This window comes from Pseudomonas sp. BCRC 81390 (assembly GCF_030341915.1).
Classification (GTDB): domain Bacteria; phylum Pseudomonadota; class Gammaproteobacteria; order Pseudomonadales; family Pseudomonadaceae; genus Aquipseudomonas.
On sequence record NZ_JATAAG010000063.1, the window covers coordinates 1 to 112,683 of the forward strand.

Sequence of the window (112,683 nt, forward strand, 5' to 3'; positions counted from 1 at the left end):
CAAGGACAAGTTCCTGCCCATGGTGGTCGAGGCCCTGAAAGGCTGGAAACCGGGTAACCCGCTGGATCCACAGACCACTGTCGGTGCCCTGGTCGATACCCAGCAGATGAACACTGTGCTGTCGTACATCGAGGCTGGTCACAAGGACGGCGCCAAGCTGCTGGCTGGCGGCAAGCGCACCCTGGAAGAGACCGGCGGCACCTATGTCGAGCCGACCATCTTCGACGGCGTGACCAATGCCATGCGCATTGCCCAGGAAGAAATCTTCGGCCCGGTGCTGTCGGTGATTGCCTTCGACACCGCCGAAGAGGCCATCGCCATTGCCAACGACACGCCATACGGCCTAGCCGCTGGCATCTGGACGTCGGACATTTCCAAGGCCCACAAGACCGCCCGTGCCGTGCGCGCTGGCAGCGTCTGGGTCAACCAGTACGACGGCGGCGACATGACCGCACCGTTCGGTGGCTTCAAGCAGTCGGGCAATGGCCGTGACAAGTCGCTGCACGCACTGGAGAAGTACACCGAGCTAAAGGCGACCTGGGTCAAGCTGTGATTTCACGGGCCGCGAAGCGGCCTCGATTGTCGAGTCGTGAAAAGGAGTGTTGAACCCGTTCTGAGCCTCACGTGAACATTGAATCGCCTCTGCATCCACAGATACCTTTGAGCGTCCGGTTTTGGCCCATAGCCGCCTCTAGCGAACGGCAGCTATGGGTCGATAGCAGACATTCGCAACTGACTGCTATCGGCCCTTAGCTGCCCGTTGTTACAGACAGAAATCGACACGCAGCTTTCTGTTTAAAGTACGCATCGCTGCTGACATTTGAAAACGATCATCGACTACTTCCCTTTCTCATAAAAAATGAAAGTTGATTCGACCTGATTAGGCCCACCAGTGTAGACCGGCGATTAGAAAAAAGGCGAGCCACAGAGGGCTCGCCAAAGGGGAGGTAAACGGAGAAACGTCAGTTGGCTAACAGTTTGCCACGCACCAGGCTGGACAGTGTTTTCACAGTCAGCACGCTCACTGCCACGGTGAGGAACAGCAAGATCAGTACGGCGATAGCCATCAGCACAGTGTTGTTCTGGGCATGTGCGTATTTCAGTGCAGCATTGCTCAGGGCCGCGATGGGAAAGCTGATTGCCCACCACGAAGGAGCAAAAGGCACATCGCGACGGAATACTTTGAAGCTCAGCACCACGAACAGGAACAGGCCGAAGTAGAACAGCACGCTGGAAAACCGGTCGATCTCGCCAAACACATTGGTGTACGCCAGGAAACCGACTTCAAACGGGGCAATCAGGACCATCAGCGAAGGCACCATGCCTTTGGCCAGGGGAGCCTGATGGACAAGGCGCGAGAAGATCCGGGTGTAGAAAACCAATGCCAGCACCGCACCCACGGCCAGTGCAAACAGATTGAATTCGGCAGCCCAAACCATCGGCATGTGCGCGCCGGTGACCGCGATATCAAGGGTCGCAACGCCCGGGATTAACCAGACCGGCACTGCATTCAACGTGTCCTGCGCGCCCGACAGCAGGCGCGAAATCACCAGCACGGCGAGCAATACGGTCAGTACGCTGCCCACTACCCACAATGCTTCGCCGACCAGCGGGCTGTAAGGCGCCACCACAGCGGAAAGCAACAACAACGCGATGGTGACAGTGCCGAAAAAGTTGCTGGCAACCGGGTGATTAAATTCGCCCCGTACCGCTTCGGGATGTTTGAACCATTTAGTCAGGTAGCCCAGGGTCAGCAGAACAAATACCAGACCGGCAAACGCTCCTATCGCCTCACCCAGCTCACCGCCGATAGCAAAGTACTGGCCACTCAAGCGCCAGGCCAGACTCAGGCCAGCCAGTCCCATGACTGAGCCAAACAAATTGATGGGCAAGTTTTTGATGGAAGTCGTGCTGGTGGTTACAGATTGAGCCCCAGTAAAGTTGGGTGTGGATGCAGCGTTCATGGCAGTCTCCCGTTTGACTGAATATGCTGTTGAGGCTCTTTTCAGCCAAACAAGTATTGGCTTAAACGTTAGCATTACGACATTTTCAGCCAATGATTCGACGAGGACAGACATCATGCGCATCGCCTTCCTTGCCTTCCCTCGCGTGCAACTGCTGGATGTGGTCGGTCCGGCTGATGTCTTCGCCGAAGCAGCCAAGCAATTGGGCAACCCACGGGCCTACCGAGTCGAAGTGATCGGCACCGAAAAAGGCATGATCAAAGGCTCAAGCGGATTGACCGATGGTTTCAGAAGAGCCTTCACGCGTCGTCTCGGGGTCGGTCCGACTGACTATCGAAAACGATTTTCTTCAATGTGATGTAAAAGGAGGCCGCTAAAATCCTGTTTCCAGAGGATGATCCAACCCCTGCACAAAGGCCTCGCTGGCGCTGTACAGGCGTGGGTCAAAGGACAATCCGCCAGCGATGAAAGGTAACGGCTCGCCGCCCAGCATGTTCTGAATCCACGCCGGGTCGATGTAGGCCATGCGGTAGCGAAAGCCCCTTTCGGTGCCCGCCATGCCGTCATGCACTTCGTCAGGGGGCAACACCAGCGTGTTGCCAGGCACAGCGTGGCGCAGCGCCCCTTTGTAGTGAACGCTCTGCACCCCGGCCAGGGTACGGCCGATCGAGTAGCTATCGTGACGATGCGGGTCGTAGCCAGGGCCGCCGAACCACGCTTCGATGCGCTCCACGCCGCCTGGCATGGCGCTGCGGATGACCCAATCGGAGGAGGCCGACCGCTCTGCATGTGCTTTCATCAATGCCCTGCCGCGACGCCGCCATCCAGTGGCTGTGCGCCATCCTATTTCAGAAAGCAGCAGGCACCCAGTCCATCTTTTTACCGATGGTGGCCATCGGGATCGCCAAGCACCAACTCGGGTCAAAACCTGCAGCCAGGTGCAGAACGCGCTTTTTTGATGCATGCCCGCCGCCAGCCCTGCACACAGCCCGATCTCAAACGTGCGCTACGCAACTGTTAGCAGCACAGGAAATTCCCCCTGATTCAAAGGGTTGCCGCTTGTTCACCAGCACTCCCGCGCTGCGCCGGGCTTTCGGCACCTTCATTGCAAAGGCTTGTTGCGCGCAAGACGTACTTGCTCGAACGAAGCAGAGGCTCACGACAGACACAGGACCCACCTACCCCAGCAAGGCTGCACCGAGAAATTTGTAGATGACCGCAATGAAGCTGCCGGCAACGGCGGCAAGGAGTGGGTATGTCCCGGGCATTTTTCAATGAAATGTACGAAACGAACGGCAGTTGCCGCCCGCATTACCAGGAGTTCGCCCGCTGGTTGGCCAACACCCCGCAGGAGTTGCTGGAGCAACGTCGACGCGAAGCCGACCTGCTGTTCCACCGCGCCGGTATCACCTTCACCTTGTACGGTGACGAACAGGACACCGAGCGCCTGATCCCCTTCGACATCATCCCGCGCAGCATTCGCGCCAGCGAATGGCGGATGGTGGAGCGCGGCTGTATCCAGCGCGTGCAGGCCCTGAACCTGTTCCTCGAGGATATCTACCACGACCAGCGCATCCTCAAGGCCGGCATCATCCCGCCAGAGCAAGTGCTGGCCAACGAGGGCTACCAGATCGCCATGCAGGGTCTCGGGCTGCACCGTGGCCTGTATGCGCATATCGCCGGCGTCGACCTGGTCCGCGATGGCGATGGCAGCTACTTCGTGCTGGAAGACAACCTGCGCACCCCCAGCGGGGTCAGCTACATGCTCGAAGACCGCAAGATGATGATGCGGCTGTTCCCCGAGCTGTTCGCCGCCCAGCGTATCGCCCCGATCGACCACTACCCCAACCTGCTGCTGGACACGCTCAAGAGCGCCAGCCCGCTGGACAACCCCACCGCCGTGCTGCTGACCCCCGGCCGCTTCAACAGCGCCTATTTCGAACATGCCTTCCTGGCCCGGGAAATGGGCATCGAGCTGGTCGAGGGCGCCGACTTGTTCATCCGCGACGAGCATGTCTACATGCGCACCACCGCCGGCCCGCAGCAAGTCGACGTGATCTACCGCCGCCTGGACGACGATTACCTCGACCCGCTGTCGTTCAACCCTGACTCGATGCTGGGCGTGCCGGGCCTGATCTCGGTGTACCGCGCCGGCAATGTGGTGCTGGCCAACGCCGTGGGCACCGGGGTCGCCGACGACAAGTCGATCTACCCCTATGTCGACGACATGATCCGCTTCTACCTGAGCGAAGAGCCGATACTGAACAATGTACCCACCTGGCAATGCCGCAGGCCGGCCGACCTGTCGCATGTCCTGGCCCACCTGCCCGAACTGGTGGTCAAGGAAACCCAGGGCTCCGGTGGCTACGGCATGCTGGTCGGGCCGGCATCGACCAGCGCCCAGATCGAAGACTTCCGTGCCCGCATCAAGGCCCGCCCGCACGCTTATATCGCCCAGCCCACCCTGTGCCTGTCCACCTGCCCGACCTTCGTCGACAGCGGCATCGCGCCGCGCCACATCGACCTGCGCCCGTTCGTGCTGTCCGGCAGTGAAACCCGCCTGGTGCCAGGCGGCCTGACCCGCGTGGCCTTGCAGGAAGGCTCGCTGGTGGTCAACTCGTCGCAGGGCGGCGGGACCAAGGACACCTGGGTGGTGGAGGACTGAACCATGCTTTCAAGAACCGCTTCCGACCTGTACTGGATGTCCCGCTACCTGGAGCGCGCGGAAAACCTGGCGCGCATGCTCGAGGTCAGTTATTCGCTGTCACTGATGCCCCAGGCCGGGCGCAGTGACGGCCATGCCGAGCTGGCCATGTCGCTGCTGGCATCGGGGACGCTGGACGACTACCGCCGCCGCCACGGCGAGCTCGACAGCGAGCGCATGCTGCACTTCTTCGCCCTCGACGCGACCAACCCCAGCAGCATCTATTGCTGCCTGCAGGCGGCCAGGACCAATGCCCACGCGGTGCGTGGCCGCATTACTGCCGACATGTGGGAGAACATCAACGCGACCTGGATCGAGATGCGCAACATTGCCGGCAATGGCCTTGGCCGTTATGGCATCAGCCAGTTCTGCGACTGGGTCAAGGAACGCTCGCACCTGTTCCGTGGGGCAACCTCAGGCACCATCATGCGTAACGATGCCTACAGCTTCATCCGCCTGGGGACGTTCCTGGAGCGGGCGGACAACACCCTGCGCCTGCTCGATGCCCGCTACGAAATGTTTGGCGAGGCCTCCGAAGAAGTCAGCGACGACTCGGCCCGCGGCTATTACCAGTGGAGTGCCTTGCTGCGCGCACTGACCTCGTACGAAGCCTTCAACGAGCTGTATCGGGCCGCGCCCAGCGCCCGGCCGGTTTCCGAACTGCTGTTGCTGCGGGTGGACGTGCCTCGCTCGCTGCACGCCTGCATCGAGGAACTGGACCAGATCCTTGCCAGCCTGCCCGGCAGCAACCGCCGCGCCGCCCAGCGCATGGCCGCTGAACTCAATGCGCGCCTGCGCTACACCGCCATCGACGAGATCCTCGAAGCCGGCTTGCACCCGTGGCTGAGCGACTTCGTCGGGCGCATCTACCAATTGGGCCAGGCGGTCCACCACTCCTATCTGGAGGTCGTATGAAACTGTCCATTCGCCACGACACCACCTACAGCTATGCCAGCGACGTATGCAACAGCATTCAGTTCCTGCGCCTGACGCCGCGCAGCAGCGAGCGTCAGCGCATCGACCAATGGCAGCTGGAACTGCCCTGCGAGGCCAAAGGCCAGATCGACCCGTATGGCAACATCCTGCACGTGCTGACCCTGGACAAACCCCACGGCCACCTGGCCCTGACCGCCAGCGGCCAGGTGGAGATCGACCCGGAACGCGAGCAGGAGGCCGGCGAGCAGTCGCCGCTGCCGTTCCTGCGCGGCAGCCACCTGACCCAGGCCGATGACACGCTCAAGGCCTTCGCCAACCGCCACTGCGGCGAGCACCGCGACCGCGCGGCACTGGTCGGGCTGATGCACGGGCTGGCCGAGCACATGCCCTACAGCCCGGGCGCAACGTCGGTGGGCACCACCGCCATCGAAGCGTTCAGCGGCGCTGCCGGGGTCTGCCAGGACCACACCCACGCCTTCCTCGCCTGCGCGCGCAGCCTGGGGATACCGGCGCGCTACGTCTCCGGTTACCTGTGCACCGAAGACGAGCAGCACCTGGCCAGCCATGCCTGGGCCGAAGCCTGGGTCGACGGCGCCTGGTACAGCTTCGACATCACCAACCGCCTGACCCGGCCGGAGCGTCACCTGAAGCTGGCCGTGGGCCTGGACTACCTCGATGCCTGCCCGGTCAGGGGCGTGCGCCGTGGTGGCGGCGCCGAATCGCTGCAGGCCAGCGTCCATGTGCACCGCCAGTGACAGGCGCTGCCCCATTTCCGAAAAAACAAGGGAAACAGCATGACCTACTGTGTCGCCATGCACCTGGCGGACGGGCTCGTCTTCATCAGCGATTCACGCACCAATGCAGGCATTGACCAGATCGCCAGCTTTGCCAAGCTGTTCGTGTTCGGCGTGCCGGGCGAACGCCTGGTCGTGCTGCAGACCGCCGGCAACCTGGCGACCTCGCAGTCGGTGGTGAACCTGCTGCGCCAGCGCACCCGCGGCCCCGGCACCCACCTGCTGAACGTGGCCACGCTGTACGATGCGACGGTGCTGGTGGCCGACACCGTGCGCGAAGTGGTCAGCCGCGATCGCAGCAAGTTGTCGGCCGGCATCGACCTGAGCAGTTCGTTCATCGTCGGCGGCCAGATTGCCGGCGACCCGATGGCCATCTACAACGTCTACGCGCAGGGCAATTTCTTCCAGGCCACAGCGGATACGCCGTTCCTGCAACTGGGCGAAAGCAAGTACGGCCGACCGATTCTGGACCGCAACCTGGGCTACCACACGCCGCTCGATGAAGCCTTGCGCTGCGGCCTGATCTCGTTCGACTCGACCATTCGCAGCAACCTGTCGGTGGGCATGCCGCTGGACCTGTTGGTGTATCACAAGGACAGCCTGGAAGCGCCGCAACGGCAACGGATTACCAGCGACGATGCTTACTACCAGCAGATCCGCAGGCAGTGGAGCGACGGTTTGAAACGGCTGTTGGCCGAGCTGCCCGCGCCGCCCTATGGCTGAATGGCCATGCTGCCGATCGGTAGGAGCGGATTTATCCGCGAAACAGGCGACGCGGTGGCTGCACCACCTGCGCCCGTGATCACGGCTGAAGCCGCTCAGGAGCTATGCCAGGGGAATGGTCAGGCGGTCGATTACCGCCCGGGTTTCCGGGCGCACCCCGCGCCACCAGGCAAAGGCCTCCGCCGCCTGCTCCACCAGCATACCGACACCGTCGGCCAGACGCGCCACACCTTGCCCCTGGGCCATGCGCAGGAACGGCGTCAGGCCTTTGCCATAGGCCAACTCGTACGCCAGCCGTGTCTTGCCCAGCACATCGTCCGGCAGCGGTGGCAGCTCACCGCTGAGGCTCGCGGAGGTGGCGTTGACCACGATATCGAATGCCTGCCCCTGCAGTTCCTCATAGCGGCTTATGCGCAGGCGCGGGTGGTCCAGTTCATTGCGCAAGGTCAGTGCCTTGGCCATGTCGCGGTTGGCCAGCACCAGCTCGCGCGGCCCGGCCTGCAGGAACGGCAGCAACGCCCCGCGCACCGCGCCACCGGCGCCGAGCAGCAGCAGCCGACGGTTGGCCAACGGCTCACCCAGGTTTTCTTCGATATCGCGCAACAAGCCAATGCCATCGAAGTTCTCGGCGTAGATCCGGCCATCCTCGAACTTCAGCGCATTGGCCGCCCCCGCCAGCTGTGCGCGCTCGCTGCGCTGGTCGGCCAGCTCGAATGCGCGCAGCTTGAACGGCGCAGTGATGTTCATGCCCAGGCCGCCCTCACTGCGGAACTGCAACACCTGGGCCTCGAAACCCGCAAGCTCGCCCTCGATGGCCTCGTACACCAGGGATTGGCTGGTGGTCTCGGCAAACAGCCCATGGATCAAGGGCGACTTGGTGTGGTTGATCGGCCGGCCGATCACTGCATAGCGGTCGTTCATGGTGCATCTCCGTGGGTGAACAGCACACCGTCTGCCTGCATGTCGGTGATTTCTTCAGGGCTGAAGCCAAGCCCGGCGGCCACTTCGGCATTGTGCTGCCCCAGGTCCGGGGCCACCTGGCGGATCGTGGTATCGCAGTCGGAAAAGCGGAACGGCAGGTTCGGCAGGCGCAAGGTGCCGTAACGCGGGTGCTGCTGCTCCAGCAGCATGCCTCGCGCCTGGATCTGCGGGTCGGCCAGCACTTCGTCGATGCGCTGCACCTTGGCGCTGGGGATGTCGGCCGCATCGAGCAGTTGCAGGATATCTGCGACCCGACGTGCGCCGACCCAGTCGCGGACCACGGCAAGGATCGCCTGGCGGTGACTGTTGCGACCGTTCAGGCTGTGGTAGCGGCTATCGCTGCCGAACCCGGTCGGGCCGCCGTTGGTTTCGAGCATCGCGGCAAAACGCTTCCAGGCATCGTCGACCTGGGCGGCGATCACCAGGTCGCCATCGGCGGCGCGGAATACACCGTACAAGGTGGAGGTCGGCATGTCGTGGCCAGTCTGTTCGGGAAGCACGCTGCCGGCGGACAACGTGTAGCACTGCACTGCGTATTCATGCATCGACACCAGCGCGTCATACAGGGCCATGTCGATGTGCTGGCCACGGCCACTGCTGACCCGGCCCAGCAGCGCCGCATTGATCGCCGCCACGGCATGGATGCCGGTGTACATGTCGCCCAGGGAAATGCGCAGCAACGGCGGCGCTTCGCCCGGCACGCCGACCATCTGCATGATCCCGCTCTTGGCTTCGGCGATCAGGCCGAAGCCCGCGCGGTGGGCATCCGGCCCGGTGTGGCCGTAGGCGGAGATCGAGCAGTACACCAGGCGTGGGTTGCGCGCCGCCAGCTCGGCATAGCCCAGGCCCAGTTTGTCCAGGGCACCGGGGCGGTAGTTTTCGATGAACACATCGGCCGAGTCGGTCAGGCGCTGCATGAACGCCTTGCCGCGTGGGTCCTTCATGTTCACGCTGACGCCCTGCTTGCCCATGTTCAGCTGCAGGAAGTAACCGCTCTGCTGATCGTCCAGGGTGAACGCGTGCTGGCGGCCGGCATCGCCGCTGCCAGGCCGCTCGACCTTGATCACCTCAGCCCCCAGCGCGGCCAGGCAGCGGCCCACGTAGGGCCCGGCCAGGAAGTGGCTGTAGTCGATGACGCGGATACCCGCCAAGGGCAGTGCCTGGCTCATGCCTGCGCCCTCCGCGGCACCATCAGCCGGTGCTCGCCCCGTTGCACGACTTCGCCGTGCTGGTTGATCAGTTCCGATGGCAAGACCACGATGCCCCAGCCCGGGCGGCTGTTGCTCGGGCGCATCGCCCCCACGCGCATGCGCACGTGCAGCACATCGTCGACCTTGATCGGCAGTACGAAGTCCCAGGTCCAGCCCAGCGACATGCCCGGTACGAAGCGGTACTCGCACTGGGTCTTCAGGCCGTCGGCGATCGACAAGCCGAACAGGCCATGGGCAACCAGGCAGCCGAAGTGGCTGGCGTTGGCATACGCCTCGTCGACATGCACCGGGGTGTGGTCACCGGTGAGGTCGGCGTAGGCCAGGATGCGTTCGCGGGTCACGGTGTAGCTGGGGCTGATGCATTCGTCGCCTTCACGGGCATCGTCCCAGTATCTTTCCACCACGCTCATGCCTGTACCTCCGCACGCGGGTCGATGGCCAGCGCCTGGGCGACGCATTGCGCCGGCCGTGCCTGGATGAATTCGACGGCCAGGCCGTCGGGCAGGCGCAGCCAGTTGCGGCCCTGGGGCATTTCACTGACGCCAAAACGCTGGGCGGCTGCCAGCGCGGCCTCCAGGTCCTCGCACATGATGCCCAGGTGCGCCAGGCGCCCTTCCGGGCCGGTGAAGTCCGGCTGGTGGATGAACTGCAGGCCGCCGAGGGTCCAATATTGCGCAGGCTGCTCGACGTCGCCCTGGACCTCGCGCATGGTCATGCCACACACCTCGCTGAAAAAGCGGATGTGCCAGTGAATGTCGCGCACCCAGAACGCCACGTGTTCGAGGTAGGCTTTCGGCTGGCTCATGAATGACTCCCTTTCTGCTGATCGGCCATGGCGCGCTCGATACCTTTGATGCAAGCCACCAGGGTCGCGTTGACCGGCGTAGCCACGCCGTGGCGCTGGCCCCAGCGCACGACGGAGCCGTTGATGAAATCGATTTCGCTGACCGAGCCCTTTTCCAGGCTCTGCAGCATCGAGGTGCGGAAGCTCGCCGGCAGGCCTTCGGCGGCCAGCCGCCAGGCGGCGTCCGGGTCGGCAAGGCTCAGGCGGATACCGGCACGTTCGGCGACGGCGATGGCTTCGGCCACCGCAGCCTTGGCGGTGCTTTCCAGCAGCGGCTCGCTGTACAGCTGGCCATAGCTGAGCCGGGTAATGCCGCTGAGGGCACCCGTGGCGACGTTGACCAGCAGCTTGTCCCACATGGTGCCGAGAATGTTGTCGCTGACCGTGGTGGCGAGCCCGGCGCCGTTGAATACTTCGGCAATGGCCTGCACCCGTGGGGTGAGCCTGCCATCGAGTTCGCCGATGAAGGTCTGCTTGCCGGCCACTCCGGCACGAATCGAGCCCGGCCCCAGCAGCACGCCGCCGACGTAGGTCTTGCCGGCCAGTACCCGCTGCGCGCCCACGGCCTCGGCCAGCAGGTCTTCGTGGCCGAGCCCGTTCTGCAGCGACAGCACCAGCGTCTGCGGCCCGATCAGCGCGGCAGCACCGGCGATCGCCTCGCGGGTGTGGAACGACTTGACCAGCACCACCACCAGGTCGGCCACACCGACGTCTTCGGCGGCGCAGGCCGCATTCACCTGTACCTGGCGCACGCCGCGCTCGTCCTGCACCTTTAACCCGTGCCGCTGCATCGCCTCGACATGTGCGCGGCCACGGTTCAACAACCAGGTTTCATGCCCCGCCTCGCTCAAGGTTGCACCCATGGCGCAACCCAGCGCGCCGGCGCCCAGAATGCAGATTTTCACGTCGCAGACCTCCTGTGGTTTGCGACTACCTTATGCAGCAGGGCTTATTTGCGCTATACAATGCCTTCAATACCGGTATTGAGTTTTACAATAATGAACGCACTCGACACCCTGCCCGATCCCAAGCTGCTGCAGCTGTTCGATGTGCTGTACCAGTGCCGCAGCGTGACCCGTACGGCAGAACAGCTGGGCCAGAGCCAACCGACCGTGAGTATCTGGCTGGGCCGCTTGCGCGAAGAACTGAACGACCCACTGTTCGTGCGCACCCCCGGCGGCATGGCCCCTACCCCGCGGGCTGACCAGTTGATCGGGCCCTGCCGCGAAGTGCTGGAATCGCTGCGGCGCCTGACCACCTGGGCACCACAATTCGATCCGGCCACGGCGCAGCGGCGCTTTCGCCTGTGCGTCAGCGATGCCAGCCATATCACCTTGCTTCCCAGCATCCTCAACCACCTGCGCAGCCATGCGCCAGGGATTCGCCTGGAGGCGGCACGCATCGATGGCAATACCGAAAGTGCCCTGGAATCGGGCGAAGCGGACCTGGCCATCGGCTTCGTACCGTGGCTGGGCGCGGGCATGTACCAGCAGGTGTTGTTCGAACAGGACTGGGTCTGCCTGAGCAACCCGCACCACCCGCGCCTGGGCCAAGGCATCAGCGTGGCGCAATACCAGGCCGAAGGGCATGTGCAGGTCAGTGCCGGGACCGGGCAGAAGTTGCTCGAGGCCGGCCTGGCGCGGGCCGGCATCGAACGCAGGATCATGCTGGAACTGCCGGGGTTTCTCGGCCTGGGCATGATCGTCGGCTCGACCGACCTGGTGGCCACGCTGCCGCGTCATATCGGCCAGACGCTGGCCGCCATGCATGCTTTGCAGGTGCACGATTGCCCGTTTGCGGTAGAAGGCTTCACGGTCAAGCAGCATTGGCACGCCCGGTACCAGCAGGACAGCGGCAATCGCTGGATGAGGGAGGTGATCCGGGGGTTGTTCCAGGGCGCAGGCAGTCAGCATCGCTGACCCTGCTTCCGTCCGTGGAGGCCGGGCAACATGGATCAGGCAGCAGGCTTGAGCACTACCTTGGTCCAGCCATCATCGCGCGCGTCGAAATGCTTGTAGGCATCGGGGCCTTCGGCAAGCGTCAGGCGATGGGAGATGATCTGGGAAGGCTTGGCACGCCCGTGATGAATGAGCGCTGCAAGGCGCCGGTTATAGGCCTTGACGTTCGCCTGGCCGGTGCGGATATGTTGGCCCTTGAACCAGAACGCGCCGAAATCGAAGGCCATCTTGCCCTCCTTCGCCAGGTCGTTCTTCGCCCCCGGGTCTTCTGGCACGAACACCCCTACTACACCGATGCCACCGGTAGCCTTGGTCGAGGCAACCAGGTTGTTCATGGTCAGGTAGTTCACTTCATGGCCATGCCTGTTGCAGCACTGATAGCCCACGCATTCGCAGCCCCGGTCGGTGCCTCTGCCGTGGGTCAGGTTCATGATTTCTTCCACGGCCTTGTGCTCGACGGCGTTGATCGGCGTTGCCCCAAGTTGCGCGGCAAGCTGCAGCCGATCTGGCTGGTTGTCTACCACGAACACCTGCGAGGCGCCCTTGATGATTGCCGAGTACGCCGCCATCAGCCCGACAGGCCCGGCGCCATAGATCGCGATACTTTCGCCCGGTTGCAGACCGGCCAGCTCCGTTGCATGCCAGCCAGTGGGAAAGATATCCGCGAGCATGACGTAGTCGTCTTCGCGCTCCTGGGCGTCCTCCGGCAGCACCAGGCAGTTGAAATCGGCGTAAGGCACACGCAACAACTCTGCCTGGCCACCTTGATAGGGCCCCATGTCGGCAAAGCCGTAGGCGGCGCCGGCGGTCCCCGGGTTGGCCGTGAGGCAGAATCCGGTCAGGCCTTTTTCGCAGTTCTCGCAGAACCCGCAGCCGATATTGAAGGGCAGGCAGACACGGTCACCGACCTTGACCCGGTCGACCCCGGCGCCCACCTCGATCACTTCGCCAAGGTTCTCATGGCCGAACACACGCCCGGCTTCGAACGAGGTGCGGCCCTCATACATGTGCAGGTCGGAGCCGCAGATATTGCTGGTGGTGATGCGCACCAGCACGTCAGTGGGCTTTTCGATTCTTGCGTCCGGCACATCCTTGACGGCGACGTCACGCGGGCCGTTATAGACGATAGCTTTCATACTGAACTCCCGAATGTCAGGGGCACGAAAGGCGCCCTACACTGTTGGGGTAATGGCTTTGCCCTCGGTGTTCAGCCTGTGTGTGACAAGCCGGATCAGTGGCGCTAATCACCAGCGCGCCGGCGGTGGGTCAGCCGGTGAACAATTACTTGCCGTTGACTTTCCTGGGCCCGACGAAGGCGAAATCCGGGAAGATCTTGCCCCGGACGTACCAGACAAAAGCCAGCAGAACGATACTGATGGCCATCACGACAGTGGTGGTTGCCGGGTCGGATGCAAACCCTGCAAGCGATTTCGGAAGCTGCACCAGTGCGAGAAGAATGTACGCGTTATAGGCGCCAGCCCGGTGGTGGTAGAAGCCCCATACCAGAAGCAAGGGGATCAAGAGACTGGACGCAGCCACGACCCACTTGGCTGTTGACCCGATTTGGGCACCCCCTTGCAGCCCTGCAATAAGGCCAAGCAATGCCTGGACGAGCATTATCGTGATAAGAACATTGACTTTACGATCGTGTTCATCGCAACGAACTGGATCCGCATACGAAGCGATGAAGTAGGCTAACTGGCTGTCTTTTACACCCTGGCCGGAAAGCTGTGCGAACACTTGCGACTTTGCCGTGCCAGCATCGAGTAACTTGCGAACGCTTTTCTGAATCTCTTTCTTGCTCATCGCTACAGGTGAAAGGTGTTTTTCAGGCGTTGGCCTGACCGGTTTACTGCGACGCCACCGCAGTACAGCGACAGCGCCGACAGCGCCGAGCGCACCCATGATAATGCAGAAGTAAAAGACCCCATCCAGCGAGAAGGTCCCTGGCTTGACGCTGTCCGGCTTTGCAGGGTCGACAAGAATGCCGATTACCTTGCCTTGCCTGAACGTTGCAATTGACCTTTCGACCGACGCCAGGCTAGTCCCGCAGGGGGAACTCGATACTTCGAGCGGGGACGTGTGCTGTTGCCCGTTCAACTCGAAGGTCACGTTGACCGAAGGGCAATAGGTCATACCCTTGCTGCGCAACTCCTCAGCGATGGAAACAGTGGCAACAGTCGCGTTCAACTTCCACCAGGTCTTGACCTGTTCCCCTTTCTTGTGAGCATCAAGCGCTGCAAGCAGGCAGATAAAGGCAAAGAAAAACAGCACAACGAACAGGACCGCCCTCAGCAACAAGATCTTCATAAGACTCCTTGGCCACCGGGAGATGGAGTTCTATCGGCAAAGGCAGTTCGGCAGCAAGTTGCGCCGGCGGGCGATGGGCAGCTGAACTGAGGTTAGTTCATCGAAACTTTATTGCCATGCAACTTCCGGCCTCTGCACGCCTGCCGATCAGCCCGCCTTTACGCTTGCTTTTTTGGCTGGCGCGTGGCCGAAAAGGGATCCTGGGCAGGTGATGCTCAGGGATTGGACCCATACGCAATCTGTCGGGTCAGCGGAACTCGAAACCGAACCCAATGTCGTAGTGGCTACCAAGTACCCCAGCGCCTTCTGGAGGCGAACAAACATGAGAAAAACCCTGGTAGCCCTCTTTACCTGTGCCTTTGCGTTCGGCGCAACTGCCTTGTTACCAGCCGATGTTTCACCGATTGCCTCGGCGTATGCCAAAGGCGGCGGCGGGGGTGGTGGCCACGGTGGTGGCAGCGGTCATGGCGGCGGTGCCGGCCACGGCGGCGGGCTGGGCGGTGGTCAAGGCGCTGGCAAAGGTAGCCACACTGGCAATGGCATGGGCCTCAGCGATGATCACGCCGGCAAGGCCACGCGCGACCATGGCTTGAGCGGCAACCACTACGGCAGCTCGCGCAACAGCGACAACGGCCACGGTACTACCACCTCCGGTGTTGCCCATTCCAAGGACACCCGCGGCCTGGCGAAATCGACGGCGATCTCCGCCACGACCCCGGGTGACCACAACACCAAAGGGCTGAGCGGCGCGGCGCGAAACGCTTCGAAGAACGATCGCTGAACCGTAGCAGCGACTTCGTCGGGCACCGCTGAAAGCCTGCACGCTTCAGCAGCAACCAGCTGCTGAAGCGTGCAGATGAATCTCAAGCCCTGAACCACCCGACCAACGCCATTATTTCCTCCCCCGACAACATTTCCCTCGCTGCACGGCTCGCACAACCGCCAAGGCCGTGTCGAGACCACCGCCGATGCCCAATACACTTTCTCTGTCGACCTTGCTGTTGTTGTTCAGCGCCATGACGGCACCCACTGCACTGGCCGGCGAGCGCTCCGCACCGGCACGTAGCAACAATGCTTCGACCGTGCTGATAGAAACGGCTTCGCAGCAGTATGCCGAAGGCCAGCTGGACCAGGCAGCGGCCACCCTGGAGCGCGCGTTGCACATCCAGCCGAACAACCCGGCAACCTTGCACTACCTGGGCGTGCTGCGCCTTCAGCAAGGGCAATACGAACAGGCTGAAACCCTGGCGCTGCGCTCCAACCTGCGAGTCGGCGCCAACCACGCGTTACGCAGTCGCAACCTGCAACTGATAGAGGCCGCGCACAACGCCCGGCGCTCAGGCATGCTGCCGACCGCGGCGCACTGACGGCGGCCTAGACACTCCGCGTCAGGCCACCATCGACCCTGATGTTCTGCCCGGTGATGTAGGCGGCCCCTTCGCTGGCCAGGAAGGCGATGGTCGCGGCAATTTCCTCGCTGGAGCCATAGCGCTTGAGCGGTACGCTGTCGCGGCGCTGCTCGGTGGCAGGCAGGCTGTCGATCCAGCCAGGCAGAACGTTGTTGATGCGCACGTTGTCGGCCGCGTAGGTGTCGGCGAAAATCTTGCTGAACGCAGCCAGCCCCGAACGGAACACCGCCGAGGTGGGGAACATCTCGTTGGGTTCGAAGGCCCAGGCGCTGGAGATGTTGATGATGGTCCCGCCCTTCTGCCGCTGCATGATCGGCGTCACCAGGCGCGCCGGGCGGATGACATTGAGCAGGTAGGTGTCCATGCCCTTGTGCCAGTCTTCGTCGCTGATCTCCAGGATCGGCGCGCGTGGCCCGTGGCCGGCACTGTTGACCAGCACGTCGACGCGCCCCCACTGCCCGACCACGGCATCGACCAGGCGCTGCAGGTCGGCAACCGACTGGTTGCTGCCGGTAACGCCGATACCGCCCAGTTCAGAGGCCAGCGCTTCGCCCTTGCCTGATGACGACAGGATACCGACCTTGAAACCGTCGGCGGCCAGGCGGCGTGCCGCTGCGGCGCCCATGCCGCTGCCACCGGCGGTGATGATGGCCACTTTTGCTTCAGACATGTTGCCTCCTTCGCTAATCCAGCGCTGTGTTTGCAAGTGCATTCACACTAGCAGCCACGCTGGCAGCGAGGGAGGCAGCCCGGCTTCGCCTAGACGATAGATTTTCTATCGTGCGCCTGCGCCTTTAGCCACGCCCTGACGATCTGCAGGGTCGCAGACGGCTGCCTTTTGCGTGGCCATACCAGATAGAACGCCTTGTCCAGCTGCAATTGCTGCGGGAACACTTGCACCAGGCGGCCGGCGGCAATGTCGTCGCTGACAAAGGCCTGGCTGGCCAGGGTAATACCCTGCCCGCCAATCGCGGCCTCGATGGCCAGCGAAGTCTGGTTGAAGCGCACGGTGCGCGCGCTGGGCGGCGGATGGCCGGGGAACACTGCGGCGTGGAACTGCGGCCAGAAGTTGTGCGCGTCGTGTAGCGCCACATAACGCTGCAGGGCGCCGAAATCCCCGGGTCGCCCCATTTCGGCCAGTAACCCCGGGCTGGCCACGGCGATCACAGCGGGGGCCATTAGCAATTCGGCGTTCAGCCCCGGCGCAAATGGCGGCTGGCCATAACGTACGGCCAGGTCCACGCCGTCGGTATGAAAATGGGAAAGCCGATCAGTCGCCAGCACCCGCAGGTCAATCTCGGGGTGGCGCTCGGCAAAGTGCCCGAGCCTGGGGATCAGCCATTTCGAGGCAAAGGTTGGCGTCACGCTGACGGTGAGCTGGGACGGCGCCGGGCGCAACAGCCGCGTGGCTTCGTCGATCATCGCCAGGGCGCTGCGTATGCTGGTGCTGTAGGCGTGCCCGGCATCGGTCAGGCCAAGGCCGCGTGGCAGGCGCTCGAACAGGCGCACCTCCAGGCTGGCCTCCAGCCCGCGCACCTGCTGGGCAACCGCCGCCTGGGTCACGCCAAGCTCCTCGGCCGCCAGACGGAAGTTCAAGTGACGCGCCACCACTTCGAACACGCGTAGCGCATTGAGCGAAGGCAATCCGGGGTAACCTGCAGGCATGGCGATGGTTTTTCTATCGGCTGAGCATTGCGGGAGGCTAACCTTGTCGGCCAAGAAAGTCGACGCCCTGGCGCCTGCACTGCCCTGCAACGACGGTTCACAGCTGCGTATGCTTAAAGCCCGACGCACATGCTGGCAGAATCCACCAACGCTGCGCACATCCCTACAAGGCACATCGCCCTGTAGCGTGCTTCACTACAGCGCCAACCCCTCTGTTCCGGAACCCGAGCCCCATGAACCGCAACGACCTGCGCCGCGTCGACATGAACCTGCTGGTGTTGTTCGAAGCCCTGATGATCGAACGCAACCTGACCCGCGTCGGCGAAAAGCTGTTCATCACCCAGCCCACGGTCAGTGCCGCGCTGGCGCGCCTGCGCGAGCTGTTCGACGACCCGCTGCTGATCCGCAACGGCCGGGCCATGGAGCCCACGCCAAGGGCCATGCAGATCTTCGCCGAGCTGGGGCCGGCCATGGATGTGATCTCCGCCGCCATCAGCCGCGCCCGCGAGTTCGACCCGACCAGCAGTTGCAACGTGTTCCGCCTGGGGTTGTCGGACGATGCCGAGTTCGGGCTGTTCCCGGCCTTGCTCCAGGCTCTGCGCGAAGAGGCCCCGAACATCAGCGTGGTGGTGCGGCGGGCCAACTTCCTGCTGATGCCGGGGCTGCTGTCCAGCGGCGAGATTTCGGTCGGGGTGAGCTACACCACCGACCTGCCGGCCACCGCCAAACGCCGCAAGCTGCGCGACATCGGCGTGCGGGTATTGCGCGCCGACGACCGCCCGGGCCCGCTGACCCTCGACGAATACTGCGCACGCCCGCACGTGATGGTGTCATTCTCGGGGGACATGAGCGGCAACATCGACCTCGACCTGGCGCGCATCGGCCGCTGCCGCAAGGTGGTGCTGGCGGTGCCGCAGTTCGGCAGCCTGCGCGCCTTGCTGCGCAATACAGAGCTGATCGCCACGGTGCCGGACTATGCCGCCTGTGCCTTGGCCGACGATGGCAGCCTGCGCGCCGACCCGGCGCCGTTCGACATCACCGAGGCCGAGCTGTCGATGGTCTGGAGCGGTGCCCAGGACAACGACCCGGCCGAGCGCTGGCTGCGCGAGCGCATCCTGCAGTTCATGGCGGCGCGGTAAACCATCGACCTCATCGATAGCCACCATGAATGCCATCGAGTTCCGCTGCGCCTGGCTCGGGCGGAAGATAGCGGCATTCACCGATGGATGAGGCCTCCCATGAAAACCGGCATGATCGCTGCCCTGCTCGCCTTGCTGGCCGCCCTTGGTGGCTGTGCCAGCCCGGCCAGCACCGACACACAACCCTACGGGCACTTCTATGCGGCCACCGCTATTTCCGGGGTCGCCCTGGCCCCCGGCCAGCGGGTGGCGGTGCTGCTGGGGCGGGACGCCGAGGCCACCCTTGAATACCTCGGCAGCCATCAAGCCCAGGCCGCCACCCCGGCCCGGGGCCAGCGCATTCCGGTAGCGACCCTGAACAGCGAGAGCCAGGCGTACGACTGGCTGGCACGCTCGCTGGCGCAGCAGTTCGCCGAAGTGACCTTCTATGATGACCTGGACACGCTGCTGGGCGACCACCCGGATGTCATCGTGCTGCTCGATACCGAAAGCCGCCTGGCCAGTGCCGAGATCGAAAGCCGGGTGGTGGCGCGCTTCTTCGACGACCAGCTGACCTACATCGGCCGCGCCGAAGGGCGGGCGCACAAGCGCCTGGGCGATGTGGCGCGGGTGGCCGAGGATGAACGCGCGGTGCAGGCCGATGCCTTGCGCGACTTTGACGATTCGTTGCAAGTGCTGATGAAGCGACGGGTGTGACGGCGCAATCGCGGGATGCTACTTGCCCCGCTGCATCCACGCCGCACCCAGCCCACTCAGGCAGATCACCGCGATACCGACCAGGCTCAGGGTATCCGGTACCTGGCTGTACGCCACCAGGCCCAGCAGCCCGGCAAACACGATCTGGCAATAGCTGAACGGCGCCAGCAAGGCCGGCGCGGCATGGCGGAAAGCCTGGGTCAACAGCAAGTGCGCGGTCATGCCGAAGCCGCCCAGCGCCAGCATCAGCAATGCGTGGTCCCAACGTGGCATTTCCCAGAAGAACGGCACCAGCGCGCTCATCGCCAAGGTATTGCACAACCCCGCATAGAAGTTGCTGGTGGTCGGGCTGTCATGCGCCGCCAGGATGCGTGTGAGCAATTGATAGAAGCAGAAGCCCAGCGCCGAACCGAACGGGTACAGGATGGCGGGGGTGAACATCGCCCCTCCCGGGTGCACCACCACCAGCACGCCGATGAAGCCCATCACCACCGCAAGCCACTGCCCCAGCGTGACCCGCTCCTTGAGCAACGGCGCCGACAGCGCAGTGACCAGCACCGGGGCGAGGAAGTTGACCGCAGTCGCCTCGGCCAACGGCAGGTACTGCAGGCCGCTGGTGAACAGCAGGCTGGTACTCAGCAGGCTCAACGCACGCAAGGTCTGCAACAGCGGGCGGCGCGTGCGCAACACGTTGAGCCCGGCCTTGGGCAGGAAAATGCCGGCCATCAGCAGCGTGTGCACCACATACCGCGCCCACACCACCATGATGATCGGGTACAGGCCGCCAAGGAATTTGGACAGGGCATCGTGACTGGCGAACAGGAACGTCGCCACCACCACCAGGGCAATGCCGCGCAGGGGTTGGTTGACTCCGGACAGCGGTGTGCTGGAACTCATGGCACTCTCGATGACGGCGCGGCTGGGTGCGGCGCCCGGGGGAAGGCCCGCGCAGGCATGGCCCGGCGGATGCAACAGCTGGAATTCTAGAAGAGATGCCGCAGCATAAGGAAGTTCCGTCGCCGCTTGCCCCGGCCGATTGCAGTTTCTGTTCGCTGATCGACCACTTTTCGCCCCGCACGCATGGCCCGTGCCGTGCTGATCGCTGACCATCGACTGCGATCCCCCGCAGTCGACAAGGAATCTACATGCAAAGGCTCACTACCCGTAACGGCCTGAACCTGCCTGCGATTGGCCTGGGCACCTGGCCAATGACCGGCACCGAGTGCACCCAGGCCGTGCGCCAGGCACTTGAACTCGGTTACCGACACATCGACACCGCCACCGCCTACGCCAATGAAGCCGCCGTCGGCCAGGCCCTGCGCGACAGCGAGGTGCCACGCGAGCAGATCCACCTGACCACCAAGGTGTGGTGGGACCGCCTGGCCCCCAAGGCCATGCGCCAGTCGCTGGAAGACAGCCTGCGCGCCCTCGGCACCGAGCAGGTCGACCTGTTCCATATCCACTGGCCGGGCCAGGACTGGGACCTGGCGCGCAGCATCGAAACCCTGGTAGCACTGCGTGACGAGGGCAAGGCACGCAGCATCGGCGTGGCCAACTTCCCGCTGGGGCTGCTGCGCCAGGTGGTGGAAACCCTGGGTGCGCCGCTGTCGGCGATCCAGGTCGAGTACCACGTGCTGCTCGGCCAGCCAGCACTGCTGGACTACGCCCGCCGCCACGACCTGCTGCTCACCGCCTACACCCCGCTGGCCCGCGGCCAGGCAGCGGCACAGCCGGTGATCCAGACGATCGCCGACAAGCATGGCGTGCTGCCCAGCCAGGTGGCGCTGAAATGGTTGCTGGATCAGGACGGCGTAGCGGTAATCCCCAAGGCGAGCAGCCGCGATAACCAGCTGGCCAACCTGGCAGCTCTGAACGTGCAGCTGGATGACCAGGACCGTTTGGCGATTGCCAGCCTGCCGAAGGACCAACGATTGGTCAGCCCGGCGTTTGCGCCGGACTGGGACAGCTGAGCGAGTACCCGCACCTGGCCGATACGGCTAATGTCGGGCGCCGCTCACCAGGAAACTGAGCAGATCCGGCTCGTCCTCCACGGCAATTGCTTGCGCCGGGCGCGACAGCCCGGCCAGCACGGCGTTGCAGAACGCCACCGCCGGGGCATCCTGGGCGTAACAACGCAACAGCCAATCGCCCTCGCCGCCCAGAAACTGCAACGCTACCGCCCGGCCGATGCCCTGCCGGCGGTATTTTTTCAGAATGAACAGGTCAGCCAGCTCGAACGCCTGGATGCCTGGCAACTCGCTGCGCTCCACCAGCACGAAGCCGGCGATGAAACCGTCTGCCAGCACCAGGTAGGCGCCCCAGCCATCGGCCTGCCAGTAGCGTTGCAGGTGCGCGTCATGGATGTAGAAGCGGCCATCCACCTCGACGTCTTCCTGCTCCCAGTCGGAGGACTCGTAGGCGTAGAACTGGTACAGGTTGCGGATCAGCGGGGCCTGGTCAGCGGTGGTGGCCAGCAGTTCGATGGGCAGCATGGTGCGGGGCTCGGATAAAGGACGGATGCCAGTTTACTCGCCCCGGGCAATAAAAAGCCCGGGCCCTCCCCGCACGGAATGGCCCAGGCAAAAAACACACTGCAGGCGCGCTGCAGGGCTCAGTTGCTTTGCAGTGCCCGCGGGCGATGGCTGCGCGCCTCGGCTGCCGGGGCCTTGGCCGCCTGCAGGTGGAAGTCGAAGGCCAGCTCGGCAAAGCGCTCGCCCTGTACTCCGCGGTCGCGGGCTTGCGCAGCATCCTCGACAAAGCGCAGCTCACCGACCAACCCGTCGCGGGTGGCATAGGCAAAGTCATCCCACAGGTACTGGTCACCGGCAAAGTTGATCTGCGTGGTCAAATGACGGTGCCCGGGCGCCGAAATGAAGAAGTGCACATGCGCCGGGCGCTGGCCGTGGCGGCCGAGCAGGTCGAGGCATTCCTGGGTCGGCCCCTGCGGGTCGCAGCCATACCCCGACGGCACGATGGAACGGGCACGGTAGCGGCCCTCGGCATCGGTGACGATGCGCCGACGCAGGTTGTATTCGGACTGGCTGGAGTCAAAGTAGGAATAAGTGCCCTGGGTGTTGGCGTGCCACAGGTCAACGGTGGCGCCCGCCAGCGGCTTGCCGTCGGCACCGAACACCTGGCCCTGAAGGAACATCACCACGCCCGGGTCGGTGCCGTCGTCCATGCGCGCTTCGCCCTGCGCCAGCGGCGCGCCCGCCACATACAGCGGGCCCTCGATGGTACGCGGGGTGCCGCCGCTCAGGCCGGCCTCGGCGTCCTTGGCGTCCTGCAACAGATCGAGGAAGTGCTCAAGGCCCAGGCCTGCCGCCAGCAGCCCGGCTTCGTTGCGGCCACCCAGGCGGTTGAGGTAGTCGACGGCATGCCAGAACTCGTCCTCGGTGATGTCCAGGTCCTCGATCAGCCGGGCGCTGTCCTGCAACACACGCAGGATGATCTGCTTGACGCGCGGGTTGCCTGCGGCATGGCCCAGGCCGGCCACCTCGCGGAAGAACGCTTGAACATCGGCAGTGTGGGAAATCTTCGTGGTCATCGTGCTTACCTCATCTTGTTCTTGTCAGGCACACAGGTGCGAATCAGCGGTCGTCGCTGCGGATCGACGAGGGATGCCGGCACAAGCCGTCGACCTCGATGTCCATGTACGGGAACAGTGGCAGTTGCATCAGGGTATCGTGTAGCGCTTCGACACTGGCTACATCGAACACGCTGTAGTTGGCGTAGTGCCCGGCGATGCGCCACAGGTGGCGCCAGGTACCTTCGCGCTGCAGGCGCTGGGCCAGTTCCTTTTCGTCGGCCTTGAGCTGGGCAGCCTTGGCCGGGTCCATGTCGAGCGGCAGTTTCACGGTCATCTTCACGTGGAACAGCATGGGGAGGTCTCCTTGCGTATGACGGGGTCGATTGGTTGGCAGAGCCCTTGGTCGAAGCGGGTTTACCCGCGAACACGGGCGAAGCGCGCCAGGCGCTGCTCGTCCAGGGTCAGGCCCAGGCCTGGGGTGCGTGGGATGTGCAATTGGAAGTCGCGGTACTGCAGCGGCTCGTTGACGATCTCTTCGGTCAGCAGCAGCGGCCCGAACAGTTCGGTACCCCAAGTCAGCTGGCGCAGGGTAAGGAAGGCATGGGCCGACGCCAGGGTGCCGATCGACCCTTCGAGCATGGTCCCGCCGTACAGGGCAATACCAGCGGCCTCGGCGATTTGCGCGGTGCGCAGCACGGCACGCGGGCCGCCGTTCTTGGCGATTTTCAGGGCGAAGATACTGGCCGCACCATCGGCGGCGAGGCTGAAGGCGTCTTCGACGCTTTCGATCGATTCGTCGGCCATGATCGGCGCGGGGCTGCGCTGGTTCAGGCGCACCTGGCCGCTGCGGTTGCTCCGTGAAATCGGTTGCTCGATCAGCTCGATGCCGTTGTCGCCGAGCACCTGGCAGGCACGGATGGCCTGGGACTCGTCCCAGTACTGGTTGACGTCGACCCGCACGCTGGCGCTGTCGCCCAGCTCGCGCTTGATCGCCAACACATGCTTGAGGTCCTGCGCCAGCGGGTTGGCGCCGATCTTCAGCTTGAACACCCGGTGCCGGCGGATTTCCAGCATGTGCCGGGCTTCGGCGATGTCGCGGGCGGTATCGCCACTGGCCAGGGTCCAGGCCACTTCCAGGCTGTCGCGCACGCGGCCGCCGAGCAGTTCGCTGACCGGCAGGCCTAGGCGCTTGCCCTGGGCATCGAGCAAGGCGCTCTCGATGCCCGACTTGGCAAACGTGTTGCCCTTGGCCAGCTTGTCCAGCTTGAGCATGGCGGCATTGATGTTGTCTGCCGGCAGGCCGACCAGCGCCGGGGCCAGGTGCGCATCGACATTGGCCTTGATGCCTTCGGGGCTTTCGTAGCCATAGGCCAGGCCACCGATGGTGGTGGCCTCGCCAATGCCTTCGACGCCATCGCTGCAGCGCACCCGCAATACCACCAGGGTCTGCTGCTGCATGGTGTGCATCGCCAGCTTGTGTGGGCGAATGGTCGGCAGGTCGACGATAATGGCTTCCATACGTTCAATCAGCGCGCTTGTCATTGTTGCCAGGTCCCGTTATATCGGGCTGCCAGCCGCAGGCCCGAATGGTGCGTTTACTTGATGCTTCAAGGATTGCGCGAGACCCTGATGGCGGTCCAATATCGAATGAATCTCCCACCATACCCTGGAGGTCTGATGGAGCTGCGCCACCTGCGTTACTTCAAGGTGCTGGCCGAGACCTTGAACTTCACCCGTGCCGCCGAGTTGCTGCACATTGCCCAGCCACCGCTGAGCCGGCAGATCAGCCAGCTCGAGGACGAACTGGGCACGTTGCTGGTGGCGCGCGAACGCCCGCTGCGGCTGACCGAGGCAGGTCGCTTCTTCTACGAACAGACCTGCACCGTGCTGCAACAACTGCACAACATCAGTGACAACACCCGCCGCATCGGCCAGGGTCAGCGCCAATGGCTGGGGATCGGTTTCGCCCCCTCGACCCTGTACACGGTGTTGCCGGAGCTGATCCGCGAACTGCGCCAGGACAGCGAGCTGGAGCTGGGGCTGAACGAGATGACCACCTTGCAGCAGGTGGAGGCGCTGAAAAGCGGGCGCATCGACATTGCCTTCGGGCGCATCCGCATCGATGACCCGGCAATTCAGCAGCAGGTGCTATGCGAAGACCCGCTGGTGGCTGTGCTGCCCAAGGGCCACCCGCTGGCGGGTGCGCCGCTCACCCTCGCCGAACTGGCGGGCGAGGCGTTCATCCTGTACCCCGCTAGCCCCCGGCCCAGCTATGCCGACCATGTACTGGCCCTGTTCGCCCACCACGGCATGAGCATCCGCGTCAGCCAGTGGGCCAACGAGCTGCAGACCGCCATTGGCCTGGTGGCTGTAGGCGTGGGCGTGACCCTGGTGCCGGCCTCGGTGCAACAACAGCACCGCACCGATATCGCATACGTCGCCCTGCTCGACAGCGGCGCCGTCAGCCCGATCATCCTCAGCCGGCGCAAGGGCGACGTGAGCCCGATCGTGCAGCGCTGCCTGGCATTGATTGCCCAGCAAGCCAGCTAAGGCTGGTCGGCTAATGTCGTTGGGCTGCTGCGCAGGTCACCGCCGGCAACTGGCATCAGGCGCGCAGCTGATACCAGGTGGTCTTGAGCTGCGAATATTTGTCGAACGAATGCAGCGACAGGTCGCGCCCAAACCCGGACTGCTTGCCACCGCCGAACGGCACCGCCACGTCCAGCGCATCGACCGTGTTCACCGACACCGTGCCGGCCTTCAGCGCCCGTGCCACGCGGTGGACCTGATTGAAGTCATCGCTCCACAGCGACGCCGCCAGGCCGTAAATGCTGTCATTGGCCAGGCGCACGGCCTGCTCCTCGGTGTCGAACACGCTGACCGCCAGCACCGGCCCGAATACCTCCTCCCGTGCCAGGCTCATGTGGCCCTCGACATCGGCGAAAATGGTCGGCTCGATGTAGTTGTCCGAACCGTCGATCGTCAGGCGCCGGCCACCACACACCTGCCGTGCCCCCTCCTGCCCTGCCCGGGCAATGGCCGCCTCGATCCGGCCAGCCTGCTGCGCATCGACAATCGCACCGGCCCGGCTCGCCGGGTCCAGCGGATTACCCGGCAGCCACTGGCGGGCCTTGGCCTGCAGGCGTTCGATGAATGCGTCATGGATGGACCGTTGCACATACAGCCGCGAGTTGGCCGAGCACACCTCGCCCTGGTTGAAGAAGATACCGAACGCGGCTTTTTCCGCAGCCAGGTCCAGGTCCTGGCAGTTTTCAAACACCAGGTTGGGGCTCTTGCCGCCGCACTCCAGCCACACCTGCTTGAGGTTGGACTGCGCCGAATACTGCATGAAGTACTTGCCCACCTGGGTGGAGCCGGTGAACACCAGGCAATCCACGTCCGGGTGCAGGCCCAGCGCCCGCCCAGCCTGCTCGCCCAGGCCAGGCAGCACGTTCAGCACGCCTTCCGGCAGGCCAGCCTGCAACGCCAGCTCACCCAGGCGCAGGGCCGAGAACGGTGATTGCTCGGCGGGCTTGAGCACCACGCTGTTACCGGCGGCCAGCGCCGGGGCGAGTTTCCACGCGGCCATGTCGAGCGGGAAGTTCCAGGGCACGACCGCAGCGACAACGCCCAACGCCTCACGGGTAATGGTCGCCAGCGCGTTGGGTGCGGTGGGTGCCACCTGGTCGTACAGCTTGTCCAGTGCCTCGCCATACCAGGCGAACACCTGCGCCGAGCCCGGCACGTCGATGTTGTAGGCGTCCATGACCGGCTTGCCCATGTTCAGCGAGTCCAGCAGGGCCAGTTCTTCGCGATGTGCCATGATCAGCTCGGCCAGGCGCAGCAGGACCTTCTTGCGCTCGACCGGAGCCATGCGCGGCCACGGGCCGTGTTCGAAGGCGCGGCGGGCGCTGGCGACGGCCAGGTCCACTTCGGCCTGGCCGCAGGCGGCGACCTGGGCCAGCACGGCGTTGCTGGCGGGGTTGATGGCGGCGAAGGTGGCGCCGTCCTGCGCGTTGACCGGCTTGCCGCCGATCAGCGCCTGGGCCGGGAGGTGCAGGGCCGAGGCGCGTTGTTGCCAGAATTCGAGGGTGTACATTTGTACTCCTGGTAACGGTTGTAGCAGCGTTTTCATAAGGGCTACGCAATTTCTGTGGGAGCGGGCGTGCCCGCGCATCAGGCGCTGCGGTGAATGGCACCGGCTTCGCCGGTGTTCGCGGGCTCGCCCGCTCCCACAGGGAAATGTGGTGCCCATACCCGCGATTTCAGAATTTGCCGACCAGGCGCGCCGTGCGGTCCACGGCGATGCGGGTCTTTTCCACCAGTTCATCCAGCTCGCTGTGGTTGGCGACCAAGGCCGGGGCCATGATCATCCGGCCCAGGGTCGAGCGAATGATCACCCCCTCCTCGAAACCGAAGGTGCGGCATTGCCAGGCCAGGTCATTTTCGTTGGCAAAGCGCTTGCGCGTTGGCTTGTGCTCGGCGAACTGCAATGCCGCCACCAGACCGGCGCCCTGCACCTGGCCGATCAACGGGTGGTCAGCGAACACTTCACGGAGGATGCGCTGCAGGTACGGCCCGGTGTCGTCCCTGACCTGGCGCACGATGCCTTCGTCACGCAGCGCTTTCAGGTTGGCGATGGCCACAGCCGCCGCCACCGGGTGCCCGGAATAGGTCAGGCCATGGGCAAACACCCCGCCCCGCTCCACCAGCGCTTCGGCAATGCGCTTGCTCAGCACCAGGCCACCCATGGGCACGTAGCCACTGGTCAGGCCCTTGGCGATCGACAGGGTGTCGGGCTGGAAGCCGAAATATTCATGGGCAAACCATTCGCCGGTGCGGCCAAAGCCGCCGATCACTTCATCAGCGCACAGCAGCACATCGTACTGCCGGCAGATACGCTGGATCTCGGGCCAGTAGCTTTCCGGCGGGAAGATCATGCCGCCGGCGCCCTGGAACGGTTCGGCAATGAAACCGGCAACGTTCTCGGCACCCAGTTCGAGGATTTTTTCTTCCAGCTGCAGGGCGCAGCGGCGGCCGAACTCGGCCGGGCTAAGGTCACCGCCCTCGGCGTACCAGTACGGTTCGTCGATGTGCGCCACGTCCGGGATTAGCCCGCCCATTTCGTGCATGAACTTCATGCCGCCCAACGCCGTGGCGGCCAGGGTCGAGCCGTGGTAGCCGTTCCAGCGGCCAATCATGATCTTCTTGGCCGGCTGGCCGACCACCTGCCAGTAGCGGCGCACGGTGCGGATCAGCACCTCGTTGGCTTCGGAGCCGGAGTTGGTGTAGATCGCGTGGCTGTAATGCGCGGGCAGCAGGCTGAACAACAGCTCGGACAGTTCGATCACCGCCGGGTGGGTGGTGTGGAAGAACATGTTGTAGTAGGCCAACTGGTCCATCTGCGTGGCAGCGGCAGCGGTCAGGTCGCGGCGGCCATAGCCGAGCTGGGTGCACCACAGGCCGGACATGCCGTCGAGGTAGCGCTTGCCCTCGCTGTCCCACAGGTGCAGGCGTTCACCGCCAACGATCACCCGCGGCCCTTCGGCGTTCAGCGCCTTCTGGTCGAGGAAGGCATGGATGTGGTGGGCGGCATCGGAAGCCTGGTAGTCGCGGGTCTGGCGTTGCGGGGCGAAAGGCGCATTCATTGTTGGTTTTCCTTTGCGGTGGGGGTGCAGGGCTGCCGGCGCTCAGCGCAGCTTGCCCATGTAGCTTTCCAGCGGGTCCTTGCCCAGTACGCCCTGGGCATTGGCCAGGGCGTCGATGAACAGGGAGAACAGCTCGGACTGGGTGCCGATGTCGAGCTTGGCGTAGACGTTCTTGCGGTGCGACTTGATGGTGTCTTCCGACACGCCCAGGCGCTCGGCCAACGATTTGGTGGAGTGGCCACGCAGGATCAGCTGGGCGATACGGCACTCACGTTCGGTGAGCAATGAGCTGCCGAAGTTGTTCAGGGCCGCATGGATACGCTGCTCGAGGATGTTCTCGAAGCGCCCGGCACGGCTGTCGAGCCCGGCGAAATGCCTGCCGAGCACCGCCAGCACCCAGGGCGTGATGCAGCCGAACAGCGCGCGGCTATGGCCATCGAGCTTGTCGGTGAAGGCCAGCGACACGGCCAGACTGTGCCCGGGCTGCGGCTGCAGGATGTAGTTCAGTTCATCCTGCAGGTGCGAGTGGCGGTAGAACGACTGGTAGTACTCGCTCACCTCGAAATGGTCCGGTGCCACCTCGAACAGGCCATAGCAGCCGGACTCGACCTGCTCCACGCAGGCGCCATAGAACGGGTCGAGCAGGTAGAAGCCCGACAGGTAGCGGCTGACATTGCCTTCGGGCTGCCAGGGTGCCTTGTCGTCCTGCTCGAACAATGCGCTGGGCATGCCGTGGTGCGGGTAGAGGTACACCGTGGTGGCCTGGATCGGATGGATCACGCCGAGTGCGGCGAACAGGCTGGCAGCAAAGCCCGGGCGGCCGATGGCCTCGGTGACCTTGGCCTGGTGCTCGAACCACTGTTGTGTAAGCAATCGATGGGTCACGGTGGGCCTGCCATATCGAGGAGGGCACCGCCACAGTGCGGTGCGTTGTTGGCCAGATACTCCCATGGCGCCGCCGACATCGGAATCACCCTTTGGGGTGAGCGCCTGCACGCCTCGTCCGGCTCACCCCAAAGGGTGATTCCGGGTACCTGCGGGGTGTGGGAGCATCAATCCGCCCCACGCTGCGAGCCCCGCGCTCGACCTCCTTGCACAACGCCCACCGGCAGCGAGCCCCCTCGCCTGCTGCGGTGTCCTGCATCCCTTTCCAGGAGTTAGCAATGCATACAACAACAAGTACAGCCCATTCTCCCGCCGCGCATGCCCCGTCTTCGGTCCCGAACGGGCGGTTCCGTAAATCCATGGGCATGACCGCCCTGATTCTGTTCGGCCTGGCCTACATGGTGCCGCTGGCCGTGTTCACCACCTACGGGCTGGTTACCCAGATGACCAAGGGGCACCTGCCCAGCGCCTACCTGCTCACGCTCGCGGCCATGCTGCTGACTGCCTACAGCTATGGGCGCATGGTCCAGGCCCACCCCTATTCCGGGTCGGTGTATACCTACACGCGCAAGGCGTTCGGCAGCCACATCGGCTTCATTACCGGCTGGACGCTGCTGCTCGACTACATCTTCCTGCCGTTGCTCAGCTACCTGCTGATCGGTATCTACATGGCGGAGTACTTTCCGGCCATTCCCGCCTGGGTATGGGTGTTGGGCTCGATTGCCCTTGTGACCTTCCTCAACCTGATCGGCATCGAATCCATTACCCGGGTCAACTGGCTCCTGGTGGTGCTGCAGCTGGTGTTCATCGTGGTGTTCGTCGCCCTGTCGATACGCAACCTCGGTAGCCAGGCCGAACCGCTATCGCTGCTGGCGCCCTTCCATCACGAGGGTTTCAGCGTGCCATTGATCATGACCGGCGCCGCCGTGCTGTGCCTGTCGTTCCTCGGCTTCGACGCGGTGTCGACCATGGCCGAGGAAACCAGCAACCCGACCTACCGCATCCCCACGGCGATTCTGGCGGTGTCGCTGATCGGCGGCCTGCTGTTCCTGGTGGTGTCGTATTGCGCGCAAATGGTGTTCCCCGACTGGGGCAACTTTGCCGACCCCGATTCGGCCTCGGTAGACGTGATGCGGCGGGTCGGCGGTGAACTGCTGGTGACCGCCTTCACCGCCACCTACGTGGCAGGCTGCTTCGCCTCGGCCATGGTGTCCCAGGCCAGCGTGTCGCGGGTGCTGTTCGCCATGGGCCGCGACGGCGCCCTGCCCCGGGCGTTCGGCCAGCTGGCGACGAAAAAGCGCGTACCGGCCATGGCCATCGTGGTGGTCAGCCTGCTGTCGCTGGTCGCCCTGGTGATCACCCTTGACACCGTGGCCAACATGATCAGCTTTGGCGCGTTGTTCGCCTTCTCGGCGGTGAACCTGGCAGTGGTCAAGCACTACCTGGTCGACACCCGCTTGCGCGGGGCCCGTAACTACCTGCTGTATGGTGTCGTACCTGGCCTGGGCTTTCTCAGCACGCTGTGGCTGTGGAGCAGCCTGACCCATCTGTCGTTCAGCATCGGCCTGTGCTGGATGGGCCTGGGCCTGGTGGTACTGCTCGGGCTTACCCGGGCGTTCCGGGTGAAGCTGCCGGAATTGCAGATGGCCGAGTGACGGCCGCGCTTGCGCGATCCGGGTGGGAACGGTTCAGTTGTGCCCACCCGGACCGTGCCTGGTTCGAACACTCGAGGTGTATACAATCCTGCCTGACTCTGGTTACATGTCGCAGCGCCTACGACAGCGACAATCGTCGCTGGGTATTGCGCAGGCACATGCTATGCCCAAGACACTGTTGGTAAAAAACGCCGCCCTGCTGGTCACCATGGATGGCGAACGCCGCGAGATCAGCAACGGCGGCCTGTTCATCGAAGACAACCTGATCCGCCAGGTCGGCGCCAGCGACACCCTGCCCCAGCACGCCGACGTGGTGCTGGATATGGCCGGCAAGGTGGTCATTCCTGGCCTGGTCAACACCCACCACCACATGTACCAGAGCCTCACCCGCGTGGTACCGGCGGCCCAGGACGGCGAACTGTTCAACTGGCTGACCAACCTGTACCCGATCTGGGCGCGCCTGACCCCCGAGATGATCGCGGTGTCGACCCAGACCGCCATGGCGGAACTGATCCTGTCCGGCTGCACCACCTCCAGCGACCACCTGTACATCTACCCCAACGGCTGCAAGCTCGACGACAGCATCCACGCCGCCGACGAGATCGGCATGCGCTTCCATGCCGCCCGCGGCAGCATGAGCGTGGGCCGCAGCCAGGGCGGCCTGCCGCCTGACGCAGTGGTGGAGAAGGAGGCCGACATCCTCAAGGAGTCCCAGCGCCTGATCGAGGATTACCACGATGCCAGCCACGGCGCGATGCGCCGCATCGTGGTGGCGCCATGCTCGCCGTTCTCGGTCAGCCGCGACCTGATGCGCGAAGCGGCAGTGCTGGCGCGCCAGTACGGCGTGTCGTTGCACACCCACCTGGCCGAGAATGTCAATGACATTGCCTACAGCCGCGAGAAGTTCGGCATGACCCCGGCCGAATACGCCGAGGACCTCGGCTGGGTCGGCCACGATGTGTGGCATGCCCATTGCGTGCAACTCGACCAGCACGGTATCGAACTGTTCGCCCGCACCGGCACCGGTGTGGCCCACTGCCCGTGCTCGAACATGCGCCTGGCCTCGGGCATCGCCCCGGTGCGCAAGATGCGCGACCATGGCGTGCCGGTGGGCCTGGGGGTCGACGGTTCGGCCTCCAACGACGGTGCCAGCATGATCGGTGAAGTGCGCCAGGCCTTGCTGCTGCAACGGGTAGGCTTCGGACCCGACGCGATGACCGCGCGCGAAGCGCTGGAAATCGCCACCCTCGGCGGCGCCAAGGTGCTGAACCGCAATGACATCGGCGCCCTCGCCCCCGGCATGGTCGCCGACTTCGTCGCCTTCGACCTGGGCCACGTGGCCTATGCCGGCGGCCATCACGACCCGCTGGCGGCGCTGGTGTTCTGCACCCCGACCCAGGTACATACCAGCGTGATCAATGGCCGTGTGGTGGTGCAGGACGGCCAACTGCTCACCGTCGACCTGCCACGGGTACTCGAGCGCCATAACCAGTTGGCGCAGCAACTGGTCAGCGGCGGATAACAAGGCTGGCCTGGTGTCGCGACGGGCTGCCAGGCAGCCCTGTCGTGCCCCTGGCCGCGCCCGCTGCGGCTGCTCAGAGGGCCATGACCATCTCATGCCAGGCCATGCCACCATGCTCCGACGGCGATGGCTGCACGTACTGGTAACCCATCTTCTGGTACAGCGGTACATGCTGCTGCTTGCACATCAGGTGGATGGTCTGCTTGCCCGCGGCCTTCATGCGGTTGACGAACTCGTCCATCAGACGCCTGGCATAGCCTTTGCCCTGGTGCGCCGGGTCGACCACCACCGACATGATCACCACATTCGGCGCTTGCGAGTCGTGCCCGACCAGTTCCTTGAAGGCTTCATCGGCCATCTCCACCTGGTGGGCGCAGCCGCTGTTGATGAAACCGACGATCTCTCCCGCCTGCTCCAGCACCAGGAAACCTTGCGGGTACTGCGCGATACGGGTACGGATCTTCTCCAGTGTGGCCGCTTCATCTCCCTCGTAAGCGCCGATTTCGATGGCGTAGCAACGCTCGGCGTCTGCGGCGGTGGGGGTGCGGAACTGCGGAGTGCTCATGGCGGGTTTCCTTGACGATGATTGGCAAAGCGGCCGTCATGGTAAATGACTAGCCACCTGGACAGGCAGCTTTCTCAAACCCGTTGCTTGGCGCTTGCTGAGGGCCACGGGTGACAAGCATCATGGCGCATTGCCCACTCACCATGGATACGCCGATGGCCTCAGTGCCGCTATCGCTCGCCGAACCCGGACGCTGCAAACGCTTGAAGGCTGCCAGCAGCCAGGCCCACGACGATGTTGACCAACGGGTGATGGCCGCCAGGCCTTTCGACAACCGCGAACGCTACGGTCGCTTCCTGCAGGTACAGCATCGCTTTCATGGCAGTCTGCTGGCGTTATACCGCAGTGAACAACTCAACCTGCTATTGCCTGGGCTGGCGCAGCTGTCGCGCGCTGCCGCGGTCGAGCATGACCTGAGCGATCTGGGCCTGCCAGTGCCGGCGCTGCCTCGGCAAGTCCGTGCCAGCACGGCCCAGGCCCTGGGCTGGCTGTACTGCAGCGAGGGGTCGAACCTTGGGGCTGCGTTTCTGCTCAGGCAGGCCCAGCGCCTGGGCCTGGACGCCGGCCTCGGCGCTCGCCACCTGGCGCCGCATCCGCAGGGCCGGGCGCTGCCCTGGCGGCAGTTCGTCGCCAGGCTGGACGGCTTATCGCTGAATGCGCAGGAAGAAGCCGAGGTGGTCGCTGGTGCGATCGCCGCGTTCGGCAGCTACCAAATGCACTTGCGAGCGCTGCTTGCCTGAATCAGCAACCGCTGATCGGGTTGTTTCAAAAGTTGTACAAGTTGTTGCCATCGCGAACTTTTTTCTGTTTGCCGGTCTATCTGGGAGGCACAGAAAGGTAGCGGGACGCGAGACAGAATCGCCAACCACCTGCTGGCCAGATGGCTCAATTGTTCTCAGAGGTTGGCTTCGCTCATGAAAATACATGTCGCAAGGTTGATGCTGCTCGGCCTGTTCTCGTTGGCGGCGGTGGGCACGGCATCGGCAACCCCCATGAAACCGTCCGTGGCGGCTGCCCCGGCGGTGCAATCCCCCCTGCAGCCTGCCGGCAACCCCTGGGCGAAGTTGGCCAGTGTGGCCGATGCGCAGCCCGCCACGCTGCTGGCTCATGGCGACGACCGCTGGCATGACCACAGAAGCGACTGGCGCCGCGAACAGTGGCGCCGCGAGCAGGCCCGACGTGACTGGGAGCGCCGGCGCGACTGGGAATACCGCCGCGACTGGGAACGCCGGCGAGACTGGGAGCGCCGCCACGAGCGGGCCATGCACCAGCGCTACCATGACGATTACCGTTATTACCGCCGTTGATGGGCAGCAACCAGCGCGGCCTTGACGGCCGCGCTGGTTGGTCAGGTGGCAGTGTCCGCCGCCGCCTCGGCTTCCATCTTCAGGCGGTCCGCCTTGCAAATGTACTTTGGCTTGCGTGGCGCCAGTTTCGCACTGGCCTTCCTGGCATGCGCCTGCAACAGCTGCTTGATCTTCTTGCGACGGTTCATTCTCACTCGACCTGTCAGTGCGGGATTGCCTGGGCACATCATACCTTGCCTGGCCCAGCGCCTGATTGACGTTATTTTCACACGCGGCAGATTAGCGTCACGGCTTTTCCGGCGCCGGGCAGATCGGCTGGCCGCCATGGTACGACGAGGCATCCGTGTCACACACTCCTTCCCCTTCTGCGCCGCAGCGCGTGGACTGGGCCGGCCTGGGCTGGCTCCTGCTGTTCTTCTGGTACTTCTCGGGCGTGACCCAGGCGCTGCTGCTGTTCAGCGGCACCACCGGTTTCGCCGGCTTCCGCGACGCGCTGTTCCTCAGCAGCCTGTGGCTGGCCCCGGTACTGCTGCTGCCTCGCTTCACCCGCGCCACGGCCGCGGTCATCGGTGTGGTGCTGTGGGCTGCGTCGCTGGTGGGCTTGAGCTACTTCGGCATTTATCGTCAGGAGTTCTCGCAAAGCGTGATCTTCGTGATGTTCGAGTCCAATACCGCCGAGGCCGGAGAATACTTCAGCCAGTACTTCAGCGCCTGGCTTGGCCTGGCGCTGCTGCTGTACACGCTGGTCGCGGTGCTGCTGTGGAAGCGCGTGCGTCCGGTGCGCCTGCCGCTGCGCAGCCGCCTGCCAGTGGTCGCCCTGTTGCTGCTGGCCAACCTGGTGTATCCGTTCTACAAGCAGATGGTCACCCAGCAGCGCAGCTTTGCCGACGCGGCAGAAAAGGTCCAGCAGCGCATGGAACCGGCCGTGCCCTGGCAATTGCTGGTCGGCTACCGCCAGTACCGCCAGCAGCTGGACAACATGCAGGAACTGCTTGCCCAGAATGCCGCGCTGCCGCCCTTGCAGAACCTGCGCGACAGCAGCGGTACCGCGCCACGCACACTGGTGCTGGTACTGGGCGAATCGACCACCCGCGAACACATGCACCTGTACGGCTACAACCGTGACACCACGCCCAACCTCGATGCCCTGGCGGCCAGCGACGACGGCCTGACGGTGTTCCGCAACGTGGTGTCGCCACGCCCCTACACCATCGAAGTGATGCAGCAGATCCTCACCTTCGGCGACGAGCAGAACCCGGACCGCTTCCTCACCGATCCGTCACTGATCAACCTGATGAAGCAGGCCGGCTACAAGACCTTCTGGATCACCAACCAGCAGACCATGACCAAGCGCAATACCATGCTGACCACCTTCTCGCAGCAGACGGACGCGCCGGTCTACCTGAACAACCAGCGTAACCAGAACGCCAGCCAGTACGACGAGGTGGTGCTGGCGCCGTTCGACAAGGCCCTGCAGGACCCGGCACCGAACAAGTTCATCATCGTGCACCTGCTGGGCACGCACATGGACTACCGCTACCGCTACCCGGGCGACTACGCGCATTTCACCGACCGCCAGGGCGCGCCCGGCGTGCTGACACCCGAGCAGCTGGAAACCTACAACTTCTACGACAACGCGGTGCGCTACAACGACTATGTGGTCTCGAGCCTGATCAAGCGCTATTCGGCCACCACCCCCAATGGTTTCCTGCTGTACCTGTCCGACCATGGCGAGGACGTGTACAGCTCCGGCAACCACGACCGCCTGGGGCGTAATGAAGGCGCGCCGACCCGGCCGATGTACACCATCCCGTTCCTGCTGTGGACCTCGCCAAGCTGGCGGGCCGAGCACCCGCGCGACTTGCAGGCGATGGCCGACCGACCCTACAGCAGCTCGCACCTGATCCACACCCTGTCCGACCTCGCCGGGCTGAGCTACGACCGCTACGAACCGGGCAAAAGCCTGGTAAGCCCGCAGTTCGTGGTGGCGCCGCGCTGGATTGGCGACCCGTACCGCAAGGATGGCCTGCGCGAATTCGACCGCCTGCCGCTGGACAAGGCCGAGCGGGTGCAGGAGACGGTCAGCAACAGCCAAGCGCAGAACGGTGCAGGCCCGGACTGACGGTGTGTAATTGCGCCCCTTTCGCGGCACAAGGCCACGCCTGCTCAGGCTAACGCAGTCCCTGTAGGAGCGGATTTAGCCGCGAAGCAGGCGACGCGATAGGTGGCACCGGCTGTGCCGGTGTTCGCGGGCCTGCCCGCTCCCACAAAATCGGGCAAGCCGCTGGATCTTGAGCAAAACAGAAGCTTGCACCAGCTCAACCTCGCTTCAGTCAGGCCGGCTGGCTACAACTCCCCTGGCGGGCGCTGCTTCGCACGGCCTCGGCCAGCTTGCGCAGGTTGGCCTGGTGGGCATTGACCAGGCTGGCGATGCTGTTGTCCGCTGGCGTTTGCAACAAGGTGCGGCAGGTCAGTTCGGCCTGCCCCGGCTGGCTCAGACGCCACAGGGCTTCCAGCGAGGCATAGCGCCCCGGCACCGTATCGAAGCGCTGCACGTCTACCCGCAGCAGCGCCTTGCTACCCGCCACCGGCCCACCCAGCTGGTCTTGCAGGGCACTGCGGAATTCGTCCACCAGGTTGGCCCCCCACCACTCCGTCTCGAGGATGGCCAGGCCGCTCTGCCCTTGCCGTACCACCAGTTGCGGGCGGTCGACTTGCGGCGGCACCGCCACCCTGGCGACCTGGATGCGTTGGCCGCCATCACGCACCGGCTCGCTCGGCACCAGCGTGTGATAGTTGTTGGGCGTGCTGCAGCCCCACAACAGCGCCAGCAGCCCGGCCCCACATACATTGCGCAGTCGTTGCATTGGCTGTCTCCTCAGGGTTCAAGGCCCGCGGCCGCTTTCGGCCGACCGCGAATCAGCGACTCGGGGTGCCGGCCCAGGTAATCGGCGAGGTCGCGCAGCGAACGCGACATGCGCTCCAGTTCGTCCAGGGTCTCCCCCATCCGTTCGCGCTGCGGCGAGTCTTCGGCAATCGCCGCGTTGGCCGTGCGCAGGGTCTTGTGCATTTCGTCCAGCGCCACCTGCACATCCGGCAACGTCTGGCCATTGAACTGCCTGAGGCTGGCACGCAGCTCGCGCAGGCTGCCATCGAGGTTGCTGGCGATGCTCTCCAATGGCAGTTTGCCGATGCGCTCCACCACCCGTTGCAGCTGCTCCTGCAACTGTTCCAGGCTACCTGGCAGGGTCGGGATGGTGATCGGATCGGCGGTCTTGTCGAAAGCGACCTTGGGGGCATCCGGGTAGAAGTCCAGGGAAATGAACATCTGCCCGGTGATCAGGTTGCCGCTGCGCGCCTGGGCCCGCAGCCCATGTTCGACGAAGGTGCCGATCAGGCGCCGGGCGCCGTCCAGGTCGCCCTCGCTGTGCTTGAACACCGCCAGCATCTTGCGGTGCACCGGCCCCAGGCGCTGCGGGTAAATCACCGCATCGACCACTACCGGAAACGCCTGCCGGGCAGCATCGTAATCGAGCTTGATCGAGGTGACCCGGCCAAATTCCACCCCCTTGAACTCCACCGGCGCACCCACCGACAGGCCACGCATGGCCTGGTCAAAGCGCAACTGCAGGTATTGCGCCTGGCCACTAGGCGGTGCCAAAGCGGAATCCCGGTCGGCAAACAACTGGAAGCGCGCCTGGTCGGCAGCGGGCTCGGCTTGCGCGGCGAAGTCGGGCGAGCCAAAGGCCAGCCCGCCCACCAGGATGGACGACAGCGACTCGGTATCGACCTTCAGGCCGTTGGCGCCGATCTGCATGTCGACCCCGCTGGCGTTCCAGAAGCGGGTGTCGGCAGTGACGAAGTTGTCGTAGGGAGCTTGCACGAACACACCGATCTCCACACCCTTGCCGTCGCCCTGCAGGGCGAACGACACCACCTCGCCCACGGGTATCTTGCGGTAGTAGAGCGACGAGCCGACATCCAGCGAGCCGAGGTCGCTGGCGGTGAGCACAAAGCGCTTGCCTTTTTCGTCATAGGTAATCGGTGGTGGCAGTTCCAGGCCGACAAACGACTTCTCCGGCACATTCGACTCGCCGGCATCCGCGCCGATGAAACTACCGGATAACAGCGTGTCCACCCCAGAAACGCCGCCGACCCCGATGCGTGGCCGCACCACCCAGAAGCGTGCCCCCTGGGTGGCGAAGGCACGGGCGTCGTTGGACAGCTGCACCTTGGCGACCACGCTTTTCTTGTCGTCGGCCAGGTCCACCGTGGTGACTTCGCCAATCACCACGCTGCGGTACTTGACCTGGGTTTTATGTGCCACCAGCCCTTCCCCGGTGTGGAAGGCAATGGCAATCACCGGCCCCTGCTGCATCCAGTTACGCACCACCAGCGACGCGCCGATCAGGATCGCCACGATCGGCACGATCCATACCAGCGACACGTTCCAGCGCCGGGTGCGTACCTCGACCTGCCCGGGGCCATCGCGGTTGTCAGTCTGCTGCCCCATCAATGCGGCCCCCCTCGTTGGCATGGCGATCCCAGATCAGGCGTGGATCGAAGCTCATCGCAGACAGCATGGTCAGGACCACCACCATGCCAAAGAACAGGATGCCCACCCGGGGCTCGATGGTGCCCAACCCACGTAGCTGCACCAACGCCGCCACCAGCGCAACCACCATCACATCGAGCATCGACCAGTAACCGATCAACTCGACGAAGCGGTACAGCTGCGAGCGTTGCCGGCAGGCCCAGGTAGAACCGCGCTGGGCGGTGTAGAGCAACAGGCCGAGCGAGAAGAACTTGATGGCCGGCACACCAACGCTGGCAATGAAGATGATCAGGGCGATGTCCCAGGCCCCGGCCTCCCAGAATTCCAGCACCCCACCGCCAATGGTGCTTTCGCTGCCACTGCCGAGCATCTCGGTGTGCATCACCGGCAACAGGTTGGCGGGGATGTAGAAAACCAGCGCTGCCAGGAGAAAGGCCCAGCCACGGCTGATGGCATTGGTCTTGCGGCGGTGAATGGGCGCACCGCAGCGGCCACAGGTGTGTATGCCACGCGCTAGCGTGCAGGCCTGGCCACAACCATGGCACAGGCACAAGCCCAGTTCATCGGCGGTAGCCGGGGTGCTCATGGCTGTTCCCACAAATCGCGTATGTCCTTGCCGGCGACATGGATGATCAGCATGCTCAGCGCGGCCAGGGCCAGCAGGCCGATGCCGGGGATGACGTCGAGCAACCCCGCCAGCTTGATCACCGCCACCAGCGCCCCCAGCAGGCACACCTCCAGCATGCTCCAGGGCCGCAGGCCTTCCAGGCTGCGCATGCACACGGCAAAACCGGGCGCGCGCTGGCCAGCCAGGGCAAAACCCAGCAGCCAGCACAACAGCCCGATCTGCAGCACCGGTGCGACGATGATGGACAAGGCCATGACCAGGGCGATGAAGGTGATGCTGCCGTGGCTGAGGATCTGCACCGAGTCCCACAACGTCGCCGAATGGGTCAGCCCCTGCATGCCGATGGTCATCACCGGGTAGAAGTTGGCGAACACCAGCAGGATTCCGCCCGTCACGCTCAGTGCCAGCCGTTGCTGCACGGTCAGCGAGGTGTACCGGTACAGCACGCCGCCACAGCGCTGGCACAGGGCACGCTGATGCTTGAGCAGCGGCGCACGGTGATACACCGTGTCGCAGTATTCGCAGATGATCAGGTGCTGGGTCTGGCTCATGGTGCTTCCACGGGTAGCCGGGATTCAGACCGGGATGCGCAGGCGAACAGTATTTGATATCCGGTTTAGCCCATCTGGGCAAAACTGCCATCCGCACGGCCAGGGCGAACTATTCTGAGAGTCGGGATCCCGCCCGCTGGAGGTGTAGCATGCGTAGGTCGACGTGGAGTTACCTGTTGGTACTGCTGTGCGTGGCCCCGACCGCCCTGGCGCAGTCGGTGGTACCGCTCAAGGGCCAAAGCAGCCAGCAGATGCAGCTGGATATCAACGACTGCAACACCGTGGCGACCAATGCCGCCAACAGCGCCGCGACGTCCAACGACCCGCATGTAGGTGGTCGCGTGCGTGGGGCCGCCGCTGGCGCGGTTGCCGGTGCGGCGGGCGCACAAGTGCGCGGTAACCAGCACGACGCGCTGTATGACCGGGCCAGTGACGATGCCAAGCAGGCCTACCGGCAGAACCGTGCCGGCGAGGTGGCCGCCGCCGGTGCCGCCGTCGGCGGCATGCGCCAGCGCCAGGAGCGCCGTCAGGACCGCCGTGGCCAGGACGAAGCGCAGACGCAGGCCCACGCCAGTGCCTATGCCGGCTGCCTGCAGGGACGCGGCTATCAGGTCAATCCCTGAGCGACAGGCACGTCATGCCGCGGCAATGGGCGGCTTGGCGTGCCATTTCAGAACTTCGCCAATTGTTCCCGGCAGAATTCGACGAACAACTGAGCCGGCTTGGTCAGTTGCACCCGTTTCAACCATGCCGCCGCCAGCCCGGACAGCGCGACCGGCTCGGCAATATCCACCATCGCCAGACGCTGGCCGTCGTAGGTGTACGGTGAATGCGGGCGCGTCACCAGCAAGGAAAAACCGAAGCCCTGCCCGACCATGCCGCGCACCATCTCGATCGATGGCGAGCTGAAGACGATGTTCGGTGTCAGGCCCATTTCGTTGAACAGGCTGACGAAGTAGGTGCGGCTCGGGGCCACGTCCAACAGGATCATCGGCTCGGGGCACAGGTCGCGCAGCGACACCTGGGCCTGGCCGGCAAAGCGGTGCTGCTCGGGCAGCAGCACATAGGGCTTCTGCGGCGGCATCAGCGGTTCGGCTTCGATGGTGCCGTCCAGGTCGTGATCGTAGAGAAAGGCCAGGTCGAAGGTGCCGGCAGTCAGGCCCTGGATCAGGTCCTGCTGTTCGCCATCGCGCAAGCGGATGTCCACCCCCGGGTAGCGTTGGCGAAAGCCGGCAATCAGCCGCGGCAGGTAAAGCGGGGCCACGGTTTCGAAACAGCCGATGTCAATCTGCCCAGCCACGGTGTCGTTATCGGCCAGGGCGTTCTGCTCGAACTCGTGAGCCATCTGCAGCAGCGACTTGGTCTTGGCGTAGAAGCGTTTGCCACTGGGCGTCAGCGACACGCCCTGGGCGTGGTGGCGGATGAACAGCTGCACGCCGAAGCTTTCCTCCAGGCTCTTGATCGCCGTGGAGATGGACGGCTGGGCGATGTACAGCTGGCGCGAAGCCTCGGCGACACTGCCGGCCTCCACGGTGGTGACGAAATACTTGAGTTGTCGCAGGGTATAGGCAGCCACAGGTACCTCTTGGACGCCGGTCTGGGCGCGCTGGGATCATGCCTGTCACTTTACCCTCGGCAGCGCTCGGATGGGGAACCGGTGGTAAAGGATTTACCTATGCCTTGGGCAGGTTTTTCTGAAGGGGCGCCTCAAGCGCCCCTCCTGGATCACTCGAAATCGATGTTGGCCAAGACGCACTCGTCGCCCACCAGCTTGTAGCCAGGCTCACAGGGCATTCCGTCAACCGGCCCCACTCCGGGATTGCGCCTGGACCGCGTCACCTGAGGCGGCGCATTCTCCAGCTGATCTGCCGTAGGGGTGTCTTGCAGTTCGTTGCTGAGTTCTTCTTGCATGGGCATTCGCTCCTTGGGGTCATCATTTTGCCTGGCCTACACTAGAGCCGGCTTGCGCATCAACCCACCTGGAAACCCGGCCCGGCCTCCGCCAGCGGACAGCTACTTGCCAGGCATTGCCACTGGCCAATTACCGCCGAGCGTCTTTACTGGTACTTATCGGCCTCAAGCTCACGGTGTGCGCCTATGAAGATCGTGGTCACCAGCATCCTCGTCGACGACCAGGCCAAGGCCTTGGCTTTCTACCACTACGTACTCGGCTTCGAGCCCAAGCACGACACCCCCATGGGCCGGCACCGCTGGCTGACCCTCACTTCCCCCAACGACCCCAACGGTGTCGAACTGCTGCTGGAACCCGACGCGCACCCGGCTGCCAAGGCCTACAAGGCGGCGCTCAAGCAGGACGGTATCCCTGCCACCTCGTTCGGCGTGCGCGATATCCAGGCCGAGTACACCCGGCTGTGTGCAGCGGGTGTGCAGTTCACCCAGCCACCTACCAACCAGGGGCCGGTCACCGTGGCGGTGTTCGATGACACTTGCGGCAACCTGATCCAGATCGCCCAGAAGCACTAGCGGCTAGCCAGGCGCCAGCGGCAGCCGCAGGGTCGCTCGCAGCCCGTGCGGCAGTTGGTTGCGCAACTGCACGCTGCCGCCCAGACGCGTCATGATGGTACTGACGATCGACAGCCCCAGGCCGGCGCCATTGGCCGAGCCCTTGCTGTAGAAACGCTCGAACACCCGTTGTTGCTCCGCCTCGGCGATGCCCGGCCCTTCGTCGTCGACACTGACCAATAGGGCCTGCCCTTCGCGCTGCAGGGTCACGGTGATGCGTCCGCCCGGCGGTGAATGATCCACCGCGTTGGTCACCAGGTTCTGCAAGGCAATGCCCAGCGCGCCGGCATCGGTATGCAGGCGGTAGTCACCGGCGGCAATGTCCAGCGAAGGCTCAAGCCCACGTTCCAGGATCCACGGGGTCAGGTCGGCCAGGGTCTCGGCCACCAACCCCTGCAGATCGACCGACGGCCAGTCACGCCGGCCGGGCCGGGGCTCCAGGCGGGCCAATGTCAACAGCTGGTTGACCACCCGGGCAAGGCGGTCGACACCGCCCATGAGAAAGCCCAGCGCCTTGTCCCGCTCGGCGGCGCTGGCCGCATTGAGGGCGTTCTGCGCATGCAGGCGCAGGACGGCCAACGGGGTGCGCATTTCGTGGGCGGCATCGGCGATGAAGCGATGCTCGCGGCTCAGCAGGTCGCCGATCTGCCCGAGCAGGCGGTTGATCGCCGCCTGCATCGGTTCCAGTTCCTTCGGCAACGGGACCAGTTGCAGTGGCTCGAGTGAGTCGGCATGGCGGGCGCGGATGACCCTGGCCATGTTCTGCAACGGCCGCAGGCCCCAGCCGATAGCCGCCCACACCAGTAACGCCAGCGCCAGGCTGCCGAACAGGAAGGGCAACAGCGTATGCCGCACGATGCGCTCGACCAGGTCGATACGCACATCGCTGCGTTCGCCGACCCAGATCACCCAGCGCTTTTCCGGCACCGGCAAGACGAAACTGCGCCAGCGCCGCGCATCCACCAGCACATCGGCAAACCCCGGCTCCCGGGGTGGCTGGTCCAGCTGCGGGGCGCTGGGGGTATGCACCAGCAAGGTGCCGTCGTCGGCCCATACCTGAAAGGCCAGCTTGCTCTCGTAGGGGTGCCCGACCCGGTGCCGGCCGGCCTTGCTCAGCGCCTCGTCGAAGGCCCGGTACAACTCGCCACGGCTCTGTTCCTGCACCGGCAGGCTCATGATGCCCTGCAACAGCCGGGCGTTCTGCGCCAAGTGGGCGTCGTAGACCTCGGTGATTTCGTGACGGCTGTCGTGGTAGTTGTACAACGCCAGCAGGCCGCTGCCGAGCAGCAGCAATAGCATCACCCGCCACAAGGTGCGTTGGCGCAGCGAACTCATGCCTTGCCTTCCGCCAGGTAGCCGATACCGCGCACGGTGCGGATCAGGCCATTGAACAGTTTCTTGCGCAGGTGGTAGATGTTCACTTCCAGGGTGTTGCTCTCGGGTTCTTCATCCCAGCCATACAGCAACTGGGTCAGGCGCTCACGGGTGAATACCTTGCCCGGCTGGGCCAGCAGTTCGTGCAGCAGCAGGTATTCCTTGGGCGTGAGCACCACCAGCTGGCCCTGGTAATGCACCTGTTGGGTGGCCGGGTCCAGGCGCACCCCGGCGTGCTCGATGAGCAACTGCGCGCGGCCGCTGCTGCGCCGCAGCAAGGCCCGCAGGCGGGCTTTGAGTTCGTTGAGGTCGAAGGGCTTCACCAGGTAATCATCCGCACCGGCGTCCAGCCCGGTGATGCGATCGTCGGTGGCGTCGCGGGCGGTCAATACCAGCACCGGCAGGCTCTTGCCGGCAACGCGCAGGCGCCGCAGCAGTTCGATGCCGTCCAGGCGTGGCAAGCCCAGGTCGAGAATGGCCAGGTCGAACGCCTCGTGAGTCAAGGCATGCAAGGCGCTGGCGCCATCCTGCAGCCAGTCGAGGGTATAACCCTCGCGGCGCAGGCCGTCACAGATCCCCTCCCCCAGCGCGACGTCGTCTTCAACCAGCAGCAGGCGCATGCTCAATCCTGTTTGTCCTTGATCGCTTTGAGTAAAGCATCGATTTCACCGCGTCGGCCCTGGTCAGCCAACTCGCGTCCGGGCCGGGGCGGTGCCTGCAAGGCCTTTTGCAGGGCGGCGCGCGCTTCGCCATAGCGCTTCAGCCGGTACAGGTGGTCAGCCCAGAAATAGTTGCTGTCGATGCCGTCGGGGTTGATTGCCAGCGCCTGGCGCAGCATGGCTTCGGCCTTGGCCGGGTCGCCGAAGCTCAGCGGCCAGCCCGGCACCTGGTCGTACAGCGCGCCGAGGCTGGTATAGGCCGAGCCTTGCAGCGCCTTGGGGTCGACGGCCAGGGCCTGCTCCAGGCTGGCGCGCGCGGCCTTGACCTTGCCCAGCGCCCCCAGCCCGCCCGTGGCACCGGCCCAGCTGCTGTTGACGATGCCATCCCAGATCAGCGGTTCGGCCGCGCCCGGGTGCTGGCGCACCAGCGCGGCCGACTGCACCGCCAGGGCCTCGAACGCGCTGGCACGCTGGGCTTCTGGCAACTGATAGCGAATCACCGCCCAGCGCTGCTGGATGGCATTCAGCTGCTGGGTAGCGTTCTGGTCAAGGGCCCAGGTGAACGGGGCGACGGCCAGCAGGCTGGCCAGTAACAGACGTTTCATTTGCTCGACTCCTTGTTGTGCCAGGTGCTGTAGCGGCGGATCAGCGGCAATTGCTTGCGCAGGGCGCGGTCGACCACGCCCGGCAACATGCCGTTGAGGCGCACGAAGAGCTTTTCCGGCCAGCCCAGGTACAGTTCGCTACGCTCGGCCTGTACCGCGGCGAGCACTGCCCGGGCCACGTCCTGCGGGTCGTCGACGCCCACTTTCAAGGCCTGGTTGAGGGCCTGCGCGGCACTGCTGTTCATCGCCGTGCGGGTGGTACGCGGCGCCGCGTACAGCACGCTCACCGAGGTGTCAGCCAGTTCCCGGCGCAGTGCTTCGGAAAAGCCGCGCAGGGCAAACTTGCTGGCACAGTAGGTGGCATAGCCGGGGTAACCGATCGAGCCGTAGATCGAACCCACGTTCACCACCAGGGCACTGGGTTGTTCGCGCAGCAGCGGCAGACACAGGCGGGTCAGCTGGATGGCGGCCTTGACGTTGAGGTCGAACAGCTCGTCCAGGGCGGCTTCGTCCAGCTGTTCGAGCAAGGCGAAGCGGTTGACCCCGGCGGCATTGATCAACAGGTTGCAGTAACCCATGGCCCGGGCCGCTTCCAGCACCTCGCGGCGGCCTTCAGTGCTGCGCAGATCGGCTTGCCGCCAATACAGCTGCTGCGGGTAGCGTGCCATCAGCTCGACCAGCCTGCCCTTCTGTCGGCTGACCGCCAGCACCCGCGCGCCGGCACTGCACAACTGGTCTGCCAGCGCCAGGCCGATGCCGCCGCTGGCACCGGTGAGCACCGCCACACAATCAGGCAGGCGCATGCTGGGCCTCCTGCTGCGTGGCACGCGGCAGCCCTTCGAACATGGCGGTGTACAGCCGATACACCACTTTAGCGGCATGAATCACCGCCTGATGATCCTCGCTTGCCTCCAGGCGGTTCATCAGGCCACGGTAAGTGGCCATATGGTCCTGGTCCAGGGCGCCGTGGGAACTGAGGTAGCTGAACGCCTGATCCGGCAGGCCAAGGCTGCTCTGCAAGGTCCCGGCGGCTTGGGTCGCGAGGGCAATGCTGGTGCCTTCGAGGACGTTGACCATGCCGAACAGCCCGACCGGGTTGCCACGGGCGATCTGATCGTAGAGAAACGCCACCATCAGCTCGATCGGCAATGCCGGACGGCTATTCGCCACCTGCAGCGGGTCGCCACCACAGGCAGCGATGTCATCGAGAATCCAGCGCTCATGGCCGTATTCATCCTCGATGTACTCGCACACCGCACCACGCAGCCACTCCAGCCGCGTCGGCAAACGTGCCCCGCAAGCCATCATCAGCGGCACGGTATGCCGCACATGGTGGTAGGCCTGGGCCAGAAACGCCACATAGGCCTCAAGGCTGGCCTTGCCGGCCAGCGCGTCGCGGATCACCGGAACGCTGAACAACGCCGTACGCTCATCGGCGGTTTCCTGTTGCAGCCTATCGAAGAAAAGCATGGCAAACCTCGCAGGTCATTGAAGGTCGGTTAACAAGGCGTGGTAACGCCGCAGGATCTGTTCGCGGCGTGGCCGGCCGTTGGCGGTCAGGGTTTGCCCGGCGGCGTTCAAGGGTTCGGGCAGGCGCCGCCAGGCATGCACCCGGGCGTAGTCCGGCAGCCCGGCGTTGGCCTGGCGCACGGCTTGCTCGAGCGTGTGGTCGTCGGCGTGCGGGTCCAGTGGCCAGAGCAGCGCCAGGTTGTGTGCCAGGCCCTCGCCGTAGACGAAGGCCTGGGCGATCACCCCACCCTGGGTCAGCTCGGCCTCGACCCACTCGGGGTTGACGTTGCGCCCGAAGCTGGTGCTGTACTGGTGCTTCTTGCGCCCGGCCAGGTAGAGGAAGCCGTCGCTGTCGAAGTGCCCGAGGTCACCGGTCGACAACCAGGGTGCGTTGAACGCTGGCTCACCCAGGTAGCCGAGCAATGCCGAGCCGGCCACCTGCACCTCGCCATCGTCGGCAATCCGTACCCGCACATGCGGCAGTGGTCGCCCGACACTGCCCGGGCGCCGCTCACCGGGGCGGTTGAGGCATACCACCGAGGCGCATTCGGACAAGCCGTAACCTTCGAACACCGGGAGCCCGACCGCCTCGGCGCGGGCCAGCAGGCTGGGCGCTACCCGTGCCCCGCCTACCGCCACGAAGCGCAACGGGCCTACCCGCATCAGGCCACGCTCGATGGCCGTGACCAGGCCGAGCAGCAACTGTGGCACCAGGATCAGGCTTTCGGCGCCACTTACGGCGATGGCACCCAGCAGCTGCTTGAAATCAACCTGGCTGGCGCCACGAAATCCCAGCTGCGCCTGGGGGTACAGGGCGATGCTCGCACCCGCCAGCAGGGCCGCGTACAGGCCGAGGTTTTCCAGCAGCACCGCCAGCGGCAACACCGCCAGGTACCTGGTCGGTGCTGTCGGGCGGCTGGCGGCCTCGAGCTCGCGGGCGACCCGCAATATGGCCTCGGCACTCAGGCACACCCCCTTGGGTGCCCCGGTGCTGCCGGAGGTGTAGGTGATCTTTGCAGTGCCCGCTGGCAAGTCCACGCCCGCGCTCGGCGGGCGCCTCCAGAAGCGCTCGCCGGCACTGAAGCCGCAGGCGTGCAGATCGTCTGCGAAAGCCTCGTCGGCCAGTGCCAGCACCGCGCCACTCTGGGCCAGGCAATGGCGGCGCTGGGCACTGCTGAAGAACGCCGGGAGGATGACGATGGGGCGCGCCGCGAACAGCGCAGCCAGGTCCCAGAGCAGCGCTTGTGGCCCGTTTTCCAGGGCCAGGACGAAAGTGCCCGGCGGCTGCGCGCTCAGCCAGGCCTGGCGTTGTTCGACCTCATCCAGCAACTGGCCATAGGTGAAGCGCTCGGCAGCCCCCAGCAGCGCCGGTTGCGCCCCCCGGTGGCGGGCATGCAGTTGCAGCACTTCCTTGAACAGCTGGCATTCATGCGGCATGGCCAGCCTCCGGCACGCTGCTGGGCAACCCCAGTCGTTCGTACACACCGCCGCGGGCCAGGGCTGCATGACCATAGCCGATGCTGCCGACGAACACCTGCGGGTGCTGCGCGTAGTAACTGCCCCAGCTGTCGGCGTCGCCATTCAGCCGACCAGGATCGGCCATGGCCAATGCCGTAGGCACCAGGCCCAGGCGATGAAAGCTGTTGACCAGGGTCGCGGCGCCAGTAAAGGCCACCCATTGCAAGCCACGGGTAGCCAGCAACCAGGTCACGGCGATGATCATGATCCGCGCGCTGCCGGCGCTGAGCGCCGCCAGGTTCCCCACTTCGACCAACTGCGCACGGCTCACCGGGTTGGCCGCCAGCCGGGTCACGGCGACCTCCAGCGGCTCATCCAGGTAACGCTCGATAAAGGTCGGGCCGGTGCTGGCCAGGCGGATACCCACGGCGGCCATCAAGCGCCCGTGGCTGTCGTGCAGGCCGAGCAGTTCGGGCAGGTAATGCTGCACATCGGCATGGTGGGCGCAGGCAAAGCGGGCGTGAATGAACTGCTCCAGCTCGTCGCGCCCTGGCTCACCCGGGAGTTTCAGGCTCAAATGGGCGAGCCGGTCGCCGTGGCTACCGATCGCCAGCGGAAACAGGCTGGGGCTGTCTGCCTGGGTCATGGCTGTCCCCTTCAAGGTAGGTGTCGAGGGGGAGTATCGGCGGCGAATCTGAAGCCAATCTGAAGTGCTACATTTGCCAGGGTCCACAAGCGCACCCACAAGGAACAACAGAAAGATGCGCCACGAATTCAGCGAAGTGCTCAACGACCTGGTCGACTATTTTCTGCTTGGCGATATCCAGCTGCTCGAGCGCTTCAAGCTGGAACAGCAACTGCCCGACGACCTGGCCCATGCATTCACCCACGGCGACAGCGGCGACCAGGCGGTGCGCGAGGGCATCGTGCTGCCGCTGGCCGGGGTCGACAACCTGCCCTACCGCATTCTGTTCACCCTCGACCAGCACACCCCGGCCCTGCGTGAACCCGGCAGCCGCCTCAAGCACCGCCGCAATGGCTATGTGCTGCGGGTCGAACACGGGGCACTGCTGCTGTACACCTGGCGCATCCTGCAGCATTTCACCCCCAAGACACTGGGCGACCTGTTGGCGCGCTACCAGGTGCCGGGGCGCCCGATCATCGAGCTGGACAATGGCTGGTATGACGTCGAGGTGCTGGCGGGCGCACTGGTGCGCGACGGGCTCTATGAGCCGGCGTTCGAGTTCGTGCTGAAGAAGCGCTGGAGCCGGGGTGAGGCGGTGGGCGTGGATACCGGGTATGCCTTTGGTTTGCGCGGGTACTTCGATTGATGAACTGCCGGGACTGCTCGGCTGCCGGTGCTGGCCCGTTCGCAGGTGAACCCGCGAATGGGCCAGCACAAGCGCGCCCCTCAGGCGTGATGGATTTCCCGGTCCTTGGTCTCCGGCATGAAGAAGATACCCAGCACCGCCGTCATTACCGCAATCACGATCGGGTACCACAAGCCGTAATAGATATCACCGGTCGCCGCCACCATGGCAAACGCCACGGTCGGCAGGAAGCCGCCGAACCAGCCGTTGCCGATGTGATAAGGCAGTGACATCGAGGTGTAGCGGATACGCGCCGGGAACAGCTCTACCAGCCAGGCGGCGATCGGCCCGTAGACCATGGTCACGTAGATCACCAGCAGCGTCAGCAGTAACAGCACCATCGGGTAGTGGATCTTCGCCGGGTCGGCCTTTTCCGGGTAGCCCGCCTCTTTCAACGCGCCGCTCAGGGTGGCGGTGAAGGCCTCGCTCTGCGCCTTGAAGTCCGCCGCTGCCAGGCTGCTGCCATCAAAGCTGGGCAGGACCCGCTCGCCAATGCGGATCTGCGCCACGCTGCCCGGCTCGGCCGCTTCGTTGGTATAAGGGATGGCCCGTTTGGCCAGCAGGCTCTTGGCGATATCGCACGAACTGGTGAATTTGGCCTTGCCCACCGGGTCGAACTGGAACGCGCACTGGCCTGGGTCGGCTACCACTACCACCGGGTTCTGCTCCTGGGCGACGAACACGTCCGGGTTGCCGTACTGGGTCAGCGCCTTGAAGATCGGGAAGTAGGTCAGCGCCGCGATGATACAGCCGGCCATGATGATCTTCTTGCGCCCGATGCGGTCGGACAGGCTGCCGAAAAAGATGAAGAACGGCGTGCCGATCAGCAGCGAGCCGGCAATCAGCAGGTTGGCGGTCTGTGGCTCGATCTTGAGCATCTGCAGCAGGAAGAACAGCGCGTAGAACTGCCCGGTATACCACACCACCGCCTGCCCGGCAGTGCCACCCAGCAGCGCCATGATCACGACCTTGAGGTTGTCCCAGCGGGCGAACGACTCGGTGAGCGGGGCCTTGGACGCCTTGCCCTCGGCCTTCATCTTCATGAACACCGGCGACTCGTTGAGCTGCAGGCGGATGTACACCGAAATCGCCAGCAGCAGAATCGACAGCAGGAACGGCACACGCCAGCCCCAGGCCTCGAACACCTCGGTACCCATGGCCGTGCGGCAGGCCATGATCACCAGCAGCGACAGGAACAGCCCGAGGGTGGCAGTGGTCTGGATCCAGGCGGTGAAGAAGCCGCGCCGCCCCTTTGGCGCATGCTCCGCCACATAAGTGGCCGCACCGCCGTATTCGCCACCCAGGGCCAACCCCTGCAGCAGGCGCAGGCTGATCAGGATGATCGGTGCCGCCACGCCGATGGTGGCGTAGCTGGGTAGCAGGCCGACCACCGCCGTCGACAGGCCCATGATCACGATGGTGATGAGGAAGGTGTACTTGCGCCCGATCATGTCGCCCAGGCGGCCGAACACGATGGCGCCGAACGGCCGCACGGCAAAGCCGGCGGCAAACGCCAGCAGGGCGAAGATGAACGAGGTGGTCTCATTGACGCCGGCGAAGAAATGCTTGGCGATGATCGCCGCCAGTGAGCCGTACAAGTAGAAGTCGTACCATTCGAACACCGTGCCCAGGGACGAGGCAAAGATGACCTTGCGTTCGTCCCGGGTGATACCGCGTTGGGGCGCACTACTGCCCGTGGATGTGCTGTCGAGAACCGCCATGGGGTGCCTCCGTCTTGTCGTCATGCAGGCCGGGAGCACCTCATCCGCTGTTTCACCGTCGCACCCAGGCCCTGGGGGCTTGCTTTGGTTATGCGAAGCACGACGAGGCAGGCCGCCTCGGATCGCAGCAAGGTATCTGAAGCATAATAGGCTTTGGCGGGATATCCACTCCTGGCCGTTGCTACGACACGGGCCCTTTCAACTCGACCTGGTTGCCATCCGGGTCGTAGCAGTACAGCGACGGCCCTTCGCCTTCAGCGCCGTAGCGTTTTTCCGCGGGCGCCACTGAAACCCCCGCAGCCTGCAGGTACGCCCTCAGCGCCGGCTCGTCGAACGGCTCGATGCGCAGGCAGAAATGGTGCAGGTTGCGCCCCTCGGCCCCCGGTGCCGCGCCACCCTGCTGGCCCAGCGGGCCGTCGAGGCTGACCAGGTCGATCATCGCCGTGCCGGTGGCCAGGTGGACCATGCCCAGGTCTTCGCGCACGCGGCTGACCGTGCAGCCGAGCAGCTCGGTGTAGAACGCAATGCTGCGCGGCAGGTCGCTGACCCGCAGAACGAGGTGGTCGATGTGCTTGATGGCGAACGGGCGCATGCCGGGGCTCCTTGTGGCAGTCGGCTTCCTGTAGTCAACGATCAGCACGATAGCCTAGCGGCGCGCCTGCCGCTATTCGTTCACCAGGCGTTGCAGCACGCCGCCTTCATGGCGGGCCAGGATTCGCAGCAGCTGGTCGACCAGCGCCCGGTCCGGGGAATCCAGATGGAAGTGGTGCCCGCCCGGGTGCCACGACACCTTGGCGTGGCCAGGCAAGGCTGCCTGGCGCCGGGCAAAGGCCTCACCGGTGAATGCCCCCTGACGGCCGAACAGCAGGTAAAGCGGGCAGCGGATCTGACTGAGCAGCTCACAGGCCTCGCGCTCGGTCAGCGGCATGGGTTCGGGCAGTACCAGGCGCGGGTCGTGGCGCCAGCAATAACCATCACCCAACTGCAGCAGGTCGCGCAGCGCCAGCAGGCGTGCCGCCTCCTCCGACAGTTCGGTGTCCAGGCGTTCGCGACGTTGCTCCAGCGCGCTGTCCAGGTCTTCGAAGCGGCACACGTCCGCCTCGGCAAAGCCCTGCAGCTGGCTGCGCTGGACCATGCGCTTGAGCCGGTAGGCCCGGGCCAGATGTTCGACGCGGTCATCCTCGGCCACCGTGAACGGTGCCCCCATGCCGTCGAGGAAGGTCATGCTGACGATACCGCTGGTCATGGCCGCCAGCAGCGATGCCACACCGCTGCCCATGCCATGGGCCAGCACATGAAACTGCCCCAGGCCCAGGCTTTCGGCCACCGCCAGCATGTCCTCGGCATGCTCCCACAGGTAATACCCACTGTCGTGGCGGCGATGATCGGAGCGGCCGTGGCCGACCAGGTCGGGGGCCACCACGAAGCAACCATCGAGCATCGGCGCCAGGCGCTCGAACGAGGCGGCATTGTCCAGCCAGCCATGCAGGGCCAGCACCGGTATACCGTCCTCCGGGCCCCAGCAGCGGACTGCTATTTCGATGCCGTTGTGGTCCAGCAAGTGGTCCCTGGGTGTCGTTGATGCGCGCATGGGTAGCTTCCTGTCTAAGGCCTGGCAAGACGGCGACGCCCTACCTTGGCCCGATGCCCTGCCCGGCATTGATACCTGCCCGACCCTGGCATAGGCGATACCGACACGGGTCGAGTAGTTATCTACCACTCTTTCGCGACCTGCCTGTCATGCAATGGCGCCTTCCCACTTGAGGAGCAACCCATCATGACATCCACGACGCCGTTCCACCTGCGTCAGCTCGATCGCACCTTGCCTCACTGGCCACGGCAGCTTGCCCGCCATCACGTCAGCGCCCTGCTTGCCAGCCAACGCATGATGCCGGAGCCGATGGCTTCAGCACCTTGCTGTTGGCCTATCGCGAAAGTAGCCAGGCCAACCCGCCACGCGTCAGGCCTGGATCGCCGCCCAACCAAGCTGGCGGCGCTTCCTCAGGCGGCGTTACGGCCAGCGCTTCGCAGCACTGGATGAACGCTGATACCGCGGTATCGAGTACCTGGAATATTGCCTTGACCCGGAGAACGAGGCGGTCACAACCCTGGACGCACCGGTACGCGAAGTGTTGAACGAAGTGCTGCCCGACGCGGTGCCAGATGCCACAGGCGTACTCCCCCGTCTCGAGCTTGACAGCCAGCGGTACAACGCCGCGCTTTCACGCCTGGGCAACAGCCGCCAGGCAGAGGAAGACGCCCTGTACCTGCGCCTGACTGCCCAGCAAGACCCCAACCCGAGGCACTGACCCTCACTGCCCGCGCAGGTCTTCGAAGAAGGCCTGCCGACCATCCACCTGGCTCGAGGCGCGCGGGGCTGTCGCGGCTTCACCGTTGGCAGCTTCGACATGCCAGTAACAGTGCTGTACCGCACGGGTCACCGCCACGTAGGCCAGGCGCTGTACCTCTTCCTTCTGCGCCGTGTCGAACGGTTGCGCATCACCGGGCTTGCCCAGCCCAGCCTGGCGATACACCTGATTCTTGTACGGCGAACAGGTCAGGTACTGGCAGTCGCCCAGCATGAACACGGCGTCGGCCTGCAAGCCCTTGGCACTGTGGTAGGTCAGCTGGCGCAGGCGGCGCTGCTCGGCCGGCAGCGCTGCCTCGGCTTGCAGCACGCTGTGCAGGTGCTCGTTCATCAGCGCCCTGTCGCTGCCCTTGCGGTACAGCATCATGACCGTCTCGCCACGCTGGTAGTGCTCGATCAACGTTTCCCCCAAAGCGGCCTCGTCACGGTCGAACACCTTGACCGGCGAGCCGGGCAGTTCCGCCGCCGGGCCACTGGCCCTGGCTTTCTTCCCGGCAATCGCCGGGGTGCCCTTGACCAGGTGCTCGGCAGCATCGATCACCTGCTGCTGGCAACGGTAGTTGTCGACCAGCATCACCCGCGTATGAGCCGGCGACGGGAAGGCCTTGGTGAACTCCATGAAGTAGGTGGGCGAACTGCCGCGCCAACCATAGATCGACTGCCAGTCGTCACCCACGCACAACAGCGATGAATGCCGGGCATTGCGCCCGTTGTACATGGCCGGGCCGCGCCGGCGAATCTCGGCGAGGCTGGCGCGCAGCCAGCTGACGATCTGCGGTGATACGTCCTGGAACTCGTCGATCATCAGGTGCGCCAGCGGCCGCAGCAAGGCGTCGGGCAGCAGCCGCAGGTTTTCCGGGTTGTTCTCGCCGAACAGGGCGAACATCCGGTTGTAGCTCATGACCGGTGGCGACTGGTCCAGCAGGTGCGCCTCCAGGGCCTTCCAGTACAGGGCCAGGGCTTCGAAGAACAACGCGTCGCTGTCGCCTGGCGGAAAGCTCATCGCCGCCACGGCAGGGTTGACTTCCAGGCCGAGGTTCTCGATGAAGTTGGCGGCGCCGACGAAGGCATCCAGCAGCGGTGCGGGGGCCAGCTCGCCCTTGACCTTGTATTCGAAGCCGGGGCCGGCCACCGCATCACCGGCCAGCGAAGCGGCCAGGCGCCGGGCCATGGCATAGTTGTCGAGCCAGATCAGCGGCCGGTCGCAGAATGCCTGCAACAGGGTACGTTTGACCGCCCATTCGGCCCGCACCGCCAGCTTGGCGCCGGGGCGCTGGTACTGGGCGCTTTCTGCCGGGTCGAAGCCCAGCACCACCAGCGGCCCGTGGCCAGCCAGACGGCCATGCACATGGAACTGGCTGCCACGGATCGCGACCGTCTCGCGACAGGGCTCGATTCCCTTGATCGGCCAGGCGCCGGCGGCGAACCACAGGTCTTCGATCACGTCACACAGTTCTTCGTCACGCTGGGCGGCCAGCTGGGTCACCTGCGCGCGCTTCTGCACTTCGGGGTTGTTGGGGTCCAGCGGCTTCAGTTGCAGGGCTTCGCTTCTCAGCAGGCCGACCAGCTCGGCGAAACGCGGGCTGCTACCCAGCAAGTTGCTGTAGCACTGGTTCAGTTGCTGGCGCTGGGCGTCGTTCAGGCGCAGGTCGAACGGGTTGCTCTCGGCATCGGCTTCGCGCCCGGCGGGCATCTCGTTGCCCAGCGTTTCGAACGCTCGTACCTGGGCCAAGCCCGGCAGGCTGCGTACCAGCGGCAGGATGCGCGAATGGAAGGTGCGCACCAGCTCGCGCGCTTGCGCCGGCTGCAGGTCGACCTGCCACAGGGCGCAGACCTGCAGCAGGCGCTTGATGAAGTCCTTGCGCGACTCGCGGGTGAAGGTGACCACGGTCATCGCATCCAGCTCGTAGCCCAGGTAATGGCGCAACAGCAGGATGCGCAGGACCAGCGAGGTCGACTTGCCCGCCCCGGCCCCGGCGACCACACAGGTGGAGGGCGTGTCGCTGAAAATCAGCTTCCACTGCGCGGCACTGGGCTGGGCCGACGCGGGCAGGCGCTGGGCGACATCGGCCTTGAAGCGTTTTTTCAGCTCGGCAGTCAACGGCAGGCGCCAGTCATCGAACAGGTTGTCGTCCTGGCCCGGCACGGCGGCAACGTCGGGGCGGGTATCGCGGATGACCAGCACCTGGCGCCCGGCCTCATAGCCCTCCACCCGGCCGCGCTCGAAGCCCTCACGCATGCCCTCGGCGTGGCCGCTACGCTGGCCGCTGACATGGCCGAGGAACCATGAATCGCGGTGCTGGGCACCCAGGCCGGTCAGGCCGCGGCCCAGCAGGCGCGCTGCCAGGCGGCGAAACCAGGGTAACTGGGCAGGTGGGGTAAGGTCGGCTGGGGCCTGGGTCTGCTCGTGGGCCACGGTCACTCCGGTGAAAAAGCAAAATCAGCGGGCATGTTCGCCGCATCGACGGAAAATCGCCAGTGAATGCTTGCAGATCAGTGGATTAGGCGATGAAGCGGGCAAACTACGCCATCTTTTACATCTAGTTAACTGATCAATTTAAGCCGATATTTACGCTTATTTTCGATCTATATTTGGCGCATCATGGCCCCATTCCACTGATTCAAGGAGCACGACCATGCTGCAACTTCGCCCCTTCGAAAGCCTCGGCCACGCCAACCACGGCTGGCTCGATGCCCACCACCACTTCTCGTTTGCCGAGTACTACGACCCGGCGCGCATGCACTGGGGCAACCTGCGGGTCTGGAACGACGACCTGATCGCTGCCGGCAGCGGCTTCCCACCGCACCCGCACCGCGACATGGAAATCATCACTTATGTGCGTGAAGGCGCGATCAGCCACCAGGACAGCCTGGGTAACAAGGGCCGTACCGAGGCCGGTGACGTCCAGGTGATGAGCGCCGGTACCGGCATCGTACACAGCGAATACAACCTGGAAGACGTCGATACGCGCATCTTCCAGATCTGGATCGTACCGGAGCGCACCGGTGAAGCACCGCAGTGGGGCACCCGGCCGTTTCCCAAAGGTGAACGCGGCGAAGGCTTCGTGACCCTGGCCAGCGGCCGCCCGGGTGACGAGGACAGCCTGCAGATCCGTACCGATGCCCGCCTGGTGGCCGCCACCCTGCGTGCGGGTGAAACCGCCGAGTACCGCTTCGATGCCGCGCGCCGGGGCTACCTGGTGCCGGCCAAGGGGCTGGTGGAGGTCAACGGACTGCGCGCCAAGGCGCGCGATGGCGTGGCGATCGAGCAGGAGGAAGTGCTGCGGGTGACCGCCATCGAGGACAGCGAGATCGTGCTGGTGGATGTGGCCTGAGCCCTTCGCGACGCAAGGCCGCTGCTGCAACAGCCCCGCGCAGGCCAGTGACGATTTTTTACTGGCCGTGCGCAGCCAGTTCCGCAAGCACCTCGGCGCAAGTCGTGACCTGGCGGAAGTGATGCTTCCACAGCTCGATGCCCAGCTTGCCCGACCGGTCCAGCGATGAGCCGACGGTCATGTCGGTGACCAGGGTGGGCATCAACCCCGCATCGAACAGGGCGAAACCGGCGGCCAGCACACAGGTCTCGGTCTGCAGCCCACACACCAGCACGCGCTCGACGCCCAGTTCGCGGATGTACGCGATAGCCTCGGCGCTCTGCCCGTAACCATGCTTGACGAATACCTGGTCGGCCTCGACCAGGCTTTCGTCGTCGGCCGCCGGATGCCAGCCGAGTTGGCGCTCGAACGGGGTGACCTGTTCGTCGTGCAGTTCGACCGAAGCAATGGTAGGTATGTTCGCCGATAACCGGCGCAGGCCATCGACCAGCCACTCGGGCGGACTGAAGGTGGACTGGACATCGACGATGAGCAAAACCTGGCGCATGGGCGGATTCCGGCAGGGGCAAAAGGCGCGGAGTATAGCGTGATCGCCTTGCGCTGGCGCTGGGGTTGAGCCGGCGCGGCCCCGGGCGCGGCCCGTCACGACACAAGGCCGCTGTTGCAGGCGCTACGCGAACGCTTGCAGCAGCGGCCTTGTGCCGCGACGGGCTGCCCGGCAGCCCGTGCATTTCAAGCCAGCAGCTTGTCTCTCGGTTCCTCACACCGACAGGTTGAAGTCCGCCGCAGTCACTGTGGTTGCATCCGCCACTCCCACCAGGCGAATAGAGTCGTTGGCACCGATGCTGACCAGCGTATCGTCGCCGACATCGGCGATGGTGACGTTGGCGGCAAAGGTGGCCGCGGTGATGTTGAAGGCTGTGATGTCCAGCCGGTCCTGGCCGCCGACCGCATTGCTGTCGAAGTTGATGATCAGGTCGTTACCGAAACCTGCGGCGAACTGGAAGACATCATTGCCATCCGTAGCCATCATCGTGTCATCGCCTGCCCCGCCGTTGACCGTATCATCGCCAACCGCACCGTTGAGGAAGTCACTGCCGCTACCACCCGAGAGGATGTCGTTGCCATCACCACCAAACAGCGTGTCATTGCCTGCGCCACCGTTGAGAGTGTCATTGCCAAGACCGCCGTCGAGGCTGTCGTTGTCGTCGCCACCGTTGAGGGTATCGTTACCGATGCCACCGAGCAGTTGGTCGTTACCCGCTCCACCAGTGAGCACGTCATTGCCAGCCCCGCCTCTGATGATGTTGTCCAGCGTGTTACCGGTACCGTTGAAGTTACCCACCCCGGTAAAGGTCAGGTTTTCGATGTTGCCGGACATGCGGTAGCTGGTCAGCGTTGTAAGCACGGTATCCGTTCCGCCCCCCACGACCTCGATCAACCCATCCCCGGCGTTATCCACCACATAGGTGTCATCACCGAGACCGCCCACCAGGCGGTCGGCACCCGCGCCACCATTGAGCAAGTCGTTGCCAGCGCCTCCTCTGATGGTGTTGTCCAGCGTGTTACCGGTACCGTTGAAGTTACCCACCCCGGTAAAGGTCAGGTTTTCGATGTTGCCGGACATGCGGTAGCTGGCCAGCGTGGTACGCACGGTATCCGTGCCGCCACCCGCAGCCTCGATCAGCCCATCCCCAGCGTTATCCACTACATAGGTGTCGTCGCCGAGACCACCTACCAGGCGGTCCGCACCCGCACCGCCATTGAGCAGGTCGTTGCCAGCGCCACCGGTGATGATGTTGTCCAGCGTGTTACCGCCGCCGACGAAGTTACCTGCCCCGGTATAGACCAGGTTTTCGACGTTGGCACCCAGGTTGTAGCTGGCCAGCGTGGTACGCACGGTATCCGTACCGCCCCCCGCAGCCTCGACCACCGCGTCGCCGGCGTTATCGACCACGTAGGTGTCGTTGCCTGAACCACCGACCAGGCGGTCGGCACCTGCAGCGCCGTTGAGCAGGTCATTGCCAGCGCCGCCGGTGATGATGTTATCCAGCCCGTTACCGCCACCGATGAAATTGCCCACACCGGTAAAGGTAAGGTTTTCGACGTTGGCACCCAGGGTGTAGCTGGCCAGGCTGGTCTGCACCAGGTCGACACCGCCGTTAAGCGCTTCGATTACCCGGTCGCCGACGTTGTCGACCACGAAGGTGTCATTGCCGCCGCCGCCGGTCATGGTGTCGGCGCCAAGCCCGCCGTTGAGGATGTCGTTGCCTAGGCCGCCAAACAACAGGTCGGCACCGTCCAGGCCGGAAATCACGTCATTACCCGCACTGCCGAGCAGGACATCCGGACCGTTGGTACCGACCAGCGTCAATGCTGGCACTGGCGCCGTTGCCGCCGACGTGAGCGACTCCTGCGCGCCGAAGCCATCGGTGTAGCGCACGATCACCTGCAATTGCTGGCCACCCTGGTCAAGACCCGGCGTGAAGGTGGACGCAGTGGCACCGACGATGTCGCTGAAGATGCCGCCAATACCTTGCTGCCATTGGAAGCTGAACGCACCCAGCCCGTCGAGGTCGGCAATGCTGCCGGTCAGTGCGGTCAGCGTCTGCCCAAGGGCTGGCGTGGTATCGCTGATCAGCACCGCGCCAGTAGGTGCATCGTTGACATTGGCCACCGGGTCGAGGATGTCGGAAGCGATGCTTTCATGCACCCCGATATCATCCACGTAGCTGACCACCACCCTTATGTTCTGCCCCACCTGATCCTGTGTCAGGACCAGCGTACTACTGATGGCGCCAGCAATATTGACCCAGCCGAGCCCCCGGTTGGACTGCCACTGGAAGGTGAACTGCGGGTTGCTCAGGCCGTCGGCATCGACGATGGTTGCCGGGTTGGCGGTGAGGGTCTGGTTCTGCACCAGCAGCCCGGTCACGGTCGGCCCGGCGCTCGGTGCGCTGTTCGGCGCCGAATCGACGATTTCCAGCGTGCCCTTGGCATCCTGGTACACCCCGCGTACGCGGATGTTCAGGCCGGCCACATCGTCAGTCACCCGATAGGTGCTGCCAATCGCCCGGGAAACCTCGCCGGCGGCGACGAAGGTGATGTCTTCGTATACCCCGGAACCCGGCAGGCGCTCGACTTGCCAGTAGTACGCCATCGCGCCGTTGACGGCACCGCTGGCGTTGCCTGCACCGACGTTGTCGGCATCGTGCACCGCCAGGTTGCTCACCCGCAGCAACTGGCCACTGACCGAGGTGTCATTGCGCAGGCCGGTGGCAGCGTCAAGGATTGCCAGGTGGCCGGTCGGGCCGGCGTTGACGGCAGTGCCCACCCCGGAAGCCTGCGAGCTGTCCGAGAACTGCAGGCGCTCGATGCCGGTCAGGCGGTCGACGCCGTCACGCCCGGCTACCAGGTCGGTAACGATCACCGCATTGCCATCGACCACCACGCTGTAGTCACTGGCCACCCCCGAGAACACCGCCGTGTCATAGCTGTCGGTGCCGTTGAGGATTTCCCGCACGATCACCAGCTGGCCCGGGTTGTAGGTGCCATTGAGCATCAGCGGCACCATCGGCTCCATGCTGTCGTAGCTGGCGATTTCCGGGCCGGTTCCGTCGCTGTTGGCGCGCACGCTGATGCGCACGTTCAGCCACTTGTCACCGTCGAGGATATCGTCGCCGCCACGGCCTTCGATCAGGTCGCTGCCGCTGCCGCCGAGGATGATGTTGCCACCATCGTAGAACGTCGCCCCGGCAGCCAGCAGGCCGGACAGGCCGTTGATCAGGCCGATGTTGGTCAGCACGCTGCCGGTGGCGCCGTTGGTCGGCAGGCTGGCAGCGTCTTCGTTGTCACCGCGCAGGAAGTCGCCATGCGCCGATCCGGACAGGCCTTCCATGATATCGAAGCGCACCAGTGCCGAAGCGCCCGAGCCGGGTACCGGCGGCACATCGAAGAAGCGGTCGCTGTAGTCGATGGTCACGCCCTGGGCCAGGCCCTTGAAGGTCGCCCAGTCATAGCCGGAGCCACCGATGTAGCGGTCACCGAAGCCCAGGCTGCCGACCATGATGTCGTCGCCGCCTTCACCGTTGAACTTGTCGTTCTCGTTGCCACCGATGAACACGTCGTTGCCGATGATCGGGTCATTGCCGAGCGGGTCGAAGTTGTCGCCAGGCGCACCGTCCGAGGTGCCCTTCTCGATCCAGTCATCGCCTTCGTTGCCCATGTCCTGCTCGTTGGCCTTGCTGCCAAGGATAAAGTCGTTGCCCTGACCGCCAATGGCTTCGGAGGCGTCCTCACCGGTGACGATGAAGTCATTGCCGAAACCGCCGATGATCAGGTTGACGCCATTACCACCGTGCAGCACATCGTTGCCGTCGCCGCCCTGGATATTGTCGTCACCGCCCATGTCGCTGATGATGTCGTCGCCGGCACCACCACGCAGCTGGTCGTTGCCGTCGCCACCCTCGATGCGGTCGTTGCCGCCATCGCCCCAGACCGTGTCGTCACCCTCGCTGGACACCAGGATGTCGTTACCCTCGGTGCCACCCAGTACGATGTGCTCTGCACCGGCATAACGGATGTAGTTGGTGTCCGGGCCTGCCGTCAGCGGGCTGTCGCGGAACACCACCTGCTCACCGTTTTCGCCCAGTGGGTCGACATTGCCCAGGCCTTCGTTGAACTGCTTGCTCTGGTCAACTTCCAGGTAGAAGCCAGGGTCCGAGAATACCAGCGCCGGCAAGTGGGTGGCCGAGGTGTTGGCCATGATCAGCTTGGCGAACGAGTTGCTTTCCAGCTCGGCGTTCATCGACAGGCCGGCGGTGCGCTCCAGGTAATAGAAGCGGTCGCCATCCTGCAGTTTCTCCAGCTGGTTCTCGAACACGAAGTTGAAGGTGGTGCCGAGCATGCCACCGAACGGGGTCTTGGCTTCGGCCAGGCCGCCGATCCACAGGTCGATGGCATCGACCCCGGTCACGGTGACCGCGCGCAGGTCATCGACGGTGCCCAGTACGCCATCCTTGCCCGGCAAGGTGACGTTGGCATAGGCGCCAGTGCTGTTGAGGAAGTCCAGGCGATCGGCTGGCGCGCCGTCGCCACCGAACACCAGGGCCATGGCTGCCGCGCGTTTCTCCAGCAACGTGGTGGCGCCGGTTATGGTGCTGTGGGTGCCGTAGGCGGCAATGAAGTTGATCAGCGACTCCGGATGCTTCAGGTGCTGCACCAGGTCGACCCAGCTGGTGTACGGCTTGAGCTGGGTGTCGCCGGTCTGCGCGTAGATGTCGCGACGCACGGCATTCAGCGAAGGGATGCCAACGTCGCGGCCACGGGCGATGTTGATCGCCGGCAGGTCCAGCGGCAGGCCGAGCAGGTTGTTGCGCAGCGCCTCGGTGACGAACTCGTCGATTTCATTACCGGCCTGGCGGGTGACCCCGCGCACGATGGCGCTGGTGGCATCCTCGGGGGTGACGCCACTGGCGGCATACGCCAGTGGGTTGAGGAACGCCGCGATCAGGCCCAGTTGCTGGTCGGGGTTGGCACTGGCCGGGTCCTGGATGACGTTGAAGTCGATATCGAAGCGGTCGACGGTCTCGGTCAGCATCGAGTGGCCAAAGCGGTACACGGTGTGGGCGAACTCGGCCACGATCGATGCATCGAGGTCGACGTCGTACACCTGGGTCGGGGCAAAGAACAGGTCGACCCGTGGTTGCACGGTGCGGGCGAACTCCTCGAACACCAGGTGCTGGTACTGCATCTCGGTACCGAACTTGGCCGCCTGGAACAACCGCTCGCCATTCCACACCAGCGCGTCGATTTCCGCCTGGCTGGCCGGCAGCGCAGTCAACGGGTTGAGCAGCCACTCGTTGAGGAACGCCAGGTCGCCGGAATCGAGCACGGTGTCCATGGTCTGCGCCACCAGCCGGTTGTGCTCGGCGTGGAAGATCGCATGCACGGCGGTCAGGCCGATGTTCTCGTTGACCCGGCCGTCGCCGGCGATGTAGTGGGCATCGAGCAGCTCGTTGTCGTAGGCCAGGTTGGCACCGGTCTGCGGGTTCACCGGCACGGCGTTGCCCGCAACGCTGTCGGCATCCGGCGCCAGCACCCCGGCGTTGAATACCGGCACGGCATTGTGGGCGATATCGGCGAGGAACTGATGCCCGGTACGCACCGCGTTGGTCAGGTCGAGCGGCGCGGCCGGGTTGCCTTCGACCTGCTGGTCGTCGGCCGTACCGGCAATGCCGTCGGCGCCCTTCATGATCACCATCGGGTAGCCATTGGGGCCCTTGATGAAGTTGCCATAGGCGTCGGTTGCCAGCAGCGGCACGTTATCGACGTCGGCGTCGGTCAGGTTGATACCGAGTACATCGCGGGCCTGGGCCTTGACCACTTTCCAGGTGGCCATGCCGCCGATCTCGGTATCGTCAGCAGTACCATACCGGCCATCGGCACCCAGGTCCCGGTTGGTGATCAGGCGGCCGGTGGCGACAGGCCCGTTGTCGGTCAGCACGTAGGCACGCAGGAACACCTGGTGCGACGGGTGCGAGCTGTAGGTCTGGTTCTGGTCGACGAACGGCGTGGTGGTATTGGTGTGCTCGTGAATATCGTCGGCCGTGCCAAGCACGCCGTCCGCACCGGGCAGGTTAGTGGCCCGGGTGACCACCATGAAGTTGGTGAAACCACCTTCCACGTACAGCGGGTCATCCGGCTGCAGCGGAATGTAGATGGTTCCCGAACCGCCCTTGGTCACCAGGTCCAGGCCATGGTCGAAGAATTGCCCGAAGAAGGTCATCCAGGCGTTGAACGGCGCGGACAAGCCAGCATCGGCGGCAGTGTTCTCGAACAGGTACACGTCATGGTCGTCGGCAGTGCCGAACTGGCCGTCCAGGCCCGGGCTGGCGACGATGCGCACGCCATCCTTGAGCACGTCGTCATTGCCAGGCGCGCCGAAGTTGAGCACGCCGTCCGCGCCGGGGTCGTACGCCGTGGCATAGGCCGCCGGGTTGTTGGAGGTCTGGTCGACGATCAGGTTGCTGATGGTGCGCGGCTGCGAATCGAACACCGGGCCGCTGGTCTGCTGGTACGACGAACCCGGAATGGCCGGCGAACCGGGGCCGAAGAAGCCGGCCGGTGCGCCTTCGGCCGGGTTGAACACCGGGTCGGTCACGCGCGGGAAGACGTTGTCGGCGGCACCGAACTGGGTATTGTTGATGCCGTTGAGGTTCATCAGGTTGTTGTTCGAACCGTCGACCGCCCGCAGGCCCAGCGGCGCCCGGACGTTGGGCAGCAGCGAGAGCAGGTCTGCCCCGGCAGCATCGGCCTCGGCGATCTTGATCTGGGCCAGGATGAAGTTGAGGTCGGAACGCACCATGTGCAGGCCGGCCCCGCCATCGGTGGCATCCACCACCGGCGTGGCCGGTGTCGGTACCACAGGCGCGCCCGGCTGCACCACGGCAGTGGGCTGGGAGAACAGCACTTCGGTGGTGCCATGGGCATCCTGGTAGATCGCCTTGACCCGCAGGCTCAGCCCGGCCAGGTCCGGCGACACCTTGAACGAGGTACCGTCGGCGCTCTGGAACGCCAGGTCGCCGGCCGGCAGCAGGATGATGTCCTCGAACACGCCGCTGCCCGGGGTGGCCTCGAACTGCCAGTAGTACGACACCGAACGATCGGCCAAGGTGCCCTGCGGGTTGGCGGCGCTGATGTTGTCGGCATCCAGCACGCCGGCGACGTTGACCGTGAGAATATCGCCCACGGTGATCGCGCCGCCGTTACCGTCGGTGATGGCCGGGCTGCCGACCGGTTGTGCGTTCAACCCTTCCACCAGCACCCGCTGGCTGTCGGCGAACTGCAGGCGTTCGATGTGCAGCAAGGTATCCACACCATCGCGACCCGCCACATTGTCGGTCACCGTCCACACGTCATCGGCAGTGTCCAGCGTACCTTTGGTGTTCTGCGTCACCGTGTACTCGCTCTGCACCCCGGAGAACACCGCGGTGTCGAAGGCCGCGCCACCCGTTGAACTGCCAGGCAGGATCTCGCGCACGGCCTTGAGCTGGCCAGGGTTGTAGGTGCGGTCGAGCATGAACGGGATCATGTCGACCATGCTGTCGAAGCTGGCGATCTCGGGGCCGGTGTGATTGACGTCATCCGCGGCATACACGGCGATGCGCACGTTTAGCCACTTGTCGCCGTCGATCAGGTCATCACCGCCACGGCCTTCGATCAGGTCGCTGCCATTGCCGCCGAGCATGATGTTGCCGGTGGCAAAGCCGGTGGTCGGCAACCCGGCATCGGCCAGGAACTGCTGCAGGCCGCGAATCAACGCAACATTGGTCAAGGCACTGCCGGTGGCTCCACCATGGTTGAGGATGGTCACGGCATCGACGTTGTCGCCCTTGAGCACATCGGCGAAGTTCGAACCGGACACGCCCTCGACCTCGGCAAAGCGGTCGAGGATGGAGGCCGGCGAGGCGCCGACCGGGCTGAATACGCCGGCGTTCTGGTTCGGTGCGTTGCCATGGGGCTGGGCCAGGGCGGCCAGGGTCAGGTCGACCGTGACGCCAACCTGGTCATTCTTGTTGGTGACCCAGTCGAAACCGGACATGCCGTCCATCTTGTCCTGAGCGTCACTGCCGACGAAGATGTCGTCGCCACCCTCGCCGATCATCTCGTCGAAGCCACCGCCGCCAACGAAGATATCGTTGCCGACCACTTCGTCACCCAGCAGCGGCGCGAAGTTGTCGCCCGGGGCGCCGTCCTGCGTCCCCTTCTCGATCCAGTCATCGCCCTCGTTGCCGGTAGGTGGCAGGTTGGTCTTGGCGCCAAGAATGAAGTCATCGCCCTGGCCACCGAAGGTGGTGGTGATGTCTTCGGTGGTGACGATGAAGTCCTGGCCATTGCCGCCGAGGATCAGGTTGCCGGCTGCCAGCATGCTGCCGGCGACGATCACGTCGTTGCCATCGTTACCTTCCAGGCGGTTGTCGCCGAACGAGTCGGTGATGATGTCGTCACCGGCGCCACCCAGCACCGCGTCATTACCTGCGCCGCCTTCAAGGGTGTCGTTGCCGGCATCACCGTAGACGGTATCGTCGCCTTCACCGGAAATGATGATGTCGTTGCCGGCGGTACCGCCCAGCACCACATGATCTTCACCGGTGTAGTGCAGGAAGTTGCTGTCGGGGCCCACGGTATCCGGGTTATCGCGGATCACCAGCGGTACGACCTCTACCCCGTTGATCTGGATCCCACCGGTCGGGTCGGCCCGGCCATCGGCGCCCAGGCCGGTGAACTGGTTGGCCTGGTTCACCTCGAGGGTGAACGTTGGGGTGAGGAACACGGTGTTGGACAGGTGAGTCACGTCGGAGTTGAGCATGATCAGCTTGGCGAAGGAGTTGTTCTCCAGTTCCGTGCCGAAGTTGAGGCCCGCCGTGCGCGACAGGTAGTAGAAACGGTCGCCGTTCTGCAGGGCTTCCAGCTGCGTTTCAAAGACGAAGTTGAAACTGGAGCCAAGCATGCCGCCAAACGGCATTTTCTGCTCGGCCAGGCCGCCGACCCAGAAGTCGATGGCATCGACACCGGTCACGGTCACGCCGCTGATGTCATCGGCGGTGCCGGCGATGCCGTCCGCGCCGGGCAGCGTCACGTTGGCATACGCACCTGTGCCGTTGAGGAAGTCCAGGCGGTCGGCTGGCGCGCCGTCACCACCGAGCACCAGGGCCACCGCAGCGGCGCGCTTGGCGGCTTCGGTGGTGGCCCCGGTGATGGTGCTGTGGGTGCCGTAGGCCGCGATGAAGTTGATCAGCGACGCCGGGTGCTTGAGGTGGTCGGCGAAGTCGACCCAGCTGATGTACGGCTTGAGCTGGCTGTCGCCGGTCATCGCATAGAACTCACGGCGCGCCTCGTTCAGGGTGGGGATACCGGTGTCGCGGCCACGGGCGATGTTCAGTGCCGGCAGGTCCAGCGGCAGGCCAAGCAGGTTGTTGCGCAGCGCCTCGGTGACGAATTCGTCGATCTCGTTACCCAGTTGCCGGGTAACGCCACGAATGATCGCGCCGGCCGCTTCATCGGCGGTGGCCCCGCTGCCGGCAAAGGCCAGTGGGTTGAGGAAGGCGGCGATGAGGCCAAGCTGCTGGTCGGGGTTGTTCGGGTCGGCGGATACCGGGTTGAACGCCGGGTCGAAGCGGTCGACGGTTTCGGTCAGCATCGAGTGGCCGAAGCGGTACACCACGTGGGCAAACTCGGCGAGGATGGCCGGGTTGATCGAGGTGTCGTAGCCGTTGGGGGCGAGGAACTCGTCGATCTGCGGCTGGATGGTGCGGGCGAACTCTTCGAATACCAGGTGCTGGTACTGCATCTCGGTGCCGAACTTGGCAGCCTGGAACAGCCGCTCGCCATCCCATACCAGCGCGGCGATCTCGGCGGGCGTGGTAGGGATGGCAGTGACATCGTCGATCAACCACTGGTTGAGGAACGCCAGGTCGCCAGCGGCCAGCAGGGTGTCCTTGGTCTGCTGCACCAGGCGGTTGTGCTCGGAGTGGAACACATGGTGCACGGCGGTCAGGCCGATGTTCTCGTTCACCCGCCCGTCACCGGCAATGTAGTGGGCGTCGAGCAGTTCGTTGTCATAGGTCAGGTTGGCGCCACCCGGCCCCACCGGCTGCGCGTTGCCGACGGCGGTGTCGGCATCGGCCTGCAGCACCCCGCCCACCACCACCGGCGCGGCATTGTGGGCGATGTCGTCGAGGAAACCATGCCCGGTGCTCACCGCATTGGCCAGACTGATCGGTGCGGCGCGGTTGCCTTCGACCAGCGTGGTGACGTCGTCGGCGGTGCCGGCGATGCCGTCGGCGCCATTGCTCACGCGCATCACCACCTGTGGCATGCCGTTAGGCCCGCGCAGGAAGTTGCCGTAGGGGTCGGTGGCCAGCAGCGGCACGCTGTGCACGTCGGCGTCGGTCAGGTTGATGCCGAGCAGGTCGCGGGCCTGGGCCTTGACTACCGCCCAAGTGGCCATGCCGCCGCTTTCGCCGCTGCCATCGTCGCTGGTACCGAACAGGCCATCGGCACCGAGGTCGCGGTTGGTGAGCAGCCGCCCGGTCGCCACCGGGTCGCCGGCCGCGTTCAGCGTGTATTCGCGCAGGAACACCTGGTGCGAGGGGTGCGAGCTGTAGGTCTGGCTCTGGTCGACGAACGGTGAGGTGGTGTTGGTCTGGCCGTCGTCGGCGGTGCCGACCACGCCGTCGGCACCGGCGGTGCGGACGGCGCGCGGCAGCACCATGAAGTTGGTCGGGCTGTTGGGATCGAACAGCGGGTCGTCCGGCTGCAGCGGAATGAACACGATGTCGGTGCTGCTCTTGGTCACCAGGTCCAGGCCATGGTCGAAGAACTGGCCAAAGAAGGTCATCCAGGCGTTGAAACCGGCGGTCAGGCCGACATCGGGCGACACGTTGGGGATGAAGAACACCTGGGTGTCGTCAGCGGTGCCGAACACCCCATCGATGCCGGGGCTGATTACCGGGGCGGCGCCACCATTGGCTTCGACGGCGGCGGGGTTGTTGGCTGTCTGGTCGACAATGAGGTTGCTGATGGTCCGCGGCTGCGAATCGACGACCGTACCGCTGCCGGCATAACCACCGGTGAAGGAAGGGCTGAGCAGGCGCAGGAACGAGTTGTCAGCAGCGCCGAACTCGCTTTGCCCGGTCACCAGGTTGTTGTAACTGCCGTCCACGGTACGCAGGCCGAACGGTACCTGGCTGTTGGGCAGCAGGTCGATCAGGCTGGCGCCATCGGCGTGGGCTTCGGCAATGAAGATCTGTTGCAGGATGAATTCCAGGTCCGACTTGCTGAAATTGGCCATTTCGAATTGCCCTCGATCTGTCGGGAGATGACACACAGGGCAACAGGGTCCTTCCCGCGCCCAGTCAGTATTGACGTGCGCAGTTTCTGGTTCGGGGTTCTGGGGGCAGTTGGGCACTACGGTCGTGCTATCGCCACTGGCCTCATCGCCGGCAAGCCGGCTCCCTCAGGAAGCGGGAACCGTGTAAACGGTGCGATACAGCTGTAACGCACACGCATCGACCCCAGCTCGCAAGGGGGTCCGAATACATCAGACTAAAGTCGCAGAACAGAACGTTGTCAATATTTCGTCAATAAATTCGCCGCGCAATGATAATTCGTTGCAACTAGCTGTTTTTATGGCACTTATAAAAAGTTCAATGTATTTATAGAGCGAAACGATATTACTGAATGTTTCGTCGCAACCTACGCTCCAGCATGTGGGAGCAACGCAGCATTCTGGACCATTTCGCCCCTGGAGCGAACCGCCTGCGAGCCGACCAGAAGCCATGACTACCGCTGTACGGGGCGCCGCAACGGCCTTCCCGTTTTGTGATAAAGGGAGGCCGCTGATGCACAAGTCGCCACGCACCCGCTCCGAGCTCGCAGAGGTGTTGTTTCACCTGCGACGCAGCTTTTTCGCCCTCGCCGCGTTCAGCGGCGTGATAAACGTCATGATGTTGACGCCATCTATTTATATGTTGCAGGTGTATGACCGTGCCCTGGTCAGCCGCAACGTCACCACCTTGAGCATGCTCACGCTGCTGGTGATCGGCCTGTTCCTGCTGATGTCGGCGCTGGAGATGGTCCGTACCCGCGTATTGATCCGCGTGGGCAACGGCCTCGACATGGACCTCAACCGGCGTATCTTCAGCGCCGCCTTCGAGCGCAACCTGAGCCGTGCTGGCGGTAACCCGGCGCAGGCCCTGCAGGACCTCGCCCAGGTGCGCCAGTTTCTCACCGGCAACGGCCTGTTCGCCTTCTTCGATGCGCCGTGGACGCCGATCTACCTGCTGGTCAGCTACCTGATCCATCCGCTGCTGGGGCTGGTCACGCTGGTCGGCTCGCTGATCCTGGTGGGCCTGGCCTACCTCACCGAGAAAGCCACGCAAAAACCCTTGGCCGAAGCCAACCAGGCGGCCCTGTCATCGGCCAGCTACGCCAACAACAACCTGCGCAATGCCGAAGTGATCGAAGCCATGGGCATGCTGCCGGCGATCGGCAAGCGCTGGTACCAAGGCCACCTGCGCATCCTGCAGATGCAGACGCTGGCCTCCGACCGCGCGGCACTGATCAGCAGCACCGGGCGTTTCGTGCGCATCACCTTGCAATCGGTCATCCTCGGTACCGGCGCGCTGCTGGCGATCGAAGGCAAGATCACCCCCGGCATGATGATTGCCTGCTCGATCCTCACCGGCCGTGCCCTGGGGCCAGTGGAACAAGTGATCGCCTCGTGGAAACAGTTGCTCGGCTGCCGGTCGGCCTGGGGTCGGCTGAACGAGCTGCTGCACGACTACCCACAGCGGCCACCGAGCATGTCACTGCAGCGCCCGCTGGGCATGCTTGCCGTGGAAAACGTGATCGCCGGTGCCCCCGGGACCAACAACCCCATCGTACGTGGGGTGAGCTTCAGCCTGACCCCGGGTGAAAGCCTCGGCGTCATCGGCCCGTCGGCTTCCGGCAAGTCCACCCTCGCCCGCCTGCTGGTCGGCGTGTGGCCGGCCCAGGCCGGCAAGGTGCGCCTGGACGGCGCCGACATATTCACCTGGAACAAGGCCGAGCTGGGCCCCTGGCTTGGCTACCTGCCGCAGGACGTGGAGCTGTTCGAGGGCACCATCGCCGAGAACATCGCCCGCTTTGCCGAGGTGGACAGCGACGCGGTCATCCGCGCGGCCCGCAGCAGCGGCGTGCACGACATGATCCTGCGCTTCCCGCAGGGCTACGACACCCGCCTGGCGGCCGATGGCACGCCATTGTCCGGCGGCCAGAAGCAACGCATCGCCCTGGCCCGTGCGCTGTACGGTGAACCGAACCTGGTGGTGCTGGACGAGCCCAACGCCAACCTCGACGACGTCGGCGAGAAAGCCCTGGTCGATGCGCTGGCCGAGCTCAAGGCGCGCGGGGCTACCGTGATCCTGATATCCCACCGGCCCAACGTGCTGTGCGCGGTCGACAAGGTGCTGATGCTACGTGACGGTGCCGTGCACATGCTCGGCAGCCGCGATGAAGTGTTCGCGGCGTTGCGCAAGGCCAGCGTGATCCCGGCGGGGAGCGCTGCGCCGCTGGCCTCGGTAAAAGTACGGGAGTAACCGACCATGCAGATGACCCATCACACCGAGTTGATTCCGGCAGAAGCCCGCAACCTGATCGACCTGGATGCCAGCCGGCCGGCACGCTGGGGCATATGGCTGGTCATCGCCGGCTTTGGCGGTTTCCTGCTGTGGTCGTGCCTGGCGCCTCTGGATGCCGGGGTGGTGGCCACGGGCACGGTCAAGGTCACCAGCAATCGCAAGGCGGTCCAGCACCTGACCGGCGGCACGGTCGAGGCGATCCTGGTACGCGAGGGCGATGTGGTGAAGAAAGGCCAGGAGGTGGTTCGCCTCGATGCGCTGCGCGCAGTGGCCGAACAGGGTGCGGTCAGTGCCCAGTACATCGTCAGCAAAACCGTGGAAAACCGCCTGGAAGCCGAGCGCGACGGCCGCGACACGATCACCTTCGACCCCGCCCTGCTCAAGCATTACCACGACGACCCGCGCCTGCTGGCGGCCATGGACCTGCAGCAACGGCTGCTGGACACCCGCCGCGCCGGGCTGGCCGGTGAACTGAGCATCCTCGAGGAAAACCTGGCCGCCACGGCGGTGCAGCTCAAGGGCCTGCAGCAGGTGTACGGGGCGCGCGCCTCGCAGATCGGTTTCCTCAACCAGGAACTCCAAGGCACGCGGGTACTGGCCGCCGAAGGTTATGTGCCGCGCAACCGCCTGCTGGAGCTGGAACGCAACAATGCCGACCTGTCCGCCGGCCAGGCCGAGAACCTCAACAATATTGCCCGGGCACGCAGCCAGGCCACCGAGATCAAGCTGCGCATCCTGCAGCGCCAGCACGACTACCTGAAGGAAGTGGAGTCGCAACTGACCGACACCGCCAAGGAGAACACCACCCTGGCCGACCGCTTGCGTGCGCTGGACTATGAAGTGACCCACACGGTGATCCGCTCGCCGATCGACGGCATGGTCCAGGCCCTGAGCATCGCCACGGTTGGCGGCATCATCCAGCCTGGGGCCAAGATCATGGAAGTCGTGCCACTCGACCAGCCGCTGCAGGTCGACGCAATGATCCCGGTGCAGGCCATCGACAAGATGGTCCCGGGCCTGGACGTGGACCTGGCCTTCCCCGCCTTCAACCATGCGAAGACGCCAAACATCCCGGGGCGGGTCAAGACCATTTCCGCCGACCGCCTGATGGACGAAGAAAGCAAGCAGCCTTACTACCTGGCCCAGGTGGAAGTGACGCAGGCCGGCATGGGCCTGCTGGGCAGCAACCACATTCGCCCCGGCATGCCGGCCACCGTCACCATCAAGACCGGCGAGCGCAACCTGCTCAGCTATTTGCTCAAGCCGATGCTCGAACGCGTGGACGCCTCGTTCAAGGAGCAATGACATGAAACGCCCGTGCCTGATGTTGTGCCTGTTGGGAGTGTCGGTGCAGGCCAGTGCCATGGACCTCAGGCAAGCCTGGGAGCTGCTGCAGTACCAGGGCCCGATCTACCGTGCCGCAGTGCACGAGAAAGAAGCCGGCAGCGAGAACCGCGCCATCGGCCAGGCCGGCCTGCTGCCGCAGATCAACGCTACGGGTTACTTCAACAAGGTCAATGGCAGCCAGCGGCAGAGCGGCCGGGACAGCGACCTGGACTACGACTCCAAGGGTGCCAACGTACGTCTGCGCCAACCGCTGTTCAACAAGCAGAAGATGGCCGAGTACCACCAGGGCCAGCAGCGTGCCGAGTACAGCGTGGCTGTGTTCGATGCCAAGACCCAGGATGCCGCGGTGCGCCTGGCCGATGCCTACTTCGATGTGCTGCTGGCCAGCGAAACCATCACCTTGGCCAAGGCCAAGCTGAACGCCTTCGAGGAGCAGCTGGCGTCGGCGAAGCGGCGCATGGAGCTGGGCGCCGGCACCATCACCGACATCGACGAGTCGGTTGCACGTCGCGACCTGGCCGAAGCCGACCTGATCGAAGCCCAGGACAACCTGGTCAATGCCCGCCGCAAGCTGGAGGAGTACATCGGTGAAACGCCGCAGTCGCTGACCACCTTGCAGCCAGGCTTCAGCACCCCGCCGCTGATGCCGGGCAACCTGCAGGACTGGCTGGTCAAGGCCCAGGCCGACAGCCCGCTGATTCATGCCCGCCGGCACAGCTATGAGCTGGCCGAGGAAGAAGTGAAGCGCGCCCGCGCCGGGCACTGGCCAACCTTGGATTTCGTCGCGGGCTATACCGCCGGCAGCAGCCAGTCGATTTCCGAGCTCAACCAGCGCAACCATTACAGCTCGGTCGGGCTGGAGCTGAACATCCCGCTGTACAGCGGCGGCAGTACCAGCGCCCTGACCCGCCAGGCCAGCGCCAACAGCGCCAAGGCCCTGGATGAGCTGGACGCCACCCGCCAGGAGGTGATTTCCGGCACCACCCGTGAGTTCCGCGGCGTGCAGAGTGGTGCCTTGCGTATCCAGGCACTGGAAAAGGCCGTAGCCTCCAACGAACGCTCGCTGACCTCGGCCCGGAAGGGCTTCAAGGAAGGTGGCACCAGCACCAACTCGGATGTACTCAACGCCGAGGAGTTGCTGTATGACGCCCGCCACGACCTGTTCGAGGCAAAGCTGAACTACCTGATGTCACGGCTGCGCCTGGCGTCGTCGGTGGGTAGCCTGGGTGATGACGACATCCAGCAGATCAACGACTACCTCGGGCCGGAACTGGTGGTGAGCAACTGAGTCCCCCCAGGTATCGCTCGGCGCCTGCCGCAATCTGCTGGATTTCAGGCTATGATCGGTCACCTTGCCGCGGACGCCCGACCCATGCCCGTAGACCTGCACACGCTGTACCCCAGGCTCATCCATCTGATGCTGGACACGGTATTCGTGGTCGACCGGGACAACCAGATCGTGTTCGTCAGCGATGCCTGCGAGACGTTGCTGGGTTACCGGGCCTGCGAACTGGTCGGCACGTCTATCACCGACTACATGCACCCCGACGACCTGGCGATGACCCGCGCCTCGATCGTGCGGGTGATGAGCGGCCAACCCCACTACGACTTCCGCAACCGCTATATCCGCAAGGATGGCGGTGTGGTGCACATCCTGTGGGCGGCCTGCTGGTCCGATGAAGCCAATGCGCGCATCGGTGTGGCGCGGGATGTGACCGCCCAGCACCAGGCCGAAGCAGAGTTGCGCTTCCTGGCCCACCACGACCCGCTGACCCGGCTGGCCAACCGCGCCAGGTTCAAGGAACGGCTGGACGCTGCCCTGGCAGCCGCTCGCCGCCATGGCCGGCCGCTGGCCCTGCTGTTCCTCGACATCAACGATTTCAAGCAGATCAACGACAACCACGGCCACGCCATGGGCGACCGGGTGCTGTGCGCCCTGGCCCGGCGCCTGGAAAGCTGCGTGGGCGTTGCCGACACGGTGGCGCGGATGGGCGGTGACGAGTTCACCGTGCTGCTGCCCGATTGCGCAGCGCCGGAGGTCATCGCCGAGCGTGTGGCACAGATCCTGGCGACCATGGCCGAGCCGCTGGGCGACGGCTTCGCCGGCATCGACACCCCCAGCTGCAGCATTGGCGTGGCCTGCTTCCCGGAGCATGGCAGCGAAGCCGACGTGCTCCTGCGCCACGCCGACGGGCACATGTATCGGGTCAAACGCCAGCGCGCAGCGGCCGGTTGAGCGGCAAGGAGGCCTACCCCGCAGTCGCCGTTGATGGTAGCTGAACGCCCCTGAGCCAAACATCGACCGTGCAGGAGCGACCTTGTGCCGCTCCTGCCCGGACAGCGTTCAGAGCACCGGCTTGCGCGCTGCGCCACTGCGTGCCTTGGCCATGGCCGCCAGGCGCACCGCGACATTGGCTGCACCGTAACCGGCATAGCCGCCCTTGCGCTGGATGATTTCGAAGAAAAAACGCTCCTCGAACGGTTCGGTGTACACGTGGAACAGCTCGCCACCCTGCGCATCACGGTCGTACAGCACGTTGTAGTACGCCAGTTCGCTGAGGAACTCGTCGTCGAAATCGAAGCGGGCGGCCAGGTCGTCGTAGTAGTTCAGCGGTATTTCCAGCAGTGGCACCCCGGCCAGCTTGGCACGCGCCACTTCACGGAAAATGTCCTCGCAATCGAATGCGATGTGGTGCACACCCGAACCACGGTAGCTGGACAGCGCATGGGCGATGGCGGTGTTGCGGTTTTCCGAAATGTTCAGCGGCAGGCGCAAGGTGCCGCACTGGCTGCGCAGGGCGCGGCTCTTGACCAGGCCGTAGGGGTCGGGCAGCACCACTTCATCGTCGGCGGCGAAGTCGAACAGGGTCTTGTAGAACAGCACCCAGCTGTCCAGCGATTCAGCCGGCAGGGCCAGCGCCATGTGGTCGATGCGGCGCAGGCCACCGCTGGCGGTGGCATTCTTGTCCAAGCTGAAGTCGGTGTCGTACAGGGTCGGCCCGCCCGTACCCTGCTCCACCAGGTACAGCAGGCTGCCATCCGGCGCACGCACCGCCGGGACTTCGCATTCGTTGGGGCCGACCAGGCCACGGAACGGCTGGCCACGGAAGGCGGTGGCACGCTTCAGCGCCGCGTGCTGGTCCTTGACCCGCAGCGCAGTGGCGCACAGCGAAGGGCCGTGGGCCTCGAAGAAGTTGTGGCCGAAGGAATAGGGTTCGGCATTCAGGACGATATTGATATCGCCCTGGCGCAGCAGTTGCACTTCTTTGCTGCGGTGCTTGCCGGCTTCGGCAAAGCCCAGGCGCTTCAGCCAGCTGCCCAGGCGCGCGCCAACCGCTTCGTCTACCGCGAATTCGAGGAACTCGACACCGTCATAGCTGCTGGCCGCCGGTGGCGTGAACAGCACACCGGGTTCGATCGGCGTGCCCTCCTGCTCCAGGCGCAGGCGGGTCTGTTCTTCGAGGTACAGCAGCGAGCGCAGGCCGTCGGCGGCATTCTGCCGCGGCGGTGCGGCGCGGAAACCGTCATTGAATATTTCCAGCGACAGCGGGCCGCGGTAGCCGGTGGCAAGGATCGGTGCCAGGAACCCGGCCATGTCCATCTCGCCCTGCCCCGGGAAACAGCGGAAATGGCGGCTCCACTCCAGCACGTCCATGGCCAGGATCGGCGCGTCGGCCATCTGCACGAAGAAAATATTGTCGCCCGGAATGTCGCGGATCGCCTGCGGGTCGCCTTTCAGTGACAGCGTGTGGAAGCTGTCGAGGATCACCCCGAGCGACGGGTGGTCGGCCTGGCGCACCAGGTTCCAGACTTGCTGGTAGGTATTGACGTGGCGGCCCCAGGCCAGGGCTTCATAGCCGATGCGCAGGCCGCGTTTGCCAGCGTGCTCGGCCAGCAGGCGCAGGTCGTCGACCAGCACTTGTTCTTCACCCAGGGCATCGGCCTGGACGTTGCTGCACACCAGCACCAGGTCGGTGCCCAACTCCTGCATCAGGTCGAACTTGCGCTCGGCACGGTCGAGGTTCTTCTGCAGGCGATCGCGGCGGCAGCCTTCAAAGTCGCGGAAAGGCTGGAACAAGGTGATGGCAAGACCTGCATCGGCGCACATCTGCCGCACCTGACGCGGGCTGCCGGCGTAATAGAGCAGGTCGTTCTCGAAGATTTCGACGCCGTCAAACCCGGCGGCGGCGATGGCTTCGAGCTTTTCCGGCAGGGTGCCGCTCAAGGACACAGTGGCAATCGAACGCTGCATGGCGGGAGTTCCTTGTTGTTAGAGGCTGACGGTGCCAGGCGCAGGAAAACACCGGTCACCGTTTCTGGCACGATCGATTATTCGCAGGTAAAGTCGACGCTTCAATCTCTTTGTACGGAATGGTTAGTTTTGCGTTCGATTACCGCACAAAACCCGTTTTGACGAATTGCTACACCGCTGGCCCGTGGTCAACATGAACCACAACGCAGGCCCACCGACCGCTGCCCCCTGCCCTTGCGAAAGCGATGGCCGATCCTGCGCAAACAACAATAACAACGGAGACAACGATGGCTCACTCCAGCTCGCAAGCGAAAAAAGCGACCGCCAGTGGATGGATAGGCTCGGCACTCGAGTACTACGACTTCTTCATCTACGCCCAGGCCGCCGCGCTGATTTTCCCGCAGATATTCTTCCCCAACACCGACCCGAAGATGGCCATCATCGCGTCGCTGGCCACCTACGGCGTGGGCTACCTGGCGCGCCCGGTCGGCGCCTTCGTGCTGGGCCACTGGGGTGATACCCGCGGGCGCAAGAACGTCCTGCTGCTGTGCATGTTCCTGATGGGCCTGTCGACTATGGCCGTGGGCCTGCTGCCTACCTACCACGACATAGGCCTGCTCGCCCCGGCGCTGCTGGTAGTGCTGCGCCTGGTCCAGGGCTTTGCCGTGGCCGGGGAAATTTCCGGTGCCAGTTCGATGATCATGGAGCATGCGCCGTTCGGTCGCAGAGGTTACTTCGCCAGCTTCACCCTGCAAGGCGTGCAGGCCGGCCAGGTGCTGGCCGCGGCGGTGTTTCTGCCCCTGGCCTACTTCATGCCCAGTGACGCCTTCAACGAGTGGGGCTGGCGCATTCCCTTCCTGATGAGCGCCTTCGTCCTGGTCGCTGGCTACATCATCCGCAAGGAGGTGCATGAAACCCCGGCGTTCGTGAAGGAAGAGAAGCAGGATAAAGTCGCCAAATCGCCGATCCGCGAGGCCTTCCGCCACAGCTGGAAGCACATGGTGCTGGTGATGTCCATGGCCCTGATGAACGTGATCCCGGTGGTAGCCACCATCTTCGGTGCCGCCTACGCTGTGCAGCCCGCCTATGGCATCGGCTTCGACAAGAGCGTGTACCTGTGGATCCCGGTGGTCGGCAACATCGTCGCGGTGCTGGTGATCCCATTCGTTGGCAACCTCTCCGACAAGATCGGCCGCCGCCCGACCATGATCGCGGGCTGCCTGGGTTCGGGCCTGCTGGCCTTCGTCTACCTGTACGCGATCAGCATCCACAACGTACCGCTGGCGTTCGCCACCTCGATCGTCATGTGGGGCATGGTCTACCAGGGTTACAACGCAGTGTTCCCCAGCTTCTACCCGGAGCTGTTCCAGACCCGCTACCGCGTGTCGGCCATGGCCATCGCCCAGAACATCGGCACCATGCTGACCGCCATGCTGCCGGCGCTGTTCGCCCTGGTCGCCCCGCCCGGCTCGGACAACATCCCGCTGGTGATCGGTGGCCTGGCGTTCTTCATTACCTGCGTGTGCGCCCTGGCGGCCTACATCGCCCCGGAAACCCATCGTCTGTCGATGGAAGACCTGGGTAACCCGCAGGCCAAGCCGATGGAAAAAGCAGCGTATGAAGCCAGCCGCAAAGGCAGCTTGCAGACAGTGAGCCACTGATGGCTTGTCGGGGGGCTTTGCGCGCCCCCCCGACGATTTCAACCCTTGACCACCTCCTGCAACCGCTGCCACAACCGCTCGACATTCTCCCGCTCGGTCGGCAGCGCCCCGATCGACACCCGCACCATCCACCGTCCGTCCAGCGTCGCCGGCGTCACATAGGCATCCCCGGACGCATTCAGCCGCTGCGCCCAATCCTTGGTATGCGCATCCAGTGCCTCCCCTTCCAGCCCCGCCGGCTGATGGCGGATGCACAAGGTCTGCAACGCTACCGGTGCCAGCACGTGCCACTCTGCGCTCGCATCAACCTGCGCGGCCAGCCACTTGGCGTTGTCCAGGTCACGGCGCAAGCGCGCCTGCAGCGCTTCAACGCCCTCGCTACGCAACATGAACCACAGCTTCAGCGCGCGGAAGCGCCGCCCCAGCGGGATGCCCCAGTCACGCAAGTTCTTCACCTCACCATCCACCGCCGATTGCAGGTAGCTGGGGTTGGTGCTCATCACCCGGATCAGGTGCTGCGGGTCGCGCACGTAATAGATCGAACAATCGAAGGCCACGCCCAGCCACTTGTGCGCATTGACCACGACTGAATCAGCCAGCTCGATGCCGTCCCACATCCAGCGGCATTCCGGCAGGATCATCGCCGAGCCGGCCATGGCCGAATCCACATGCAGCCACAGGCCATGGGCCTGGGCGATTTCGCCGATCGGGCGCAGCGGGTCGAGGGCCGTGGTGGCGGTGGTACCGGTGGTGGCGACCACGGCGCAGGGCTGGTTGCCAGCAGCCAGGTCCTGTTCGATGGCCTCCCGCAGCGCCTGCGGGCGCAGGGCGTAGTGTTCGTCGGTAGGAATCAGGCGGATGTTGTCGCGGCCAAAGCCGGCCAGCAGCGCCGCCTTGTCCACCGAGCTGTGGGCATGGGCGCTGACATAAACGATCAGCGGCTTGGCCTGGGCTTGTAAGCCGCCGCGCACCAGGGCGTAGTCGCTGGCGCGTTCGCGGGCACAGATCAGCGCCACCAGGGTGCTGGTCGACGCGGTGTCCTGGATGACTCCGCTCCACTGGTCGGACAGGCCGAGCAGCTGGCGCAGCCAATCGAGGGTGGTTTCCTCCAGCTCGCTCAGGGCCGGGCTGGATTGCCAGGACAGGCCGAGAACGCCCAGGCCGGTGCTGAGAAAGTCGCCGAGCACCGATGACAGGGTACCGTTGGAGGGGAAATAGCCGTAGAAATCCGGGTGTTGCCAGTGAGACAGGCCGGGCATGACCAGTTGGTTGACATCGTCGATGATCGCTGCGAAAGGTTCGCCTTGCTGGGGGGCCTGTGTGGGCAAGGCGGCCTTGAGGTAGCCGGGCTCGACCTGGGCCATGACCGGGCGGTCGCCGACGCTCTGGCGGTAGTCGGCAATGAGGTCGATCAGTTGGTGGCCGTACTGGCGGAATTGTTCGGGGGTCACGTGGGGTCTCCTGTGAGCGGTTCGCTGCCTGTACTGGCCTGTCCGCGGGTAAACCCGCTCCCACAGGTACTGCATCGTTTGTAGGAGCGGGTTTACCCGCGAAGAGGCCGCTACAGGCAGCACAATGCCCCTAGTCTAGGCACCTGTCCCGAAGTGAATAACCCCGCCTTGCGCATACCTGCTATGGCAAACCCGCATGCCCGCCCTGCACACCGAACTGCGACTGGCGCCACAACTCGAACACCCGGTTGCGTAACCAGCGATGCTCGGCCGAAGCTTGCAGGCGCTGGTGCCATACCACCCAGTAGCGCTGGCTGTGGTCGATGAAGCCCAGCGGCCGCCAGGCCAGCGGATGCAGGCGGCACAGCTGCCGGGCGATGTGCTCGGGCACGGTGGCCAGTGCCTGGCTGTTGGCGATCACCTGCACGGTGGCGGAGAAGAACGGCACTTCCAGGCTGACCCGCCGCTGCAGCCCCTGGGCGCGCAGGTGGCGGTCGATGAAGCTGTCCTTGTCGCCGCCGCCGGAAATGCGCACATGCTTGTGCGCCAGGTAGTCGGCCTGGCTGAGCGCGCCGTGGGCGGCCAGCGGGTGGTCGTGGCGCATCAGGCACACCGCGCGGTCCTCGCCCAGCAGGCGGCCGTGCAGGTTGGGCGGCGACTCGTCGAACAAGGTAGTGGCCAGGTCGATCTCGCCACTGGCCAGCAAGGCGTACTGGCCGGCCTGCCAGGTGCGGTATTCCAGCGATACGCCCGGTGCTTCGCGCTCCAGCGCCGCCACCAGCAGCGGCAGCATGTGCTCGGCCACGTAGTCCGAAGCGGCCAGGCAGAAGCGCCGCTCGCAACGTGCCGGGTCGAACACTGCAGGTTGGCGCAGGGCGTGCAGTTCTTCGAGGACCTGACGCAGCGGTTCGACCAGCGCTTCGGCGTGCTGGCTGAGCACATAACCACGGCCCTGGCGCACCAGCAGCGGGTCGTCGAAGGCTTCGCGCAGGTGGGCCAGCTGGCGGCTCAGGGCAGACTGGCTGACACCCAGGCGCTCGGCGGCGTGGCTGAGGTTCTTCAGTTGCAGCAGGTGGTCGAGGGTACGCAGGTGGGCGAGGCTGAGGGAAGCGAAGGTGGGGTTCATGCAGGCTCCCCTGGGTTGATGCAACTGGTCAGTCGCCGGCAAGCCAGCTCTCACAGGGTTGCCTTGGGCCTCAAGGCTGGCAGTACCTGTGCAGCTGGCTTGCCGGCGATTGGGCCGCAAAGCGGCCCCAATACACAGATCAGTCAGTCAGGCCGACGTACACGTTCTGCACATCGTCGTTCTCGTCGATCGCCTCGAGGAACGCTTCCACCTCGGCCAGTGCCTCGGCACTCAGGCTGGCGGCACTCACCGGGTTCTTCGGGGTGTAGCCGATCTTCGCCGAGGTCACGGTGAAGCCATGTTCCGGCAGGGCCTTTTGCACGGCATCCAGGTCGGTGGTGTCGGTGATGAACAGGGTCGAACCTTCTTCGTCGCCTTCCTCGAAGTCCTGGGCACCGGCCTCGATGGCTGCCATTTCCGGGTCGGCGTCGCCGTTGGCGGTGGCTTCGATCAGGCCGACGTGGTTGAAGTCCCAGGCCACCGAGCCGCTGGCACCCAGCTGGCCCTTGCGGAACAGCACGCGGATCTGTGCGACGGTGCGGTTGACGTTGTCGGTCAGGCACTCGACGATCAGCGGCACCTGGTGCGGGGCGAAGCCTTCGTAGCTGACCGCCGAGTACTGCACGGCATCACCGTCCAGGCCCGCGCCCTTGCGGATGGCGCGTTCCAGGGTTTCGCGGGTCATCGAGGCCTTCTTGGCCTGCTCGATGGCCAGGCGCAGGCGCGGGTTCATGTCAGGGTCGGCGCCGGACTTGGCGGCGATCTGGATCTCTTTGGACAGCTTGCCCATGATCTTGCCTTTGGCGTTGGCCGCGGCTTCTTTATGTTTGGCTTTCCACTGTGCGCCCATGTCGACTCTCTTGTTTCAGCGGCCGGTTCAGGAAGCGACCGGCCAAAAGTGGGTGCAGTTTATACGCCCTCAGGCCGCTGTTCGACAAGAAATCTCATCAGCCTTTATCCGCCTTGCCTGCCGCCGCCGCAAACCGCGCCAAGCGCACATCCAGCCGGCGCGGACGCAAACCGTGGTCCTCGGCCCGCTCCTTGCGGCGGATGGCATTGCGCACCATCAGCGAGCCCAGGTAGCGGATCGGCTCGGGTGGGAACAGCCCCAACGGCCCCTTGACCAGCGGCGAACGGGTCCACGGGTTGTCCAGCCCAAGTGCCAGCGACGACAGGATCTGCCCGCCCATGTGGCACGGCCCCACGCCGCTGCCGGAATAGCCAAAGCCGTAGAACACATTGCCCTGCCCGTCCAGCTTGCCGAAAAACGGCAGGCCGGTTACCGAGCGGTCCGACGGCCCGTTCCAGCTGGCCGCAAGCGGAACCTCGGCCAGCGCCGGGAAAAAACCGCCCAGGCTTTCGCGCAGCAGTGCCCGGTATGGCGACGGCTGGTCGAATACCGGCAACATGCGCCCGCCGTAGGCAAAGGTATTGCCGCCCTTGCCGAGCATCAACCGGCCATCGGAGGTGTTGTGGTAGTAATGCACGAAGATGCGCGAGTCGAGCACGCTGATGCCGCTGTCCAGGCCGATCTGGCGCAGCAGGTCGGGGCAAGGCTCGGTGATCACCATGTCGCTGGACACAATCGCCACGCTGCGCTCGAACTGCGCAAAGGCGCGCGCCATCCAGGCGTTAAGGCCCAGCACCACGCGGTCGGCGCGCACGGTACCGCAGGCGGTGCGCACCTGCACCGGGGCGCCATGCTCCAGGCCGGTCATGGCGGTGCCTTCGAAAATTCGTACCCCGCGCTGCAAGGCCACCCGGCGCAGGCCACGTACCAGCTTGCCCGGCTGCACGGTGGCCGCGGCCGGCGAGAACCAGCCCTCCAGGTGCCGCGCCGAACCGGCCAGGCGCTGCACCTGGTCCAGCGGCAGGCGGCTGAACGAATTGATCCCCTTGCGCTCCAGCGCGGCCACCACCGCATCGGTAGCACCGACCTGGGCCGCGTTGGTGGCGGTGTACAGCGTGCCGTCCAGGCGGTAGTCGCAGTCGATGCCATTGGCTGCACAGAACGCACCGATTTCACCGATGCTGCGCTCCGACTCACGCACCAGGCGCACTGCCTCGGCCACGCCGAACAGGCGCTCCAGAGTGAAGTACTTGGCCGACCAGGACAACGCGCAGCCACCGTTGCGCCCGCTGGCACCGGCACCGCAGATATCGGCCTCGATCAGCACGATGTCCAGGGCCGGCTGCGCCTCCTTGAGCATCAGCGCAGTCCAAAGGCCGGTGTAGCCGCCACCGACGATGCACACATCGCAACGGGCATCGCCAGGCAATGGCGGGCACACCGCCTCTTGTGCCGAATCCAGGGCCTGTTGCAGCCAGAAGGGTCTCATTCGCTCGCTTTCCTTTCAGGTACGCAATGGCTTGATTGCCATGCTGGTGTTCGGTGCCAGGTCGGCGCTCTGTGCGGCGCTGGCTGGGCGGCTGTTCCAGTGCGGCAGCAGTACCAGCGCCGAGAGCAGTGCACAGCCGGCGAACACGATGAACACCGTGACGCCGTCGAAGTAACCCGGTAGCAGCCCGCCCAGCACCGCCCCCACCGAACCACAACCGTTGACGAAGCCTGCCGCGGTGGCGCCGGCCTTGGCGGTGCCGAAGTCGATGGCCGCAGCGCCACTGATCATCGAGTCCGGCCCGTACAGGGTCAGGCCCATGACGAACAGCAGGGCCACCACCAGCACCACGCTGCCGGTGTGCATGGCCGCCATGAACGCCGCCAGGGTCGCGGTCAGCAGGACCAGGCTGATCACGCAGGCCGGCATGCGCCGGGCACTGAACAGTTTGTCCGATGCCAGGCCGATCAGGATCGGCCCGAGCAGCCCGGCCAGTTCGAACGCCGTGGGGATGATCGCTGCGCCCACCTTGCCCACCGAGGGCATCTGCTCGAAGACGATCACCGGCCCCCACAACAGGATGGCGTAGCGCGCCGGTTTCAGCAGGAAGTAGGCAAGCCCCAAGGTCAGCACCGTGCGGTTGCGCAAGATTTCCTTCAATGGCGCCCACAGGCTGCACAGGTTGCCGCCCGGGGCCATGCTCTGCGGTTCGGGTTCGACCGCCGGCAGGCCGACGTCTTCAGGCTTGTTGCGCTGCAGGAAGAAGAACAGCACGGCCACCAGCGCTACCACTGCGGCGCTGGAGAAAAACGCCGCGTGCCAGCTGCCGACCAGGGTGTAGGCCCACCAACCGGCAAACGGTGAGGCCACCAGGCCGCCGAAGGCATAGCAGGAACTCCACAAGCCCAACACCCGCCCGCGCTGCACGGCGGGGAAGAAACTGCCGATGTTCTTGCACAACCCCGCCCACCCGGTGGATTGCGCAAGGCCCTGCACCAGCATGCAGGTGGCGAAGATCGGGAAGGTGGCGTAGCTGCCCATCACCACGGCGGCGCCGGCGGAAATCAGCAGGCCACCGAGCACCACCACGCGCGGGCCGAAGCGGTCGGCAAGCATGCCCCAAGTGAACTGGCCCACGGCATAGGCCGCCAGGTAGATCGCGTCAAGGTTGGCCATGGCGGCCTTGTCGAGCAGGAAACCCGGGTCTTCGGCGATGCCCAGCTTGGCCACCGAGAAGGCCTTGCGGGTGAAGTAGAAGGCGGCGTAGGCCAGCCAGGTGATGGTGAAGATCTGGATGCGCCAGCGTTTCAACGTGGCTAGTGACTGGTTCATTTAAGTCTGACCTCTTGCTCAAGTGTGCCGGCAGAATGTGAAGAAACGCCTGTCTTGTTGTTGTGTTACGCACAGCGATGACGAGGCTGTCATCGGGTCAGATGGCGCCGTGTGGGAGCCATGGCCCTGGCGGCACTTGTGGTGCCTGCGTCGGGCTGAAAGGTATGGAAACAGCTGCTGACTGATAAATAAAATCGATTTATCGTATTACACACATAAGCCTGGCTTTTTACTGAGGTGGCCATGTCGGTTTCCCACGCACAACTCAAGGCCTTCCACGCCGTAGCCGTGCACGGCAGCTTTACCCGTGCGGCAGAAAAGCTGTTTCTCACCCAGCCGGCAGTATCCGACCAGGTGCGCAAGCTGGAGGAACGCTTTGGCGTGCTGCTGTTTCACCGCAACAAGCGCTCGGTGCAGCTCACCGACCTGGGTGAGCGCCTGCTGGGCATCAGCCAGCGCCTGTTCGCCTGCGAGGCCGAGGCTCATGAGCTGCTGCAGGACTCGCGCGCCTTGCACACCGGCAGCCTGGTGCTGGCGGTGGATGCGCCGGTGCATGTGCTGCCGCAGATCGCCCGCTTCTGCCAGCGCTACCCAGGCATCCAGGTGAAGGTCGAAACCGGCAACACCGATGAATCGCTGGCCCGGCTGTTCAGTTACCAGGCCGACCTGGCCCTGCTGGGCCGGGATGTTGACGACGAGCGCCTGCATTGCCTGCCGCTGCGCCGCGACCCGATGGTGGCGTTCGTCTCGCACAACCACCCGTGGGCCAGCCGTGGCTCAATCAGCCTGGCAGACCTGGACGACATGCCGCTGGTACTGCGCGAACCCGGCTCGGTGACGCGGCAGACGCTGGAACAGGAAATGCAACGGGCCGGGTTGCGGATTCGCCCGGCGATCCAGGTTGAAGGCCGGGAAGCTGCACGTGAAGCCGTGGTGGTGGGGATTGGTGTGGGGGTGGTGTCGGCGGCCGAGTTTGGTGCGGATGCCCGCGTGTGTGCGTTGCCGATTGTCGATTGCCAGCGGTACCTGACCGAGACCTTGGTGTGCCTGCGTGAACAGCGCACGCGGCGGGTGGTGGCGACCTTCCTGCAAATGGTCGAGGAAGCGCTGTGAGGCCAGCACAGGCAATGACTATGCTGGGATAACCCCGTCTCCGGCACTCAGCCCATGCTCTTCCGTCTCGCCGCCGACACCTTGGTGCTGCTGCACCTGGCCTTCATCCTGCTGGTGCTGTTCGGCGGCCTGCTGGTGCTGCGCTGGCGAGCTGCCCTGCTGCTGCATTTGCCAGCCCTGGGCTGGGGCCTGGCGGTGGAATACCTGCACCTGGGTTGCCCGCTGACTGCCTGGGAAAACCACATGCGCAACGCGGCCGGTGAGGCGGGCTACCAGGGCGGCTTCATCGACCACTACCTCTGGCCGCTGATCTACCCCGCCGGGCTGACCCCCTCTGTGCAGCTGGTGCTGGGCAGTGTCGTGCTGCTGCTCAACCTCGCCATCTACGGCTACGTGGCCTGGCGCTGGCGCCGCCCTAGCGGGTAGCAACCACGAACAAGCGCGGGAACGGCAGCAGCACCTTGCCATCGGTGGCGGGCGGGTAGTCGCGCTGCATGGCCTGCAGGTACATCTGCAGGAAGTCAGCCTGCTCCTGCGCGTCGAGCCTGGCCAGATACGGCCGCAGCGCCGAACCCTTGAACCACTCCACTACCGCTTCGGCGCCGCCCATCAGCGGGTGGTGGTAGGTGGTGCGCCACACATCCACGCGCGCGCACAACGGGCTGAGCAGGTCATAGTAGAACGCCGCGTTGTGTCGCGGCGGCAGCTGGAAATCGGCGAATTTGGCTGCCCACGGGCCTTGGCTGGCGATCTCGCGCAATTGCCGGTGGGCCGGCTCGTCAAGGTTGTCGGGGGTCTGCACCGCCAGGCTGGCGCCTTCGCTCAGCTGCCGCACCAGGTGCGGGTACAGTGAGGCATGGTCTGGGAGCCATTGCAGCGAAGCATTGGCCAGGATCAGGTCCTGCGGCTCGGCGGCGGACCAGCCGGCGATGTCGGCAACCAGCGTGCGCACCCGGGGGATGCACAGCCGCTTGCGCTCCCGGGCCTTGTCGATCATGTCCGGGTCGCTGTCCAGCGCGGTCACCTGGGCGTCCGGGTAACGTTGCAGCAGCACCTCGGTGGAGTTGCCAGGGCCGCACCCCAGGTCGGTGGCGTGGCGTACCGGGCGTGGCGGCACGGCGCCGAGCAGGTCGCGCACGGCGCGGGTGCGCTCGTCTTCGAACAGGGAATACTGGTTGGCAGACCAGGCCATGGGCAACTCCTTCTGGCGAGTGATGGGGGCAGCATATTGCGATCTGCGGGCGAGCGGAACTGGCTGGCCCGCTTCCAGGTCATTCCTTGCATGCGCATGAAGACTTATCTGGCCCTTGCCATCCTGGCCCTGATTGCCACCGCCGCCCTGCTCGGCTTGCCCTGGATGAACCAGCGCTTTCACATGCCAGCGGAAAAACACCCTGCCCAACAACGCGAAACGGCCGGGTCCCCAAGGGAGCCGGCCGTTTCGCGAAGCGAATGACGCTTAGTGCTGCTTGCCAGAACGGATCTGATGCACCACGCCCATCACCACCACGATCGCCGCAGCGATGCCGGTGGAAATGACCAGGATCTGGTAGTCAGGCATGAAGGCCATGGTCACCAGGGCGGCGACGATGAAGGCGATCACCAGGTAGGTCAGCCACGGGAACAGCCACATCTTCAGGCGTACTTCCTTGCCTTCGGCGATCAGCTTGCGGCGCATGCGCAGCTGCGAGAAGGCGATCACCAGGTACACCAGCAGGGCGATCATGCCGGTGGTGTTCATCAGGGTTTCCAGTACATCCTTCGGGCGCAGGGTCTCGCTGAAGTTGATCAGCGCGCAGACGATGGCCACCGCGCACGAACCCATGATCGCGTACACCGGTACACCGGTACCGGCGCGGGTGATCTTGAAGAACGAGGGTGCGTCGCCACGCTGGGCCAGCGAGAACAGCATGCGCGAAGCGGTGTAGTGGCCCGAGATCAGACAGCTGCTCACCGAGGTCAGCACGACGAAGTTCATCAGCAGCTCGGCATACGGCACGCCCAGCAGTTCCAGGGTACGACGATAGGCGCCATAACCGGAAACACCCAGCTGCGGGTCGTTCCACGGTACCAGGCAGACGATCAGGAAGATCGAGCCGACATAGAACAGGCACACACGCCAGACCACCGAGTTGGTCGCCTTGACGATCTGCGTGGCCGGGTCCTTGGCTTCGGCTGCGGCGATGGTGACAATTTCCGCGCCGAGGAAGGCGAACATCACCCCGAGCAAGGCACCGATCACGGTGGTGATGCCATTGGGCATGAAGCCTTCGGCAGTGAGGTGGCTGATGCCGCGTACTTCACCGAACTGCCAGATGTTCAGCACTGCCGCGGTACACACGATCAGGAAGCAGACGATCGCGATCACCTTGATCAGGGCGAACCAGAACTCGAACTCACCGTAGTGCTTGACGTTGAAGAAGTTGACGGTGATCAGCAACAGGGTCGTGGCCAGCACGAACACGTTGACGCTGACATCGGGGAAGAAACCATGCAGGATCTTGCCCGCCACATAGGCTTCCCAGGCCATGAGGATGACCCAGTACCACCAGTACAGCCAGCCGATGGTGAAACCGGCCCAACGGCCGATGGCGCGGTCGGCGTAGGTGGAAAACGAACCGGTGTCCGGCGAGGACGTCGCCATTTCACCCAGCATGCGCATGATCAGTACCACCAGGATGCCACCTGCCAGGTAGGCCAGGACAGCGGCTGGGCCGGCGCTGTGGATCACGCTGCCGGAGCCGACGAACAAGGCGCCGCCGATAACCCCGGCGATCGACATCATCGTCAGGTGGCGCGACTTGAGCGAGGCACTGAGTTTGCTCTCGTGCCCGCTTTTCGCGGTGGTGGTTGTAGATGTTGCGTCCATCAGTTGTGTACCCCGTGCTTCTTTTTATCCAAGGAAAACTGTGAAACCCCGATGGCTGGCGGTCTCACCTGTACATCAGTGCTAATGCGGGCAGGATGGTGTGTAACGAACACACGCAGGCCTTCCATGGCGGCCTGCTGACGCGCCCCAGGGCTGACGCCTGGGGCGAACTGAACATGCTTTATGTGGCGATATCTGACACCTAATGTAAAAATGTCCGACGCAGAGAACCATGCACAGTGGCATGAAACTCGCACTGCACTGTATAGGTCGCTGATGCAATACACCGCTTAAGCGCCTGGCGTTACACACCCCTGAAGGCCCCGAATGCTGCAATTACATCCAGACTCCTCGACGCCGCTGGTCAACCAGATCATCGACGGGCTGCGCGAGTTGATCGACAACCAGACCCTCAAGCCAGGCGCCAAGGTCCCGTCCATTCGCGCCTTTGCCGCGACCTACTCGGTCAGTACCTTCACCGTGGTCGAGGCCTACGACCGCCTGGTCGCCCAGGGCCTGCTGGTGAGCCGGGGCAATGCAGGGTTCTTCGTCAACCGCGCGGCGGGTGAGCTGCTGGACCCGCACAATGCCGAAGCCGACACCAGTCGACCAACGTTCAACTCCGAGTGGTACCTGCAGCAGATCTTCGAAATCCGCCAGTTGCCATTCAAGCCGGGGTGCGGCTGGCTGCCCAACGACTGGATGTACGAAGACGGCCTGCGCCGCGGCCTGCGCCAGGTGGCCGGCAGCCCGCTGGAGCTGTCGGGCTATGGCGACCCCATGGGCCTGCCGGAACTGCGTGCGCTGACGGCGCAGAACCTGCAGCAGGAACTGTCGATTGTCGCCAACCCGGCGCAGCTGATGCTCACCCACGGCGCCAGCCAGGCCCTGGACCTGGCAGCGCGCACGCTGGTGCGCCCGGGCGATGTGGTGCTGGTGGACGACCCAGGCTACCCCAACCTGATGAGCATCCTGCGCACCCAGGGCGCGACCCTGGTCGGCGTGCCACGCACCCCGGCCGGCTACGACCTGAACCAGCTGGAGCTGCTGCTCACCCACCATCGCCCGACCGCCTTCTTCACCCAGCCGCACCTGCACAGCCCGACCTGCTCGCGCACCCCGCTGCCGCAACTGCACCGCCTGCTGCAACTGGCCAGCCAGCATGGCTTCCGCCTGGTGGAAAACAACCTGTACGCTGACATGATCGCCGAACCGCAGCCGTGCCTGGCCAGCCTCGATCACCTGCAGCAGGTGGTGTACGTGGGCAGCTACTCGAAGAGCATTTCGCCGAATGTGCGGGTCGGCTACCTGCTGGCCAACCCCGAACTGATGCAGAAACTGCTGCACCTGAAGATGCGCTCGGGCCTGACCACCTCGCAGGTGATGGAGCGCGTGGTGTATGCCGCGATCATCGACGGGCGCTGGCGCAAGCACCTCAAGCGCCTGCGCCAGCGCCTGGCCGAGGCGCACCAGGAAGTCGGCCGGCACCTGCACCGGCTGGGCTTCGAGTTGTTCATCGAGTCGGACGAGGGCATGTACATCTGGACCCGTCACCCGGCGATTCCGGACAGTGCGGCGTTGCTGGATGACGCGCTGGAGAAAGGCATCATGCTCGGCCCTGGGCAGCTGTTCATGGTGGATGCCAAGGCGACCGGGTGGATGCGCTTCAACGTGGCGTTCAGTACGGAGCCGGCGATGTGGGAGTTGCTGGAGCAGGTGTTGGTGAAGCATGTGCGCCGGGGTGGGATTTAGGGATTGTGGTGCGGCCGGGGTTCGCCTTGGCATTTTTGGCGCCTGTGAGATCGAGCGCCGCCCGCGCGGCGCATCGCGGATAAATCCGCTCCATCCCTGCGCCAGGGCTGGCAACTACGGCGTTACAGTGCTCCGGCAAGCACCAATGAATCATAGGCGAAGCGCACCCGCAGCGTGCCGCGTTTGGGTGATGGCTCTGCCCCGTAAACAGGTTGCCGTTGAGCAAGGCGAGAGATGAAGTAGCGTTGACCGAACGGTGCAAGGCGCGCGAAAACTTGGATCCCATCCTGTGAAAAGGTATGCTGGCAATAGCCAAAAGCCACTATTCAGGCCATGTTGCAAGCCTGCTTTCAAGGATGAACCTCTTGCCCAGCCACCCTACCCGCCACACCATCGCCCGCCAGTGGCAACTGCTCAAGCTGCTACCCGGCCGTCACCCAGGGATGAGTTCCACCCAGCTGCAGGCCGCCTTGAAAACCGTGGGCTATAGCACCAGCAAACGCACCGTCGAGCGCGACCTGGTCGAGCTCGCGGCGCTGTTCCCGCTGCGCTGCAACAGCAAAGGCATGCCGTACGGCTGGTACTGGCAACCCGGCCTGAGCCTGGGCGAAGCACAGCAACTGCAACCTGACGTGCTGGCACCGCCGGCACCGATCCAACTGCATGCCTGGGTCGACGACGGGCTGGCCCGGCGCCTGCAAACGCAGCCACTGGCCCCAGACATGCAACTGACCGCGCACGCGGACGGCGGCGCGACGCTGGTGGCCACGGTCGACGACAACCGTGCGCTGATGGGCTGGCTGTTGTCCCAGGCAGGCTCGATCCGCGTCCAGGCACCGCAGCCCCTGCGCCTGGCCCTGCTCGAGCAGTTGCGGCAAAGCCTGGCGCTGCACGATGGCGGTGATTGAGCGGCACGCAACCGCCATCAGCCCGCCGTCAGCGTCTAGAGAGGCTGCGCCTGGCGCAGGTTTCGACGCGCCAGGCAGGCATACGCCAAGCCCAGCACACTGAAGGCCAGGACGCCCAGCAGCACCATCAGCTCGCGGCTGTAACGCGCCACCCAGGCCGGGAAGCCGATGACTTCGCGGTAGACCTGCACGTCAGCCTCGCCGTCGGCGTGGCTGATGCTGATCCCGCCCTGGCGGATCTGCGTGTAGTCCGCATCGAAATACACCCATACCTTGCACGCGCCACCGGGCTCTATGCCCGGGATGTCCACCTGGGCAGTAACGGCCTCGACGATGGTGTCGTTGCCAGCTGCGTCGCGTACCTGCACCAGGCCCTTCGCCGGCAGGCGGATTTTCACCTGGCGCACCGGCGCGTCACCACGATTGCGCAGTTCGATGAGCAAGCCGGTACGGTGGTCGACCAACCCGGCCTCGAATGGTTTGGCGAACAGCTGGGTATAGGGTGCCTGGGCCATTTCGACCAACCGCTCGACCTGGTCGTGGCTCAGCGCGCCTTGGCTGATGGTGTTGATACGCCCCTGCAACTGCTCGTACTTGAGCTGCTCGCTGGCCTTGCTGATACGCTCGCTGAACTGGCTGGGATAGGTGAGGTAGGCGTAGGTCAGCGCCGCCTCCAGGCGCGGGCTGCCTCTGAGCAACCCATAAGCGGCCAACAGGACCATCAGGCCGACCAGCACGGCTACGAGGAGTTTCCCCACCTTGTCCCAGCTCAATGCGTACTTCCTTCTGTGTGATAGCGACGCTGCAAACCGACCAAGGGTGCCAAGTTCGCGCCCCCCAGGCAAGCCTGAGCCGGTCGCTTGCGCCTGCCGCTTGACCAGGCCACGGCAGTGGCGGACCATCAACCTCCCCCCACACAAGGACGAACAGCATGTTGCGGATACTGGGCAGAGCCTCTTCGATCAATGTACGAAAAGTGCTGTGGGCTTGCGCCGAGTTCGAGGTCGCGTACGAGCGCGAAGACTGGGGCGCCGGCTTCCAGCCCACGGACAGCGCCGAATTCCTCGCGCTGAACCCCAACGCCATGGTCCCGGTGATCCAGGATGGCGACTTCACCCTATGGGAATCCAACAGCATCATCCGCTACCTGGCCACACGTTACGGTGCCACTGCGTTCTACCCCAGCGAGGCGCAGGCCCGAGCCAGGATCGACCAGTGGATCGACTGGCAGGCCTCGGACCTCAACCGATCCTGGAGCTACGCGTTCATGTCGCTGGTCAGGCACTCGCCGGCCCACCAGGACCCGCAGGCCCTCGCTGCCGGTTGCGCGGACTGGGCGCGCTACATGCGCATCCTCGAGGGCCAGCTGGCCAGCACCGGTGCCTATGTGGCCGGCAGCCAGTTCACCCTGGCCGACATCCCCATCGGCCTGTCGGTGAACCGCTGGTTCGAAACGCCACTGGAGCACCCGCACCTGCCGGCCGTGCGCGATTACTACGAGCGCCTGAGCGAACGCCCGGCCTATCACCTGCATGGCCGCAACGGTACGCCGTGACAAACACCAATTGATACCCGCGAAGGGCCGCAAAGCGGCCCCGACGCCTCACGCAGTTGCCCGCCCCGCCAGCGCCTGCACCCGCCCACGCCACGCAAACATCAGCACCATCAACAACCCGAGCACTGCCGTCGCGGCCCCCGCCAGGGCAATCGCCGGATAACCCAGCCCGGCATTGATGACTGCCCCGCCCAGCGCCGCGCCGATCGCATTGCCCAGGTTGAACGCCCCAATATTCACCGCCGAGGCCAGGTTGGGCGCATCCTTGGCCGCTTCCATCACGCGCATCTGCAGCGGTGGCACCAGGGCGAAGCTGGCAGCGCCCCACACCAGGATCGCCAATGCCGTCGGCAGCGACCAGCCCAGCACCAGCGGAAACACCAGCAGTACGGCGATCAGGGTGGCCAGTGACACGATCAAGGTACGGTCGACCGACCGGTCCGCCGCCTTGCCGCCCCACACGTTGCCCAAGGTCAGGCCGACGCCGAACAGCACCAGCATGGCTGTCACGAACGTGGTGGATGCGGCCGCCTCACGCTGCAGGATCGGCGCGATGTAGGTGAACACCGTGAACATCGCACTGGAACCCACCACGGTCAGCAGCAACGCCGCCAGCACCGGCCCGCGCCCGAGTACGCGAAGCTCGGCCATGGCCCCGTCACCCTTGGGCGACGGCACGTTGGGCAGCGCGTACCAGAGGCTGCTCATGGCAACCAGGCCGAGCCCGGCGATGCCCCAGAATGCCGTACGCCAACCGAGCAGTTCACCGAACCAGGTCGCCAGCGGCACGCCACCGATGGTGGCCAGGGTCAGGCCCATGAACATCGCCGCCACCGCCCCGGCGCGCTTGTCGGGCGGCACCACGCTGGCTGCGACGATCGAGCCGATGCCGAAGAAGGCACCGTGGTTGAGCGAGGTAACCACGCGCGCGACCAGCAGGCTGGCGTAGTCATCGGCCAGGGCTGACAGCAGGTTGCCGAGGGTGAAGATCGCCATCAGCCCGATCAGCAGGTAACGCCGCGGGACTTTTACCGTTGCCAGGGTCATCAGCGGTGCGCCGATCAGCACCCCGATGGCATAGGCACTGACCAGCAACCCCGCCGCCGGGATCGAGACGCCAAGGTCGGTGGCGATACTGGGCAACATGCCCATGGGGGCGAACTCGGTGACGCCAATGCCGAAGGCACCGATGGCGAGCGCGACAAGAGGTGGATTGATACGCATGGCAAACTCCTTATCTGTGCCGCAAATGCTACGATCCAGCATCAGGCTGCACTAGACTGCATTTTTGCGAACCACCTTTGCTGACGAGGCACAAATGGATTTCAGCGGACGATCCGGAGAGATGGCAATATTCGCCAAGGTGGCGCAAGCGGGCAGCCTGTCCGCCGCAGCGCGGGCGCTGGGCCTGACGCCTTCGGCGGTCAGCCGCATCCTGGCCCGTACCGAACAGCGTCTGGGCACCCGCCTGCTGCTGCGCACCACCCGGGCGATCACCCTTACCCCTGAAGGCGAGGCGTACCTGCGCGGCGCGCGGCGGGTGCTGGCTGACCTCGACGAAGTGGAACAAGCCATTACCGACCAGGGCGTGCCACGCGGGCGTTTGCGGGTCAGCGCAGCGCTGGGCCATGGTCGGCTGACCGTGGTGCCGCTGCTGGCGGCGTTCAGCGCGCGCTACCCACAGGTGCTGGTCGACCTTACCCTCAGCGACGAAATAGCCGATATTCCCGGCGGCCAGGCCGATGTGGCGCTACGCTTCGGCCCGCTGCCGGACAGCTCGTTGAGCGCCCGCGTCATTGGCGAAACCGGCCAGGTCATCGTCGCCGCTCCCGACTACCTGCAGCGCTGTGGCACGCCCCTGGTGCCGGAGGACCTGGCCCGGCACAACTGCCTGCGCTTCAACTTCCGCCGTGCCGCGCCGGACTGGCCGTTCCACCGCGACGGGCAGGTCTTTGCGCTGAAAGTCAGCGGCAACATCGAATGCAGCAGTGGCGAAGCCCTGGCGCAACTGGCCACGCGCGGCGCCGGGGTGGCCCGCATCGGTACCTTCACCGTCGCCGATGACCTCGCCAGCGGGCGCCTGGTACCGTTGCTGGAGGCCTACAACCCGGGGGATCGCGAGCCGATCCATGCGGTGTTCGTCGGCGGCCCGGCGATGCCGGCGCGGGTGCGAGTGTTCGTCGATTTCCTCGTCGAGCAGCTCCAGGGGGCTGGGCCTGCCGACATGACCCGGGCTGGAGAAAACCACATCACGCGCCCCCGGTAGCCGTTTGTTGGGTTATCTTCGGCCGATCACACTACCGCCAGGGCCAGACCACCATGCGCATTGTCATCCCCGACGACTACCAGGACGTGGTTCGCACGCTCGATTGCTTCAGCACGCTGAGCGGGCATGATGTGCGCATCCTGCATGAAGGCGAACCGGCCACACTGGAGCAACGCGCGGCCCGTCTCGCCAACGCCGAGGCGCTGGTGCTCACCCGCGAACGCACGCGCATCGATGCTGCCTTGCTCGAGCGCCTGCCGCAGCTCAGGCTGATCAGCCAGACCGGCAAGGTTTCCAGCCACCTCGACCTGGCCGCCTGCACCGCGCGCGGTATCGCCGTGACCGAGGGGCGCGGCTCGCCGGTGGCGCCAGCCGAACTGGCCTGGGCGCTGATCCTGAATGCCCGCCGGCAGCTGATACCGGCCATCGATGCCTTTCGCCAGGGCCACTGGCAGGTCAACCTTGGCCAGGCACTGGCCGGCCAGCTGCTGGGCATCTGGGGCTACGGCAAGATCGGCCAGCGCCTGGCGCGGTATGCCCAGGCCTTCGACATGCCCGTCGTGGTGTGGGGCAGCGACAGCAGCCGCGCCGCAGCCCAAGCCGATGGCCACCGCGCCGCAGCTTCGCGCGAAGCGTTTTTTGCCGAGGCGGATATCCTCAGCCTGAACCTGCGCCTGTCTGAACAGACGCGTCACCGCGTCACCTTCGACGACCTGGCCCTGATGAAGCCTGACGCGCTGCTGGTGAATGTCAGCCGCGCCGAGCTGATTGCCCCCGGTGCATTGCTGCAGGCACTGGATGCGGGGCGCCCGGGGCAGGCGGCAATCGACGTGTACGAGCACGAGCCGGTGCTGGACCCTGCCCACCCGCTGCTGCGCCACCCACGGGTGCTGTGCACGCCGCATCTGGGCTATGTGGAGAAGAGCGGGTATGAACTGTACTTTGGCGACGCCTTCGACAATGTCCTGGCGTTTTTCGCGGGCACGCCGAAGCACGTAGTCAACCCGGAGGTGTTGAGCCAGCGGCGCTGACTCGGCACTGCACGGGTACACTTGCCTTCAGCACAGGCCCAGGAGTTGCCACATGCCCTACCCCATCGAACAGAAGCTGGTCATCGGCGTAGCTTCGAGTGCGCTGTTCGACCTCACCGTCTCGGACGCCATCTACCAGACCGAAGGTGTCGAAGCCTACCGCCAGCACCAGCAGCAGAACCTGGACGAACCCTTCCCCAAGGGCGTGGCATTCCCGTTCATCCGGCGCTTCCTGAGTATCAACCAGGCTTTCCCCGAGCAGTTGCCGGTGGAAGTGGTGTTGCTGTCGCGCAACTCGCCGGAAACCGGCCTGCGGGTGTTTCGCTCGATCGACCATTACCAGCTGGATATCACCCGCGCGGCGTTCATGTCCGGTCGCTCGCCTTACGAGTACATCCCGGCGTTCAATGCCTCACTGTTTCTCAGCGCCAACGAGGAGGACGTGCAGAAGGCCATCGACGCCAATTACCCGGCCGGACGGGTGCTGCCGACGCGTATCTACGATGACGAGATCGACACCGAGTTGCGGGTGGCTTTCGACTTCGACGGCGTGATCGCCGACGACGAAGCGGAGAGCGTGTACAAGCGCGACAACAGCCTGGACGATTTCCAGAAGCATGAGCGCATGCACATGGCCACCCCGCACACGCCGGGGCCATTGGCAGACCTGTACCGCAAGCTGTCGCTGATCCGCATGCTGGAAGACCAGAAACTTGTCGAAGACCCGACGTACAGACGGATCCTGCGGATCGCGATCGTCACTGCACGCAACGCACCAGCACATGAGCGGGTAGTGACGACACTGAAGAACTGGGGCGTGTCGCCGGATGAATGCTTCTTCCTCGGCGGGATGGAAAAACCCAGGGTATTGTCGATCCTCAAGCCGCATGTGTTCTTCGATGACCAGCGTAGCCATCTGCACTCGTCGGCCGGCAACTTGCCGATGGTGCATGTGCCGTTCGGTGTGGCGAACAAGGTACTGACGCCGGTCTCACCGCTGGAAGGTGTCGCATGAACCTCATTCCCGGGCTGCCGGGCCAGGCCAATGCATTGGTCTGCGGTGCCAGCGAGGGCATAGGCCTGGCGCTGTGCGCGGCCTTGCTGGCGCGCGACGATGTGCGCCAGGTCTGGGCCGTGTCGCGCCAGGCCAGCAGCAACGATGCGTTGCTGGGCCTGGCCAGGCAGCACGCTGGGCGGCTGTCGCTGGTGGATTGCGACGCCCGCGACGAGCAGGCACTCGCGGCCCTGGCACGCCAGGTGGGCCACGGCTGCGAGCACCTGCACCTGGTGGTCAGTACGCTGGGCATTCTCCATCAGGAAGGCAGCAAGGCGGAAAAGTCGCTGGCGCAACTGGACCTGGCCGGCCTGCAGGCCAGCTTCGCCACCAATGCGTTCGCGCCGGTGCTGTTGCTCAAGCACCTGCTGCCACTGCTGCGCCGGCAACCGGCCACGTTCGCGGCACTTTCGGCCCGGGTCGGCTCGATCAGCGACAACCGCCTGGGCGGCTGGTACAGCTACCGTGCCAGCAAGGCGGCACTGAACCAGCTGCTGCACACGGCCAGCATCGAGCTGAAACGGCTGAACCCGGCCGCTACCGTACTGGCCCTGCACCCGGGCACCACCGATACGCGGCTGTCGCGGCCGTTTCAAGGCAACGTGCCGGAGGGCAAACTGTTTGCCCCGGCGTTTGCCGCTCAGTGCCTGATCGAGCTGCTGGGGCGGCTTGGGCCGGCCGAGAGTGGCAGCTTCTGGGGCTGGGATGGCCAGCGTATCGCGTGGTGAGCGAGGGCAGCCGCTGGCGCCACCGCCAACGCCAGTGAACCTTTGTGGCAAGCGCGGCTCAGTTGTGCAAAGCGCGCTTGCCGCACCGACAAAGGATTGCCATGGAACATGCCCCTTCCACCACACTGCCCCGGGTGCGCGTCGAGCGTGAGCTGAGCCTGCGGGCGGTGCTCACCGGCATCGCGCTGGGCATCCTGCTCACGCCCTCGAATGTGTACGCGGGCCTGAGGATCGGCTGGTCGTTCAACATGTCGATCATCGCCTTGCTGGTCGGCTTCGCCGTGTGGCAGAGCCTGCCGGGGCGCAGCAGGGGCCGGCCGGCGTGGACGCTGCACGAAAGCAACATCAACCAGACCGTGGCCTCGGCCGCCGCGTCCATCGTGTCCGGCGGGCTGGTGGCGCCAATCCCTGCGTATACCCTGCTCACCGGTCAGCAGTTGGCCCCGCTAGCGCTGATGGCCTGGGTGTTCGCCGTGAGTTTCCTGGGCATCTGGATCGCCTGGTACCTGCGCCCCGCCTTGCTCAATGACCATGGCCTGAAATTCCCCGAGGGCATGGCCACCCTGGAGACACTGCAACAGATCTACCAGCAAGGCCACGAAGCCATGCTGCGGATCAAGGTGCTGTGCAGCGCCGCGTTGTTGTCGGGGCTGGTGAAGTGGATTGACGGCTTCGTCTGGGCGGTACCGCGCTGGGCCCCCACCCCAGTGCTCGAGCGCCTGACCTTCACCCTCGACCCGTCGCTGATGCTGGTCGGTTTCGGCGGCATCATCGGCCTCCGCGTGGGCCTGACGTTGCTGCTCGGTGCCGCCCTGGCCTGGGGCGGGCTGGCGCCGTGGCTCATCGAACATGCACTGGTGGTGCTGGCGCCGAATGCCAGCGGCCCACAGTTCGCAGCGCTGGTGGAATGGCTGCTGTGGCCAGGGGTCAGCCTGATGGTATGCGCGACCCTGACTTCACTGTCGGTTCGCCTGTTGCAAATGCCCCGGCAAAGGCCCGCCGACGGGCTGACTCGGGCATCTCGCACGCAAACGGGGTTTTCCCTGCCGCCGGCTGCGGGGCTGCTGTTGTCGATTGGCCTGGTGGTAGCGCTACAGGTGGTGCTGTTCGACATCGACGGGTGGATGGCGCTGTTGAGCATTCCCCTGGCGGTGTGCCTTGCCGTGGTCGCCGCGCGCGTGGTGGGTGCCACCGGCATTGCGCCGATCGGCGCCATCGGCAAGCTGTCGCAGCTCGGCTTCGGCCTGGTCGCCCCGGGCCAGGTGGCGATCAACCTGATGAGCGCCAACACGGCCGGCGGCGCGGCCGGGCAATCCACCGACCTGATGAACGACTTCAAGGTTGGCCAGGCGATCGGCGCAACACCGCATCGGCAACTGATTGCGCAGTGCCTCGGCATCTTCATCGGCAGCGTGGTGGCCGTACTGGTGTATCGCATGTTGATTCCCGATCCGCAGGCACAACTGCTTACCACGCAATGGCCTGCACCCGCCGTGGCGACCTGGAAGGCCGTAGCCCAGACCTTGACGCAGGGGCTGGGGGCGCTGTCGCCGACGCTGCGTTGGGCAATCGTGGCCGGTAGCGCGGCAGGCGTGCTGCTGGGCACCCTCGACAGCTTGCTGCCGCAACGGGCGGCGCGCTGGCTGCCGAGTACCGCCGCACTGGGGCTGGCATTCATTCTGCCGGCGTCGATCAGCATGATGATGGGGCTCGGCGCGGTGCTCACCTGGCTGGTCAGTTGCCGTTGGCCGAGCGTGACAGAGCGGTTTGCGATCACCGCCGCAGCGGGGCTGATTGCCGGGGAAAGCATTACCGGGGTGGGCGCATCGTTCTGGGAACTGGTACAGACGCTTTAACGGTTGGCATGCTGCTGCCCCTCTGCGCCCCCGCTGCGCCCTGCTGGCGTTGCGCTTGAACCTTGCCCGCCCGCTTGCAGGCAAATGCCGGTTAGCGCGCTTGCTGAAACGTTTCTGTAGGGCTATAAAATGGGCACAATTCCAAGAAAGGCATGCTGCTCATGTTTCCCCTCAAACGCTTCGTTGCGCTCAGCGCCCTGTGCGCGACCTCCCACGCCATGGCCTGGGATTACGTCCTGCTCGACACCGACAAGGCCGCCCAGAACTGGCAGATCACCAGCCAGCAACTGGGCGTGAACACCGACAAGCCCTTCAGCATTACCTTGCGCACCTTGCACGGGGGGCGGCAGGAGGGTGTCAGCATCGTCGACATCGACAACGGCACGCTGAAACTGTCGGTCGTGCCGACGCGCGGGATGAACATCCTGCAGGCCTCGGTCGGCACGGTGCGCCTGGGCTGGGACTCGCCGGTCAAGGAAGTGGTCAACCCGTCCTTCATCGAACTCAACGGGCGCAATGGCCTGGGCTGGCTGGAGGGCTTCAACGAGCTGGTCACCCGCTGTGGTTACGAATGGGTCGGCCACCCCGGCATCGACAATGGCGAGTTGCTGACCCTGCACGGCCGCGCCGCCAACATTCCTGCGAACAAAGTCACCCTGCACATCGATGAGAAACCACCGTACGCCATCAGCTTGCGTGGCGAACTGAAAGAACAGGCGTTCAAGAAGGTCGACTTCGCTGTCGCCACCGAAGTGGTTACCGAACCCGGCAGCGTGGTGTTCACCGTCAACGACACGCTGACCAACAACGGCGACTATGCGAAGGAATACCAGGCGCTGTACCACAGCAACTTCAGCACGCCGTTCCTCGAGCAAGGCGCCCGCTTCGCCGCCCCGGTGAAACAGGTGTCGCCGTTCAACGACAAGGCCAAGGGCGACCTGCCCGACTGGCAGACCTACCGTGCGCCGACCCGGGACTATGACGAAACGGTCTACAACGTGGTGCCGTATGCCGATGCCAAGGGCGATACCTTGACCGTGTTGCATAACAAGGCGGGCAACCTGGGCGTCTCGGTCGGTTTCAATACCGCGACACTGCCGGTGTTCTCGCTATGGAAGAACACCGATACCCAAGGCCAGGGCTATGTCACGGGGCTGGAGCCGGGGACGAGTTTTTCCTACAACCGCCGTTACCAGCGGCCACTGAACCTGGTGCCGACCATCGGCCCCAAGGAACATCGGCAGTTTCATATCCGCTACAGCTTGCTGTCGGACAAGGCAGCGGTGGACGCGGCCTTGAAGCAGGTAACCGAGATACAGGGTGGGCGCGAAACCGAGGTGCGGCAGACGCCATTGGTTGACCTGAGTAAGGGTTGATGCCGGTTGGGGGCGGCCAGCGGGCTCGCCCCGCCTACCGGGCACGGTCACTGGGGGCACCGTGCCTGCCGGCGATGACTGCCGGATGCCTGCTCCTGCCAAGTCTGCGGGGTCATGCCTTCGGAGCTGAAGAAGGTCCGGCAGAAATGGGATTGATCGTAAAAGCCGCACATCAGTGCGATGTCCACAAGCAGCATGGTGGACGTCTTCAACAATGCCTTGCTCTTCATCACCCGCTGCTCGCGCAGCCACTGTTGCGGGGACACGCGGGTACTTTGCTTGAACCTGCGCGAGAAGTGGCTGCGTGACAGTGCGCACGCTGCGGCAACTTCGGCTACCGAGATGCCGGTGTCCAGGCGTTCCAGCATGAGTCGTTTGGCGGCTTCTATCTGCCCGGCGCCGAGCAGCGCCGCTGCAGCCGGCACAGTGTCCGGCACGGTGAATTGTTCCATGTACCCACCCATTCCTAACGTCCAGGTAACCGGGTACGAGCGCTTCGTGCTGGCACAAACCGGGCGCTGCTCTTCCCGCAGGAAAACCACGCCCAGGCAGCCGCTGCGCACCCTTGCATGCATTACCAGCCCCGCTGCAGAGGCTGGTGACGACGGCTCAGACAGGTGCCGCCACAGGTGCCAGGGTCGGGCCATGCTGAACACGCTCAGGCGCCTTGTGCACCATGGTGTAGGCGTAGTCGACGCCCATGCCGTAGGCGCCGGAATGTTCTTTCACCAGCGCCATCACCGCGTCGTAGGTGGCCCGGTTCTTCCAGTCACGCTGCCATTCCAGCAGCACCTGTTGCCAGGTCACCGGCACCACGCCCGCCTGGATCATGCGCTGCATGGCGTAGTCGTGGGCTTCCTTGGTGGTGCCACCTGAGGCGTCCGCCACCATGTAGATCTCATAACCGGCGTCGTGCATCGCCGACAGGGCGAAGGTGGTGTTGCACACTTCAGTCCACAGGCCGGAAACGATCACCTTGTTGCGGCCGTTGTGCTTGAGCGCGTCACGCACCTTCTGGTCATCCCAGGAGTTCATCGAGGTGCGCTCCAGCAGCGGAGCGTCCGGGAACACCGCGAGCAGCTCCGGGTAGGTGTGCCCCGAGAAGCTTTCGGTCTCGACCGTGGTGATGGTGGTGGGCACGTCAAAGATCTTCGCCGCCTTGGCCAGGGCCACGGTGTTGTTCTTCAGCGTCTGGCGGTCGATGCTCTGCACGCCGAAAGCCATCTGCGGCTGCTGGTCGATGAAGATCAGCTGGCTGTTGAGGGGAGTCAGAACTTCGGTTTTAGGGTTGCGCATGATTGTTTCCTCTCCGCTGGATGATGGTCAGTCGCACCGTTCGCGGTGCATGCCTCGGCGCCGTCGCCGCTTGAGGTCGAGCACAAGATAGCGAAACCCGTCAGGCATCGGTGGCGCATTTTTGCGCCACTGCAAGCGTATTCATGCGCCACCAGACCGGGCACCGTGCTGCTAGCATTTGCCTCTCGATGCGGGTCAACCCGGCCCGCTGATCTGCAGGGGAATGCACATGCCAGCTTCACAACCGCTCAACAAAGACACCGCTTACTGGGGCGTTTCCTGGGAGGATGCCTATGGCTATCCGCAGGCACGCCGGGTCGGCAACGAAATTTATGTGTCGGGCCAGTTCAACCATGACGAGGACGGCAACCTTATTGCCCCGGCGCCACTCGATGGCGACGGCAAGCCCAGTGACTTCTCGGCGATGGGCGAGCAGATGCGGGTCGCCTACGCCAACATCGCCAAGCTGCTCGCCTTGTATGGCGCAAACATGCAGGATGTGGTCGAGGAGACGCTCTACGTGCTGGACATGAACGCGGCCTTCGCCGTCGTCGGCAAGGTGCGCAAGGCGGCGTACGGCACTGAGCGGCCTCAGTGCGCAAGCAACATCATTGGTGTCTCCAGGCTTGCCCAGCGCCCGCAGTTGATCGAGATCGCCTGCAAAGCCGTGATTGGCGCCGGCGCATCCGGGCGCTAGCTCGCCCGGGCTGGCCTCATCTGGCCGGGAGGTGCCCTTCGACCAAGGGCTTCTGCTCGGCCACGGCGGCGGCACAGAAGGTCATGAACGCTTTGACTCGCCACGACTTGCGGATGTCCTGGTGGGTCAGCAGCCACAGTTCATCCTGCAGCTCTGGCACCACCGGGCCGGCACGGACCAACCCCGGGGTGATGTCGCCCAGCATGCAGGGGAGAAAACCGAACCCGAGCCCTGCCGCGATGGCCGCGCTCGCGGCGGCGACAGAATCGGTGCGGTACACGATGCGCTCGGGGGCGACCCGGCTCTCCACGTAACTCGTCGCCCGCAAACCGCACAGCGCGGCAGCATACGAGACCCAAGGCTGCTCCCCTTCGAAAAGGGCCGCAGCGCCCGCCTGGCCGGCACAGCAGTACGGCGCCCAGGCGATGTTGGCCAGTTTGCGGCCGACCAGGCTGTCGGCAGGTTTGCGCGTCGCCCGGATGGCGATATCCGACTCGTCCCGGGCCAGGCTCAAGGTCTGGTTGCCGACCAGTACTTCCAGGCTGATGCCCTCGTTCAGCGCCTTGAACTCGGCGATGATCGGGGTGAGGAAATACAGCAGCAGCGAGTCGCTGGTGGTGATCCGCAGCTTGCCGAGGGGGCCCTGGCCGGCACGGGAAACACGCCGCGTGACGCTGACGATGTCCAGCTCCACTCGCTCGGCCAGCGCCCGCAGCTCGGCACCTTCGGCCGTCAGCAGGTAGCCCGACTTGCGGTGATCGAACAGGGCGATGCCCAGCGTACGCTCGACCTGGGCAATGCGCCGCGAAACGGTGGACACATTCACCCCGAGCTTCTTGGCCGTAGCAGCACGATTGCCACACTCACTGAGGGTCTTGATGATGCGCAGGTCGTCCCACGACAGCTGGCTGACGGCCTCGCCTGCGTCCCACTTCGCAGGGGTTGCCGTAGCAGGCTGAAGTTTTCCAGTGAGTGATTGCACAGGTTCCGATCCACAGGCGAATGCGCCGATAATACGAGAAGCGACCGGGGTGAACCAAGTCGTCCGCACGATAGGGTTGCCTAGTCGCTGGACAAGCGGATCACCGTCTTGCCCGAACCACGACCTTGCGCGACCTGGCGAAACGTTTCGGTGACATCTGCCAGGGCGAACTGCCGCGGGTCAACCCGCACTGTCAGCGCCGTGTTCAGCCCCGAGCGACGGCGCTCAGCCCGTACGAAGGCGTTCATCGATTTTCTCCGGGAGCACCTGTAGGCGCCCCAAGGCCTATGCCGAACCCTGCTTCAGCCAGGCCTTCGGGCTTGCGCCAACCTTGCGCCGGAACGTCCGGGCCAAGGCCGACGGGCTTTCATAGCCGACCTCATCGGCAATCAGCGCGATCGGGCGCCCCTCGCGCAGGCGCTTCTGGGCCAGGCTGATGCGCCAGTTGGCCAGGTAGTCTGCCGGGGTCATGCCCACCGTGTGGCGAAAGTGCGCGGCAAAGCTGGCCCGCGACATGCCCGAACGGTCAGCCATCTGCGCCACCGACCAGTTGTGCTGGGGTTCGTTGTGGATGGCGACCAGTGCGCGCGAAAGCTGGGCGTCGGCCAGCCCGGCCATCATTCCTGAGGCAATGCTGCGGCTGGCAACGAGGTGGCGAAGCAACTGAATCACCATCAGCTCGAACAGGCGATTGAGCATGACATCGCGGCCACATTCGTCGCCGAAGGCTTCGGTAAACAGCCAGTCGAGGGTACCCGTCAACCCAGGCAATTCGCTTAGCGGCTTGATGATGAAATCCGGCAAGGCCAAGGTCAGCGGGTTGTTGGCACCGCCCTCGAACTGCAAGGTGGCACAAACCAGCTCCGCCTCATCGGCTTCGGTCGCCACCAACCGGTGTGCCTGCGGGCGCACCGCCAGGATCAGGCTCGGTTCGTTCAGCTCCACGACCTGCCCGTGCTTGTCCCTGAAAGCGAGGCGGCCGGCACGCAGCAGGTGGGCGTACCCCACCCGCTGTTGCCCATCAAGGTCGCTCGTGCCGCAGAACCCGCCCTGGTGAAAGGTGGCGGCATGCAGGTTGAAGTGTTTGAGTAACGTCGACAATCGGTCCATGGCGCGCTCGGGTTTAGACGATCTGTTGCATAATTTCGATGATCTGCAGCCGAAAGGAAAGCCCAGCTCCCTAACATTGACTCCAGGCTTGATCGACAAGCCCGTTAATCAACCCTTGGAGAATGACCATGACTCGTATCGCAGCCCTCTCGCTGGACCAGGCACCTGCTGCCTCGCGCACCGCGCTGGAAGGTATCCAGAAAGGCCTCGGCTTCATCCCCAACGCGTTCCGCACCCTGGCCCACTCCCCCGCTGTATTGAACGGTTACCTGGGCCTCGCCCAAGCCTTGGGCAAAACCTCGCTGAGCGCCGCTGAACGTGAAGTGGTCGCCCTCGCCGCTTCGCAGGTGAACGGTTGCGACTACTGCCTGGCCGCGCACGCTTTCTTTGCAGGCAAAGCGGGCCTGAGCGAAGAGGCAATCAGCCAGGCCCGCAGCGGCACGCTCAGCGCCGTCGCCGCACTGGCGCGCCAGGTCACCGAAAGCCGCGGTCAGCTGACCGACCAGCAGATTGCAGCAGCTCATGAGACGGGTATCGACGATGGCAAGATCGTCGAGGTGGTGGCGCAGGTGGCACTGTTAACCCTCACAAATTACCTGAACAACGTCGCCCTTACCGATATCGACTTCCCGCCGGCAGCACGCTAGCCAAACCACCCCGTCGTCGCCGCTCAGCGGCGATGGCGGGGCTGATGCAGCGTTTCAATCAGCACCATTACAGAAATATATTTTGCGCACTAAATATTATCGCGCAACATACAACTCAACCAGCAAGCACATGCTGATTCCCCTACCCCAGCTAACGGAGCATGACCATGAACTTCAGCAAAGCAATCGCCATCGCCACCTTGACCTTCGGTGCCAGCTTCGGTGCTTTCGCCCAGTCCGCCTCGGCGTACCAGTACGGCGATCACCTGGACATCGCCCAGGTCATCGCCGTGGACGCCCCGGCCAACGCCAGCGGGCACGCCAGCACTGCCACCCTGACCTACCGCGACAGCGACGGCAAGGTGCAGAAGATCAACTACCTGCGCCCGACCACCTCCGCCAACCAGAACTGATCACCCAGCCCAGTGCCCCAGGAGCTTGACCATGAAACTCACCCGCCCCCTCGCCGCCGGCCTGCTCGCGCTCGCCGTCAACAGCGCCTTCGCCGCCGGTAGCCCCGGTGTGGAAACCACCACCCAGGCCTTCCTCCAGGCCCTTGAAGCCGGTGGCGGCCAACCGCTGGAAACCCTGGCACCGAAAGACGCGCGTGCCGTGCTCACTGGCGCCCAGGCCAGCGTCAAGGTGGACGTTTCCGGCATCCAGGTCGAGCGCCGCACAATTGCGGTCGACGGCCAGGCCCTTGAGATCCGCGTAGTACGCCCACAGGGGGCGAAAGGCGAGTTGCCGGTGTTCATGTTCTTCCATGGCGGTGGCTGGGTGCTGGGTGACTATCCGACCCATGAACGCCTGATCCACGACCTGGTGCTTGGCTCCGGTGCAGCGGCGGTGTACGTCGACTACACCCCGTCGCCGGAAGCGAAGTTCCCCACTGCCATCAACCAGGCCTACGCCGCCACCCGTTGGGTTGCCGAAAACGGCAAGCAGATTGGCGTCGATGGCAGCCGTCTGGCGGTGGTAGGCAACAGCGTGGGTGGCAACATGGCGGCGGTTGTCGCGCTCAAGGCCAAGGAGGCCGGCACGCCGAAGCTGCGCTTCCAGGCCCTGCTGTGGCCGGTGACCGACGCCAACTTCAACAACGGCTCGTACAACCAGTTCGCCGAGGGCCATTTCCTCACACGCAACATGATGCAGTGGTTCTGGAACAGCTATACCAGCGACCCCAGGCAGCGTGACGACATCCATGCCTCGCCGCTGCGCGCCAGCCTGGAGCAGTTGAAAGGCCTGCCACCCGCGTTGGTACAGACTGCCGAGATGGATGTGCTGCGCGACGAAGGCGAAGCGTACGCGCGCAAGCTGGGCGCTGCTGGTGTCCCGGTGACCGCCGTGCGCTACAACGGCATGATCCATGACTTCGGCCTGCTCAACGTGCTCGGCCAGGTGCCCGCTACCCGCAGTGCGATGGACCAGGCGGCCCAGGCGATCAGACAGCACCTGCAGTGATCGTGGTTGCGGCTTACTGACATCTTCCTGGGATCGTAGCGCGGCGTGGATTCGGATGTGTTCGCCTAACGGTATGTAGCGCCTATGAGATCGAGCGCCGCCCGCACGGCGCTCGATCTCATAGGCAACGAGGATCTCAGGCAAACACATGCCACCACACAAGCCCCATTGCGGCCGGTCGAGACGTCCACGAAACTAGGGGCGATTCAATCCGACTTTTAACAGGCAGCTTTTTGAGGTTAACTTCCCCTCTAAATCACGCTGCGGCCATCTCCCTATGTCAATTGCTGACAACCTTCTTGCGTTCACCTTCGCAGCCACACTGTTAACACTAACGCCCGGCCTCGACACTGCGTTGATATTGAGAACGGCCACCGTGGAAGGAAAGCAGCAGGCTTTTCGCGCCGCACTGGGCATCAACACAGGTTGCCTGCTGTGGGGCGCCGCTGTGGCATTTGGACTAGGCGCACTGATTGCCGTATCAACGTTGGCGTTCAACGTCTTGAAATACTGCGGTGCCGCCTACCTAGCCTGGCTCGGGCTGAATATGCTCTTACGTCCGCGTACATCATTGTCGCCCGTCCAAGCGACAGGTAAGCCTAGCCATGACTGGTTCCTGAAGGGAGTGATGGGAAATATCCTGAATCCCAAGATTGGTATTTTCTACGTCTCTTTCTTGCCCCAATTCATTCCCCAAGGCCAGCCATTGGTTACTTGGACGTTCGGCTTGGTCAGCATTCACGTGGCAATCGGGTTGCTATGGTCGATTATTCTCATCGCCGCAACCCAACCGCTGGCCGGTATATTGCGGCGTGAGAAAGTGGTTGCGTGGATGGATCGTGCAACAGGAATGATCTTCGTTTTTTTTGCTGCTCGTCTCGCCTTCAGTAAACGTTAAGCACTTCTGTAAGGCGCCGGTGTATTGCTCGGAGACGCCGCCCGAAGGGTTCTGGTGAACAACCCACCCCATGAGCTAAGTCAAATGGAAGAAATGGAATCAATCGTCGCCCCAGGCGGCAGGTTCTCGGTCAGGGTCGCCGCCTGGGAAGCGCGCAACAGCCAATGGGTGTATGTGCCCTCCCTCTTTGATACGCACACCCAAGCGGTCATTTTTGCATTCGCCAGCCCGCACTGGTCCATGGACCAGGCCACCTGGCGCAGTGATGCGACGGTTCATTTCGTGCTCCGGAAATTTCCGGGCGATCACCTTCCGGCGACACTGGAGCTCTTGGTGAATTGCGCCAATCAGACTGCGGCCGTGGGGGCAGGCGCCGAACACAGGCTTGCCGAGATCGAGCAGGCACTGGAGGCCGCATTCGAGAAAAAACCCAGTGTGTCCTGACCATCGATCGGTCAACCACAAGTAAGGCTCCCGCCCCAGCCTGAACAGGCGATGGTCTTCACTGGCTTCGAAACCAGGCGTGTGGTCTGCAAGTGACGCCTAATGCACGATCAGGGTGAACACGCGCCGCTTGCCTACAACCGAAACGATTGTCGCATCGCCCGCGCGAGCAAAGTCACGGCGGCGTCCCCGCCCGATGCCGGGCTGCGCATGAACAGGATGTCGTGGTCGGGAATGGCCGGCAGGCCCTCGAGGATCTGCATGCGCTCGGTGACCTTGGCCCGGTCGATCACACTGATGGCCAAGCCGGCCTCCACACAGGCTTTGACGGCCTGGTTGGAGTGGCTTTCAAGGATGATGCGCGAGCGGCGTCCCGAGGCCTTGAGTGATTCGACCATGGCCTCACGATAGGGGCATTGCAACGCATGGGCAGCCAGCGGCAACGGGTCGTGAAGTACCGCTGCCGCGTTCATCGGCCCGACCCAGACCGGCGTGGTCGACAGCAGTCGCTCGGCATCGGGCCCGAGCGTATCTTCGACCTGGGCGATGACCGCTGCCTGCAATTTGCCGCGCCGGACCAGCTCCCTCAGGGCATGGCTCGGCCCGGTCCTGAGTTCGAGCACCACATTCGGCCAGGCAGCGCTGAACATCGGCAAGATATCGCGAATCACATGGGCCGCGTATTCGTCAGGGACACCGAGCGTGATACGCCCGGCCAGATCCGGCCCGTGCAGCTCTGCCAGCACCTGATCGTGGGTGCGTAACAGCTCGGCGGTCGAATTCAGTAGCCGCCGGCCCAGGGCCGTCAACGATATGGACTGGTTGTCGCGATTGAGCAATCTGCCACCGGCGACGGCCTCCAGGCGTTGAATGTGGACGCTGACCGCCGCCGGGCTTTTATGCAGCTGCTCGGCCGCTGCGCTGAACTTGCCGATGCGCACCACAGCATGAAAGGTACGCAGGAGGTCGATATCGAGCGTGGTCGCCATGATTCAATATCCGTAAAGAACTGCTGCACATATTTTTGATTTATCAGATTACGCCGATTTCGTAGTGTCGGGGTATGAACCAGCACCTGCCGATCCCGCCCCCCACGTCGACCCGTCGCCCCTGGCAGCGAGCCTCGCCGCTGCCCATGCTTGAAGCCGGGCTGCTGCTGACCTGGAGTTCCGGGTTCATCGGTGCACGCTTTTCCATCGATCATGCCCCCGCCCTGCTGGTGGTGTTCTGGCGCTGCCTCGTGGTGAGCCTGCTGTTGTTCCCGTTGGTCTGGCGGGCCCTGCGCCAAACGCCATTTGCCGTGTTACTGAGCCACACCGGCATCGGCCTGTTGGCCATGGCGGGCTACCTGACCGGCGTGACGCAGGGCATTGCCCTGGGTGTGCCCGCCGGCCTGGCCGCGTTATGTGCCGACCTGTTGCCGCTGGGCATGGCGCTGCTCGCAGCGCTGGTGCTGGGCGAGCGCCTGCCGCTGCAGGTGTGGGTCGGCCTGATCGTCGGGCTGCTAGGGGTGCTGTGGGTGACTCATGATGCGCTGATGCTGGGCACAGCACCGATGTGGGCGTATGGGCTGCCCGTGGCCGGCATGTGCTCGCTGGCGGTCGCCACGTTGTGGCAAAAACGCAGCAAGGTGCAGGCCATGGGCTTGTTGCCCAACCTCTGGCTGCAGTGTTTCGTCTCCAGTTTCGCCTTCGCCGCCATCGAAGGCAGCCAACGCAGCCTGGCACCGGTTGCCAGCGCAGGCTTTGCACTGAGCGTGGCATGGACCGCAGTCCTGTCGACGCTTGGCGGCTATGGGTTGTACTGGGCCTGCCTGCGCAGGTCCTCGGCCACCCGTGTTGCCAGCGTGCTGTACCTCAGCCCGCCGATCACCCTGCTCTGGGCCTGGGCGATGTTCGATGAGCCGTTGTCCTGGCCGATGGCAGCGGGGATGGCGCTATCGGCGGTCGGTATCTGCCTGGTGGTACGCGCCGAGGCCCGGCAAGCCAGCCGCGACGAGCGCAAGCCCAACCACCCTACCCCGCGCTGAGGTGACGGCGCTACTGACAGCGATGAACCTTGCGCGTGCAGTTTCGTAAGGCGCGAGCCTGGGTGTGATCCCCTAGAGTGTGGCCCATCGGCCAGCCACGAGCGGGCGACAGCCCTGTTCCAGCCAATGCTGGCCTGCACGCGTATCGAACCTGAGTTGCCACACAGGATGCCTGTCATGTCTCGAATCGAAAACGAAGCCAGCGAACCCCGGCGCTGGTTGATGTTCGCCATCTTGCTGGTCGGTGCGTTTCTGCCGCCGCTGGATTTCTTCATCGTCAACGTCGCGCTGCCCTCGATACAGACGGACCTGGGCACAGGTGCCTCTGCCGAGCAACTGGTGATCGCGTCCTACGCGACGCTCTATGCCGTGACGCTGATCACCGGCGGGCGCCTTGGCGACCTGTATGGGCGCGGGCGGATGTTCTTCATCGGCCTGCTGGGCTTCGCCGCTGCTTCGCTGCTGTGCGGCGTGGCGACTGCGCCATGGGTACTGGTGCTCGGACGCGCCTTGCAGGGCGTGAGCGCCGCCGTGATGGCGCCGCAGGCTCTCGCCTCGGTACAGGCGATTTTCCCGGCAGCGGAAAGATCATTGGCCCTGAGCCTGTACGGCGCCGTGTTTGGCCTGGCGTCAGTGATCGGCCAGGCGCTGGGTGGCGTGCTGATCGCGCTCGACCTGTTCGGCATGGGCTGGCGCGCGATATTCCTGGTCAACCTGCCGATCGCATTGCTGGTGATTGCATTCGGTATCCCCGTGCTCAAGGACACCCGTGCGCTGCAGGCGAGCAAGCTGGACCTGGTGGGCACGGCGTTGTCGATGCTGGCCCTTGGCGCCCTGGTCGTGCCGCTGATCGAGGGCCGCGAAGCGGGATGGCCGTGGTGGGCGTGGCTGTCGCTCGCCGCTGCGCCTGTACTGGGGGCGTTGTTCTGGCGCTACGAGGCGCGCCTGCACCGCGCCGGCGGAACCCCTTTGCTGGCACCGGCTGCGCTGCAAGCCCCCGGGCTGGGCCGGGCGTTATCCATAGCGCTGTGCTTCTACGCCATTGGCGTGTTCTTCCTGCTGTTTTCCATCTACCTGCAAGGCGCACTGCAGATGACCGCACTGCATGCCGGCCTGGTCTTCCTGCCGTTCGGCGCCGGCTTCCTGATCGGACCGCTCTCGGTTCCCCTGCTCAGGCGCGTGCTCGGCGGTTACGTGAACCCGGTAGGCATGGCGCTGGAGGTCATCTGCTTGCTCTGGCTGGGTTGGCTGATGTCAGTGACTCCCCCTGGCCTTGCCCCGCCTTTCACGTCCCTGTCGGTCATCCTGTTCCTGATCGGGCTGGGACAGGGGCTGGCCCTGCCGACGTTGATGCGCCTGGTCACGGGCCGGGTCGCACCGGCGTATGCCGGGATGATCGCAGGCATCACCAGCGCGACCTTGCAGATCAGCACCTCGCTGAGCGTGGCCGTCATCGGCGGCGTGTTCTATACCGTACTGGGGGAGCAGGCAACGGCAGCCCGCATCAGCCACGCCTTCATGGTCGCCGTACTGTGCATGGCCGCCTGCCTGGCCGTAGGGGTTGCGCTGAGCCTTACATTGGCGCGGCAGCCGGCACCGCTGGCGGAGGCAGCGGCGATGCGCCCGAGCTGAGCGCCGCTATCCTGCTAGCCCGCGCCGATCATGCTGGAGGCAAGGTCAGCCAGGGCGCGCAGCCGGTCCAGCTGACGCATGTCGCGGTGATAGCCCATCCAGATGTCCCGCCCCGGCGGTGGCTGGTGCTCGTCCAGCAGCCGCAGGCCGGGCATCGCGTCGCCGAGCACGCGCGGCAACACGGCAA

103 protein-coding genes and 2 pseudogenes (1 of these 105 only partly in view) are annotated in these 112,683 nt (G+C 64.6%); 48 read left to right on the forward strand and 57 right to left on the reverse strand.

The genetic code is table 11. The features are described 5' to 3' along the window. A partial coding sequence (locus QSV36_RS14725; RefSeq protein WP_289132672.1) for an aldehyde dehydrogenase family protein occupies positions 1-553 on the forward strand: 553 nt, incomplete at its 5' end. A gap of 409 nt (positions 554-962) precedes the next feature. On the opposite strand, the gene QSV36_RS14730 is transcribed toward QSV36_RS14725, so the two are convergent. Continuing rightward, complete coding sequence (locus tag QSV36_RS14730) at positions 963-1,964, reverse strand: SLAC1 anion channel family protein (RefSeq protein ID WP_289132674.1); 1,002 nt, start codon at positions 1,962-1,964, stop codon at positions 963-965. Here QSV36_RS14730 and QSV36_RS14735 point away from each other — a divergent pair. Further along, positions 1,963-2,322 (forward strand): type 1 glutamine amidotransferase family protein, encoded by a 360-nt coding sequence (locus tag QSV36_RS14735; RefSeq protein WP_289132675.1) that lies wholly within the window; start codon positions 1,963-1,965, stop codon positions 2,320-2,322. The two genes, QSV36_RS14730 and QSV36_RS14735, sit on opposite strands and share 2 nt — an antisense overlap. Before the next feature lie 27 nt (positions 2,323-2,349). On the opposite strand, the pseudogene QSV36_RS14740 reads toward QSV36_RS14735, so the two are convergent. Continuing rightward, positions 2,350-2,763 (reverse strand): annotated as a pseudogene (locus QSV36_RS14740) (AraC family ligand binding domain-containing protein); the annotation flags it as partial. Positions 2,764-3,219: 456 nt separating this feature from the next. On the opposite strand from QSV36_RS14740, the gene QSV36_RS14745 reads away from it, so the two are divergent. The 4 genes from QSV36_RS14745 to QSV36_RS14760 are packed head-to-tail and all read left to right on the forward strand — an operon-like array spanning position 3,220 to position 7,121. Further along, positions 3,220-4,629: a circularly permuted type 2 ATP-grasp protein gene (locus tag QSV36_RS14745; protein WP_200628006.1), complete on the forward strand. Its 1,410-nt coding sequence runs from the start codon at positions 3,220-3,222 to the stop codon at positions 4,627-4,629. 3 nt (positions 4,630-4,632) lie between these two features. Continuing rightward, the gene (locus QSV36_RS14750) at positions 4,633-5,583 is read left to right on the forward strand and encodes an alpha-E domain-containing protein (RefSeq protein WP_289132678.1); all 951 of its coding nucleotides are present in this window, start codon (positions 4,633-4,635) and stop codon (positions 5,581-5,583) included. After that, entirely contained in the window at positions 5,580-6,359 is a 780-nt protein-coding gene (locus tag QSV36_RS14755; RefSeq protein ID WP_289132680.1) for a transglutaminase family protein, read from the forward strand. The genes QSV36_RS14750 and QSV36_RS14755 overlap by 4 nt, the downstream gene beginning before the upstream one ends. Before the next feature lie 39 nt (positions 6,360-6,398). Further along, on the forward strand, positions 6,399-7,121 hold the full coding sequence (locus QSV36_RS14760) for a proteasome-type protease (RefSeq protein WP_289132682.1): 723 nt from the start codon (positions 6,399-6,401) through the stop codon (positions 7,119-7,121). Between the two features lie 102 nt (positions 7,122-7,223). On the opposite strand, the gene aroE is transcribed toward QSV36_RS14760, so the two are convergent. The 5 genes from aroE to QSV36_RS14785 are packed head-to-tail and all read right to left on the reverse strand — an operon-like array spanning position 7,224 to position 11,062. Then, complete coding sequence (gene aroE / locus QSV36_RS14765; protein WP_289132684.1) at positions 7,224-8,042, reverse strand: shikimate dehydrogenase; 819 nt, start codon at positions 8,040-8,042, stop codon at positions 7,224-7,226. Then, positions 8,039-9,271 (reverse strand): CaiB/BaiF CoA transferase family protein, encoded by a 1,233-nt coding sequence (locus tag QSV36_RS14770; RefSeq protein ID WP_289132686.1) that lies wholly within the window; start codon positions 9,269-9,271, stop codon positions 8,039-8,041. Before QSV36_RS14770 ends, aroE begins: the two co-directional genes overlap by 4 nt. After that, positions 9,268-9,723 carry a MaoC family dehydratase gene (locus QSV36_RS14775; protein WP_289132688.1) on the reverse strand — a complete coding sequence of 152 codons (456 nt, stop codon included), beginning with the start codon at positions 9,721-9,723 and terminating at the stop codon, positions 9,268-9,270. The genes QSV36_RS14770 and QSV36_RS14775 overlap by 4 nt, the downstream gene beginning before the upstream one ends. Further along, a complete protein-coding gene (locus QSV36_RS14780) occupies positions 9,720-10,118 on the reverse strand; it encodes a VOC family protein (RefSeq protein ID WP_289132689.1) in 399 nt (132 codons plus the stop codon). Before QSV36_RS14780 ends, QSV36_RS14775 begins: the two co-directional genes overlap by 4 nt. Continuing rightward, positions 10,115-11,062 carry a ketopantoate reductase family protein gene (locus tag QSV36_RS14785; RefSeq protein WP_289132690.1) on the reverse strand — a complete coding sequence of 316 codons (948 nt, stop codon included), beginning with the start codon at positions 11,060-11,062 and terminating at the stop codon, positions 10,115-10,117. The genes QSV36_RS14780 and QSV36_RS14785 overlap by 4 nt, the downstream gene beginning before the upstream one ends. A gap of 93 nt (positions 11,063-11,155) precedes the next feature. On the opposite strand from QSV36_RS14785, the gene QSV36_RS14790 reads away from it, so the two are divergent. Further along, positions 11,156-12,076, forward strand: coding sequence for a LysR family transcriptional regulator (locus QSV36_RS14790; protein ID WP_289132692.1), 921 nt, complete (start codon positions 11,156-11,158; stop codon positions 12,074-12,076). A 35-nt stretch (positions 12,077-12,111) separates the two neighbouring features. On the opposite strand, the gene QSV36_RS14795 is transcribed toward QSV36_RS14790, so the two are convergent. Then, the gene (locus tag QSV36_RS14795) at positions 12,112-13,251 is read right to left on the reverse strand and encodes a glutathione-independent formaldehyde dehydrogenase (protein ID WP_289132693.1); all 1,140 of its coding nucleotides are present in this window, start codon (positions 13,249-13,251) and stop codon (positions 12,112-12,114) included. A 145-nt stretch (positions 13,252-13,396) separates the two neighbouring features. Further along, the gene (locus QSV36_RS14800; protein ID WP_289132695.1) at positions 13,397-14,425 is read right to left on the reverse strand and encodes a DUF3592 domain-containing protein; all 1,029 of its coding nucleotides are present in this window, start codon (positions 14,423-14,425) and stop codon (positions 13,397-13,399) included. 322 nt (positions 14,426-14,747) lie between these two features. On the opposite strand from QSV36_RS14800, the gene QSV36_RS14805 reads away from it, so the two are divergent. Both QSV36_RS14805 and QSV36_RS14810 read left to right on the forward strand, forming a co-directional pair. Beyond that, positions 14,748-15,206 (forward strand): hypothetical protein, encoded by a 459-nt coding sequence (locus QSV36_RS14805; protein WP_289132696.1) that lies wholly within the window; start codon positions 14,748-14,750, stop codon positions 15,204-15,206. Between the two features lie 187 nt (positions 15,207-15,393). After that, positions 15,394-15,792: a tetratricopeptide repeat protein gene (locus QSV36_RS14810; RefSeq protein WP_289132698.1), complete on the forward strand. Its 399-nt coding sequence runs from the start codon at positions 15,394-15,396 to the stop codon at positions 15,790-15,792. A gap of 7 nt (positions 15,793-15,799) precedes the next feature. Here the strand turns inward: QSV36_RS14810 and QSV36_RS14815 are convergent, their stop codons facing one another. Then, a complete protein-coding gene (locus QSV36_RS14815) occupies positions 15,800-16,504 on the reverse strand; it encodes an SDR family oxidoreductase (protein WP_289132700.1) in 705 nt (234 codons plus the stop codon). Between the two features lie 89 nt (positions 16,505-16,593). Further along, positions 16,594-17,499, reverse strand: coding sequence for a LysR substrate-binding domain-containing protein (locus QSV36_RS14820; RefSeq protein ID WP_289132702.1), 906 nt, complete (start codon positions 17,497-17,499; stop codon positions 16,594-16,596). A gap of 233 nt (positions 17,500-17,732) precedes the next feature. On the opposite strand from QSV36_RS14820, the gene QSV36_RS14825 reads away from it, so the two are divergent. Further along, complete coding sequence (locus QSV36_RS14825; protein ID WP_289132704.1) at positions 17,733-18,638, forward strand: LysR family transcriptional regulator; 906 nt, start codon at positions 17,733-17,735, stop codon at positions 18,636-18,638. A gap of 99 nt (positions 18,639-18,737) precedes the next feature. Continuing rightward, on the forward strand, positions 18,738-19,334 hold the full coding sequence (locus QSV36_RS14830; protein WP_289132706.1) for an ATPase: 597 nt from the start codon (positions 18,738-18,740) through the stop codon (positions 19,332-19,334). 18 nt (positions 19,335-19,352) lie between these two features. Here QSV36_RS14830 and QSV36_RS14835 read toward each other — a convergent pair whose 3' ends face one another. Beyond that, complete coding sequence (locus QSV36_RS14835; protein WP_289132710.1) at positions 19,353-20,231, reverse strand: DMT family transporter; 879 nt, start codon at positions 20,229-20,231, stop codon at positions 19,353-19,355. Between the two features lie 248 nt (positions 20,232-20,479). On the opposite strand from QSV36_RS14835, the gene QSV36_RS14840 reads away from it, so the two are divergent. Beyond that, complete coding sequence (locus tag QSV36_RS14840; protein WP_289132712.1) at positions 20,480-21,304, forward strand: aldo/keto reductase; 825 nt, start codon at positions 20,480-20,482, stop codon at positions 21,302-21,304. Positions 21,305-21,331: 27 nt separating this feature from the next. On the opposite strand, the gene QSV36_RS14845 is transcribed toward QSV36_RS14840, so the two are convergent. From QSV36_RS14845 to QSV36_RS14860, 4 genes are all read right to left on the reverse strand, one after another. Continuing rightward, on the reverse strand, positions 21,332-21,826 hold the full coding sequence (locus QSV36_RS14845) for a GNAT family N-acetyltransferase (protein ID WP_289132714.1): 495 nt from the start codon (positions 21,824-21,826) through the stop codon (positions 21,332-21,334). Positions 21,827-21,945: 119 nt separating this feature from the next. Continuing rightward, entirely contained in the window at positions 21,946-22,881 is a 936-nt protein-coding gene (gene catA, locus QSV36_RS14850; RefSeq protein ID WP_289132717.1) for a catechol 1,2-dioxygenase, read from the reverse strand. Positions 22,882-22,924: 43 nt separating this feature from the next. Further along, positions 22,925-23,215 carry a muconolactone Delta-isomerase gene (gene catC / locus QSV36_RS14855; RefSeq protein WP_289132720.1) on the reverse strand — a complete coding sequence of 97 codons (291 nt, stop codon included), beginning with the start codon at positions 23,213-23,215 and terminating at the stop codon, positions 22,925-22,927. Positions 23,216-23,277: 62 nt separating this feature from the next. Next, on the reverse strand, positions 23,278-24,405 hold the full coding sequence (locus QSV36_RS14860; protein ID WP_289132723.1) for a muconate cycloisomerase family protein: 1,128 nt from the start codon (positions 24,403-24,405) through the stop codon (positions 23,278-23,280). Between the two features lie 135 nt (positions 24,406-24,540). Here QSV36_RS14860 and catR point away from each other — a divergent pair, with 135 nt between their 5' ends. Then, positions 24,541-25,413, forward strand: a complete 873-nt coding sequence (gene catR / locus QSV36_RS14865) for an HTH-type transcriptional regulator CatR (RefSeq protein WP_289132724.1) — start codon at positions 24,541-24,543, stop codon at positions 25,411-25,413. A gap of 55 nt (positions 25,414-25,468) precedes the next feature. Here the strand turns inward: catR and QSV36_RS14870 are convergent, their stop codons facing one another. From QSV36_RS14870 to QSV36_RS14880, 3 genes are all read right to left on the reverse strand, one after another. Next, entirely contained in the window at positions 25,469-26,962 is a 1,494-nt protein-coding gene (locus tag QSV36_RS14870; protein ID WP_289132726.1) for an aldehyde dehydrogenase, read from the reverse strand. A 166-nt stretch (positions 26,963-27,128) separates the two neighbouring features. Next, positions 27,129-28,511 (reverse strand): aspartate aminotransferase family protein, encoded by a 1,383-nt coding sequence (locus QSV36_RS14875; RefSeq protein ID WP_186689954.1) that lies wholly within the window; start codon positions 28,509-28,511, stop codon positions 27,129-27,131. Positions 28,512-28,553: 42 nt separating this feature from the next. Continuing rightward, a complete protein-coding gene (locus QSV36_RS14880) occupies positions 28,554-29,396 on the reverse strand; it encodes a helix-turn-helix transcriptional regulator (protein ID WP_289132729.1) in 843 nt (280 codons plus the stop codon). Between the two features lie 278 nt (positions 29,397-29,674). Between QSV36_RS14880 and QSV36_RS14885 the strand changes: the two genes are divergently transcribed. Together QSV36_RS14885 and QSV36_RS14890 are read left to right on the forward strand one after the other, a co-directional pair. Beyond that, entirely contained in the window at positions 29,675-31,051 is a 1,377-nt protein-coding gene (locus tag QSV36_RS14885) for an APC family permease (protein WP_289132731.1), read from the forward strand. A 163-nt stretch (positions 31,052-31,214) separates the two neighbouring features. Then, a complete protein-coding gene (locus QSV36_RS14890; protein WP_289132733.1) occupies positions 31,215-32,573 on the forward strand; it encodes an 8-oxoguanine deaminase in 1,359 nt (452 codons plus the stop codon). Between the two features lie 73 nt (positions 32,574-32,646). Here the strand turns inward: QSV36_RS14890 and QSV36_RS14895 are convergent, their stop codons facing one another. Next, the gene (locus QSV36_RS14895) at positions 32,647-33,138 is read right to left on the reverse strand and encodes a GNAT family N-acetyltransferase (RefSeq protein WP_289132734.1); all 492 of its coding nucleotides are present in this window, start codon (positions 33,136-33,138) and stop codon (positions 32,647-32,649) included. Positions 33,139-33,293: 155 nt separating this feature from the next. Between QSV36_RS14895 and QSV36_RS14900 the strand changes: the two genes are divergently transcribed. Beyond that, positions 33,294-33,878, forward strand: coding sequence for a biliverdin-producing heme oxygenase (locus QSV36_RS14900; protein ID WP_289132737.1), 585 nt, complete (start codon positions 33,294-33,296; stop codon positions 33,876-33,878). A gap of 198 nt (positions 33,879-34,076) precedes the next feature. Then, positions 34,077-34,445 (forward strand): hypothetical protein, encoded by a 369-nt coding sequence (locus tag QSV36_RS14905; RefSeq protein ID WP_289133379.1) that lies wholly within the window; start codon positions 34,077-34,079, stop codon positions 34,443-34,445. Between the two features lie 41 nt (positions 34,446-34,486). On the opposite strand, the gene QSV36_RS14910 is transcribed toward QSV36_RS14905, so the two are convergent. Further along, the gene (locus QSV36_RS14910; RefSeq protein ID WP_289132740.1) at positions 34,487-34,633 is read right to left on the reverse strand and encodes a DUF2986 domain-containing protein; all 147 of its coding nucleotides are present in this window, start codon (positions 34,631-34,633) and stop codon (positions 34,487-34,489) included. Positions 34,634-34,788: 155 nt separating this feature from the next. On the opposite strand from QSV36_RS14910, the gene QSV36_RS14915 reads away from it, so the two are divergent. Continuing rightward, positions 34,789-36,567 carry a phosphoethanolamine transferase CptA gene (locus tag QSV36_RS14915; RefSeq protein ID WP_289132743.1) on the forward strand — a complete coding sequence of 593 codons (1,779 nt, stop codon included), beginning with the start codon at positions 34,789-34,791 and terminating at the stop codon, positions 36,565-36,567. A gap of 211 nt (positions 36,568-36,778) precedes the next feature. On the opposite strand, the gene QSV36_RS14920 is transcribed toward QSV36_RS14915, so the two are convergent. Genes QSV36_RS14920 through QSV36_RS14935 form a run of 4 tightly spaced genes read right to left on the reverse strand, consistent with a single transcriptional unit; the run spans position 36,779 to position 40,179 of the window. Further along, positions 36,779-37,312, reverse strand: a complete 534-nt coding sequence (locus QSV36_RS14920) for a PqiC family protein (protein WP_289132745.1) — start codon at positions 37,310-37,312, stop codon at positions 36,779-36,781. 11 nt (positions 37,313-37,323) lie between these two features. After that, the gene (locus tag QSV36_RS14925; protein ID WP_289132748.1) at positions 37,324-38,958 is read right to left on the reverse strand and encodes a PqiB family protein; all 1,635 of its coding nucleotides are present in this window, start codon (positions 38,956-38,958) and stop codon (positions 37,324-37,326) included. Beyond that, entirely contained in the window at positions 38,942-39,586 is a 645-nt protein-coding gene (locus QSV36_RS14930) for a paraquat-inducible protein A (RefSeq protein ID WP_289132751.1), read from the reverse strand. The genes QSV36_RS14925 and QSV36_RS14930 overlap by 17 nt, the downstream gene beginning before the upstream one ends. Beyond that, positions 39,583-40,179: a paraquat-inducible protein A gene (locus tag QSV36_RS14935; protein WP_289132754.1), complete on the reverse strand. Its 597-nt coding sequence runs from the start codon at positions 40,177-40,179 to the stop codon at positions 39,583-39,585. The genes QSV36_RS14930 and QSV36_RS14935 overlap by 4 nt, the downstream gene beginning before the upstream one ends. 149 nt (positions 40,180-40,328) lie before the next feature. Here QSV36_RS14935 and QSV36_RS14940 point away from each other — a divergent pair, with 149 nt between their 5' ends. After that, positions 40,329-40,802, forward strand: coding sequence for a YMGG-like glycine zipper-containing protein (locus QSV36_RS14940; protein ID WP_289132757.1), 474 nt, complete (start codon positions 40,329-40,331; stop codon positions 40,800-40,802). A gap of 47 nt (positions 40,803-40,849) precedes the next feature. Here QSV36_RS14940 and QSV36_RS14945 read toward each other — a convergent pair whose 3' ends face one another. Beyond that, positions 40,850-41,755, reverse strand: coding sequence for a LysR family transcriptional regulator (locus QSV36_RS14945; protein WP_289132760.1), 906 nt, complete (start codon positions 41,753-41,755; stop codon positions 40,850-40,852). Positions 41,756-41,904: 149 nt separating this feature from the next. After that, positions 41,905-42,090: a hypothetical protein gene (locus tag QSV36_RS14950; protein ID WP_289132762.1), complete on the reverse strand. Its 186-nt coding sequence runs from the start codon at positions 42,088-42,090 to the stop codon at positions 41,905-41,907. A gap of 186 nt (positions 42,091-42,276) precedes the next feature. Between QSV36_RS14950 and QSV36_RS14955 the strand changes: the two genes are divergently transcribed. Further along, positions 42,277-42,663 carry a VOC family protein gene (locus tag QSV36_RS14955; RefSeq protein ID WP_289132764.1) on the forward strand — a complete coding sequence of 129 codons (387 nt, stop codon included), beginning with the start codon at positions 42,277-42,279 and terminating at the stop codon, positions 42,661-42,663. A 3-nt stretch (positions 42,664-42,666) separates the two neighbouring features. Here the strand turns inward: QSV36_RS14955 and QSV36_RS14960 are convergent, their stop codons facing one another. Genes QSV36_RS14960 through QSV36_RS14990 form a run of 7 tightly spaced genes read right to left on the reverse strand, consistent with a single transcriptional unit; the run spans position 42,667 to position 48,953 of the window. Then, positions 42,667-44,037, reverse strand: coding sequence for a sensor histidine kinase (locus QSV36_RS14960; RefSeq protein ID WP_289132766.1), 1,371 nt, complete (start codon positions 44,035-44,037; stop codon positions 42,667-42,669). Beyond that, complete coding sequence (locus QSV36_RS14965; protein ID WP_289132769.1) at positions 44,034-44,696, reverse strand: response regulator; 663 nt, start codon at positions 44,694-44,696, stop codon at positions 44,034-44,036. Before QSV36_RS14965 ends, QSV36_RS14960 begins: the two co-directional genes overlap by 4 nt. A gap of 2 nt (positions 44,697-44,698) precedes the next feature. Further along, positions 44,699-45,340 (reverse strand): tetratricopeptide repeat protein, encoded by a 642-nt coding sequence (locus QSV36_RS14970; RefSeq protein ID WP_289132770.1) that lies wholly within the window; start codon positions 45,338-45,340, stop codon positions 44,699-44,701. Continuing rightward, positions 45,337-46,143: an SDR family oxidoreductase gene (locus QSV36_RS14975; RefSeq protein ID WP_289132773.1), complete on the reverse strand. Its 807-nt coding sequence runs from the start codon at positions 46,141-46,143 to the stop codon at positions 45,337-45,339. Before QSV36_RS14975 ends, QSV36_RS14970 begins: the two co-directional genes overlap by 4 nt. After that, on the reverse strand, positions 46,130-46,810 hold the full coding sequence (locus QSV36_RS14980) for an iron-containing redox enzyme family protein (RefSeq protein WP_289132776.1): 681 nt from the start codon (positions 46,808-46,810) through the stop codon (positions 46,130-46,132). Before QSV36_RS14980 ends, QSV36_RS14975 begins: the two co-directional genes overlap by 14 nt. 15 nt (positions 46,811-46,825) lie before the next feature. After that, entirely contained in the window at positions 46,826-48,286 is a 1,461-nt protein-coding gene (locus QSV36_RS14985; protein ID WP_289132779.1) for an AMP-binding protein, read from the reverse strand. After that, a complete protein-coding gene (locus tag QSV36_RS14990; RefSeq protein WP_186689921.1) occupies positions 48,276-48,953 on the reverse strand; it encodes a thermostable hemolysin in 678 nt (225 codons plus the stop codon). The genes QSV36_RS14985 and QSV36_RS14990 overlap by 11 nt, the downstream gene beginning before the upstream one ends. 115 nt (positions 48,954-49,068) lie before the next feature. Between QSV36_RS14990 and QSV36_RS14995 the strand changes: the two genes are divergently transcribed. Then, a complete protein-coding gene (locus QSV36_RS14995; protein ID WP_289132782.1) occupies positions 49,069-49,638 on the forward strand; it encodes a hypothetical protein in 570 nt (189 codons plus the stop codon). A gap of 80 nt (positions 49,639-49,718) precedes the next feature. On the opposite strand, the gene QSV36_RS15000 is transcribed toward QSV36_RS14995, so the two are convergent. The 3 genes from QSV36_RS15000 to QSV36_RS15010 all read right to left on the reverse strand — a co-directional run bounded on the left by QSV36_RS15000 (position 49,719) and on the right by QSV36_RS15010 (position 52,989). Continuing rightward, positions 49,719-51,398: an MFS transporter gene (locus QSV36_RS15000; protein ID WP_289132785.1), complete on the reverse strand. Its 1,680-nt coding sequence runs from the start codon at positions 51,396-51,398 to the stop codon at positions 49,719-49,721. Between the two features lie 181 nt (positions 51,399-51,579). Continuing rightward, entirely contained in the window at positions 51,580-51,990 is a 411-nt protein-coding gene (locus QSV36_RS15005) for a VOC family protein (RefSeq protein WP_289132788.1), read from the reverse strand. A gap of 72 nt (positions 51,991-52,062) precedes the next feature. Then, entirely contained in the window at positions 52,063-52,989 is a 927-nt protein-coding gene (locus tag QSV36_RS15010) for an alpha/beta fold hydrolase (RefSeq protein WP_289132790.1), read from the reverse strand. A 538-nt stretch (positions 52,990-53,527) separates the two neighbouring features. Here QSV36_RS15010 and QSV36_RS15015 point away from each other — a divergent pair. Further along, on the forward strand, positions 53,528-53,707 hold the full coding sequence (locus tag QSV36_RS15015) for a hypothetical protein (protein ID WP_289132793.1): 180 nt from the start codon (positions 53,528-53,530) through the stop codon (positions 53,705-53,707). A gap of 3 nt (positions 53,708-53,710) precedes the next feature. On the opposite strand, the gene QSV36_RS15020 is transcribed toward QSV36_RS15015, so the two are convergent. After that, on the reverse strand, positions 53,711-56,182 hold the full coding sequence (locus tag QSV36_RS15020; protein ID WP_289132795.1) for a UvrD-helicase domain-containing protein: 2,472 nt from the start codon (positions 56,180-56,182) through the stop codon (positions 53,711-53,713). Between the two features lie 220 nt (positions 56,183-56,402). On the opposite strand from QSV36_RS15020, the gene QSV36_RS15025 reads away from it, so the two are divergent. Beyond that, entirely contained in the window at positions 56,403-57,101 is a 699-nt protein-coding gene (locus QSV36_RS15025) for a pirin family protein (protein WP_039613351.1), read from the forward strand. Positions 57,102-57,159: 58 nt separating this feature from the next. Here QSV36_RS15025 and QSV36_RS15030 read toward each other — a convergent pair whose 3' ends face one another. After that, complete coding sequence (locus QSV36_RS15030; RefSeq protein WP_289132800.1) at positions 57,160-57,648, reverse strand: isochorismatase family protein; 489 nt, start codon at positions 57,646-57,648, stop codon at positions 57,160-57,162. A gap of 213 nt (positions 57,649-57,861) precedes the next feature. Continuing rightward, complete coding sequence (locus tag QSV36_RS15035) at positions 57,862-68,955, reverse strand: peroxidase family protein (protein WP_289132803.1); 11,094 nt, start codon at positions 68,953-68,955, stop codon at positions 57,862-57,864. A gap of 550 nt (positions 68,956-69,505) precedes the next feature. On the opposite strand from QSV36_RS15035, the gene QSV36_RS15040 reads away from it, so the two are divergent. The 4 genes from QSV36_RS15040 (at position 69,506) to QSV36_RS15055 (ending at position 74,867) form a co-directional block, all read left to right on the forward strand. Then, complete coding sequence (locus QSV36_RS15040) at positions 69,506-71,242, forward strand: type I secretion system permease/ATPase (RefSeq protein WP_289132805.1); 1,737 nt, start codon at positions 69,506-69,508, stop codon at positions 71,240-71,242. 6 nt (positions 71,243-71,248) lie between these two features. Continuing rightward, positions 71,249-72,589, forward strand: coding sequence for an HlyD family type I secretion periplasmic adaptor subunit (locus QSV36_RS15045; RefSeq protein ID WP_289132807.1), 1,341 nt, complete (start codon positions 71,249-71,251; stop codon positions 72,587-72,589). 1 nt (position 72,590) lies between these two features. Then, positions 72,591-73,919 (forward strand): TolC family outer membrane protein, encoded by a 1,329-nt coding sequence (locus tag QSV36_RS15050; RefSeq protein WP_289132809.1) that lies wholly within the window; start codon positions 72,591-72,593, stop codon positions 73,917-73,919. A gap of 84 nt (positions 73,920-74,003) precedes the next feature. Further along, positions 74,004-74,867 carry a sensor domain-containing diguanylate cyclase gene (locus QSV36_RS15055; protein ID WP_289132811.1) on the forward strand — a complete coding sequence of 288 codons (864 nt, stop codon included), beginning with the start codon at positions 74,004-74,006 and terminating at the stop codon, positions 74,865-74,867. A gap of 108 nt (positions 74,868-74,975) precedes the next feature. Here QSV36_RS15055 and quiC read toward each other — a convergent pair whose 3' ends face one another. Beyond that, positions 74,976-76,883 carry a 3-dehydroshikimate dehydratase QuiC gene (quiC, locus tag QSV36_RS15060; protein WP_289132813.1) on the reverse strand — a complete coding sequence of 636 codons (1,908 nt, stop codon included), beginning with the start codon at positions 76,881-76,883 and terminating at the stop codon, positions 74,976-74,978. A gap of 287 nt (positions 76,884-77,170) precedes the next feature. On the opposite strand from quiC, the gene QSV36_RS15065 reads away from it, so the two are divergent. After that, positions 77,171-78,544, forward strand: a complete 1,374-nt coding sequence (locus QSV36_RS15065; protein ID WP_289132815.1) for an MFS transporter — start codon at positions 77,171-77,173, stop codon at positions 78,542-78,544. 38 nt (positions 78,545-78,582) lie between these two features. On the opposite strand, the gene QSV36_RS15070 is transcribed toward QSV36_RS15065, so the two are convergent. From QSV36_RS15070 to QSV36_RS15090, 5 genes are all read right to left on the reverse strand, one after another. After that, the gene (locus QSV36_RS15070; RefSeq protein WP_289132817.1) at positions 78,583-79,995 is read right to left on the reverse strand and encodes a DOPA decarboxylase; all 1,413 of its coding nucleotides are present in this window, start codon (positions 79,993-79,995) and stop codon (positions 78,583-78,585) included. Between the two features lie 181 nt (positions 79,996-80,176). Further along, the gene (locus QSV36_RS15075; protein ID WP_289132819.1) at positions 80,177-81,121 is read right to left on the reverse strand and encodes a LysR family transcriptional regulator; all 945 of its coding nucleotides are present in this window, start codon (positions 81,119-81,121) and stop codon (positions 80,177-80,179) included. Between the two features lie 139 nt (positions 81,122-81,260). Next, positions 81,261-81,971: a YebC/PmpR family DNA-binding transcriptional regulator gene (locus QSV36_RS15080; RefSeq protein ID WP_170029433.1), complete on the reverse strand. Its 711-nt coding sequence runs from the start codon at positions 81,969-81,971 to the stop codon at positions 81,261-81,263. A gap of 97 nt (positions 81,972-82,068) precedes the next feature. Continuing rightward, entirely contained in the window at positions 82,069-83,460 is a 1,392-nt protein-coding gene (locus tag QSV36_RS15085; protein ID WP_289132822.1) for an FAD-dependent oxidoreductase, read from the reverse strand. Between the two features lie 15 nt (positions 83,461-83,475). Next, a complete protein-coding gene (locus tag QSV36_RS15090) occupies positions 83,476-84,792 on the reverse strand; it encodes an MFS transporter (RefSeq protein WP_289132825.1) in 1,317 nt (438 codons plus the stop codon). A 243-nt stretch (positions 84,793-85,035) separates the two neighbouring features. Between QSV36_RS15090 and QSV36_RS15095 the strand changes: the two genes are divergently transcribed. Next, complete coding sequence (locus QSV36_RS15095; protein ID WP_289132828.1) at positions 85,036-85,905, forward strand: LysR substrate-binding domain-containing protein; 870 nt, start codon at positions 85,036-85,038, stop codon at positions 85,903-85,905. Between the two features lie 54 nt (positions 85,906-85,959). Continuing rightward, a complete protein-coding gene (locus tag QSV36_RS15100) occupies positions 85,960-86,331 on the forward strand; it encodes a DUF2784 domain-containing protein (RefSeq protein ID WP_289132831.1) in 372 nt (123 codons plus the stop codon). Here QSV36_RS15100 and tam read toward each other — a convergent pair. Continuing rightward, positions 86,321-87,097 (reverse strand): trans-aconitate 2-methyltransferase, encoded by a 777-nt coding sequence (gene tam / locus QSV36_RS15105; RefSeq protein WP_225778251.1) that lies wholly within the window; start codon positions 87,095-87,097, stop codon positions 86,321-86,323. The two genes, QSV36_RS15100 and tam, sit on opposite strands and share 11 nt — an antisense overlap. Positions 87,098-87,187: 90 nt before the next feature. Here tam and QSV36_RS15110 point away from each other — a divergent pair, with 90 nt between their 5' ends. Continuing rightward, positions 87,188-87,361 (forward strand): hypothetical protein, encoded by a 174-nt coding sequence (locus tag QSV36_RS15110; protein ID WP_289132838.1) that lies wholly within the window; start codon positions 87,188-87,190, stop codon positions 87,359-87,361. A gap of 3 nt (positions 87,362-87,364) precedes the next feature. On the opposite strand, the gene QSV36_RS15115 is transcribed toward QSV36_RS15110, so the two are convergent. Then, positions 87,365-88,774 carry an amino acid permease gene (locus QSV36_RS15115; RefSeq protein WP_289132840.1) on the reverse strand — a complete coding sequence of 470 codons (1,410 nt, stop codon included), beginning with the start codon at positions 88,772-88,774 and terminating at the stop codon, positions 87,365-87,367. A 327-nt stretch (positions 88,775-89,101) separates the two neighbouring features. On the opposite strand from QSV36_RS15115, the gene QSV36_RS15120 reads away from it, so the two are divergent. Together QSV36_RS15120 and QSV36_RS15125 are read left to right on the forward strand one after the other, a co-directional pair. Further along, a complete protein-coding gene (locus tag QSV36_RS15120) occupies positions 89,102-90,526 on the forward strand; it encodes an aminotransferase-like domain-containing protein (RefSeq protein WP_289132843.1) in 1,425 nt (474 codons plus the stop codon). 365 nt (positions 90,527-90,891) lie between these two features. Then, entirely contained in the window at positions 90,892-91,434 is a 543-nt protein-coding gene (locus QSV36_RS15125; RefSeq protein ID WP_289132844.1) for a WYL domain-containing protein, read from the forward strand. A 35-nt stretch (positions 91,435-91,469) separates the two neighbouring features. On the opposite strand, the gene QSV36_RS15130 is transcribed toward QSV36_RS15125, so the two are convergent. Further along, positions 91,470-92,207, reverse strand: a complete 738-nt coding sequence (locus QSV36_RS15130) for a hypothetical protein (RefSeq protein WP_289132845.1) — start codon at positions 92,205-92,207, stop codon at positions 91,470-91,472. Between the two features lie 158 nt (positions 92,208-92,365). On the opposite strand from QSV36_RS15130, the gene QSV36_RS15135 reads away from it, so the two are divergent. Beyond that, positions 92,366-92,989: a glutathione S-transferase family protein gene (locus tag QSV36_RS15135; RefSeq protein ID WP_289132846.1), complete on the forward strand. Its 624-nt coding sequence runs from the start codon at positions 92,366-92,368 to the stop codon at positions 92,987-92,989. Between the two features lie 48 nt (positions 92,990-93,037). Here the strand turns inward: QSV36_RS15135 and QSV36_RS15140 are convergent, their stop codons facing one another. After that, positions 93,038-94,213, reverse strand: a complete 1,176-nt coding sequence (locus QSV36_RS15140; RefSeq protein ID WP_289132848.1) for an MFS transporter — start codon at positions 94,211-94,213, stop codon at positions 93,038-93,040. A 94-nt stretch (positions 94,214-94,307) separates the two neighbouring features. On the opposite strand from QSV36_RS15140, the gene QSV36_RS15145 reads away from it, so the two are divergent. The 6 genes from QSV36_RS15145 (at position 94,308) to QSV36_RS15170 (ending at position 101,300) form a co-directional block, all read left to right on the forward strand. Then, complete coding sequence (locus tag QSV36_RS15145; RefSeq protein ID WP_289132849.1) at positions 94,308-95,255, forward strand: LysR family transcriptional regulator; 948 nt, start codon at positions 94,308-94,310, stop codon at positions 95,253-95,255. A gap of 53 nt (positions 95,256-95,308) precedes the next feature. Beyond that, positions 95,309-96,286 (forward strand): D-2-hydroxyacid dehydrogenase family protein, encoded by a 978-nt coding sequence (locus QSV36_RS15150; RefSeq protein WP_289132851.1) that lies wholly within the window; start codon positions 95,309-95,311, stop codon positions 96,284-96,286. 52 nt (positions 96,287-96,338) lie between these two features. Next, positions 96,339-97,301 carry a 5'-nucleotidase gene (locus tag QSV36_RS15155; RefSeq protein WP_289132852.1) on the forward strand — a complete coding sequence of 321 codons (963 nt, stop codon included), beginning with the start codon at positions 96,339-96,341 and terminating at the stop codon, positions 97,299-97,301. After that, positions 97,298-98,068, forward strand: coding sequence for an SDR family NAD(P)-dependent oxidoreductase (locus QSV36_RS15160; RefSeq protein WP_289132853.1), 771 nt, complete (start codon positions 97,298-97,300; stop codon positions 98,066-98,068). Before QSV36_RS15155 ends, QSV36_RS15160 begins: the two co-directional genes overlap by 4 nt. Before the next feature lie 101 nt (positions 98,069-98,169). Next, positions 98,170-99,924, forward strand: coding sequence for an OPT family oligopeptide transporter (locus QSV36_RS15165; RefSeq protein WP_289132854.1), 1,755 nt, complete (start codon positions 98,170-98,172; stop codon positions 99,922-99,924). A gap of 161 nt (positions 99,925-100,085) precedes the next feature. Further along, the gene (locus QSV36_RS15170) at positions 100,086-101,300 is read left to right on the forward strand and encodes an aldose 1-epimerase family protein (protein WP_289132856.1); all 1,215 of its coding nucleotides are present in this window, start codon (positions 100,086-100,088) and stop codon (positions 101,298-101,300) included. A gap of 47 nt (positions 101,301-101,347) precedes the next feature. On the opposite strand, the gene QSV36_RS15175 is transcribed toward QSV36_RS15170, so the two are convergent. After that, positions 101,348-101,752 carry a helix-turn-helix domain-containing protein gene (locus QSV36_RS15175; protein WP_289132859.1) on the reverse strand — a complete coding sequence of 135 codons (405 nt, stop codon included), beginning with the start codon at positions 101,750-101,752 and terminating at the stop codon, positions 101,348-101,350. A gap of 157 nt (positions 101,753-101,909) precedes the next feature. Continuing rightward, on the reverse strand, positions 101,910-102,596 hold the full coding sequence (locus QSV36_RS15180) for a hydrolase (RefSeq protein WP_289132862.1): 687 nt from the start codon (positions 102,594-102,596) through the stop codon (positions 101,910-101,912). A 229-nt stretch (positions 102,597-102,825) separates the two neighbouring features. On the opposite strand from QSV36_RS15180, the gene QSV36_RS15185 reads away from it, so the two are divergent. Further along, positions 102,826-103,293, forward strand: a complete 468-nt coding sequence (locus QSV36_RS15185; RefSeq protein WP_289132864.1) for a Rid family hydrolase — start codon at positions 102,826-102,828, stop codon at positions 103,291-103,293. A gap of 16 nt (positions 103,294-103,309) precedes the next feature. Here the strand turns inward: QSV36_RS15185 and QSV36_RS15190 are convergent, their stop codons facing one another. From QSV36_RS15190 to QSV36_RS15200, 3 genes and pseudogenes are all read right to left on the reverse strand, one after another. After that, entirely contained in the window at positions 103,310-104,275 is a 966-nt protein-coding gene (locus tag QSV36_RS15190; protein ID WP_289132868.1) for a LysR family transcriptional regulator, read from the reverse strand. An 80-nt stretch (positions 104,276-104,355) separates the two neighbouring features. Continuing rightward, positions 104,356-104,472: pseudogene (locus QSV36_RS15195) on the reverse strand (quinone oxidoreductase); the annotation flags it as partial. An 88-nt stretch (positions 104,473-104,560) separates the two neighbouring features. Next, positions 104,561-105,385, reverse strand: coding sequence for an AraC family transcriptional regulator (locus tag QSV36_RS15200; RefSeq protein ID WP_289132870.1), 825 nt, complete (start codon positions 105,383-105,385; stop codon positions 104,561-104,563). Positions 105,386-105,513: 128 nt separating this feature from the next. On the opposite strand from QSV36_RS15200, the gene QSV36_RS15205 reads away from it, so the two are divergent. The 5 genes from QSV36_RS15205 (at position 105,514) to QSV36_RS15225 (ending at position 108,835) form a co-directional block, all read left to right on the forward strand. Continuing rightward, positions 105,514-106,032 (forward strand): carboxymuconolactone decarboxylase family protein, encoded by a 519-nt coding sequence (locus QSV36_RS15205; protein ID WP_289132872.1) that lies wholly within the window; start codon positions 105,514-105,516, stop codon positions 106,030-106,032. Between the two features lie 167 nt (positions 106,033-106,199). Then, on the forward strand, positions 106,200-106,445 hold the full coding sequence (locus QSV36_RS15210) for a DUF2790 domain-containing protein (RefSeq protein WP_289132874.1): 246 nt from the start codon (positions 106,200-106,202) through the stop codon (positions 106,443-106,445). A 31-nt stretch (positions 106,446-106,476) separates the two neighbouring features. Beyond that, on the forward strand, positions 106,477-107,493 hold the full coding sequence (locus tag QSV36_RS15215; protein WP_289132876.1) for an alpha/beta hydrolase: 1,017 nt from the start codon (positions 106,477-106,479) through the stop codon (positions 107,491-107,493). A 277-nt stretch (positions 107,494-107,770) separates the two neighbouring features. Further along, positions 107,771-108,391: a LysE family translocator gene (locus QSV36_RS15220; RefSeq protein ID WP_289132877.1), complete on the forward strand. Its 621-nt coding sequence runs from the start codon at positions 107,771-107,773 to the stop codon at positions 108,389-108,391. Between the two features lie 84 nt (positions 108,392-108,475). Beyond that, entirely contained in the window at positions 108,476-108,835 is a 360-nt protein-coding gene (locus tag QSV36_RS15225; RefSeq protein WP_289133389.1) for a hypothetical protein, read from the forward strand. A 134-nt stretch (positions 108,836-108,969) separates the two neighbouring features. On the opposite strand, the gene QSV36_RS15235 is transcribed toward QSV36_RS15225, so the two are convergent. Then, the gene (locus tag QSV36_RS15235) at positions 108,970-109,824 is read right to left on the reverse strand and encodes a LysR family transcriptional regulator (RefSeq protein WP_289132879.1); all 855 of its coding nucleotides are present in this window, start codon (positions 109,822-109,824) and stop codon (positions 108,970-108,972) included. Positions 109,825-109,898: 74 nt separating this feature from the next. Here QSV36_RS15235 and QSV36_RS15240 point away from each other — a divergent pair, with 74 nt between their 5' ends. After that, positions 109,899-110,864, forward strand: a complete 966-nt coding sequence (locus tag QSV36_RS15240; RefSeq protein ID WP_289132881.1) for a DMT family transporter — start codon at positions 109,899-109,901, stop codon at positions 110,862-110,864. Between the two features lie 177 nt (positions 110,865-111,041). Next, the gene (locus QSV36_RS15245; protein ID WP_289132883.1) at positions 111,042-112,496 is read left to right on the forward strand and encodes an MFS transporter; all 1,455 of its coding nucleotides are present in this window, start codon (positions 111,042-111,044) and stop codon (positions 112,494-112,496) included. Positions 112,497-112,510: 14 nt separating this feature from the next. On the opposite strand, the gene QSV36_RS15250 is transcribed toward QSV36_RS15245, so the two are convergent. Then, positions 112,511-112,683, reverse strand: the final stretch of a protein-coding gene (locus tag QSV36_RS15250) for a LysR family transcriptional regulator (RefSeq protein WP_289132886.1). The gene runs 679 nt beyond the window's last position; 173 of the gene's 852 nt are visible here — the last part of the coding sequence; the start codon falls outside the window, past its right edge; its stop codon occupies positions 112,511-112,513.

What these genes read in the sequence shown, in the direction of transcription:
- QSV36_RS14890 (WP_289132733.1), top strand. Translation starts at nt 31,215, where the DNA reads ATGCCCAAGACACTGTTGGTAAAAAACGCCGCCCTGCTGGTCACCATG.
- QSV36_RS15135 (WP_289132846.1), top strand. Translation starts at nt 92,366, where the DNA reads ATGTTGCGGATACTGGGCAGAGCCTCTTCGATCAATGTACGAAAAGTG.
- QSV36_RS15160 (WP_289132853.1), top strand. Translation starts at nt 97,298, where the DNA reads ATGAACCTCATTCCCGGGCTGCCGGGCCAGGCCAATGCATTGGTCTGC.
- QSV36_RS15140 (WP_289132848.1), bottom strand. Translation starts at nt 94,213, where the DNA reads ATGCGTATCAATCCACCTCTTGTCGCGCTCGCCATCGGTGCCTTCGGC.
- QSV36_RS14975 (WP_289132773.1), bottom strand. Translation starts at nt 46,143, where the DNA reads ATGCGCCTGCCTGATTGTGTGGCGGTGCTCACCGGTGCCAGCGGCGGC.
- QSV36_RS14960 (WP_289132766.1), bottom strand. Translation starts at nt 44,037, where the DNA reads ATGAGTTCGCTGCGCCAACGCACCTTGTGGCGGGTGATGCTATTGCTG.
- QSV36_RS15110 (WP_289132838.1), top strand. Translation starts at nt 87,188, where the DNA reads ATGCGCATGAAGACTTATCTGGCCCTTGCCATCCTGGCCCTGATTGCC.
- QSV36_RS15030 (WP_289132800.1), bottom strand. Translation starts at nt 57,648, where the DNA reads ATGCGCCAGGTTTTGCTCATCGTCGATGTCCAGTCCACCTTCAGTCCG.
- QSV36_RS14860 (WP_289132723.1), bottom strand. Translation starts at nt 24,405, where the DNA reads ATGACAAGCGCGCTGATTGAACGTATGGAAGCCATTATCGTCGACCTG.
- QSV36_RS15245 (WP_289132883.1), top strand. Translation starts at nt 111,042, where the DNA reads ATGTCTCGAATCGAAAACGAAGCCAGCGAACCCCGGCGCTGGTTGATG.
- QSV36_RS14875 (WP_186689954.1), bottom strand. Translation starts at nt 28,511, where the DNA reads ATGAATGCGCCTTTCGCCCCGCAACGCCAGACCCGCGACTACCAGGCT.
- QSV36_RS15115 (WP_289132840.1), bottom strand. Translation starts at nt 88,774, where the DNA reads ATGGACGCAACATCTACAACCACCACCGCGAAAAGCGGGCACGAGAGC.
- QSV36_RS15120 (WP_289132843.1), top strand. Translation starts at nt 89,102, where the DNA reads ATGCTGCAATTACATCCAGACTCCTCGACGCCGCTGGTCAACCAGATC.
- QSV36_RS14970 (WP_289132770.1), bottom strand. Translation starts at nt 45,340, where the DNA reads ATGAAACGTCTGTTACTGGCCAGCCTGCTGGCCGTCGCCCCGTTCACC.
- QSV36_RS15040 (WP_289132805.1), top strand. Translation starts at nt 69,506, where the DNA reads ATGCACAAGTCGCCACGCACCCGCTCCGAGCTCGCAGAGGTGTTGTTT.
- QSV36_RS15150 (WP_289132851.1), top strand. Translation starts at nt 95,309, where the DNA reads ATGCGCATTGTCATCCCCGACGACTACCAGGACGTGGTTCGCACGCTC.
- QSV36_RS14920 (WP_289132745.1), bottom strand. Translation starts at nt 37,312, where the DNA reads ATGCAACGACTGCGCAATGTATGTGGGGCCGGGCTGCTGGCGCTGTTG.
- QSV36_RS15155 (WP_289132852.1), top strand. Translation starts at nt 96,339, where the DNA reads ATGCCCTACCCCATCGAACAGAAGCTGGTCATCGGCGTAGCTTCGAGT.
- QSV36_RS14845 (WP_289132714.1), bottom strand. Translation starts at nt 21,826, where the DNA reads ATGCTGCCCATCGAACTGCTGGCCACCACCGCTGACCAGGCCCCGCTG.
- QSV36_RS15045 (WP_289132807.1), top strand. Translation starts at nt 71,249, where the DNA reads ATGCAGATGACCCATCACACCGAGTTGATTCCGGCAGAAGCCCGCAAC.
- catR (WP_289132724.1), top strand. Translation starts at nt 24,541, where the DNA reads ATGGAGCTGCGCCACCTGCGTTACTTCAAGGTGCTGGCCGAGACCTTG.
- QSV36_RS14990 (WP_186689921.1), bottom strand. Translation starts at nt 48,953, where the DNA reads ATGACCCAGGCAGACAGCCCCAGCCTGTTTCCGCTGGCGATCGGTAGC.
- QSV36_RS15035 (WP_289132803.1), bottom strand. Translation starts at nt 68,955, where the DNA reads ATGGCCAATTTCAGCAAGTCGGACCTGGAATTCATCCTGCAACAGATC.
- QSV36_RS14825 (WP_289132704.1), top strand. Translation starts at nt 17,733, where the DNA reads ATGAACCGCAACGACCTGCGCCGCGTCGACATGAACCTGCTGGTGTTG.
- QSV36_RS15055 (WP_289132811.1), top strand. Translation starts at nt 74,004, where the DNA reads ATGCCCGTAGACCTGCACACGCTGTACCCCAGGCTCATCCATCTGATG.
- QSV36_RS15090 (WP_289132825.1), bottom strand. Translation starts at nt 84,792, where the DNA reads ATGAACCAGTCACTAGCCACGTTGAAACGCTGGCGCATCCAGATCTTC.
- QSV36_RS14910 (WP_289132740.1), bottom strand. Translation starts at nt 34,633, where the DNA reads ATGAACCGTCGCAAGAAGATCAAGCAGCTGTTGCAGGCGCATGCCAGG.
- QSV36_RS14940 (WP_289132757.1), top strand. Translation starts at nt 40,329, where the DNA reads ATGCGTAGGTCGACGTGGAGTTACCTGTTGGTACTGCTGTGCGTGGCC.
- QSV36_RS14870 (WP_289132726.1), bottom strand. Translation starts at nt 26,962, where the DNA reads ATGTACACCCTCGAATTCTGGCAACAACGCGCCTCGGCCCTGCACCTC.
- QSV36_RS14820 (WP_289132702.1), bottom strand. Translation starts at nt 17,499, where the DNA reads ATGCCTGCAGGTTACCCCGGATTGCCTTCGCTCAATGCGCTACGCGTG.
- QSV36_RS14745 (WP_200628006.1), top strand. Translation starts at nt 3,220, where the DNA reads ATGTCCCGGGCATTTTTCAATGAAATGTACGAAACGAACGGCAGTTGC.
- QSV36_RS15215 (WP_289132876.1), top strand. Translation starts at nt 106,477, where the DNA reads ATGAAACTCACCCGCCCCCTCGCCGCCGGCCTGCTCGCGCTCGCCGTC.
- QSV36_RS14830 (WP_289132706.1), top strand. Translation starts at nt 18,738, where the DNA reads ATGAAAACCGGCATGATCGCTGCCCTGCTCGCCTTGCTGGCCGCCCTT.
- QSV36_RS14815 (WP_289132700.1), bottom strand. Translation starts at nt 16,504, where the DNA reads ATGTCTGAAGCAAAAGTGGCCATCATCACCGCCGGTGGCAGCGGCATG.
- QSV36_RS15025 (WP_039613351.1), top strand. Translation starts at nt 56,403, where the DNA reads ATGCTGCAACTTCGCCCCTTCGAAAGCCTCGGCCACGCCAACCACGGC.
- QSV36_RS14995 (WP_289132782.1), top strand. Translation starts at nt 49,069, where the DNA reads ATGCGCCACGAATTCAGCGAAGTGCTCAACGACCTGGTCGACTATTTT.
- QSV36_RS14800 (WP_289132695.1), bottom strand. Translation starts at nt 14,425, where the DNA reads ATGAAGATCTTGTTGCTGAGGGCGGTCCTGTTCGTTGTGCTGTTTTTC.
- QSV36_RS14930 (WP_289132751.1), bottom strand. Translation starts at nt 39,586, where the DNA reads ATGAGCACCCCGGCTACCGCCGATGAACTGGGCTTGTGCCTGTGCCAT.
- tam (WP_225778251.1), bottom strand. Translation starts at nt 87,097, where the DNA reads ATGGCCTGGTCTGCCAACCAGTATTCCCTGTTCGAAGACGAGCGCACC.
- catA (WP_289132717.1), bottom strand. Translation starts at nt 22,881, where the DNA reads ATGACCACGAAGATTTCCCACACTGCCGATGTTCAAGCGTTCTTCCGC.
- QSV36_RS14980 (WP_289132776.1), bottom strand. Translation starts at nt 46,810, where the DNA reads ATGCTTTTCTTCGATAGGCTGCAACAGGAAACCGCCGATGAGCGTACG.
- QSV36_RS15240 (WP_289132881.1), top strand. Translation starts at nt 109,899, where the DNA reads ATGAACCAGCACCTGCCGATCCCGCCCCCCACGTCGACCCGTCGCCCC.
- QSV36_RS14925 (WP_289132748.1), bottom strand. Translation starts at nt 38,958, where the DNA reads ATGGGGCAGCAGACTGACAACCGCGATGGCCCCGGGCAGGTCGAGGTA.
- QSV36_RS15080 (WP_170029433.1), bottom strand. Translation starts at nt 81,971, where the DNA reads ATGGGCGCACAGTGGAAAGCCAAACATAAAGAAGCCGCGGCCAACGCC.
- QSV36_RS14965 (WP_289132769.1), bottom strand. Translation starts at nt 44,696, where the DNA reads ATGCGCCTGCTGCTGGTTGAAGACGACGTCGCGCTGGGGGAGGGGATC.
- QSV36_RS15205 (WP_289132872.1), top strand. Translation starts at nt 105,514, where the DNA reads ATGACTCGTATCGCAGCCCTCTCGCTGGACCAGGCACCTGCTGCCTCG.
- QSV36_RS15100 (WP_289132831.1), top strand. Translation starts at nt 85,960, where the DNA reads ATGCTCTTCCGTCTCGCCGCCGACACCTTGGTGCTGCTGCACCTGGCC.
- QSV36_RS14810 (WP_289132698.1), top strand. Translation starts at nt 15,394, where the DNA reads ATGCCCAATACACTTTCTCTGTCGACCTTGCTGTTGTTGTTCAGCGCC.
- QSV36_RS15005 (WP_289132788.1), bottom strand. Translation starts at nt 51,990, where the DNA reads ATGCGCCCGTTCGCCATCAAGCACATCGACCACCTCGTTCTGCGGGTC.
- QSV36_RS14950 (WP_289132762.1), bottom strand. Translation starts at nt 42,090, where the DNA reads ATGCAAGAAGAACTCAGCAACGAACTGCAAGACACCCCTACGGCAGAT.
- QSV36_RS14885 (WP_289132731.1), top strand. Translation starts at nt 29,675, where the DNA reads ATGCATACAACAACAAGTACAGCCCATTCTCCCGCCGCGCATGCCCCG.
- QSV36_RS15085 (WP_289132822.1), bottom strand. Translation starts at nt 83,460, where the DNA reads ATGAGACCCTTCTGGCTGCAACAGGCCCTGGATTCGGCACAAGAGGCG.
- QSV36_RS14935 (WP_289132754.1), bottom strand. Translation starts at nt 40,179, where the DNA reads ATGAGCCAGACCCAGCACCTGATCATCTGCGAATACTGCGACACGGTG.
- QSV36_RS14840 (WP_289132712.1), top strand. Translation starts at nt 20,480, where the DNA reads ATGCAAAGGCTCACTACCCGTAACGGCCTGAACCTGCCTGCGATTGGC.
- QSV36_RS14835 (WP_289132710.1), bottom strand. Translation starts at nt 20,231, where the DNA reads ATGAGTTCCAGCACACCGCTGTCCGGAGTCAACCAACCCCTGCGCGGC.
- QSV36_RS14735 (WP_289132675.1), top strand. Translation starts at nt 1,963, where the DNA reads ATGGCAGTCTCCCGTTTGACTGAATATGCTGTTGAGGCTCTTTTCAGC.
- QSV36_RS14790 (WP_289132692.1), top strand. Translation starts at nt 11,156, where the DNA reads ATGAACGCACTCGACACCCTGCCCGATCCCAAGCTGCTGCAGCTGTTC.
- QSV36_RS15065 (WP_289132815.1), top strand. Translation starts at nt 77,171, where the DNA reads ATGGCTCACTCCAGCTCGCAAGCGAAAAAAGCGACCGCCAGTGGATGG.
- QSV36_RS15235 (WP_289132879.1), bottom strand. Translation starts at nt 109,824, where the DNA reads ATGGCGACCACGCTCGATATCGACCTCCTGCGTACCTTTCATGCTGTG.
- quiC (WP_289132813.1), bottom strand. Translation starts at nt 76,883, where the DNA reads ATGCAGCGTTCGATTGCCACTGTGTCCTTGAGCGGCACCCTGCCGGAA.
- QSV36_RS15180 (WP_289132862.1), bottom strand. Translation starts at nt 102,596, where the DNA reads ATGCGCAACCCTAAAACCGAAGTTCTGACTCCCCTCAACAGCCAGCTG.
- QSV36_RS14730 (WP_289132674.1), bottom strand. Translation starts at nt 1,964, where the DNA reads ATGAACGCTGCATCCACACCCAACTTTACTGGGGCTCAATCTGTAACC.
- QSV36_RS14780 (WP_289132689.1), bottom strand. Translation starts at nt 10,118, where the DNA reads ATGAGCCAGCCGAAAGCCTACCTCGAACACGTGGCGTTCTGGGTGCGC.
- QSV36_RS15075 (WP_289132819.1), bottom strand. Translation starts at nt 81,121, where the DNA reads ATGAACCCCACCTTCGCTTCCCTCAGCCTCGCCCACCTGCGTACCCTC.
- QSV36_RS14775 (WP_289132688.1), bottom strand. Translation starts at nt 9,723, where the DNA reads ATGAGCGTGGTGGAAAGATACTGGGACGATGCCCGTGAAGGCGACGAA.
- QSV36_RS14755 (WP_289132680.1), top strand. Translation starts at nt 5,580, where the DNA reads ATGAAACTGTCCATTCGCCACGACACCACCTACAGCTATGCCAGCGAC.
- QSV36_RS14770 (WP_289132686.1), bottom strand. Translation starts at nt 9,271, where the DNA reads ATGAGCCAGGCACTGCCCTTGGCGGGTATCCGCGTCATCGACTACAGC.
- QSV36_RS15165 (WP_289132854.1), top strand. Translation starts at nt 98,170, where the DNA reads ATGGAACATGCCCCTTCCACCACACTGCCCCGGGTGCGCGTCGAGCGT.
- QSV36_RS15050 (WP_289132809.1), top strand. Translation starts at nt 72,591, where the DNA reads ATGAAACGCCCGTGCCTGATGTTGTGCCTGTTGGGAGTGTCGGTGCAG.
- QSV36_RS15200 (WP_289132870.1), bottom strand. Translation starts at nt 105,385, where the DNA reads ATGGACCGATTGTCGACGTTACTCAAACACTTCAACCTGCATGCCGCC.
- aroE (WP_289132684.1), bottom strand. Translation starts at nt 8,042, where the DNA reads ATGAACGACCGCTATGCAGTGATCGGCCGGCCGATCAACCACACCAAG.
- QSV36_RS14760 (WP_289132682.1), top strand. Translation starts at nt 6,399, where the DNA reads ATGACCTACTGTGTCGCCATGCACCTGGCGGACGGGCTCGTCTTCATC.
- QSV36_RS15095 (WP_289132828.1), top strand. Translation starts at nt 85,036, where the DNA reads ATGTCGGTTTCCCACGCACAACTCAAGGCCTTCCACGCCGTAGCCGTG.
- QSV36_RS15175 (WP_289132859.1), bottom strand. Translation starts at nt 101,752, where the DNA reads ATGGAACAATTCACCGTGCCGGACACTGTGCCGGCTGCAGCGGCGCTG.
- QSV36_RS15170 (WP_289132856.1), top strand. Translation starts at nt 100,086, where the DNA reads ATGTTTCCCCTCAAACGCTTCGTTGCGCTCAGCGCCCTGTGCGCGACC.
- QSV36_RS15220 (WP_289132877.1), top strand. Translation starts at nt 107,771, where the DNA reads ATGTCAATTGCTGACAACCTTCTTGCGTTCACCTTCGCAGCCACACTG.
- QSV36_RS15000 (WP_289132785.1), bottom strand. Translation starts at nt 51,398, where the DNA reads ATGGCGGTTCTCGACAGCACATCCACGGGCAGTAGTGCGCCCCAACGC.
- catC (WP_289132720.1), bottom strand. Translation starts at nt 23,215, where the DNA reads ATGCTGTTCCACGTGAAGATGACCGTGAAACTGCCGCTCGACATGGAC.
- QSV36_RS15145 (WP_289132849.1), top strand. Translation starts at nt 94,308, where the DNA reads ATGGATTTCAGCGGACGATCCGGAGAGATGGCAATATTCGCCAAGGTG.
- QSV36_RS14985 (WP_289132779.1), bottom strand. Translation starts at nt 48,286, where the DNA reads ATGCCGCATGAATGCCAGCTGTTCAAGGAAGTGCTGCAACTGCATGCC.
- QSV36_RS15225 (WP_289133389.1), top strand. Translation starts at nt 108,476, where the DNA reads ATGGAAGAAATGGAATCAATCGTCGCCCCAGGCGGCAGGTTCTCGGTC.
- QSV36_RS14750 (WP_289132678.1), top strand. Translation starts at nt 4,633, where the DNA reads ATGCTTTCAAGAACCGCTTCCGACCTGTACTGGATGTCCCGCTACCTG.
- QSV36_RS14805 (WP_289132696.1), top strand. Translation starts at nt 14,748, where the DNA reads ATGAGAAAAACCCTGGTAGCCCTCTTTACCTGTGCCTTTGCGTTCGGC.
- QSV36_RS15185 (WP_289132864.1), top strand. Translation starts at nt 102,826, where the DNA reads ATGCCAGCTTCACAACCGCTCAACAAAGACACCGCTTACTGGGGCGTT.
- QSV36_RS14900 (WP_289132737.1), top strand. Translation starts at nt 33,294, where the DNA reads ATGGCCTCAGTGCCGCTATCGCTCGCCGAACCCGGACGCTGCAAACGC.
- QSV36_RS14955 (WP_289132764.1), top strand. Translation starts at nt 42,277, where the DNA reads ATGAAGATCGTGGTCACCAGCATCCTCGTCGACGACCAGGCCAAGGCC.
- QSV36_RS15010 (WP_289132790.1), bottom strand. Translation starts at nt 52,989, where the DNA reads ATGCGCGCATCAACGACACCCAGGGACCACTTGCTGGACCACAACGGC.
- QSV36_RS15210 (WP_289132874.1), top strand. Translation starts at nt 106,200, where the DNA reads ATGAACTTCAGCAAAGCAATCGCCATCGCCACCTTGACCTTCGGTGCC.
- QSV36_RS14905 (WP_289133379.1), top strand. Translation starts at nt 34,077, where the DNA reads ATGCTGCTCGGCCTGTTCTCGTTGGCGGCGGTGGGCACGGCATCGGCA.
- QSV36_RS14895 (WP_289132734.1), bottom strand. Translation starts at nt 33,138, where the DNA reads ATGAGCACTCCGCAGTTCCGCACCCCCACCGCCGCAGACGCCGAGCGT.
- QSV36_RS14795 (WP_289132693.1), bottom strand. Translation starts at nt 13,251, where the DNA reads ATGAAAGCTATCGTCTATAACGGCCCGCGTGACGTCGCCGTCAAGGAT.